Below are 94,520 nucleotides of genomic sequence, written 5' to 3' on the forward strand. Positions count from 1 at the left end.
ACGGGCTGCTGCAAGGCGTGGTCAGCCGCAGCGACCTGCTCAAGGTGTTCCTGCGCACCGACCGGGAACTCGCGGACGAGGTGACCCGCACCGTGACCGCTTTCCTCTTCCCGGACCGTGCGGTCACGGTGGTCGTGGAGAACGGCGTGGTCACGCTCGGCGGTGAGGTCCGCGACCGCACCCTCGTCCCGGTCGCCGCCCGGCTCACCCGTGCGATCGAAGGTGTCGTGGACGTACGCATGGACCTCACCGACCCCGATCAGACGCCACCCCGATGAAGTACCTCGACGAGTACCGCGACCCTGCCCTGGCCCGGCGCCTGCTGACCGAGCTGCGCCGCACGGCGACACGTCCCTGGCGGATCATGGAGGTGTGCGGCGGGCAGACCCACACCCTGGTCCGCCAGGGCATCGACGAGCTGCTGCCCGCGGGCATCCGCATGATCCACGGGCCGGGCTGCCCCGTCTGTGTCACGCCGCTCCAGACGCTGGACCGGGCCATGGCCATCGCCGCCCGGCCCGGAGTGATTCTCGCCAGTTTCGGCGACATGGTGCGCGTCCCCGGCAGCACCACGGACCTGCTGGCCCTCCGCGCCCGGGGAGCGGACGTACGGGTCGTCTACTCGCCGATGGACGCGGTGCGGGCGGCCGTGGACAACCCCGATCGCCAGGTCGTCTTCCTCGCGGTCGGCTTCGAGACGACCGCGCCGGCCAACGCGATGGCGGTCCTGCGCGCCGAGCGGCTCGGCCTCACCAACTTCTCGGTTCTCGTCAGCCACGTCCTCGTACCGCCCGCCATGACCGCCTTGCTGGACGACCCGCAGTGCGAGGTCGAGGCCTTCCTGGCCGCCGGCCATGTGTGCGCCGTCATGGGCTGGACGGAGTACGTGCCGATCGCCGCGCGGTACCGGGTGCCTGTCGTGGTCACCGGCTTCGAACCGCTCGACCTCCTCGAAGGCATCCTGATGGCCGTCACCCAGCTCGAAGCGGGACGGTACGAGGTGGAGAACCAGTACGTGCGGGCCGTCCACCGCTGGGGGAACGCAGAGGCGCAGGACGTTCTCGGCCGGGTCTTCCGCGTCACCGACCGGGCCTGGCGCGGGATCGGCACGCTGCCTGCCAGCGGCCTCGAACTCGCCCCGGAGTACGCCTCTTTCGACGCCGCCCGCCGCTTCGACGTCGGGGGCCTGGACAGCGCCGAGGATCCCGAGTGCATCGCCGGGGACATCCTCACCGGTGCGAGGGTGCCCACCGACTGCGGGGCCTACGGCACCCGTTGCACGCCCCGTACCCCGCTCGGTGCCCCGATGGTGTCGAGCGAGGGCACCTGCGCCGCCTTCCACTCCGCCGGACGAAGCAGGAGCACATCGGCATGAACCTCGACTGCCCCATCCCGTACGGCGAGCACGAACTCGTCCAGCTGGGTCACGGCGCGGGCGGCAGGCTCACCGCCGAGCTGCTCGACGCGCTCGTCCTGCCCGCGCTGGGCGGACCGCCGGACGCCCCACGCGAGGACGCCGCCCTCCTTTCGGGAACGGACGAACTCGTGGTGTCCACCGACTCCTTCGTGGTGAGCCCGCTGTCCTTCCCGGGCGGCGACATCGGATCCCTGGCCGTCCACGGCACGGTCAACGACCTGGCCATGCGCGGCGCCCTGCCCATCGCCCTCACCCTCGCCGTGATCGCGGAGGAAGGCCTCCCGCTGACGGAGCTCGGTGCCGTCCTCGACTCGGCGGGCAAGGCCGCGCACCAGATCGGTGTCTCCGTCGTCTCCGGGGACACGAAGGTCGTCGGGCGTGGAGCGGCCGACCGGCTCTTCCTCACCACGACGGGCATCGGTCGACGCATCCCCGGCCTGACGCCGTCCGCCGCCGGGGCGCGGCCGGACGACGCGATCCTGCTCTCCGGCCCGATCGGCCTGCACGGCACCGCCGTCCTCTCCACCCGCGAAGGGCTCGGTTTCGAGACCGACATCGCCTCCGACACCCGCCCCCTGCACCGCCTCGTGCTGAGCCTCGCCCCGCTCGGCGGCGCCGTCCACAGCCTGCGGGACCCCACCAGGGGCGGACTCGCCGCCGCACTGAACGAGATCGCGCACGATTCGCGCGTCGGCATGGAGATCGAAGAGGCCGCCCTGCCGGTCCCCGCGGCCGTCGCCGCCGCCTGCGACCTGCTCGGCCTCGACCCGCTGACCGTCGCGAACGAGGGCTGCTTCGTCGCCTTCGTCCCGGCCGACCGTGCGGACCGGGCACTCGCCGCCCTGCGCGCACACCCCGAGGGAGCGGGGGCCGACCGCATCGGGCACTGCAGGCCGCACCCCGCAGGCCGCGTCGAACTGCGCACCCTGATGGGCGCGCGACGCGTGGTCGACATGCCGCTCGGCGAGCAGCTCCCCCGCATCTGCTGAGAGCCTGTGTCATAACCCCGGCCGGATCAGTGGGCGTCGTCTGGTGCGTGCGATCGCAAGACGCCGGAACGTCCTGGGTGGGGGTCCCCCCCCGGGCCCTTCAGGCCTGGGGGAGGAGCTACCAGGGCGTTTCGGCAACGCGGCGAGCGTGCGTGCCAGACGACGCCCACCCGGCCGGGGTTACGACACAGGCTCTGAGGCGGCACGCGCCGGCCGGGATGGGGCCCACTCGGCCCTGGTGCGCGCCCCGCAGACACGCGACGATCTGATCGGGACCGCAGACACCCAGGGGGCCACCATGACCGCACGCACCTTCTCGCCGGCGCACCCGATCCGGGTCTTCCTCCTGGACGACCACGAGGTCGTACGCAGAGGAGTGCACGACCTGCTCGACGCGGAACCCGACATCGAGGTCGTCGGTGAGGCGGGCACGAGCGACCAGGCACTGGTCCGCGGCCCCGCCCTGCGGCCGGACGTGGCCATCCTCGACATCCGCCTGCCGGACAGCGACGGCATCACCGTCTGCCGCGAACTGCGATCGAAGATGCCCGAGGTCGCCTGCCTGATGCTGACCTCCTTCGACGATGACGACGCACTCCTCGACGCGATCATGGCGGGCGCCGCGGGCTACGTCCTGAAGCAGATCAAGGGAACCGATCTGATCGACGCGGTACGCACCGTCGCGTCGGGCCAGTCCCTGCTCGACCCGGCGACCACGACCCGTCTGATGAGCACGCTGCGCGGCCCGGACGAGCCGCCGGAGTCGGACGGCAAGCTGTCCGGACTCACCGAGCGCGAGCGGGAGATCCTCGCCCTGATCGGCGAAGGCCTCACCAACCGCCAGATCGGGAAGCGGCTCTACCTCTCCGAGAAGACCGTCAAGAACCACATCTCCCGGCTCCTTGCGAAGCTCGGTGTGGAGCGGCGCGTCCAGGCCGCTGTGATCGCCGCCCACCTCGAAGCCGAACGCCCCCGCTGACCACTCTCATCGGCCGTCACCCCACGACCCCTCACCCCCTCACGGGAACGCGCCACTCCAGCCGTGTGCCCCCGTCCGGCCCGGCGTCCAGAGACAGCGAGCCACCGAGGTTCTCGGCTCGCTCGGCGATGTTCCGCAGGCCGCTGCGGCGTCCGCTCCCGCCGATGCCGACCCCGTTGTCGACCACGGTGAGGGTGAGCTCCCCATGGCGTACGACGACGGCGATCTCGGCGGCCGACGCCTGCGCGTGCCTGGTGATGTTGGCGAGCGCCTCGCTCAGCACCGCCGCCGTCTCGTCGGCGATACCGGCCGGCACATCGGTGTCGATGAGCCCCTCCATGCGCAGCGCCGGTGTGAAGCCGAGCACCGCGACGGCTTCCTCCACCGTCCGGGCGGTGCGCACCCGCAGCCCGGGGCTGCTGGTCGCGTTCGCCTCGTGGGCGCGCAGGCCGAAGATGGAGGAACGAATGATCCTGATGGTGGTGTCGAGGTCGTCCACCGCGCGCGTCAGGCGTTCGGCCGCCTCGGGGTGCTGGACGAAGCGCTGCGCGCTCTGCAGGGTCATGCCGGTCGCGAAGAGGCGCTGGATGGCCAGGTCGTGGAGGTCCCGGGCGATCCGGTCCCGGTCTTCGAGCAGACTGATCTGCTCGGCGTCGCGCCGCCGGTCCGCCAACTCCAGTGCTACTGCGGCCTGTCCGGCGAAACCGGGCAAGGGAGCGGTCTCGGCCACGCCGAAGGCGGACCGTCCGGTCCGCCGGGCCAGGACCAGCACGCCCCGCAGCCCCTCCGCGGTCCCCATCGGCACCGCCACGGCAGGCCCCATGCCCTTCCACCGCTCCGGTGCGAAGGTGACCCGCGAATCGGCGACGACGTCCCCGGTGGCCACCAGCCCGCCCTCGCGCAGCGCGGCCCCCGCCAAGGTCCCCTCCCGGGGGATGAGTTGCCCCTGGTGCACCTCCGCGCCCTCACCGAGCGCAAGGGCTCCCTGCAACTCGTCCCGCTCCGCCACCACGAGGTCGACCACACCGATGTCGGCATTGGTGATCTCCCGGGCGCGCTCGACCATCAACTCCAGGACGCGGGCCTCCGACGCGCCGGACAACAGGGCACTGGTGAACTCGGAGCTCGCCGCCAGCCAGCGCTCCCGCAGCCGCGCCTCCTCATAGAGCCGGGCGTTCTCGATGGCCACCCCCGCCGCCACGGCAAGCGTGGAAAGCACCGCTTCGTCCTCGGCGTCGAACTCGGCACCGCCGCGCTTCTCGGTGAGGTAGAGGTTCCCGAAGACTTCCTCCCGCACCCGGATGGGCACGCCCAGGAACGAGTGCATCGGGGGGTGGTGCGGCGGAAACCCGGACGACGCCGAGTGCTCCGACAACTCCCGCAGCCGCAACGGCTCGGGATGCCGGATCAGCTCGCCGAGCAGCCCGTGCCCCGAAGGCAGATCGCCGATCCGCGCCTGCAGTCGCTCGTCGATCCCCACCGGCAGGAACTGGTCCAGCCTGCTCCCGGCACCGATGACGCCGAGCGCCCCGTACTCCGCGTCCACCAGGACGACCGCGGTCCCGACGATGCGCCGGAGCACTTGCGGGAGATCGAGCTCCCGCCCCACCGAGAGCACCGCCTCCAGCAGCCCGTGCAGCCGGTCCCGCGTCCCCCGGACCGCGGTGATCCGCCCCTCCAGCTCCTCGAGCAGTTCATCCAGCCGTAATCGCGTCAGCCGCCCTGCTTCGTTGCGTGCTGTTTCCCCACCCATGTATGCCTCCGCCGATGTCGCCGGACAGGGCCTCGCAGGTACAGCCTTCACCCTAGCCCCGCGAGGCGCCCGGGGAGTGGAAGGGGCGCTCCGCGACACCCTCCAGACACCGAAGCGGCCACCGACATCACCTCAACACCCCTGCAAACACGCCACGTTGAGGGGCACGGCCACCAGGACTGAGCTCGTTGAGCACGCCGGTCGGTCACGCACGCTCACATACGGACGGTGAAATGGCAGCGGATTACGACGCCTCGAAGGGCCCTCGAAGTTCACGGCGCAGCCGTCACGAGCCCCGGAGAAGGACGGACGAGGCGCTCGTGAAGCCGACCGAGACCGACCTGAGACCCTCTCGGCCCCGGATCGCCGAGGGCGCACCGTCCTCGTCTGCGGGAATGCGGGCGCCAAGGAGTGGCGCAGACACGTGGACCCGAACGGACGGGGCTGCCCCCGGGCGGAAACCGACGAGCGCGCTGGCCCTCCCGCTCCGAACCGGGCTGCGCTATGCAGGAACGAGCCCCGCGAGGGCACAGCCGGTGCGCCGCGATGGGCCAGGGGGAATCATGGACGATTCCGTACGCCGTCAGCAGCCGCGGGTGCCCGAGGCGGACCCGACAGTCGGGGTCGGTGTGAACGCCGACCGACAGGGAGTGCCCAGGCACCGGCTGGTCGCGATCGGGGATTCGCTGACGCAGGGGTTCCAGAGCCTGGCGATCTTCAACACCGGACTCTCGTATCCGGCGATCGTCGCCTATGAGATGGGGTGCGTCGAACAGTTCCGGTATCCCCTCTACGAGGGCTTCGGCGGGCTGCCCTTCAACATCGAGCTGCTCCTGCGCGACCTGGAAGCCCGGTACGGGCGGTCCGTGGACCTGCGGGAGACGCCGTTCGCGCTGTTCCGGGCCCGGAGTCTCATGGACCGGATCGAGGACTACTGGGAGCGGGGGCCGGGACGGGCAGTGCCCTCGACGACGGCCGTCATGCACAACCTCGCGGTCTTCGGGTGGGACCTGCGGGACGCGCTCTCCAAGTCGGCGGACGAGTGCCGGAATCGGATCGACGCACCGGAGGACGACCTGATCAGGCAAGTCGTCACGAACGCGTGCGAGCGCGCCGCCCTTCGGGTCCTGCCCACCCGGCCCTCGGCGGCGGGGGCCCTGACCCAACTGGGTGCCGCCGCCAGGCTCGGGGAGGAGACCGACGGCACCGGCTCGGAGCACGGGATCGAGACCCTGGTCGTCTTCCTCGGCGCGAACAACGCTCTGCAGGCCGTGACCGAGCTCGACGTGGCCTGGAGCAAGGACGGTTACGACGACCTGTCCCGCAAAGGACGCTTCACCGTCTGGCAGCCACAGCACTTCGCGGCCGAACTGCGCAAGGTGGCCGCGGAGGTGGCCGGGATCAGGGCGCGGCACGTCATATGGTGCACGGTCCCGCACGTCACCATCGCGCCGGTCGCACGCGGCGTACAAGGCAAGATCGCGAAGGGTTCGCGGTACTTCCCGTACTACACCCGTCCGTGGATCGGCGACGACGACTTCGACCACCGCCAGGACCCGCACATCACAGGTGACGAGGCGCGGCAGGTCGACGACGCCATCGACGAGTACAACGACGCGATCACGGCGGAGGTCCGCCATGCCCGGCGGGCGGGCAAGGACTGGTACCTGCTGGAGACCTGCGGGCTGCTGGACCGGCTCGCGTCCCGCCGGTACGCCGAGGATCCGGCGGCCCGCCCGGCCTGGTGGCGGCCCTACGAGTTGCCGCCGGCACTGCAGGCGCTGACACCGCCGCCGAACTCCCGCTTCCTCGCCGGTGAGGCGGAACGGCGCACCGACGGCGGCCTGTTCTCGCTCGACGGAGTCCACCCGACGACCGTCGGGTACGGCATCCTCGCCCAGGAACTGATCAATGTGATGCGGCTGGCCGGGGTCCAGTTCTTCCGTCCCGACGGACGGACCCCGCGCGAGGACCCGGTACACGTCGACTTCGACCGCCTGATCCGCAACGACACCCTGATCAACCGACCACCGGGCAACCTGGACTCGACCCTGCGCGTCCTCGGCTGGGCCGATGAGGCCCTGGATCTGTTCCAGCGCGTGTTCACCGGCTTCTGAGGGGCCCGAACTCTCCACGAAGGGGCCCGTGTCCCCTCCGGGGGAAAGCCGTTCCGAGGCCGAGTCGGAGTCCGACTCGGCCGGACACGCGTCCCGTCCGGTCAGGGCGCCTGCGGGCGTCGCCCGCTCAGTCGTGCGACGCCCGCCCGCTCACCCGGTGATCCGCATGACTGAGCGCCTCCATGACCAGGCGTCGCAGGTGGCCGTCGGTGAGGCGGTAGTGGATGTGGCGGCCCTCGCGGCGGGTCTCCACGAGACCTGCCAGGCGGAGTTTGGCCAGGTGCTGGCTGACGGCCGTACGGGAGGCCGCGCACTGTTCGGCGAGCGATCCCACGTCCGCCTCGTCGAGAGCGAGCAGCCACAGCACATGCAGCCGGGTCGAGTCCGAGAGCAGCGCGAACACCCGCGTCGCCTCGGCGAGCCGGGCGCTGTCGGGGTCCCGTAGATGCGCATGGGGTGCAGCTGGGACGGGCTCGCGTTCGGGCATGTGCACAGCCTAGAGCCGAGGTCGCGAATCAGCCCTCATTGATATGTGCGCATCTGCGCACATGAGAGTTACGATGTCGGCAGAGGCTGCTCCCTCAGTCCTTCGCCCATCACGTCCGCCGCCCCCGGCACGCCCGTCACGCACCGCGCCCCGCGACCCGGCCAGGGAGACCGCCGCATGCTGTCCGTACTGCGCAACCGCACCTACCGGCGTCTGTTCACCGCCCAGGTCGTCGCCCTGAGCGGCACCGGCCTGGCCACGGTCGCGCTCAGCCTGCTCGCGTACGACATCGCGGGTGACGACGCGGGCCAGGTGCTCGGCACCGCCCTCGGGATCAAGATGGCCGCGTACGTGCTCATCGCCCCCGCGATCGGCGCGGTCGCCGACCGGCTGCCGCGCCGGACCCTGATGGTGGGCGCCGACCTGATCCGGGCGGCGGTCGCCCTGTGTCTGCCGTTCGTCGGCCAGGTCTGGCAGGTCTACGTCCTGGTCTTCCTGCTCCAGTCGGCGTCCGCGGCGTTCACTCCGACCTTCCAGGCCGTCATCCCCGACGTCCTGCCCAACGAGCACGACTACACGCAGGCGCTGTCCCTGTCGCGGCTCGCCTACGACCTGGAGAGCCTGTTCAGCCCTGCGCTCGCGGGTGCCCTGCTCACCGTCGTGACGTACAACTGGCTCTTCACCGGCACGATGCTGGGCTTCCTCGGCTCCGCCGCCCTGGTGGTCGCCGCCGCCCTGCCCAAACCGGCGCCCGCCCCGCCGCGCACCGGCAGCGTCTACGCCAAGGCCACGGCCGGCAGCCGCCTCTTCTTCCAGGTGCCGCAGCTGCGTTCACTGCTGATGCTGAACCTCACGGTGGCCGCCGCCAGCGCCATGGTGACCGTGAACTCCGTGGTGTACGCACGAGGGGTGTTCGGCCTCTCGGTGGGATCGCTTTCGTTGGCGCTCGGCATCTACGGCGCAGGGTCCATGGCGGTCGCGCTGCTGCTGCCGCGGCTCCTCGACAGGGTCAGCGACCGGGCCGTGATGCTGGGCGGCGCGCTGCTCCTGGTGGTGGCGTTCGCCGGGCTCGGTGTCATCACGGCCGCTGCGAGCGGCGGTTGGCGCTGGCCCGCCCTCCTCGTGACGTGGGCGGCGTTCGGCGCGGGGGGCTCGATGGTGCTGACGCCGACCGGACGGCTGATCCGGCGCTCGGCTCCACCCGGGGAGCGCACCGCCGCGTTCGCCGCGCAGTTCTCCCTGTCACACGCGTGCTGGCTGCTGACCTACCCGTTGGCGGGCTGGCTCGGCGCGGCGGCGGGGCTCGGCCCGGCAGTCGCCGTGCTGGGCGGCATCGTGCTGGGCGCGGCGCTGCTCGCGGTGCGGCTGTGGCCCGCGTCGGGGCGGGGCACAGCGGCGGGCGCCCAGGTGGTCGAACACGAGCATCCCGACCTCGCGCCCGACCACCCGCACCTGGCCGACTCCGCTCTTGCCGGAGGCCGTTGGCGGCACAGCCACCGGCTGGTCACGGACGATCTGCACTCCCGCCTCTGACTCTTTCGCGGGCGGACCGCGCCAAACGCCGTCGCCTGCCGCTCACCCCACGGGGATCGTCGCGCGCACCTCCTGAGACGCCAAGTGCCCTGCCTTGCGCAGCCAGATCGCGATGCCGGGCGTCCTCCGCGAACGGCGAACAGTCCTGCGCGGACAGCGGCCATGGGCACCGGGCGCGGCGGACCACCCGTGGGGGCGGCGCAGGCCTGGACCACCCCGGGTCCTGACCCAGCTGCCCCTACGGCGTCAGATCATGACCGCTCCGGAGGTTCCACCGCCCCGAGCGGCCGCTGAGCCGGGTGGCGGTGAGCGGGCGGACGTCGAGGCGCCAGAACGCCTCATCAGGCGCTGACAGGGCGTGGACGAGGGCCGCGCGGATCACGTCCGGTTCCGCGACGGCGACGACGTGCCCGGCGGCCTGCTCGCCCAAGGTGTCGAGCCAGGCCGCGACGCGGTCGCGCACCTCGCGCAGTGATTCGCCGCCGTGGGGCGCGGCGGTCGGATCGCCCAGCCAGAGAGCGACGGCTTCCGCTTCGGCGCCCGCCACGGAGTCCAGCGTCCGCCCCCGCCAGCGGCCCATGTCGCAGGCGGCGAGGGTATCGAGAGGTTCGGCACCGGCCAGCCCGAGTGCGTCGGCGGTCCGGCGGCAGCGAGGGGACGGTGAGGTGTACGCGGCCGCGGCCGGGGCGAGCGAGCCGGCCGCCGCCTCCGCGCGTTCGACCCCCACCGGATCGAGGGGCCCGTCGTCGTCGAAGCGGACCTCTTTCAAGGCGTGACTCGTGGCGGGAGATATCAACGTGAGGCGTACGGTCATCGGTTACTCCGGGGGGCCTTCGCGTGGCCACTGACCCGCGCACCCTACCCGCCGGGGGGGCGCACGGACGTGATCCAGGACTCACGCCCTTGGCCGGAGGCTCGGCACGCGGTACGTTCTCGGCGAACATTTCAACAGAACGTGACGACGGCGAACGGAAGTCCGGTGCAAACCCGGCACGGTCGCGCCACTGTGAGCCTCGGCGGTCCCCCCTCCAGGGAGACCGCCTCGGTGAGTCAGACCCGGGGCCGTCGTCCTGTACCACCGTATGGGACGCGTGTTCCCCGAGGAGGTTCCACCATGGCCGAGGCCGTCGTCTCCGCTGCCGATTCCACCCCTTCCGTTGCCGCACCGGCTGCTCTGCCCGTGCGGGCGGTTCTGCCCTGGGCGCTGTTCGTCGGGCTCCTGGCCTTGATCGCGCTGTACTTCGTGGGTGCCGAACAGGGCGCCACCTCCGTGTTCGCGGGAACCGACGTCCACGAGTGGGTCCACGACGGGCGTCATCTGCTCGGCTTCCCGTGCCACTGAGGGGCGACAAGTACGTGCACTCCTCAACTGTAAGAAATCTGCTCGTCCGTGGCATGCTCGCGGGCCTGGTCGCCGGACTCCTCGCCTTCGCCGTGGCCTACGCGATCGGTGAGCCGCCCGTCGACGACTCCATCGCGGTGGAGGAGGCCCAGTCCGCCCGAGAAGCACCCCACGCGGGGCACGGCGGCGCCGCGTCCGAGGCCGCCGCCGAGGAGGAGGAAGCGGTCAGCCGCTCGGTGCAGTCGACCGCAGGTCTCGGCACGGGCGTCCTGGTGTACGGGGTCGCCCTGGGCGGCATCGCGTCCCTGGCGTTCTCCTTCGCCCTGGGCCGCATCGGCCGGTTCAGCCCTCGGGCCACCGCCGCGCTCACCGCGGCCGCCGCCTTCACCACCGTCTATCTGGTGCCGTTCCTCAAATACCCGGCCACCCCACCGGCGGTCGGCAACCCGGACACCATCGGGAAGCGCACCACGCTGTTCTTCCTGATGATCCTGCTCAGTGTGCTGCTCGGCATCGGAGCCGTCATCGTCGGGCGGCGACTGGCACCGCGTCTGGGCAACTGGAACGCCACGCTCGTCGCAGGGGCGGGATTCATCGCCGCGGTGGCCATCGCGTTCGTGTTCCTGCCCGCGAACGACGACGCGGTCAAGGCCGGGTTCCCCGCGGCCGTGCTGTGGGAGTTCAGAGTCGCTTCCCTGGCCATTCAGGCCGTGCTGTGGGCGGTCTTCGGCATCGTCTTCGGAACCTTGGCGCAGCGGCTCCTCGTCCCGCGGACGGTCGACGCACCGGCCGAGGCCGAGAGGCCGACACCGGCCGCCGCCTGACGCGCGCACGGCCCACTGCCCCGCCAACCCCCTTGGGGGTCGGCGGGGCTTCGTGTTCCGTGGCGATCGCCCGCCCTGCCTGTGGGGGAAAACCCCCACCTCGGACGGAGGAAAGCTGCGTTCCGGGGCGCTGCGCCCGCGACCTAGCGTGGGCTTCAGTGACCGCGCCGGAGCGAGCGAGGTCCCGTCGTCGCGTTCGGTACGCGGCAGGGAGTCGTCATGATCGAAGTCCAGGGGCTGACCAAGCGGTACGGGTCCAACGCCGCGGTCGACGCGTTGAGTTTCGGCGTCCCGCCGGGAGGCGTCACCGGGTTTCTCGGGCCGAACGGGTCGGGCAAGTCGACCACGATGCGCATCATCATGGGGCTGGACAGGGCCGACGCCGGGTACGCCCACATCCACGGGCGCCCGTACGGGGAGCTGCGCTGGCCCGCTCGCGAGGTCGGGGCGCTGCTCGAAGCCCGTACCTTCCACCCCGGGCGCACCGGCGCCCAGCATCTGACGGCGTTGGCGGCCGCCGGTGGTGTCGCGCCCGCTCGGGTCGACGAGGTGCTCGGACTCGTCGGGCTCGGTCATGACGCGGGGCGGCGGGCGGGGACGTACTCGCTGGGCATGGCGCAGCGGCTCGGAATCGCCGCCGCACTGCTGGGCGACCCCGGGGTGCTGCTCTTCGACGAGCCGGTCAACGGTCTCGATCCGGAGGGGGTGCGCTGGATCAGGGAGCTGATGAAGTCCCTGGCGGCCGAGGGCCGGACCGTTCTGCTCTCCAGCCATCTGATCAGTGAAATGGCCCTCACCGCCGACCACTTGGTGGTGATCGGGCAAGGGAGGCTCCTCGCGGACTCGTCCGTGCGCGGACTCACCTCTTCGGGGCGCACTCTGGAGGAGGCGTTCTTCGCGCTCACCACCGCGGGGCGGCGACCGCACGGGGCTGAGGAAGGGGTCTCGCGATGAGCACTGCGGCACCTGTGTGGCGGCGCGAGGAGCGGGTCCCCGCCGGGCACTATCGCTTCGGGCACGTCGCCCGGATGGAGTGGATCAAGCTCCGGAGCCTGCGGTCGAGCTGGTGGACGCTGCTGCTCGTGGTGGCGAGCATGGTCGCCATCGGCGTCGTCACCATGGCCAACACCAAGGCACCCGGCCCCGGCAAGGCCGCCGCCTTCGACCCGACGAACAACGTCCTCGCCGGAGTGGCCGTCGGCCAGCTCCTGATCGGCGTGCTGGGCGTGCTGATCGTCACCGGCGAGCACGCGTCCGGCGCGATCCGCTCCACGTTCGCGGTCGTACCCGACCGGCGCCTCGTGCTGACGGCGAAGGCGGCGGTGTACGGGGCGCTGTCCCTCGGGGTGGGTGAAGTGGTCGGCTTCGTGACGTTCTTCGCGGGGCGCGCGGCGATGGGCGACGGTGTGCCGCGTCCCTCGCTCGGGGACGCGGGGGTCCTGCGGGCCGTGCTGCTGTCCGGCGCCTACCTCGGGATGATCGGTCTCATCGGGATCGGTGTCGGCGCCATCGTCCGGCACACGGCGAGTGCCGTCGCCGTACTGGTCGGGGTGACGTTCGTGCTGCCCGCGGTGGTCGGCGGCGTCTCGGGGACCGTGGTCGCGAAGTTCTTCCCGACCATCATCGCGGCCAATTCCCTCGCCGTCACCAAGCCGGTGTCCGGCGTGCTCTCGCCCTGGGCCGGGTTCGCGGTCCTGTGCCTGTACACGGTGGTGGTGCTCGCCGTGGGTGCGCGGCTGCTGGACCGCCGGGACGCCTGACAGGAAACTGATCATCATGCATGTGCAGGACTCCCTCCGCTCCGTCGCCCGCTCCTCCCCCGCCCTCTCCGCCGTCCTCCGCTCCCCCTTCACCCGGCGGGCCTGGGCCGAGGCTGCGTACTGCCTGATCGGGTTCCCACTCGGGCTGGTGGGCGGGACGCTGCTCGCGGTGGTGCTGGTGCTCGGCGCGGGGTTCGCTCTTTCGCTGGTCCTGGCGGTCGTGGGGGCGCTGCTGCTCATCGGCGGGTTGCGGCTCGCCCGCGGGCTGGGCGGCGTGCACCGCGGGCTCGCCGGGGCGCTGCTCGGCGTACGGACGACCACGCCGCCCGCGTTGCGGCCCGGCGGCGGTTTCGTGGGGCGCGTCGACGCGCGGCTGCGGGACGGGGTCGGCTGGCGGGCGGCGGGGTACGTCCTCGCGAAGCTGCCCGTCGGGGCGCTCGGCGCGTACGCCGTGCTGTGGTGGGTGACGGGCCTGGTGAACCTCACGGCCCCGCTGCGGTGGGCGGTCTTCGGGCAGCAGCCCGAGCCGGGTGACCCCGACGGCATGCCGCTGCTCACGCCCATCCCCTTCGGGGGCGCGCACGTGGACACGTTCGCCGGGACCTGGCTCGCGGTGCTGGCCGGTGCGGTCACGCTGCTGTGCGCGCCGTGGGTGACCCGGCTCGTGGTCGCGGGGGACCTGTGGCTGATCGGGGCGCTTCTCGGGCCGGGGCGGCTCGCCGACCGCGTGCGCGACCTGGAGGAGACGCGGGCGCTCGCCGTCGACGACTCGGTGGCGCTGCTGCGTCGGGTCGAACGCGATCTGCACGACGGGGCGCAGGTGCGTCTCGTCGCGGTGGCGATGGGGCTCGACATGGTCAAAGAAGGGCTCGTCGAAGGGCAGCCGCTGGACGTCGGCCGCATCCGAAAGCTCGTCGACGGCGCGCACCGGAACGCCACCGAGGCGCTCACCGAACTCCGTGACCTGGCCCGGGGCATCCACCCGCCCGCGCTCGACGACGGCCTCCCGGACGCCCTCGCCACGCTCGCCGCCCGCAGCACGGTGCCGGTCCGGCTCTCGACGGACGTTCCGGTGCGCCCCACCCCGGCGATCGAGACCATCGCGTACTTCTGCGCCGCCGAGCTCCTGACCAACGTCATCAAGCACAGCGGGGCGCGGCAGGCCGAGATCGGCGTGACGCAGCGGAACGGGCTGCTGCGGCTGCAGGTGACCGACGACGGGCGGGGCGGTGCCGCCGCGGGCACGGGGAGCGGCCTGACGGGGCTCGCTCAGCGCGTCCGCACCGTGGACGGCCGCATCGACGTCCACAGCCCCGAGGGCGGTCCGACGACCATCACCGTCGAACTTCCCTTGCGCGCGTGAAAGCATGCAGGGCATGCGTGTCGTGATCGCCGAGGATGCCGCCGTACTGCGGGAGCTGCTGGCCCAGATGCTCACCGAGCGCGGCCACGAGATCTGTGCCGCCGTGGGCGACGCCGACGCCCTGCGCGAGGCGGTGGCCGCGCACCGGCCCGACGTCACCGTGGTCGACATCCGGATGCCGCCGACCCACACCGACGAGGGGCTGCGCGCCGCCATCGACATCCGTGCCGAACACCCCGGCACCGGAGTGCTGCTCTTCTCCCAGTACGTCGAGACGAAGTACGCCACCCGGCTGCTGGCGGCCGGTTCCGCGGGCGTCGGCTATCTGCTCAAGGACCGGGTCGCGAACGTCGCGGAGTTCACCGACGCGCTGGAGCGGGTGGCTGCGGGCGGCACCGCGCTCGACCCCGAGGTCGTCACACAGCTCGCCGGCGCGGGCAGCCGAAAGGCCGAACTGGCGCCGCTCACCGCGCGGGAGCGCGAGGTGCTCTCCCTGATGGCGGAGGGCCGGTCCAACGCCGCCATCGCCCAAGCGCTCTTCGTGTCCAGCGGCACGGTGGAGAAACACGTCGCGGCCGTCTTCGACAAGCTCGGCCTGCCGGCCTCGCACGACCACAACCGCCGGGTGCTCGCGGTCATCCGCCAGCTACGATCCTGAGTCGCCGACCCCGCCCCCAGGGGTCAATTCCCGCCGTTCTGCGGAGGCCAACACACCCTCCGCGAGGGGTAGTTCATGTCGCGCACATGCCCCGGAGGTGTCGTCCACGCCAAGCCGCGGAGCCGCCCCCGCCCGCCGTGGCCGACGTGGACACCACTAGACCTCGCCGCCCCCGCCGGATCCCCACATTCCGCGTCAAGCCCCTACGCTTTCTTCACCCTTTGCCTCTAGACTTCCGCCCCCGGCTCCACGTATTCGCAGGACAAAGGCATATGCCAGAAGCACCACCGCATCGTGTGTTGCCAAATCCCTTACGGCCCCCCTCCTGCTGTGCGAAAGTCATTAGCGGTCCACCACCCGTCAAGCTGGTCGCACCGCACCTTCAACGGAGCACCTCATGCCGTCCCATGTCTTCGCGGACCACGCAGCCGCCCAGCCGCCCGAGCGCGGCGCGGTCGACGCGCTGATCTCGCAGACGCGTCGGCTCCGCGGCGAGGTCGACGCCGTGCGGCGCGACGCCGTGGACGACCACGCGGACCCCGCCGGGCGCTGGCAGCGGGCCCTGTGCGACCTGGCGGTCCATCAGCTCAACGACCTCGACGACCACCTCGCGCAGCTGCGGGACGGTCCGCCGCGGACGGCCGGGGAGACCGCGGCGCCGGCTGTCCCGGAGTCCGCCGAGCCCGGCCGCGATTCCCTGCTGAGCCGGGTGGGCAGCGCCGAGTGGAACCTCCTGACCGACGAGGCCAGCTGGTCCGGCGAGCTCTACGGAATCCTCGGCCGCGACCCTGCCGCTCCCCCGCTCTCCCTGGACGAGCTCCCCTCCCTGGTGCACACCGACGACCAGCCCCTGCTGACCGCGATGGTCACGGACTGTCTCGTCGACGGAAAGCCCATCGACGGCGAGTTCCGCGTCCTGCGCTCCGACGGGCGCGTCCGCCAGGTGCACATGATGGGCGAGCCCGTCCTCGCCGCCGACGGGTCCACCGCCTCCATGTGGGCGGTCCTGCGGGACATCAGCGAGCTGCGCCGCAGCCAGCGCGTCGTGCGCGAGAGCCGCGACTCGCTGCAGCGCCACCACGACATCGCGCAGACCGAGCACCGCCTCGCCGTCGCACTGCAGGAGGCGGTCCTCCCGCCGTGGCGCGGCTCCCTCCGGTTCCCGCACGGCGGGCCCGGCAGACTCGACCTCGCCGCCCGCTACCTCCCCTCCGCGACCAGCACGCTCATCGGCGGAGACTGGTACGACGCGATGGAACTGCCCGGCGGCGACGCCCTGCTGAGCGTCGGCGACCTCACCGGGCACGGCGTCGCCGTCACCTCAGGCATGGCGATGCTGCTCGGCGCGCTGCGCGGCATGGCGGTGGCCGGAGCGCAGCCGGGCGGCCGTTTCGCCCAGCCCGGCCAGCTCATGGGCTGGCTCAACCAGTTGCTGGATGCCACGGTCCAGCCCGCCCTCGGCAGCGCCGTCTGCTGTCGCTTCGATCCGACCACGCACTTACTCACCTGGGCACAGGCCGGGCACCCCGCCCCGCTGCTGTTCCGCGACGGGACGGGGCGCGCGCTGACGCCACCGCGCGGCGTGCTCCTGGGGGCCACCTCCGGGGCGACGTACGAGCAGGCCGAAGAGCAACTGCGGCCCGGAGACCTGTTGCTGCTGCACACCGACGGCCTGGTGCCGCGGCGCGACAGGAACACGGCGACGAGCCTGCTGCTCTCCCTCGCGTCCCGTTTCGCCGAGGCGCGAACGGCACAGGACTGCGTGCGGACCGTCGTCGAGGAATGCGGCGAGGCACCTCGTGAGGACGACGCCTGCCTGTTGGTCGCGCGGGTCTGAATCCCTCGACCGCGCGATGTCTCATGCGCTCCGGTGCGTCACGCCCTGGCGGTCCTCCCCCTGCTCGCCTTCGGCAGCGCGAACTTGATCTCCTCGCGCAGGTCCTGGATCTTCGGATAGCCCGCGTACTGCGCGGTCAGCCGGTACATCTCGCGCAGCCGGTCCCAGGTGCGGTGCGAGGAGTTCGCCCGCATCGACACCAGCGCCAACCGCGCGTACCTGTCGGCCTGTTCGGGGTCGTCGGCGATGAAGCAGGCCGACGCCAGTGAGATGTAGTCGAAGATCTGCGACCGGTCGCGGTTCTTGGACCGCAGCTCGATCGCCTCCTTCGCATGACGCTGCGCGGCGTTCGCCGCGGATGCCTCGTGGTCGGCGAGGGTGCGGTAGGCCAGGGCCTGCATGCCGTGCAGATCCGCCTCGTCGAACATCTGCATCCAGCTCGGCGGCGGCACGTCCCCCTTGTCCGAGACGAAGAGGTCCTCGGCCAGGCCGAGCGTGCGCCGCATCGCCTGGCCGCGCCCCATCGACGCATGCGCCCAGGCCTCGATGGTGTACAACATCGCCTGGGTGCGGGGCAGGGCCTCCTCGCCCGCGCCCGACTTGGCGAGCTTCATCAGGTCCAGGGCGTCGTCCGGCTTGCCGAGGTGCACCATCTGGCGCGCGGCCCGCGACAGTGCCTCTCCCGCCCGCGGGCGGTCGCCGCCCTCGCGGGCGGCGTGCGCAGCGATGACGAAGTACTTCTGCGCCGTGGGCTCCAGGCCGATGTCGTGCGACATCCACCCCGCGAGCACGGCGAGGTTGGCGGCGACGCCCCACAGGCGCCGCTGAAGGTGTTCGGGGTGTCGGTAGGCGAGCATGCCGCCCACCTCGTTGAGCTGGCCCACCACGGCCTTGCGCTGCAGCCCGCCTCCGCGGGCCGCGTCCCAGGCGCGGAACACTTCGACCGAGCGCTCCAGCTCCTCGATCTCCTGGGACCCGATGGGGGCGGCCTCATAGCGGTCGAGCCCGGCGGGATCGACGTGCAGGGGATCTTCGATACGGGGGGCGTCGGCCTTGAAGGCCGGATCGGTGTGCAGCCAGTCGTGCATGGCGCTGCTGAGTGCGGAGCCTGCGGCAAGCGCAGCGCCCGCGCCCACCAAGCCGCGTCGGTTGAGCATGAGGTCCATTCCCGTGAATTCGGTGAGGACCGCGGCCGTCCGCTCGGGCGCCCACGGCACGCCGTCGGGGTGCTCCACACTCCCGTCGCCACGCCGCTTCCCTGTGCGCCCGTGCCGGACCAGACCCAGATCCTCAGTGGTCACGACACGGCCGAGACGCTCGGTGAACAGAACAGCCAGCACCCGTGGCACCGGATCACGCGGGATCTCTCCCATGTCGATCCACCGCCGCACCCGCGAGGTGTCGGTGGCCAGTTGGGGGTGGCCCATAGCCGCCGCCTGCCGGTTCACCAGTCTCGCGAGCTCCCCCTTCGACCAGCCGGCCAGGCCGAACAGGTCGGAGAGACGGGTATTGGGTTGTCCGTTCACGTCAAGCCCCCAGGTTCTCGGCTGAGTTGACAGTAGCCCTCTGTCAGTTGCAGAGCGACTATTCGCCAGGGTTCGCCAGGGTGCGCCACATGGTGTGCCAGGGGACGGCGGGTGTCAGGTAGGAGTGCGCCACCCCGACCCGGTCGCCGCAAGGCACTCCCCAGGGTGCACCCGAAGCGACCGGGCCGGGAGGCGCACGCAATTCACAGGCACACGAAGGGATCTGTATCGCCCATGTACGCAGCATCGTCCTCCGTGTCCGCCCCGCCCCGGCCGCTGCACCCGCGCCCTCCGCTCCACCGGAGCCGCGAGGTGCCCCCGTCGTCGGGGAACGGCCCCTATCTGGAGCCGGTGCGCCCCGCGGGCGCGCCGCTAGGCGTCGGCCGCACGCCCCGCATGCCGGGGGCCGGCACGCAAACGCTCAGCGGGAGACTCGACTTGTCCGGCCCCCAGGGGGCGCAACTGCGCACCGCGATCGCTTCGGTGCACCGCATCTGCCCCGAGTTCAATCCGGTGCAGGTGCTCCGCAGAAGCGGCCGCACCGTGCTGCTCGTCGGCACGGCGGGCCGCGGCACCGCCGTCGCCAAGTGTCTGCTCGACCACTCGCCCGGCTGGGCCGAGCGGATCCGGCACGAAATAGCGGTATACCGCTCGTTCGTCCGGCACCGACCTCCGGTCCGCGCGCCGCGGCTCATCGCCGCCGATCCCGAGGACTGCACGCTGGTGATCGAGCGGATGCCCGGCCGAGTGGCGGCACTGCACCGGCATCCCGTCGAGTCGCCGCCGCGTGCGGACATCCGGGCGGCCCTGGGCTCCATCTGCCGCCTCAACCAGTGGCGGCCGCCGGCGGAAATGTTCGGCAAGCCGCTGGACTACGGCAAGCGGATCACCCGCTTCCACGAGCTGGGCCTGCTGACGGACCGCGACATGGGCGACCTGCAGAAGCTGCTGCACGGCATCGCGCACTCCGTCGGGCACCAGGGCAACGGCAGCCACGCGATGTGGCAGTTCTGCCACGGCGACGCCCTGCTGTCGAACATCCTCCTCTCTCCCCCCGGCCCCGTCCTCGTCGACTGGGAGCACGCCGGGTGGTATCTGCCGGGGTACGACCTGGCGACGCTGTGGGCGGTCCTCGGTGACGCCCCGGTGGCCCGGCGCGAGATCAGCCAGCTAGCACAGTCCGCGGGCCCGGCGGCGCGCGACGCGTTCCTGGTGAACCTGATGCTGGTCCTGACCCGCGAGATCCGTACGTACGAATCGGCCGTGCAGCGTTCGATGCACGACTCGGCCCCGGCGGCACCGGGCCCGGCCCAGCCCGGTGCTGCGCCGTCCGGCGAGGAACAGCGGCTGCTGTTGCGGCGGCTGCACGACGACTGCCAGCTGGCCCGCAGGGCCGTGCGTGCGGCGGTCGGCACTCGCTGACGGGGAGGACAGGTCCGCGGTGTGCTTTGGACAGGGGCGCACCGCGGACCGTCTTATGCCTCCGGCGACTTCCGAAGGACTATGACGTGCCGTCGTGTCCGCGCGTCTAGGACGCGGAGAACTGCACCGCGTCCACGTCGAAGGAATTGTCCTGGGACGACGTGAAGACCAGATACAGCTTGTGTGTTCCGGTCAGGGCCTCGACCGGTACGGCGGGCGTCGACTGGTAGGTGTCCCAGCCCCCGGTGTCGGGCACGGGCGTCGTGGCGAGCAGTTTGCCGTCGGGCGCGTCGGCGCGCAGCTCGATGGAGCCGACGCCGTAGGGCGAGGACAGCTTGTACGCGACCTTGCCGATGCCCTCCACGCTCATCGGGCTGTAGGCGATCCAGTCGCCGTTGCTGATGTCGCCGATGCGCTTGCCGTTCTCGGCCCCCTCCTGCGAGACGATGCGTGTCCCGGACTGGTCGTCGCGGTACTCCGCCTGCTTGTGCTTGGGCTGCAGCACCGAGCGGCCGTACCCGGTCAGGGCGCTGACGCCGTCGCCGCCCTTGTCCGTGTACTTCGCGTTGAGGACGTACGTGAGGTCGGCGCCCTCGGGGTGGCCGCCGAGGTCTCCGGTGTCGACCGTTCCCTCGCATCCGGGGATGTCGGTGGTGGGGTGCTCGTGGTCGTCATGGCCGAGTGCCGGGTTCACCGTGACCTTCGAGCAGTCGACGGTGCCGTCCTCCGGGTCGGTCACGGTGACCTTGTACGGGATCTTGTCGCCGAAGTCGATGAGCTTGCCGTCGACCGGCGTCTCGATCGTCACCTTCGGTGCGGTGTTGCCCGCGGTGACGGGGACGTTGGCGTAGCCGGACTTGCCCGAGGAGTCGGTGACCTTCAGCTGGGCGTTGAAGTCCCCCTTGGCGGTGTAGGTGTGCGAGGGGTTCGGTTCCGTCGAGTCGTAGGTGCCGTTGCCGTCGAAGTCCCAGGCGTAGCTGAGGGAGTCGCCGTCGGGGTCGGAGCTGCCGGTGCTGGAGAAGTCGACCTTCAGCGGGACGGGGCCGTTGGTGGCGGATGCCTTGGCCTTGGCGAGCGGGATGCGCTGCCCCTGGGCGTAGTCGATGCGGTAGAGCCCGGAGTCGTTGTTGCCGCCGCCGAACTCGCTGCCCCACTCCAGGACGTAGAGCGATCCGTCGGGTCCGAAGGTCATGTCCATGGGCTTGGCGAACTTCGCCGACTTGAGGAAGTCGTTGATCTTCAGGAGTCTGCCGTCCTTGTCGAAACGGATCTCCTTGACCGAGTCGCGCGCCCACTCGTAGAAGAAGTTGGCGCCCTCGAAGTAGGCGGGGAACTTCGTCTTGGAGGGGTTCTTCGCGTCGTAGTGGTAGACCGGTCCGCTCATGGGCGCCGAGCCGCCGGAGCCCATTTCGGGGAACTCCTTGGAGGCGCCGTACCCGTACCAGATCTCGGGCTGCTGGAGGGCGGGCAGGTCTTTGAGGCCGGTGTTGTTCGGCGACGGGTTGACGGGCTCGGCGCAGTCGAACTTGGTGCCCGCCTTCTGGGTCTCCGGGTCATAGGGGGCGTAGGCCTGGTTGTTGCCGTGGCAGAAGGGCCAGCCGAAGTTGCCCGCCTTCTTGATGACGTTGTACTCGACCAGGCCCTCGGGACCGCGGTCCGTGGTGGGGCCGCCGCGGTCGGGGCCGTAGTCGGAGGCGTGCACGTACCCCGTCTTGGGGTCGACGGTGAACCGGAACGGGTTGCGGAAGCCCATGGCGTAGATCTCGGGGCGGGTCTTGGCCGTGCCCTGCTTGAAGAGGTTGCCCTTGGGGATGGTGTATCCGCCGCCGTCCTTGGGCTTGATGCGGAGGATCTTGCCGCGCAGGTCGTTGGTGTTGCCCGCGGTGCGGGCGGCGTCCAGCATCTGCTTGCCGGGCCGCCAGTCGAGCGGGGCGTATCCCTGCCAGGCGGGGTCGAGGTTGGGCGGAGTGTCGTCGCCGACGCCGAGGTAGAGCGTGCGGTCGGGGCCGAACTCGACGGCGCCGCCGGTGTGGCCGGGCTCGGGGAAGGTGCGGTCGCGGTACGCGGGGACGTCGAGGAGCTTCTTCTCGCTGGCGAGGTCGAGGGTGTTGTCCTTCTTGACCGTGAAGCGGGAGAGGCGGTTGACGTCGTCGGTCGCCTTGCCGGGCGCGTAGTAGAGGTAGATCCAGCGGTTGTCGGCGAACTTCGGGTCGAGTTCCATGCCGACAAGGCCGTCCTCGCCGCCGGTGTACACATCGAGCTTGCCGGCGGTGGTGGTGGCGTGGGTCTTCGGGTCGAAGATCTTCACCTCGCCGCTGCGCTGGACGTAGAAGACCTTGCCGTCCTTGGCGACGTCGAGTTCCATGGGGTCGGCGGTGTTGTCGTCGAGGGCGGTCTTCTCGTAGCCGGACCAGACGGTGCCGCCGCAGTCGCCGGAGGCGTTCCCCGCGGCCCATTTGATGCCGCCGAGTACGTGCTCACGGAAGGCGGGCTCGCTGTAGGAGGCCTTGTCGTGGCCCATGGCGGTGGCCCACACCTTGCCGCCCTCGGCGTTGCGGCACCAGGAGATGGGGTGGTCGGCACCCATCGCCGAACCACCGGGGTCGTACGTCGTCTCGTCCGCGGTCACCAGGACGTGCACGTCGCCCCGGGGGTTCTTGTCGAAGTTGTACCACTCCTCGGGGCGCTCCCAGCGCTCCGGAAGTCCCTTGGTGGAGGGGTGGGCGCGGTCGGCGACCTTGGCGGTGCCCTTGAGGACGCCCGGGGAGTGGGCGGGCATGTGGGCACCGGCGTTGATGAGGTCGTCCCACCAGGGGAAGGAGTCCTCGACGCCCATGTCGAGGGTGTTGTGCAGGGCGACGACGCCCTTGCCGCTCTTCACGTACTTCTTCATGGCGTCGCGCTGCGCTTCGGTGTCCCAGACCATGCCGGAGTTCTGCAGCATGATGATGACGTCGAAGTCCTTGAGCTTCGCGTCGTCGAAGACGGTGGCGTCGTCGGTCTGGACGACCTCGAAGTTCTCCGCCGCGGCCTGTTCCTTGACCATCTGGACGCCGGCCGGAATGGAGTCGTGGACGTATCCGACGGCCTTGGTGAAGAGCAGGGCGCGGAAGGCCGGGGCCCTGTCCGCCGCCGTGGCTCCGGTGCCGGGCAGGAAGGCCACGGTGAGGAGCAGCGCCGCGACCAGGGCGACGATCCCTCTGCGCAGGCCTCTGAGGCCTCCAGGGCCTCGTATGTCACGAGCATGACAGCCCATGAGGTGGTCCTCTCTGTGTGGACGGGGTGCGGGTGCCGGATGCCGGAAACTCAGCGGGCCGCGAGGGTACGGCGCAGGAAGCCGAGGCCATCGGTGGCGAGCGCGTCCTGGCTGCGGGCCAGGGGCCGCCAGACGGAGGCGGCGACCGCGATGGCGTCGTTGTGGGCCGTGAACGACTCGATGCACAGGGCGCCCCGGTACTCCGCCGCACGCAGCGCGGACAGGAAGCCGGGCCAGTCGAGGTGGTCGGCGCCGGGTGCGCCGCGGTCGTTGGCGCACACCTGGACGTGCGCGATGCGCCCGGCCGCCGCGCGCACGGCCTCGGGCAGGGAGTGCTCCTCGATGTTCTGGTGGTACGTGTCCAGGGCGATGCCGATCGCGTCCTCGGGCAGGCCTGCCAGGGCGTCGAGGGTCTGGGCGACGGTGTTGAGCAGGCTCGTCTCGTAGCGGTTGAGCGGCTCGACGGCGATGCGGACTCCGGCGCGGGTGGCGTAGGCGACGACCGGGGCGATGTTGGCCCGCCATTCCTCGTACGCCGCCGTGCGCACGTTCCGGTCCATGCGCCAGGTGCGGCCGACCGGCGCGTACACGGGTCCCGCGACGACGGGGGCGCCCACCGCGTGGGCCGCGTCGACGCAGCGGCGGAGGTAGTCCTGGGTGGTGCGGGCCGTGATCGGGTCGGCGCGGACGAGGTTGCGTCCGTCGGACATGACCGCGACGACGGCGGCCGGGGCGACTCCCGTGGCGTCGAGGACCTTTCCGACGGCCGCCGGGTTCCAGTCGTCGGGGCTCTCCAGCGGGAGCTCCGCGCAGTCGAAGCCCCAGTCGGCGAGCCGGGGCAGGGTCTCGGTGAGGGCCTCGGTGGTCACGGGCGAGTGCCAGATCCACGGGTTGGCACCCAACTGCCATTCGTTCGCGCTCGGTCGGGGTCTCTCCGCCGCCGTCACTTCTTGCCTCCCCAGTTCTCGGGGAAGCCGGGCAGTTTCTGGCAGCCGCACATGGCGTAGTGCAGCGGCGGCATGCCGTCCCGCAGGTACGCGTCGAGGTTGTCCTGGGTGACGGTCGGCTGCGGCAGCTTCCACTCCTTGGGCACCGGCTTGCCGTCGAGGACGCGAAGGGCCGCGATGACGGGCGTGCGCCACTGGAAGGTCGGGTAGGTGGGGGCGATCGCGGTGAGCTTCTTCTCCTTCCAGGCCTCCAGGAAGTCCTGCTGGTCCTCGCCGGTGATGGGCGGCACGTCGACGCCCGCGTCCTCGAAGGCCTCGACGGCGGCGACCGCGGTGGCGCCGGAGTCCATCCACAAGCCGTCGATGGAGCCGTGCCGGGCGATGGCGTCGGCGACGACCGACTTCGTCTTGGCCGGGTCGCCGTCGGTGAACTTCACTTCGGCGACGTCGAGTTCACTCTTGTCGAAGGCGAGCTTCGCCGCCGACCAGCGGGTCTCCAGGACGTCGACGCCGGGCGAGATCCGCAGGGCGAGGATCTTGCCCTTGGGCTCGACCTTGTCGACGAGGAAGTCGGCGGCGACCGCGCCGTAGCCGTACCCGCCGATCGGGTTGACGAAGGTGACCGCGCAGTCCGTCTCCACGCCGCGGTCGAAGACGACGACGGGCAGCTTGTCGCAGGCCTCCTTGACGGCGGGCGTCAGGGTGGCGGTGGTGTTCGGGGAGACGATGAGGGCGTCACAGTCCTTGTTCCCCGCGAGTTCCTGGATGTCGGAGATCTGCTTGTCGTCCTTGCCCTGCGCGTCCAGGACGGTGAAGTCGGATATCTCCTTGTGCAGCTCGACCTCGGCCTTCATGTTCTTCAGGCCGACCTGCCGCCAGGGGTTGAACACCCCCGCGTTGGAGAAGCAGAGGTGGACGCCGCCCGAGCCCTTCTTCGCGTACTGGGCGGTGCTGGTCATCTGCGGTTCGAGCATCTGCTCCCAGGGTTTGCCCGCCGGGCCTTTCGGGGTCTCCCGAGCGAGCGTCAACTGCTTCTTGTACTCGGCCCGTTCGAAGAACTTCGACGGTTTGTCGCCGCCCGATTCCGTGCTCCCGCCCGCCGCGGCGGGCGCGTCGGCCGGGAGGTCGCTGGAGCACGAGGCGAGCAGGGCGCCCGTCAGCAGGACGGCGGCCGACGCGAGGGTGCGTCTGCGGTTCATGAGGGTGTCCCTCCCGAGGAGTGAGTACGACGACGGCGCAGCCGGGACCAGTCGGCGGCCCCGATGCCGACGGCGGCGATGACGATGACGCCCTGGACGGTGGACTCCAGGGCGCCGGACACGCCCCGCAGGTTGAGCAGCGTGAACAGGGCCTGCAGGGAGAAGGCGCCGGCCATCGCGGCGACGACGCTGCCCCGGCCGCCGCCGAGCACGACGCCGCCGAGGACCACGGCGGTGATCGCCTCGAACTCGTATCCCCGCCCCGCCTGTGCGGAGACGCCGGAGAAGCCGCCGACCAGGATGGCGGCGAGCGCGGCGGCCATACCCGAGAGGACGAAGGCGATGACACGGGCCCGGTGGACGCGCACCCCCGAGAGGGCGGCGGCGCGTTCGCTGTCGCCGGTGGCGATGAGGGTCCGGCCGAAGTCGGAGCGCATGAGGAGGACCGCCAGCGCTCCCGCGGCCAGACAGGCGAGGACGGCCCAGGGCAGCCAGCCCATGGCGGTGCCGCGCCCCAGCTGGCGGAAGTCCTGCGGGAGTTGGCCGTGCGGCGAGCCGCCCGTCCAGTAGAAGACGGCGCCTTCGAGGATCAGCATCATGCCGAGCGTGGTGATGAACGACGGGACGCGCAGCCGGGTGGTGATCAGACCGTTCACCAGCCCGGCCAGTGCTCCCGCCAGCAGCAGTCCGGCCGCCATGAGCACCCAGGGCGCGTCCGGGTACGAGCCGTAGACCTCGGCCGCCGCGACGACCCCGGCGGTCACGATCGCACCCACGGACAGGTCGAATTCGCCGCAGACGATGACCAGGTACTGCCCGGCGGCGAGGATCACCAGGGGCGCGGCGCGCTTGACGAAGGCGAGGAAGCGGTCGGGTTCGTAGAAGCCGATGTCGGTGATCGCCAGGAGGACGAGGAGCGCCGCGAGGAGCGCGTAGACCGGCGCGCCGGTGCCCAGGGAGCGGACCACGCGCTTGTACGCCGGGTTCGTTGCCGTGGCCGTGGTCATGCGGGCCTCCTGCCGCCGCGCCGGGCGTAGAGGGCGACGGCGGCGATGATGACGACGCCGCGGACGACGTTCTTGAAGAACGGGTCGACGCCGAGCTGGTTGAAGACGGAGTCCAGGACGGCCAGCACCAGCACGCCGCCGAGCGTGCCGACCACTCCCCCGCGGCCGCCCGCGAGCGCCGTGCCGCCGAGGACGACGGCGGCGATCGACTCCAGGTCGTAGCGGGCCTCCGTACCGGCCCAGGGGGCGCCCGCGCCGAGCCGCGAGGCGAGGAACAAGGCGGCGGCGCCCACGCACAGCGAGCACAGGACGTGCGCGGCGATGACGGTGCGCCGGGTGCGGACGCCGGAGAGGCGTGCCGCGTGTTCGTCGCCCCCGGTGGCGTACAGGTGGTGGCCGAAGCGGGTGCGGCGGGTGATCACCCAGAGCGCGGCGGCGACGGCGAGGAGCAGGAAGAGGGAGACCGGGACGGGGCCGACGCGGTCGTAGCCGAGGTGCTGGAAGGAGGCGGTGACCTTGCCGGCCGGTCCCGTGTAGTTGTCCTCGATCCAGCCGCGCAGGATGAACGCGGTGCCGAGGGTGGCGATGAAGGCGTTGACCTTGAGTCCGGTGACGATAAGGCCGTTGGCGAGGCCGACGGCCGCCGAGAGGGCGAGCACGGCGAGGACGGCGGGGACGACGCCGCCGTCCTCCATGGTGGTGGCGGCGACGAGCGTGCCGAGGCTGATGAGGTAGGCCACGGACAGGTCGAGGGAGCCGGTCAGGATGACGGCGGTCTGGCCGACGGCGACGAGGCCGAGGGCGACGCAGTTCTGCAGGATGCCGACGACGTTGGAGAGGGTGAGGAAGTCCCCGCCGCGGGCGGCGACGACGATCCAGCCGAGTGCGGTGACGACGACGGCGGCGAGCCAGACTCCGACGGCCGGGTCGGTGAGGCGGCTGCGGCGGCGTGGCGCGCTCGGCCTCACGGTGGGCGGCGGCGCGACGGCGGTGCCGGTCATGCGGCTCCTTCCTCTGCGGTGCTGCCGGGCGCCGGTGGTGCGGGGTCCGGCGCCGAGCGCGCTTCGGGGTGTCCGGTGGCGAGGTGCATGACGTCCTCCTCGGCCGCGCCCGGCGGAAGTTCGCCGGCGATCCGGCCCTCGGACATGACGAGGATCCGGTCGCTCATGCCGATGAGTTCGGGCAGCTCGGAGGAGACGATGAGGACGGCGAGGCCCTCGCGGGCCAGGTCGCGGACGAGGGTGTGGATGGCGGCCTTGGCGCCCACGTCGACACCGCGGGTCGGCTCGTCGAAGAGCAGCACGCGTGGCCGTGCGGCGAGCCATTTGGCGATGACGACCTTCTGCTGGTTGCCGCCGGAGAGGTACTGCGTCTGCTGGTCCTCGCCGCGTGCGTGCAGCCGGACCCGTTCCAGGAGCGCGGTCAGCTCGCGCGCCGCGGACGGCCGGTCCCTGGCGGGGACCGCGCGGGTGACGAGGAGGGCGTTGTCGCGCACGGACTGCCGCAGGGCGAGGCCCTCGGCCTTGCGGTCCTCGGTCACCAGGGCGATGCCGGCGCGGATGGCCTGGCGCGGGGAGGCGGGGCGCAGCTCGGTGCCGTCCACGGTCATGGTGCCCGCGGTGAAGGGCGAGGCCCCGAACAGGGCGCGGGCCAAGGAGGTGCGGCCGGAGCCCTGCAGGCCCGCGATGCCGGTGACCTCGCCCGCGCGCAGGGTCAGGTCGATGCCCGTCAGGCGGCCGTTGGCGCCGCCGCGCACGCTCAGGCGGACGTCGCCGACGTCGTCGGGGCGGGCGCGGGGCGGGTAGTACGCGCTCAGCTCCCGGCCCACCATGGCGCGGACGACCTGATCGGTGTCCGTCCGCGCGGTGGGCACGGTCGTCACGTGGCGGCCGTCCTTGAGGACCGTGATGCGCCGCGACAGGTCGAAGACCTCGCGCAGGCGGTGCGAGATGTACAGGATGCCGAGTCCTCGGTCCGCGAGGCGGCGTACGAGCGTGTGCAGGAGGCCCGCCTCGTGGTCGGCGAGGGGCGCGGTCGGCTCGTCCATGACCAGCACGCGCACGTCGGAGGCGAGTGCCTTGACGATCTCGACGGTCTGCTGGCGGGCGACGGACAGCTCGCGGACGTACGTGCGCGGGGTGATGCCCGACACCCCGACCTCGTCGAGGAGGGCGGCCGTGCGGGTCTCCATCGTGCGGCGGTCGACGAGGCCGCGGCGGGTGGGCTCGCGGCCCAGGAAGACGTTCTCGGCGACGGTCCGGTGTTCCAGGAGCGCGAATTCCTGGTGGATGATGCCGATCCCGGCGGCCTGTGCCTGCGCGGGATGCGTGAAGGCGTGTTCCGTGCCGTCGAGCGTGATCGTGCCTTCGTCCGGGACGTGTTCCCCGGCGAGGATCTTCATCAGGGTCGACTTTCCCGCCCCGTTCTCGCCGACGAGCGCGTGCACTTCGCCCGCGGCCAGGTCGAGTGAGACCCCGTGCAGCACACGCACCCCGAGAAAGCTCTTGGAGACGCCGTGCATCGTCAGCATCGTGCGATTCACCTGGCTTGCCTGCATCGCCTGCACCCTCGGCTCCTTCGGCAGCGGTCTGCAGAGCAATGTGATGAGCGCGCTTTGACCTGTCAAGGGCTCAAGCACGTTTGTTTATAAGGTATTTGACGGTGACTTAGGTCGGGTATCGAACAGCATCGGCCTTGTGAGCAGCGAAAGTCGTCCCTAGGGTGGCGGCATGTCTGGAGCGCCGGATCATCTCCCCGCAGCCGTGCCGTCCTCGCCCGGCGAGGTGCTCGCCCTGTTGCGCACCGGGGCCGCGGAGACGCGAGCGGACATCGCCCGTCTGACGGGGCTCGCACGGTCGACGGTCTCGCAGCGCGTGGACGCGTTGATCGCGCACGGCTTCCTCGCGGAGGAGGCCGACGGCGGCTCGACGGGCGGCCGGCCGCCGCGCAGGCTCCGGCTGCGCACCCGCGAGCACGCGGTGGCCGGTGTGGACCTGGGCGCCTCGCACTGCCGGGTCGCGCTCATGGACATCGGCGGCGAGACGCTGGCGCTGCGCGAGGACCCCCTGTCCATCGCGGACGGGCCGCAGGCGGTTCTCGGTCACGTGGAGCGCACACTGCGGGCGCTGCTCGAGGAGTCGGGGCGTGACGCGGGAGGACTCCAGTCGATCGGCGTCGGCGTGCCGGGTCCCGTCGAGTTCTCCACGGGCCGCCCGGTGGATCCGCCGATCATGCCGGGCTGGCACCAGTTCCCCATCCCCGAGTTCTTCGCGGACCGCTTCGGGGCGCGCGCCCTCGTCGACAACGACGTGAACGTGATGGCGCTGGCCGAGCAGCGCCGCGCCTTTCCGGACACCCGCTACCTGCTCTACATCAAGGTGGGCACGGGCATCGGCTGCGGCATCGTCGCCGACAGCCGGCTGCACCGGGGTGCGCAGGGCAGCGCGGGCGACATCGGGCACATCCGGGTCGGCGACACCGAGGATCCGTGCCGGTGCGGCAACACGGGCTGCCTGGAAGCGGTCGCGGGCGGCGCGGCGCTGGCCCGCAGGCTTTCGGCGCTCGGCCTGGAGGCGACGTCGGGCAGCGATGTCGTACGTCTGGTCAAGTCCGGCAACCGCGACGCCGTGCGCATGGTGCGCGAGGCGGGGCGGTCGGTCGGCGAGGTGCTCGCGGGGCTGGTGAACTTCTTCAACCCGGACACGGTGGTCGTCGGCGGGGCGCTCGCCGCCGTCCACGACCAACTCCTCGCGGGCGTACGGGAGGCGGTGTACCGCCGCTCGCACCCGCTGGCCACCCATGTGCTGCGGATCGAGCCGAGCCGCACCGGGGAGAACGCGGCGGCGATCGGCGCCGGGATCCTCGCCGTCGAGCACGCGCTGTCGCCGCGCCAGGTGGACCGCGTCCTGTCGGGCGCCATCCGCTGACACACCCGCATCACCCGTGACGGCACGATCCGGAAGCGCGGGCGGCAGTATCGGCCAACACCACCAACTCCTACTTACCGCAGGGGACGTGCGACCGTAGCGTCTGGGTATGTCCGCAACCGACGCAGAGCAGATCGACCGGGCCAATTCCTCCGGCCGCACACCGGCCGTGTTCGTACACGGCCTGTGGATGCTGGCCAGCAGCTGGGACCACTGGCTTCCCCATTTCGAGGCCGCGGGGTTCGCTCCGGTCGCCCTGCGGTGGCCCGGCGAAGCGGCGACGACGACCGAGGCCAGGCAGCGGCCCGAGATGATCGCGGGCAGGACCGTCGGGCAGGTCGCCGACCATCTGGCGGGCCTCATCGGCACGTTGGACCGCAAACCCGTGGTGATCGGGCACTCCGTCGGCGGGCTGCTCACTCAGATCCTCGCGGGACGCGGCCTCTCGGCCGCCTCGGTGGCGATCGATCCGGCCCCGTTCCGCGGCGTTCTCGCGATGCCCCTGTCGACGGTGCGTTCGCTGATCCCGATGATCGCCAACCCCAGCAACCGCAAGCGCGCCAAGCCCCTGACGTTCGGGCAGTTCCGCTACGCCTACGCCAACGCCGTCAGCGAGGAAGAGGCCCGCTCCATCTACGACCGGTACGCCGTGCCAGCGCCGTGCGCCCCTCCCATGCAGGCGGCGCTCGCCAACTTCAACCCCCGCACGGAGGTCAAGGCGGACTGCCGCAATCCGCAGCGCGGCCCCCTGCTGATCGTCTCCGGCGGCCAGGACAACGCCATTCCCTGGGCGCTCGCCAGCGGGGCGTACAAGCGGCAGAAGCGCAACACATGCGTCACGGAGATCGTCGAGCTCCACGGACGGGACCACGCGCTGACGCTCGACAGCAGGTGGCAGGAGGTCGCCGACGTCGCGCTGGCGTTCGTGCGGCGGTTCGTCTGACCGTGCACGAACGATTTCACGGGTGGCCCGGTGGCCGCCGGATGTCGCGCAGCTCCAGCACCACCGGAGGCGGGAGAGAGCCGGGGCGCTCCACCTGGAAGGCCCGGAAGAAGTAGGCCGGCATGCGCCGGGAGGCCGCGAGGGCAACTTCTCTCGGCTGTCCGGCGAGGCCGCTGGCGGCCAGGAGCAGCAGGGTGATGTCGACGGGGTGTCAACGATCAAGAGGCACCCACCCGCGCCGCCAACTGCCCCTGGGCGCTACGCGTTTGCGAACGGATCGCCCGAGACGCCCGCGAGCCGGATGAGCCCCGGACCGGACGCGTCGGCGACCACGACGTACACGGTGTACGTCCATCCACGGCGCGTCGCGTACTCCCCTGCCCAGGCGAGGAGTTCGTCGGCGTCGACCTCCGCCAGGACCTCGTACTCGTAGGAGCTCTTGGCCGGTACGTCCCAGAAGTGGACGCGGAAGGTGGCGTGGTCCTGTTCCCAGGCCGTGTCGCGTGGATCGATCAGGCGGATGTGCATGTGGGCAGCGTAGGTGAGTGCCTTCGGCCGGGGGTCGGGATCCGGTGTGTTCCACTTCACCCCGTACAGGACGGTGGCCCGGAACAACAGACAATGGTGCGTCGTTCTTCAAGGTGTGGCTGCGGAGGGGACAGTGTCCCCGGGCCTCACCTATAGCCCATGGGGAAGATCGTTCGGCTGAAGCCCCATGGAGCCTTTCGCCGAGAGGCGACCGCCCTCCGCTGACCACACCAAACGGCCCCGGCTGGTCTCCCCCGTCCAGTCGGGGCTCTTTCTTGCCTGGTCACACGCCCGGCCAAAGGACATGCGTCAAGGGCGCAGGCCGACGTCGAGCAGACGGACCAGCTCGCCGACCCGGCCGCCGCCGCCCGGGGCCGCCGGAAAGCGTCCGAGTACGTCGGCGACCGCCGGTGTCGCGTGACACGCCGCCCGCTCGACCCGCTCGGCCCCGACGGTCCGGTCGTCACCGGCCACGAGCTCGGCCGCCCGCGCCGCATGGGCGGCCGCGCCCAGAATGTGCTTGACCTGGGTGGCCTTGGCCAGCGGATGCAGATAGGCGGCGCCCGCCGCGGCCATCGCTGCCCGCGCCGCCTCGCGCCCGGCCTCGGTGTCCGCGTCCTTGGCAGCCTTCAGGGCCGCCCACGCCGTGTCGCGCAGGGCCTTCCCCCGCTCGCCGCCCCGCGCGAACTCCCATGCCGCGCCGATCGCCTCCCGCGGCCGCGCGTCGTCCGGCCGACCGGCCTCGAACACCGCGAGCACCTCCTCCGCGCACGCCGCGGCGAACGCCGTGACCTCGCGGAGGTCCTGCTTGCTCAGCACGATCTCGGCCGTCGCGGTTGCCTGCCCCGCCTCGCTCGTCTCTCCTGCCATGCCTCTATCTTCGCTGGCTCCGCGCGTCTCTCAACGGCCGGTGGATCCGTCGATCTGTTCGCGCAGGATGTCGGCGTGGCCTGCGTGGCGGCCGGTCTCCTCGATCATGTGCACCAGAACCCATCGCATCGACGGCACCGGCCCTCGGCGCGGCGCGCGCGGAGCGGGCAAGGTCAGATCCGGGCAGGCGTCGATGACCTGGTTCGCCCGCTCGACGGTCTTCCGGTAGTCGGCACGCACGCTGTCGACCGAGTCCTCCGGGCACGGCCTCATGGTCGCCTGCCACTCGCCGGGCTCCTCACCGAGGAAGTAGAAGCGCTCGACGTACGCGAGGTGCTTGAGGAGCCCGAGCAGGCTCGTGCCCGAGGGGACTCCGGCCGTGCGGACCTGCGGTTCCGGCGCGCCCGCGACCTTGTCCGCGATCGAACTCCGCAGCTGGTCGAGGATGCCCAGCAGGGTGGCCTTCTCCTCGGTGTCGGTGTCGGTGTCGGTGTCGGCGGCCCTCGGAGGCCTGGTGTTCTTCCGCATCGGGTCACTCCGTTCCGGTAGTGGGCCGGAGCAGGTCGGCGGTGGACTGGATGAGCAGGACGTTGTCCACGACCGTGGCGGTCTCACCACCAGGGCCGGTGGCCCGGCGGCGGGCCATCTCCGCGCGCAGGACGGGCCAGCGCGCCGGGTCGAGACCGAGATCGGCGGCGACCTCTTCCGGGGTCGGGAAGTGACGGGCGGGGTCCTGGTTCCAGGACCAGGGCGCGGTGGAGCCGTGGTCGACGATCAGCAGGAGGCCGCCGGGGCGCAGGGAGCGTGCGGCCGCGCGCAGGACATGGGTGCGGAGCAGCGGGAACGGGGTGTGGAAGTACTGGGCGGAGACCAGGTCGAACCGGCCCGCAGGGAGGCCTCCGGCCAGATCGTGCTGTGCGGCGGTGACCCGATCCACAACACCGAGATGCCGTGCACGCTCCCGCAGCCGCTCGACGGCCGTGACGGAGATGTCCACGGCGGTGACGTGCCAGCCCTGCTGGGCGAGCCAGACGGCATCGCCTCCGGCGCCGCAGCCCAGGTCCAGGGCGGTACCCGGGAGCAGCGGCGTGGCGGTCTCGGCGAGCAGCGGATTGACGCGGGTGCCCCAGTCGCGGTGAGTTCGGTAGTGCCGCTCCCAGAACTGTTCCGCGCTCTCGACCGCAGCGGTGTTTTCGGTGGAATCCATTGACGGTGTCCCTTGGTCGCCGGTGATGTACCGACAGCTTCGGCAGCGCCGTTTCGCCCCTGCAATGAAAATTGCAGATCCGCACAATCCGGCTTGCTCTCGAAGGCCCACTGTCAGTGGTGGCTGGGAGGCTGGGTCTCATGGACAGCGACGATGAGCAGCTGCTGCGCGGACGGGTGTACGGCCAGGATCACGAACGTCCGGGCCCGCGCCCCGGACAGTCCTACGCCGAGCTGGTGGGCGGCCCGCTGGACGGGCTGCTGCTCGACATCACCGGCTGGACGCGCGAGGAGGCAGACGCGGGCATCGCCCTCCCGACCGAGCTGGGGCAGTTCGGTGCCGGTGGCCGGTCGACGTACCGCCCGCGGCCGGGCGGCGAGCCCCGCTTCGAGTGGACCGGCGACATTCGATGACCGGACACGGGGCCACCAGGCCCGCACGCCCGCCCGGAAAAGCACAGGAAGAGCGGCAGGTGCCGCTGTTAGCATGATTTTCATGGCACGAGGTATCTGGTCGCAGAAGGTCCGCTCCGCCCGCTGACGGCGGCGCCCTTCTCCCACTGAATCAGCGCTCGCCGTCCCGGTTCCCGCCGGGCGGCCGCTCGTCGCTGCCCGGCTCCCTGCGAGCTGCGGAGCACCCCGTGAACCCCACCCCCCTTCCCGAAACCGCGCCCCTGTCCCTGCCCGTGCCCGAGCCCGTCGAGGCGGGCGGCAGCGCACACGTCCGTGCCGAGGGCGTCACCGTCACCCTCGGGGCCAGGCGCGTCCTCGACGACGTCTCGGTCACCGTCTCCGCCCGGTCGCGGATCGCCGTCGTCGGCGAGAACGGCCGGGGCAAGACGACCCTGCTGCACGTCCTCGCCGGGCTGATCGCTCCAGACGAGGGCGCCGTGCACCGGGTCGGCACGATCGGCCTGGCCCGCCAGGAACTGTCCGCGCGGGACGGCGAGACCGTCGGCACCCTGACGTCCGAGGCCCTTTCGGCATCGCTCACGGCGCTCGCCGCGCTGGACGAGGCGACCCGCGCCATGGCCGACGGCGACCCCGCCGCCGACGACCGCTACGCCGTGGCGCTCGACGCCGCCACCGGACTCGACGCATGGGACGCCGAACGCCGTGTCGACGTAGCCCTGGAAGCCCTCGGTGCCTGCACGGACCGGGACCGTCCGCTGTCGGCCCTGTCGGTCGGGCAGCGCTACCGGGTACGGCTGGCGTGCCTGCTCGGCGCGCGGCACGACGTCCTGCTGCTCGACGAGCCGACCAACCACCTGGACGCCGCCGGTCTCGGCTTCCTGACCCGCAGACTGCGCGAGCACGACGGCGGCCTCGCCCTCGTCAGCCACGACCGGGCGCTGCTGCGCGACGTCGCGGACCGGTTCCTCGACCTCGACCCGACGCGCGACGGGAAGACCCGCCTGTACGCGGGCGGTTACGACGCCTGGGAGGCCGCCCGGCGCCGCGAGCGTGAGCGCTGGGAGCAGGACCACGAGGAGCAGCAGGAGGAGCACCGGCGGCTGCAGGACGCGGCGGCGAAGGCCCGCGACCGGCTCTCGACTGGGTGGCGTCCGGACAAGGGAACCGGCAAGCATCAGCGTCAGTCCCGGGCCCCCGGTGTCGTACAGGCGCTGAAGCGGCAGCAGGGCGCCCTGGAGGCGCACCGGATCGACGTACCGGAGCCGCCTCCCGTGTTCCACGGGCCGGACCTGGGCGTCCGCCGGGGCGCGCCGCAGCTGCGGGCGCACGGTGTCGCGGTCGACGGCCGCCTCGCCGGTCCCGTCGACCTCACGCTCGACGGCGGCGACCGGCTGCTCGTCACGGGACCGAACGGCGCCGGGAAGTCCACGCTGCTCTCGGTGCTGGCGGGGTCGCTCGCGCCCACGGACGGATACGTCGCCACCGCCGAGGGGGCCCGGGTCGCCCGGGTGACCCAGGAGACCGCGGCGCAGGATCCAGGGCTCACGGCCAGTGAGGTGCACGCCCTGCACGTGGGGCGGCTGGTCGCCCGAGGGGTGCTGCGCGACGCCGACGTCGTCCCGCTCGGCTCGCTCGGCCTGCTGGACCGGGATGCCTTGCGCACGCCGGTCGGGCGGATGTCGCAGGGGCAGCAGCGGCGCCTCGACCTGGCGTTGGCACTGTCCGGACGGCCGGGCACGATCCTGCTCGACGAACCGACCAACCACCTGTCGGCCACGCTCGTCGACGAGTTGACCGAGGCGCTCCGCTCCACGAGTGCCGCTGTCGTGGTCGCGACCCACGACCGGCAGCTGCTGCGGGACCTCGCTCACTGGCCGCGTCTGCGGATCGGGAACTCCGGCCACAGCGATGGGTGAGGGGGCGGTAACCAAGAGGTTCCCCGGTCACCAAAAAGTGCGTTCTTCCACGTCAGCGCTTGGTCTCCTACGGTTCCCCAGTAACCGCAGGAGACCAAGGACGCCTTGGTCCGACGAGGAGGCACAGCATGACCGTCACCCTGGTGAACCCGCCCGGACTCGTGGAAGTCGACGCCTACCGGCAGGTGTCGGTCGCGACCGGGTCGAGGCTGGTCCACATCGCCGGGCAGGTGTCCTGGGACGCCGAGGGGGTCACGGTCGGCGAGGGCGATCTGGCCGCACAGGTCGAGCAGTGCTACCTCAACGTCGGCACCGCCCTGGCCGGGGTCGGCGGCTCCTACGACGACGTGGCGAAGCTGACCGTCCACGTCGTCGACTGGACCCCCGACAAGATGCCGCTGTTCCTGGAGGGTGTCGCCCGCGCCGCCGCGAAGCTGGGGGTGACCCCGATGGCGCCCGGCACACTGCTCGGGGTCGCGGCCCTGGACGTGCCCGCCCATCTGGTCGAGGTCGAAGCCGTCGCCGTACTCGACTGAGTTCCCGCTCCCGGGCACTGAACCGAACAGGTGTATCTCGGGGCCGCTCATTGGTCCATGCCACTGACGCAGCGCAGGCGGTGGGGCCGCCTCTGGCGAAAACCGGTCCCCGGCGCGCCCTTGACCCGCCTGGACCGGCGCTGACATGCGAAATCCCACTTCCTGGGCATGATTGACGGATCGTCGGAGAGCCGGTACCACTGACGCACGCCCGGCCCCGCACGCCCCGTCACGCTTCATCGGCCCAGGAGTCCCAGGAGGCTGCATTGCGAGGATCCGCCACCGCCCCCAACTCGTCCGCGCGCAGACGAACCGTCAGGACGGCGGGCGCCCTCGCGTCGGCCGGCCTGCTGATTCCGCTGCTCGGCGCGGCCCCGTCCGCGGGCGTTCCCCAACAGGCAGCAGCGGAGCGGCTGCAGGGAGCCTTCGCCGCTGCCGCCGACGAATACCGCGTGCCCCAGAGCGTGCTGCTCGGCGTCGCCTACCTGCAGTCGCGCTGGGACGCGCACGGCGGCGCGGCCAGCGTCACCGGGGGCTACGGCCCCATGCACCTCACCGACGCGCGCACCGCCCTGGCCTCGGCCCCGCACCACAGCGAGGGCACGGAGGACCCGCGCGGCGACACCGCACGCCCGGCGCCGCCGCCGAAGACCGCGGTGCCCGACGAGTCCGGACTCCCCGCCCGCCTCCGGACGCTGCCCCGCGCGGCCGAGCTGTCCGGCCGGTCCGCCGACGAGCTGCGCACCGACCCCGCGGCGAACGTCGAGGGCGGCGCGGCCCTGCTCGCAGCGGCCCAGCGCAAGCTCGGCAAGCCGCTGAGCAGCGACCCCGCCGACTGGTACGGCGCCGTCGCCCGCTTCTCCGGGGCGGACGACGAGGCCACCGCGGCCACGTACGCCAACGACGTCTTCGCCGTGATCCGTGACGGCGAACGGCGCACCACGGACGCGGGCCAGCGCGTGACGCTCGCGCCGGAGCCGGGCCTGGCGCCCGACGCGGCGCAGCTGAAGCGGATGGGCCTGCGCAAGGCGCCCGCCGGTGAGACCGAGTGCCCTAAGACCGTGTCGTGCGAGTGGATTCCCGCGCCGTACGAGGAGTTCAAGGACCCCAACGGCAATCCCGACTACGGCAACCACGACCTGTCGGACCGGCCGAAGAGCCAGAGCATCGACACGATCGTCGTCCACGACACCGAGGGCAGGTGGGAAGGCGTCCTGAACATGGTGCAGGACCCGACCTACGTGTCGTGGCAGTACACCCTGCGCTCCACCGACGGGCACATCGCCCAGCACGTGAAGGCCAAGGACGTGGCCTGGCACGCGGGCAACTGGTACGTGAACGCCAAGTCGATCGGCCTGGAGCACGAGGGCTTCCTCACCGCGCCCGACACCTGGTACACGGAGGCGATGTACCGCTCGTCGGCGCGGCTGGTGAAGTACCTCGCGAAGAAGTACGACATCCCGCTGGACCGGCAGCACGTCCTCGGCCACGACAACGTCCAGGGCACGGTGACGTCGTCGATCCCGGGCATGCACACGGACCCGGGCCCGTACTGGGACTGGCAGCACTACTTCACGCTGCTCGGCAAGCCGTTCCACCGCACGGCGGGTCCGGACGGCGGAGTGGTGACGGTGGCGCCCGAGTACTCCAAGAACCAGCCGGAGTACACGGGTTGCGTGAAGCCCGGCGAGAAGTGCGTGCCGCACGGCTCGGCGGCGGTGCGCGTCCACACCGAGCCGCGTGACGACGCGCCGCTCATCAAGGACATCGGCAAGCGCCCCGGCGGCCAGGACTCCACGATCGACGTGAACGACACGGGTGCGCGGCTCTCCACCGGCCAGCAGTACGCGGTCGCCGAGCGCCGGGGCGACTGGACGGCCGTCTGGTACCTCGGCCAGAAGGCCTGGTTCAAGAATCCGAAGAAGCAGCCCACCGCGGTCGACGCGAAGGGCCTGGTGCTGACGCCGAAGGCCGGGGCGAGCGAGGTCCCGGTGTACGGGCGGGCCTACCCCGAGAAGGAGGCCTACCCGGCAGGCGTGCCGGTCCAGACGGTCTCGCCGCTGCCGTACAAGATCCTCGCGGGTCAGAAGTACGTCGTCGGCGACAAGGTCCCGGGCGAGTACTTCTACTCCCCGACGTTCGACACCGCACCGCACAAGGTGGTGCGCGGCAAGGACATGTACTACGTGATCCAGTACGGGCACCGCGTCGGCTATGTGCGGGCGGCCGATGTCCAGGTGGCGCGGTCGGGTTCCTGACCTCGCCGGAATGAGTCGGGTCCGGGTCTGCGTGGGGGCAGGCCCGGACCCGACGTACGATCCGGAGCGACCCGAAGCGCGCGGTGGGGCTCCTCTGCCGCGTCGAACTCGCGCCCGGCGCGGACGGGGTCACCGAGTCCGGTGGGTCCACGTCAGACGTCGCCCGGGTGCCCCTGGCCGGCCTGGACGAGTCGGTGTTGTCCCCGGCCGCCCGCGACGGGCTCGGGATGGTCGGTGTGCGTGTCTGACGGGGCTTCCCGGTGGAGGTCTCTGCGCGCCTGGTTGCTGATGGCCAGGAGGAGCGCGATGAGCAGCCAGTTGGCGACCATGGACGAGCCGCCCTGGGCGAGGAACGGGAGGGCCTTGCCGGTGAACGGCATCAGGCCGGTCACTCCCGCCACGATGATGAACACCTGGAACGCGAGCACCACGGACAGACCTGCGGCGAGCAGCTTCCCGAAGGGGTTGCCGCAGGTGATGGCCGTGCGGAAGCCGCGTGCGACGAGCAGGGTGTAGAGCAGCAGTACCGCCATGACCCCGGCCAGGCCGAGCTCCTCGCCGACGGTGGTGAGAATGAAGTCGCTGCGCCCTGCGAAGCCGATGAGTTCGGGGTGCCCCTGCCCCAGGCCGCTGCCCGTGACGCCGCCGCTGCCGAAGCCGAAGAGCGCCTCCGCGGCCTGGTCGGAGATCAGACCCGGCGGGCGCTGATCGGGCGGCAGGTAGATGTCGAAGGGGTGCAGCCAGGCCATGATCCGGCCCTTGACGTGCGGTTCGGTGGTGCCGACGGCGATCGCTCCCACCAGGGTCATGGCGATCCCGCACGCCACCCAGTTGGTGCGTTCGGTCGCGATGTAGAGCATGGCGACGAAGACGCCGAAGAACAGCAGTGACGTGCCCAGGTCGCGTTCGAAGACCAGCACCAGCAGGCTCAGGAGCCACACCGCGGCGATCGGGCCGATCTGTCGGCCGTAGGGCAGCGTCATGCCGAGCATCCGGCGGCCGGTGCAGGACAGTGCGTCGCGGTTGAGCACCAGGAAGCCCGCGAAGAACACCACGATGCTGATCTTCGCGAACTCGCCCGGCTGGAAGGAGAGCGGACCGAGGTGGACCCAGCGCTTGGCGCCGTAGGTGTCTCCGGGGAAGAACGCGGGCGCCATCAGCAGGGCCATGGAGGCCGCCATGGTGACGTAGAGGTAGCGCTGCAGCTGCCGGTAGTCCCGCAGGACCCACAGCACGACGATCGTGGCGGCCACCGCCAGGACGGTCCAGACGAGCTGGCCGCCGCTCGCGGGTGCCGAGTCGAAGCGCGCGGCGTAGGCCGGGTCCAGGCGTTGGATCAGGACGAGGCCGAGGCCGGTGAGGAGGAAGGCGAGCGGCAGGATGAGCGGGTCGGCGTGCGGCGCGAACCTGCGGACGGCCAAGTGGGCCGCTGCGGCCAGACAGACCTGGGAGACGGCGAAGTGGGGCAGGTGGGAGGGCAGGCCGCCCGTCATGGCGAGCCCGGCGGACGCGTAGCCGTAGATGATGACGGCGAGGGCGAACGTGAGCATCAGCGCCTCGGTGCGCCGGGCGCCGAGCCCCTCGGGGCTCGCGTCCCGGGCGTTCAGTCCACGCACGGCACACCACCTCCGGCGACCTTCGGGGTGCTGTCGTCGGACTTCTCCTCGGCCTTACCGTCCTTCCCGCCCTTTCCGTCGGCCTTGTGTGCGGAGGAGCCGGTGCGGCCCGAGTGCGCGCCCTGTCCCGTCTGTTCCTGCACCCTGCGGCGCACCAGGTCGCGGTCGACGATGTTCACGTCCTCGCCGTTGTGCTTGGCGAAGCTCTCCACCGGCAGGGTCGTGAACTCCACCTTGCCGCCGGTGAGGTTCTTGGCCTGCTGGACGAAGGAGAAGACGCCCCAGCCCTCGTCGAGGACGACGTTGTCCTTGGCCACGTTCTTCAGGTCGAGCAGCCGCGTGGGGCTGGTCAGGGTGCCGACGCTGTTCACCTGGTGCAGGGCGGAGGCGAGGAACGCCTGCTGGCGGCGGGTGCGGTCCAGATCGCCCCGCTCCAGTCCGTGGCGCTGGCGGACGAACGCGAGTGCCTGCTGCCCGTCGAGCTCCTGCTTGCCCGCCGGGAAGTCGGCCCCCGAGTAGCGGTCCTTGACCGCGTGGTTGAGGCACACCTCGACGCCGTCCAGGGCGTCGGCCAGGCGGTAGAAGCCCGAGAGGCTGACCTCGGCGAAGTGGTCGATGGGGATGCCCAGGAAGTCGCGCACGGTCCGGATCTGCGCCTGCCTGCCCGCCTCCCTGCCCTCGTGCTCCAGCTTGCGTCCGTCCGTGACTCCCTCGCCGCGCAGCTTGGTCTCCGCCGCCGCCTTCGCGAGGCCGTACGCCTTCTTGATCTTGTCCTGGCCATGACCGGGTATGTCGACGAGGTCGTCGCGCGGGATGGAGAAGCCCTTGGCCTTGCCGCCGTCGGCCGGTACGTGCAGCAGGATCAGCGTGTTGGCGTTGTAGCCGCCGATGTCGGAACTCCCGGCGTGCAGCTTCTTCAGTACGTCGCCGGGGAGCTCCTCGCCGTTCTGGTCCTTGCGTGTGTCGAGGCCCATGAGCAGGATGTTCGTCGAGCCGTCCTTCGACTTGGGCGCGTCGGCGCCGAGGGCGGCCGAGGAGCCGATGCTGTCGAGCTCGCGGTACAGGTACCAGGCCGCGGCGCCGCCGCAGAGCACGAGGACGGCGGTGAGGACCAGCAGCGTGCGGCCCAGCCGCGCCCTTCGCGAGAGGCCGCGCGCGGGCGACTGCCGGCGGCGCGCGCGATGTCGTCGGGAGCGAGGGCTGACGGCTCGGTGCTGAGGCATGGGGACGATCCTGAACGCCCTTTCCTGAGCGGATCCTGAGGAACCGGAAGAGGTCTTCAGGAAGGGGCACGGATCGGAGCCGGTCGGTCTGTCGGTCCGATCAGGAACGGGCTGGTGAGTCCGCCGTCGGCAGCCGCAGGACCAGACGTGCGCCGCGCTCGCTCGGCGCCACCGCCAGGCTCCCGCCGTGGGCCCGGGCGATCTCGCGTGCGATGGCGAGGCCGAGCCCCGTGCCGCCGCTGGCCCGGTTGCGGTCCGCCTCCAGCCGCGTGAAGCGGTTGAAGACCTCCTCCGTCGCCTCGGGCGGGATGCCCGGCCCGTCGTCGACCACTTCGAGCAGCGCCGTGCCGGTCGCGCGGTCCGTCGCGGTGATGACGCGCACCTCGGAGTCGGCGAACCGCTGGGCGTTGTCGAGGAGGTTCGCGAGCAGCCGCTCCAGCTGCCCGGGGTCGGCGCGTACGAGGACCGGGTCGTCGGCCTGGACGAGCACCAGCGGCACCCGTGCCGAACGGCGCCGGGCGATCTTCTCGGCCGCGAGCAGCGACAGGTCGACGAGCTCCGCGCTCTGCGGCTGCTGTGCGTCGAGACGGGCGAGGAGCAGCAGGTCGGCGGCGATCCGCTCCAGTCGTACGGTGGAGTCGAAGGCCTGCCCGAGGGAGGCGGCCGTGGCGGGGTCGGGCTTGTTGAGGAGGGCCAGTTCGAGCTCGGCGCGCGCGGCGGCGATGGGGTTGCGCAGCTCGTGCGAGGCGTCGGCGACGAACTGGCGCTGTCGGATGACGGAGTCCTCCAGGCGTTCCAGGGTGTCGTTGACGGTCTCGGCGAGCCGGGTGATCTCGTCCCGGCCGGCGGGTGCGGGGACGCGGCGGCTGAGCCGGTCCGCGGTGACGGCGACGAGTTCCCTGCGGATGGACTCGACGGGCCGCAGCGCGGCACCGGTCACGGACCAGGCGATGACTCCGGTGAGCAGGACGACCAGCGGGCCGCCGACCAGGACGGTGACGCCGAGCGCCCGTTGGGCGTCGGCCACGGCGTCGAGCACGGTCAGCGCGTAGACGTAGAGGTCGCCGTCGGGCGAAGGGGTGCGGACGACGGCGACGACGCTGGTGTGGCTGGCCAGCGCGGGGGCGGGCGCGAAGTCGCGCACCGCCGAGTCCTCTCCGGCCCCGGGGCGGAAACCCGCGAGGACGGCGGCGCGGGCGGCGGGGTGGGGGGCGGTGCTGGCCAGTGGGCGGCCCTGGCCGTCCAGGACGAGCACGGCGTCCACGCCGCCGTCGGGCTCCGGCATGTCGCCGCTCGGGCGCCCCGGCCCGGCCGCGATGTCCGCGGCGGCCTGCCGGGCGGCGAGTTCGGTGCGGGCGCCCGCGTTGTCGATCAGGTTGCCGCGCAGGGTGACGTACAGCCAGCCGCCGCCGATGGAGAGGGCCACGACCATGATGAGGACGGCCGCGGCGGTGGCACGGGCCCGCAGGGTGCGGGGCATGCGGGGGCGGAACCTGCGGACCCCTTCAGGGGAGATGCGGACCCGGTCACGGAACATCGGGAGCCAGCCGGTAGCCGATGCCCCGCACGGTGCGGATCGTGTGCCGCCCGAAGGGCGCGTCGACCTTCTTGCGCAGCGAGCTCACGTACACCTCGACGATGTTGGGGTCGAGATCGGACGGCGAGTCCCACACCTCGTCGAGGATGTCCTGCTTGGAGACCGCGCCGCCGTCCGCGGCGAGCAGGCAGCCGAGCACCTCGACCTCCCGCGCGGTCAGCTCGACCGTCTGCTCGCCCCGCTTGCAGAGCCGGGCGACGACGTCGAGCGTCAGGTCGCCGACCTGAAGGGTCGCGGGCCGGTCGCGGCCGGCCCGGCGGCCGAGGGCGCGCAGCCTGGCGAGCAGCACGACGAGCGAGAACGGCTTGGTCAGGTAGTCGTCCGCGCCCGCGTCGAGTCCGTCGGCCTCGTCGTACTCGCTGTCCTTGGCGGTGAGGATCAGGACGAGGGCGTGTTCGTCATGGGTGCGCAGCCTGCGGCAGACCTCCAGGCCGCTGAGTCCCGGCAGCATCAGGTCCAGCACGATCACGTCGTAGCCACCGGTCAGTGCCAGCTCCAGCCCCGTGTGCCCGTCGTGGGCGACGTCCACCCAGTGGCCGTCCGAGGAGATGGCCCGGCGCAGGGTGTCGGCGAGTGCGTGCTCGTCTTCGATGACCAGGATCTTCACGGTTCAAATATCACATATCTCGTAAATAAGACGCGGACCTCTCACCCTACGCGGCCGTTCCTGAGCCCTGGCTGAGGAACCTGAAGCTGAAGAGGGCCTCAGGTCGCTCAGGTTGCTTTCAGGGCTCCGGCGCGATCGTTGGGGGACGGCGCGAGGAACGCGCTGCCCGAGGATGTGAGGAGGTGGTCGTTGTGCTCTACGGCGACCCTCCCAGTCGCGCGTCCCGCTGCTCCACGCGTGTCGTCACCGCTGGACAGCCGCGGCGTACCGCCGCCTGACGCAAGCACCCCTGTTCACCCGTCCCCGGGCCCTGCACCGCGCGGCGTCCCCCGCGCCGTGCCGTCGTGCCCGCAAGACCTTCCGGGTACTCCCATGTCCAGACTCCGTCAGTTTCCCTCCCGCGGCGCCGTGCGTGTCGCCCGTATGCGCCCCGTCGACGTCCTCGTCCTGCTGGGCGTCGTCGCGGTCTTCTTTCTCGTGGCCCGGGTCGGCGCCTCGACCGACCAGCCCTTCGACGTCGACGCGCCCCCGGTCGTCTCCACCGATCCGGGCGAGCTGCCCTACTACGCGGCGCGCTCCCTCCTGCGGATGTTCGTCGGCCTCGTGCCCGCCGTGCTCTTCACCTTCGTCTTCGGCACCTGGGCGGCCCGCTCACGGCGCGCGGCGAAGGTCATCGTGCCGGCCATCGACATCCTGCAGTCGGTGCCGGTCCTGACCTTCCTGAGCATCACCGTCACCGGTTTCATCGCGATGTTCCCCGGCTCCACCCTGGGGCTCGAACTCGCCTCGGTCTTCGCCGTGTTCACCGCGCTGGTGTGGAACATGGCGATGGCCTTCTACCAGTCCCTCATCACCCAGTCCAAGGAGCTGGACGAGGCGGCCCGGCTGATGCGCCTCACCCGTTGGCAGCGGTTCTGGAAGGTGGACGTGCCCAGCGGCATGATCGCCCAGGTCTGGAACGGCATGATCAGCTTCGGTGCCGCGTGGTTCGCGCTGTCCGCCTCCGAGACGATCAGCGTCAACGGCAGCGACAACGGCCTGCCCGGCGTGGGCTCCTATGTGGCGCAGGCCCTGGACAACGGTGAGGGCCTGCGGGTCGCGCTCGCCGTCGTCGTCATGATCGCGATGGTCGTGTCGGTGAACTTCTTGTTCTGGCGGCCCGTCACCGCATGGGCGGAGCGGTTCCGCACCGAGGACTGCGAGATCGCCGAGCAGCCCCGCAGCTGGTTCCTCGACCTGCTGCGCCGCTCCACAGTGCCCGCGCTGCTCGGCCGGATGCTGCGTCCGGCCGGTGAGCGTCTGGACCGCGCCATGCGCGTCCTCGGCACCAGCCCCGGGCGGCTGCACCACGACCCGGTCCGCCGCAGGCGCGCCGACGTCGCCTTCTACGTGCTCTATACGGCGGCGGTCGCGGCCGTCCTCTGGCAGGCCTGCACGTACATCCTCGACAACGTCCCGGTCGGCGAGATCGGGCACGCGGCGTGGCTCGCGCTGATCACGTACGGCCGCGTCATGATCCTCGTGGTGTTCTCCACGCTCGTCTGGGTGCCGATCGGTGCCTGGATCGGCATGAACCCGAAGGTCAACCGGATCGCCCAGCCGATCGTCCAGGTCCTCGCCTCCTTTCCGTCCAACTTCCTCTTCCCGCTCGCCGTCGTGGTGCTCGGCGCCTCCGGCATCTCCCTCAACTGGGGGGCCATCGCCCTGATGGCACTGGGCGCCCAGTGGTACGTCCTGTTCAACGTGATCGCCGGTGCCAGCTCCATCCCCGGCGATCTGCGCGAGGCCTCCGACGACCTGGGGCTGCGCGGCTGGCTGCGCTGGAAGAAGTTCGTGCTGCCCGCGGTCTTCCCCTCGTACACGACCGGTGCGCTGGCCGCGTCCGGCGGCGCCTGGAACGCCTCCATCCCCGGCGAGCTCGTCAGCTACGGCACGACGACGCTGACCGCCGTCGGCATCGGCGCCTACATCACCCGGGCCACGGAGTCGGGCGACTTCGCCCGCAACTTCCTCGGCGCCGTCCTCATGAGCGTCTACGTCGTCATCATCAACCGGCTTCTCTGGCGGCGCCTGTACCGCTTCGCGCAGAAGCGCTGCGCGTCGTGACCGCGCGCCGCGGGCTCCGGACCCGCAGGTTCCGGGCCGCCGCGCACCGGTCGCGCGCGCTCCGAATACACCACTGCCACCGCCTCACCGCCTCGTCGCCGAGGAGCGATTCCATGAACACCGCTGCCCCCACCACCACCGTCGCCACCACGGCCCCCGCCGTCGCCGACACCCCGGTCATCACCGTCCGCGGACTGCACAAGCACTTCTCCTCCCCCACCGGCGGCGTGCTGCCGGTCCTCAAGGACATCGACCTGACCCTGCACGAGGGCGAGATCGTCGCCCTCCTCGGCAAGTCCGGTTCCGGCAAGTCGACCCTGCTGCGCCACATCGCAGGGCTCCTCGCCCCGTCCGCGGGGACGGTCCACTACCGCGGCACGGCCGTGACCGGCCCCAACCCGGGCACGGCCATGCTCTTCCAGTCCTTCGCCCTCATGCCGTGGCTCACGGTGCAGCAGAACGTCGAACTCGGCCTGCAGGCACAGGGCGTCGAGCCCGTCGCCCGTCGCCGTCGGACGCTCGCGGCCATCGACATGGTCGGCCTCGACGGCTTCGAGAACGCCTACCCCAAGGAGCTCTCGGGCGGCATGCGCCAGCGGGTCGGTTTCGCCCGTGCCCTGGTCGTCGAACCGGACGTGCTGCTGATGGACGAGCCGTTCTCCGCCCTGGACGTGCTGACCGCGCAGACCCTGCGCAACGAGCTCCTCGCACTGCTCACCCGCCCCGAAAGCCCCACGCGCACCGCCCTGCTGGTCACCCACTCCATCGAGGAGGCCGTCCAGCTCGCCGACCGCATCCTGATCCTCGACACCGACCCCGGCACCATCCAGGTCGAACTGCGGGTGGACCTCCCGCGCCCCCGCAACCGCCGCACCCGCGGATTCGAGGCGCTCATCGAGGACGCGTACGAGTGCCTGACCGGCGAACGGGCCGAACTTCCGCCCACCCTCGACACGCACGACCCCCTCCGCGCGGCGGCTCCCCTGCCGCACGCCGACCTGGAGCGGCTCACCGGGCTCCTCGAAGAGCTCGACGGCCGGGGCGGCGCGGTGGAACTCCCCGCGCTGGCCGACGCGCTGTCGTACGAGGTCGACGACCTGATGCCGTTGGTGGAGGCCGCGAAGACGCTCGCCTACGCCAGGATCAGGTCCGGCGAGCTGCGGCTGACCACCACCGGCAGCGGCTTCGCCGACGCCGACATCCTCACCCGCAAGCGCCTCTTCGCCGCCGCCGTCCTCGCCAACGTCCCGCTCGTCGCCACCATCCGCACGCTCCTCATGGCGTCCGACAGCGGGCGCCTGCGGGAGCACCACATCACCGACCGGCTGCGCGCGGGCTTCTCCGAGCACACCGCGCGGCAGCAGCTCGGCATCGCCGTCACCTGGGGCCGTTACGCCGAGCTCTTCGAGTACGACGCCCGGGACGGCGTCCTGCTGCTGCCGCGCGAGGACCACACGGCGGGAGACGACCGATGACCTCACGCGATTCCCTGCGGACCGCCGCCACCCTGGTGGCCGTCGCCGCCGTCCTGCTGGCCGCGGTCACCACCGCGGCCCCCGGGACCGCCCACTTCCTCTGCGGCCTGCTGCTCGGAGCCTCGGTGACGGCGGTGGCGTTCGCCCTGGCGGGCTGGGGCGTCGCCTGCCGACGCACGGGCGGCGGCGACTTCCGCGGCGACTTCACCGGCGATCTCTGAGAGCCCGTCCTCAACCCCCTGTTGATCTCGTACACGAGCCACAGTGGAGGGCTCGGCGCGCATCGGGCTCTCCGTCCGCAGTGACTCAGCGGCGGGCTTTGCGGAGAGCTTTCGGGCGCTCCGAGCGCCGTGTCGGTACGCCTTTGCGGTGCGGTTCGGCGGGCGGATGCTGCCGGTACCGGGCGGGCCGGGGTTCCCCTTCACGGCCACGGGTGCCGTGCTCCAGCCTGGCAGAGGGTGGGTGTGCTGCCCAGTTCGGAGATGGTCGGCAACGTCAACGTGGACCGGTACGAGCAGATCGTGGAGAGGCTGCGCGAGGCCGTCGAGAAGTTCGAGAAGTTGTCGAAGAGTTCGTTCATCATCGGCGACGGTGCGCTGGAAGTCGTCCCGATGCAGGATCACGGCGGCCGGTCGGTGCGGGACGGCCTGTTCGGGGTGTCGGCATGGCTGCACCGGCTGTCGGAAGACGTCAACGTTCCCTGCAACACCCTGAAGTCGTAGCGGTGGGTGGCCAGCCGGTGGCCTGAGCAGCACCGATGTTCTGGAGTGGCGTTCAGTACGCACCAGACCCTGGCCGCGATCTCTGACGACGAGGAACGGTGGGCGGCGATCAAGAACCCGCCGCTGGACGAGCGGACCGGCAAACGGCGGTGGGCACCGGAGACTGCCCGGCAGCGGGTCGGCTACCACGGGCCGGGCCCGAGACGGCGCAGGAGAAGATCGAGGCCGTGCACGACCTGGTCGCCGACGAGCAGGCTGCCGCGCAGGTGGCGACCGATCTTCTGCGGCGTCCATCGGTGGCGTTCAAGGCCATGACCGGCGACACCGCCCGGCACCAGGTAGATCACGCGCAGGTCGAGCAGTCCCGCCTGCTGCGCGAGGCCCACGAGCAGCAACTCGAAGGCGCCGAGGAACCGTTCGAGCCGACCGTGCGGCGGATCAACCACGCTCTGGAGTTCTTGGGACCGTGAGCACGCGGCAGCGATCTTCCGAGCGCTCGTGCAGACCCGCCCGGCAGGTCTCCACATGCCTCAGTTGCTGCGGGCCACCGAACTCACCCGCAGCCAAATGCAGTCCGGCATGGCAATGATGCGCGACATCATCACGCAGAAGGGCTGACCACCGGTGATCTACACCAGAGCAGAAAGGCAGGCTCTGCCACATGAGACGGGCCGCGGCCGAAGCCGGCGGCCCGTCCCTTTGCTGCCCAGAGATCAGCCCAGGATCGCTTCGTCACCCCTGGCCCGCCGTAGGACCATCGTCGCCGCGGCGACAGCCCCGAGGGCCTGCGCGGAAGCGCTCACATGGTCCGGCGGAAGAACTGCCGCAGCGCCGACCACAACCACGCCGACGAGCATGAACTTGAGGCGGGGCTTGCGGTGGAGGGGGTGGCGAGAGTCTTCACGGGATTTCGGCGTCAGCACAGTTGGCGTCCTACCTGCCGCATACGGCGGTCCGGCCACCAGACACCTCAGGTGCCTGCCCGGTAGAAGTGCCCGGTGGCTACTGGGAGTTAGTCCTTTCGAGTTTGCTGATGTTCTTGCCTCCACGGCAGGGGGGCGAGACAATCCGCGCTGATACGCATGAATCGCGAGACTTGACCCACCGGAGCCTGTGCCTCGTCGCCCTACGCCACTGAGCCCAGAAGACGGCCCCCGCGCCCGTTTCGCGATCGCCTTACGGCAACTGCGTGACGACGCAGGCTTCGACGCGCCACCCGTAGACGTCATTGCGGCGCGGTACAACGTCGCGAGGTCGTCGCTGCACCACGCTATGCGGGGGCAGCGGATCCCGACGGTTCCCGTCCTTGCGGCACTGGTCCGCGCTTGGGGCGGTGACGAGGGCTGGTGGCTTCGCTTCAGGACAGCGACAGAAGAAGAGCTGGAGCGCGAGCGGCTCGCGGTGAATACGGGACTTCATATAGGAGAAGACCTGCGCGCGAGGAAGTCGTTTGCGAGTGACGAAGAGTCGCTGCTCAGACTGGCACAAGCAGGCGATCCTGCCCCGTCCGACATGCTTGACGTGTTCCTGTCTTCGGGGATTCCGCTCCCGGCCTACGTGGATCATGAGGTTCGGGAGTTGCAGAGGCGGTGCCGGGAGGCTGCCGACATGGCGAACCGGGAAGCGTCGGCGGCGGAATGGGCGGAGCTGTATCAACGCGCAGGGGCGCCGGACATCCGCACCGTCGCTGGTTATGCGGGCTTGTCCCTCCTCGAGGTTCGTGCGGTCCTGGCAGCTCGCGTCGATCCCGTCGAGGACCGCGAGACGGTGGAGAAAGTGTTCGCCGTCCTTCAGGGAAGGTGAGCGAGGTCGAGGTGGGTCATGCTCGGCCGCTCGACGTCCATATGTGCCGTCAGGATCTTCGTGGCACCTGCTCCGGGCCCATGGGCGACGGTCTACCGTCATGAACCGTTTGACGGTGTGAGTGGGCTGCGCGGAATATCCACCAGTGGTTGCCAGGGGGCGTCGGAGTGTCGCGTAACCGGCGAGCAGGCCGCACGCGGCCCTGAGCAGCCGGCGTTCGATGCCGCCGAGCGGCCGCTGTGCCGCATCGTTCATGTTCAACAATCCATCTCCGCAGGGCGTACGGATTGGCCTCTCACACGGGTGAGCCGTGTTGTGCGGCTGCGTGGAGCACAAACCATGTGACAAACCGCGTCCCCGCACCACCAAGACCAGGCTCACAGATCCGGGGGGGGCAAGAGGGATCCAGGTCCGAGCTTGGTCTGTGGAGCTGGCCGCTCCGAGAGCCTGGACGGTCGGCGCAGCGACTACTCAAGACGGTCACTGTTGTCGCGCGCATTCCGGGGGCTACGTGGGGACACCGAGATCGAGCGAATGACCCGCAGCCAGCGGGCCAGGAGGTAGAGACAACCGCCCAGCCCTGCACAGGTCTGCCATTCACCGGCAACTACCGCGTGAAGGCCATCTGTTCTGACCAGGTAGGTGGCGGAGATCGCCACGGCAACGGTGATGGCGAGGTTGAGCCGCTTGTCGGTGGACAGCACCCACTCCACCGGCCGCCACAGCTGGGCCGCACCATCGGCCGTGCGCATGCACAAGGCCGCGATCAGAAACCCCAGGGCTGCCCGGTAGCGCTGATGTGACGTCAGCCTTGCTCCGGTCACCGGGTTGTCGCCCTCCAGGTGAGCCAGCCATTCACCGTACAGGTGAGATCGCCCCGGCCCCGCGAGGTGGACCGCGGCGGCGGTGACCGCCGTGGTCAGACGTGCTGTCACGCGGGCGCCCAATGTGTAGAGGGGGCGGCCGTTTCGCGTAGTACTGCACCACCACGCCCAATGCTGGCGGACGGACCGATACAGACACCAGATTCCTGGCAGCAGGCCCAGCCACGCTGCCAGCGGCCAATCGGTCGACACGCCGAAGACGGCGATCAGGCACGCCGTGCCGACACTCCGGCCCCAGATCTTCAGGATCATCAGATCTGGCCCCACAAGGGGATGGGATGGGAAAGCCGTCGCCGGAGCGATCGCTGTGCCAAGAGTTGCTGCACCTGCGCGCGTCCGTCCGTGGTCAGCACGTGGAAGCGGCGTGGCGGCCTGCTCGGATGCGGCGTGGTCTCATTCCAGCTGGTGACCCACCCCAGCTTGGACAGACGATCCAGCACGGGATAGACGGTGCTTGAGCCGAGATCTGCCCTAACGCAGATCTTCAACCCCCAAGTCGGCTCATCGTGCGTCGCGTTGAGAAGCTCGTTGAGAACGCCGATGGTTGCTTGCGTCAGACGAAGCGGTGCCATGTTTCTCAGTGGAGCACCGGGAAGAGCGTGTGTCGAGTACGAGTTTCGCTGACAAGGGCGAAACGGGCATCAGATCTCGTATCCCCCTCCGAGTTCCGGCGTTCCTTGCGAGATCAGGACCTTCGCCCCGCCGTCCTCGTGACCACCGCCGTGTCCTTCTCCGGGCGCCACCTCGTCGAGCTCGGCCTGTCCAGGTCGCGCTGCTCTTCTCTGTTCCGCAACCGGCACGCTCCCCGACCTCTGGCACCACTTCGCCCGCGCCGCCACAGGTCTGGGGCCTGAGTTCCTCACTGGAATGCGGTGCTGGCTGGTGAGTAGGGTTGCGGTTCGGACATTGGTCAACTGCGCGGCACGGCAATGAGGTTGATGGCTGCGCTCATGCCTACGGCGAGAACACGGGGGGCTGGATGCGGCGGCGGGCTGTGGGAGCGGGTCTCGCAGGCACAGGCGTAGTCGTGGCCGCGTTGCAGGGCTTGGTGTCCGGCCCGTCGTCGCTGGGAGGCTGGGTCGCTTTCGGGGTGTTGGCCATGGCAGGGGCTGTCGTTGCGGCCTGGGGCAGCTGGGCGCAGGCGCCCGCCTCCTCTGATCCGCCCGCGCCGTCGCCCGAACCTGTCACGGCATGGGTCGTCGACCGGGACGAGAGGCAGCGAGCCGAGGACGCGGTGTGCGGGAACGGCGCCGCGGTAGGGATTACGACGTCGCTCTGGGGCGCGGGAGGCTTCGGCAAGACAACGATCGCCGAGATGGTCTGTGCCAGTTCGCGGGTGCGTGAGCACTTCAAGGGCGGGGTATACAGCTTCACCATCGGCCGGGAGGTGCGGGGACGAGCGGACATCGCTTCACGAGTGGCCGAGGTCACCCGGTTCATCACCGGCAACACCGAGCAGTTCTCCGACCCGGCAGAGGCCGGTAGGCATCTGGGCCGGTTGCTGGACCAGCGCAAGCGGACCCTGCTCCTCCTCGATGATGTCTGGACGGACGAACAGCTCGAACCGTTTCTCCACGGCGGAAAGCACTGCGTACGGCTGATCACCACTCGAGTTCCCTCGCTGCTGCCTTCTGGCACCCGGACGATCCAGGTCGACCAGATGACCCTCGACCAGGCCCGCACCGTGCTGACGCGGGACCTGGACGGCCTGCCGCAGCTGACCATCGGTGCGTTGCTGGATGCCACCGGCCGGTGGGCTCTGCTGCTGCGTCTGGTCAACCGACAGGTCAAGGCACAGGTGATGACCGGACAGGATCCGGCCCGAGCCGCCGAAGAGATTCTGCACCAGCTCCGCGTCCACGGTCCGCAGGGAGTCGATCCCACGGGCGCCACCATCGATGTGGACCGCCCGGAAGAGCGGCGCCGGGCGATCCGCGCCACCATCGAGGCGGCGACTGGGCTGCTGCCCGAGGGAGGCATGGAACGTTTCGCCGAGCTCGCCATCTTTGCTGAGGACGAGGCCGTGCCACTGCCACTGATCGCGCGACTCTGGCAGGCCACCGGGGGACTGAGCGAGCGAGCGTCCCGGGAACTGTGCGCGCAGCTGGCAGGGCTGTCGCTGCTCTCCCTCACCAGAGACGACGGCGGGCGCATCAGCCTTCACGACGTCATTCGCGACTATCTTCTCAGCGCCCACGACCCGACACAGCTTGCTGCGCTGCACGGACGCCTCGTGGACGCCTCAGCCGACGGCCTCCCCGACGCCGCACCGCCCTTGGCACGCGCGAGCGCTCCGTATCCCACGTGGTGGGAACTGACCGACGGCTACCTCCAAGACCATCTCATCGAGCACCTCGTCGCAGCAGGTCGCACCGAACTGGCCGAGGCCATCGCCAGTGACCTTCGATGGGTGGCGGGCCGCCTCATCCGATACGGCGCCAGCGCACCCCCGCGCGACCTGAGCCACGTTCCCACCACGGACGCGGCAGCCCGCACACGCTCCCTGGCACAGGTCACCCACCTGCTTGCCCCCACCGATCCCGCGCCGCTCGTGGTCAACACCCTCTATAGTCGGCTCGCCTTCCTCCCCTCCTGGCGCGACCAAGTCATCAACGGGCTCGCCACCGTGCCCGCACGGCCGCTCCTGGTTGGACTCTGGCCGCCCCCCGACCTCCCTGACCGTGCCCAACTGGCCACCCTCACCGGCCATACAGGCACGGTGGAGTCGGTGGCGATCTCACCCGACGGCACCTGGCTCGCCACCGGCGGCCGGGACAGAACAGTGCGGTTGTGGGACCGGGCCAGCGGACGCTGCACCGCCACCCTCACCGGCCACACCGACGCGGTGGGGTCGGTGGCGATCTCGCCTGACGGTACCTGGCTGGCCACCGGCAGCCGGGACGGAACGGTGCGGTTGTGGGACCGGGGCAGCGGACAATGCACCGCCACCCTCACCGGCCATACAGGCACGGTGGAGTCGGTGGCGATCTCACCCGACGGCACCTGGCTCGCCACCGGCGGGGAGGATCGGAAGGTGCGGTTGTGGGCCCGGACCAGGGGACGCTGCACCGCCACCCTCACCGGCCACACCGCCTCGGTGACAGCAGTGGCGATCTCACCCGACGGCACCTGGCTCGCCACCGGCAGCTGGGACAAAACGGTGCGGTTGTGGAACCGGTCCAGGGGACGCTGCACCGCCACCCTCGCCAACTCCACCGGTGGGGCGCAGCCGGTGGCCATCTCACCCGACGGCACCTGGCTCGCCATCGGCAACTGGGCCGGAACGCTGGGGTTTTGGGACCGGGCCACCAGACGCTGCACCGCCACCCTCACCAACACCGACTCGGTGACAGCAGCGGCAATCTCATCGGACGGCGCTTGGCTCGCCACCGGCAGCCGCGATGGGAAAACGCAGTTGTGGGACGTCACCAGCAGACAGTGCACCGCTAGCCTCACCGGCCATACCGGCAGGGTGGAGTCTATGGCGATCTCGCCCGACGGCACCTGGCTCGCCACCGGCGGGGAGGATCGGAAGGTGCTGCTGTGGGACTGCGTGAACGCTGCAGATGAAGAGCCCACCGCTGTCACCGGGTACGCCCGCGGGGCGCAGTCGGTGGCGATCTCACCCGACGGCAATTGGCTCGCCACCGGCGGGGAGGATCGGAAGGTGCGGTTGTGGGACCGGGCCAGCGGACGCTGCACCGCCACCCTCACCGGCCACACCGCCTCGGTGACAGCAGTGGCGATCTCACCCGACGGCGCTTGGCTCGCCACCGGCAGCCGCGATGGGAAAACGCAGTTGTGGGACGTCACCAGCAGACAGTGCACCGCTACCCTCACCGGCCACACCGCCTCGGTGGAGTCGGTGGCGATCTCACCCGACGGCACCTGGCTCGCCACCGGCGGCCGGGACGGAACGGTGCGGTTGTGGGACCTAGCCGACGGCCGGTGCACCGTCTCCCTCGCCGACCCCGTCGGTGGGGTGCAGTCGGTGGCGATCTCACCCGACGGCACCTGGCTGGTCACCGGCAACTGGGACGGGAAAGTGCGGTTGTGGGACCGGGCCAGCGGACAATGCACCGCCACCCTCGCCAACTCCACCGGTGGGGCGCAGTCGGTGGCGATCTCACCCGACGGTACTTGGCTCGCCACCGGTAGCCGTGATGGAAAAGTGCGGTTGTGGGACGTGACCAGCGGACAGTGCACCGCCACCCTCGCCAACTCCACCTGTGGCGTGCAGTCGGTGGCCATCTCAGCCGACGGCGCCTGGCTCGCCACCACCAACCAGGACAGAGAGATCCGTGTTTGGAACGTCCGCGACAGATTCGTCGCGGCGGTTGTGCGCACCGATGACGCCTTGGCGAGCTGTACCTGGTCGAGCCTCGACACCACCCTCGTGGCCGCAGGTACTGGTGGACTACACCTCTACGAGCTACGCACCTGATCCGGGGGCCATCGCCCGGGGGGGTGCACAGCAGAATCAACCGGTCCCGCTCCAGCCACGACTCGTGGCTGTGCGCTCTCGCACATCTCCGGGCGCGACGTCGCGCCAACCTGTGGTGCCCGGACTTGAAGGAGACACCCCGCGTGTACGGCGTCCCGGAGAAGTCCGAGCGGTCGTCCGTGCGGGAAGTCGGCCGGACGAGTTCCGACGCTCGCGACCAGCGAATGTGGAGAGCTGCCCGGCCTTGTGCGAGACGCTCAGCCGGGTGCCCGGAGAACGTTGAGACTGCCCGGAGATCACGTAGAACGGATCGAGCCACGTGGCTCGAATCGCGTCACTCGTGGATCGGAGGTGGAGCCGGTGTCCCGTACCGCCCACTTGCATGTCGCCTCCGGCTACTCCGCCCGCTACGGCGCCGCTCTGCCCGAGGTCCTGGTGCAGCGGGCCGCAGTGCGGGGGATCGGTGCGCTCGCGCTGACCGACCGCGACACGGTGGCCGGGACGGTCCACTTCACCAAGGCCTGCACGGCCGCGGGTATCCGGCCGCTCTTCGGCGCTGAGGTCGCCGTGGCCCCCTGGGGCGGGTCCGGGCCTGCACGGCGGGCTCGGAAGCCGGTGAGTGGCGGTGCGCTGTGGTGGAGGCGCGGTGCCGGGTGACACTGCTGGCGCAGTCGGCGCCGGGCTGGGCGCGGCAGTACCGTCTCGTGTCCGCGGCGCACGCGCAGCCCGTCGACGGGGTGCCGGTGGTGGCGTGGCCGGTACTGGAGGGGCATCTCGGGGACGGCCTGGTGGTGCTGCTCGGGCCGGCGTCGGAGCCGGTGGCCGCATTGCTGGCGGGCCGCCCCGACCTGGCCGAGCAGCTGCTGGGGCCCGGAGCGGGCCGTCACGTGCCGGGGGCTGCGGCTGGGGGCGGTCTGGCACGGGCGCACGGGGACCGGCGCGGGGTCGCTGCGGCTGGCGGGGCGTACCGTGCGCTGGGCAATGCGCTCGGGGTGGCGGTGGTGGTCTCCAACGCGGTGCGCTACGCCGATCCCACACAGCACCGGCTCGCCGACGTGCTAAATGCGGCGCGGCTGCTGCGCCCCGTCGACCGGCGCGCGCTGGACAGCGGGGAACGGTGGCTCAAGGGCCCGGCCGAGATGGAGGCGGCGGCCGCGCGCGTCGCGGAGGCGGCCGGGCACGGGCCCGTGCGGGCGGCGGCACTGCTGGCCGAGACCGACGCGGTCGCCGCATCCTGCCCCCTGACACCGCAAGGGCTGGGACTGGGGCGGCGGCACTTTCCCGAGCCGCACGTGGTGGGCGCCGACCGCGAGCGCGGTGGGGCGATGCGGCTGCTGCGTCGGCACTGCGAGGCGGGCATGCGGGCGCGCGACCTGGAGCAGGATGCCGCCGCGGTCCAGCAACTGGACGACGAACTCGAGGTGATCGGCCGTCTCGGCTACGAGGGCTACTTCCTCGCCGTCGCCCAGGTCGTCGCGGATGTGCGGGCGATGAGCGTGCGCGTCGCCGCCCGCGGCTCCGGGGCCGGCTCCATGGTCAATCACGCCCTGTTCGTGACGACTGCCAATCCGCTCGAGCACCGGCTGCTGTTCGAACGGTTTCTGTCCGAGCGGCGCACGTCACTGCCGGACATCGACCTCAATGTGGAGTCCGCGCGCCGCCTGGAGGTCTACGACAAGATCTTCGAACGCTTCGGCCGGGAGCGGGTCGCGGTGACCGGGATGCCGAAGACCTACCGGGCCCGCCATGCGCTGCGCGACACCGGGTTCGCCCTGGGCATCGCCCCGCAGATCGTGGACGAGATCGCCAAATCCTTTCCGCACATCCGGGCCTGCGACATCACCTCCGCGCTGGCCGAGCGGCCCGAACTGCGCCGGCTCGCCGCCCGCGCCGCCGAGTTCGGGCCGCTGTTCAAGCTCGCCGAGGGCCTGGACGCGCTGGTGCGCGGCTACGCCATGCACCCGTGCGGGGTCATCCTGTCCAACGCCTCGCTGCTGGACCGGCTGCCTGTGCAGCCCACGCCCGGCGGCCAGTTCCCGATGTCGCTGGCCGACGAACACGATGTCGAAGACCTCGGGCTGCTTAAGCTGGATGCGCTGGGGGTGCGGATGCAGTCCGCCATGGCGCACGCGGTCGCCGAGATCCGGCGCACCACCGGCCGCCAGCTCGACCTCGACAACCCCGACCACGCCCCTCTCGATGACCCGCAGACGTTCGAGATGATCCGCCGCTCGGACACTCTCGGTTGCTTCCAGATCGAGTCGACCGATCAGAGGGACCTGGTGGGCCGGCTGCAGCCGCGGCACATGAAGGAGGTCATCGCCGACATCAGCCTCTTCCGCCCTGGCCCGGTCAAGGGCGGCATGCCCGCCCGGTTCATCGCCGCACGCCACGGCGCCGCACCGCACTCCCCCCGCCCCGACCTCGAACCCATCCTCAACGACACCTACGGCGTGGTGATCTGGCATGAGCAGATCATTGCGATCTTCGCGCGGATGACGGGCTGCGACCGGGCATTCGCCAACGTCGGCCGCCGCGCCCCGGCCGATACCGACCGACTGTCCCGCGTCAAGGCCTGGTTCACCAGGTCAGCCGCCGCCCGCGGCTACTCCCAGACAGTCGTCGACGAAGTATGGGACGTGATCAAAGAGTTCGGAGCGTACGGGTTCTGCCACGCCCACGCGGTCGCCTTCGCCGTTCCCGCGGTGCAGTCGGCCTGGCTCAAAGCCCACCACCCCGCCGCCCTGTACGCGGGACTCCTGGAGCACGATCCGGGCATGTGGCCGATGCGCGTCATCGTCGCCGACGCCCGCCGCCACCAGGTGCCGGTGCTGCCCGTCGACATCAACCGCTCCCCCACCGCCCACCGCGTGGAGGCCACCGCCCGCGGCTGGGGCGTGCGCCTGGGCCTGTCCACGGTCAAGGGCATCAGCGAGGCAGAGGCCGCACCGATCCGCCGGACGTCGCCCGTGAGGTCCTCGCCACCGGCGCCGATGTGGTGGCCCTGGAGAAGGTGCCGAACCGGGCCATGAAGACGTACGAGAGGGAACTGCACGGCACCTATCGGCACCGCGCGGCGGGCGACACTCTCGGGCTGTGGTCCCGATATCCGCTGCGTGAAGTCGAGAAGCTCGATCTCGGCGGCGCCTGGCCGCACGCCGTCCGGGCCGTCGCCCGCACCCCCGTCGGTGACACGGCGGTGTACGCGGTGCGCCTGCCGTCCGTCCGCGTCACCTTCGACCAGGGCTTCGCCGTGGCGCAGCGTGACGCGAGCGCGGCCCGGCTGCGGGAGCGGATCGCACGGGATCCCACACGGCGCCTGCTACTCCTCGGCGACCTCAACGGCGCCCTGCGGGACCGGGGCCTGGCGCCGCTGACCACCGTGCTGCGGCCCGCGGACGGCCGGGCGGGCCACGGTCTGGGCTTCACCTGGCCCGCCGCGTTCCCCGTCGTCCGTCTCGACCACGTCCTGGTGCGCGGCTTCGCGTCGACGGGGACCGACGTGCTCCCGGACCTCGGCAGCGACCACCGCCCGGTCCTCACCGGACTGCGGGCCGACCGATGAGGCCGCCGTGAGGCCGCCCTCGGGGACGGCCTCAACTCGCTCACCGGTCAACGGCATTACGTCCCGTCAGAACGCCCTCAGGAATTGCCCAGAGGGCGAAAGTCCCCGGTGTTGAGGACTTTCGCCGGAGAGATCGAGCGCGGAGAACTGTGACGATCAAGACATACCCAAAGATCATCCATCACCCTTTCGGTTCTCCCAGAAAGGCCGCCCCGATGACCTCCCCCTCGGACCATCCGCTCGCCCACGGCTTCCTGCCCGAGCGGCTGCCGGTGCCGCACCTCTCCGGATCCTGGACCCGGCTGGACGCGCTGGCCCATGCGGCCGCCGCCGCGCCGTGCCGGGAGGACGCCCGCCTCCTGGTCGCAGAGGCGTGCCGGTCCGCCGAGCTGACGGTGCTGCGCCAGCGGACCGCCCGGCTGTCGGAGCACCGGGCCAAGGCGGCGGCGATGCGGGTGGCGGTCATCGTGGCGGCCTGCGGGTGGACCGATCTGGACCCGGTGTCGCCCGGGTCCCGGCGCGCGGCGAACGAGGAGTTCCGTGCCCTGTGGTCGTCGCTGGCGCACCGCACTGACCACCCCCGGTTCGTCGCTCTGCCCACGCTGTCGCTCCTGAACTGGGCGCCGCTGCGCAAGCCCGGCCGGGCCGTGCCGGTCGACCAGCTGGCCCGTACCGAGTCCCTCGTGCCGATCGTGCGCTGGTCGGCCGGGGAGCGGCCGCTGTCCCGCCTGGACCGGCTCATGCTGGCCACGGTGCGTCTGGAGGCCCACGGGGTCTGGCTGTTCCGGCTCGCCGAGACCCTGGCGGGCCGGTCCCCCGGCGACTGCGCCATCGCCGTCGCGCTGCGCCGGATGACCCGCATCCAGCACACCCTGCAGGGGCAGCTCCGTTCGAGCACGGCCAAGTTGAGCCATGCGCCCGCGACAGGTCAGCAGTGTGCGGTGCTCACCTCACTGGCCGAGCAGGAGGCGCTGGAACCGCCGGTGCTTCTGGCGTCCGACGCCGTGCTCGGCATGGGCGGCCGTATGGGAGTAGGCAGCCGCTACCAGTTGCGCAGACACCTCCCCGCCCAGCACCGCGCCTGGCTGTCCACCCTGGACCGCCGCAGCGCGGGCGTGCGGACCCTCGCGCACCGCCGCGGCCCGGACGCGGACGCCTATCGCGACGCCCAGGAGTCACTGGTCGCACTGCGCTGCGCGTACGCGGAACTCGTACGAACCGCCATGCAGCCGGCCCCGAAGGGTCTACTCGGATCGACGCGCCCCATGACCCGGACCGTGCAGCGGGACACCCTGCGGCGGACCAGGATGCTGGTCGACGGGGCCGCCTGATTCCGGCCCCTGGAGTCATGTCCGGCAGGGGGAAGGGCCTACCGGGTCTTTGAGGTAAGTGGCGCGTTCTTCCGGGGTGAGACCGCGGTTGACGCTGCGGCAGACCTTGCGGAGGGCGGCATCCGGTCGGACCGGGGCCGCGTCCCACAGCCGTACGGTGCCCCCGTCGCTGCCACCGGCTATGTGCTTGCCGTCGGGGCTGAAGGCAAGGGCCGCCTTGCTGGCAGCACGTCGGGGGAACGCGTGGCGGAGCCTGCCGGTATCGGTGTCGTAGAGACGGACCTCGCCGTCGGTGCGGCCGTTGAGGGCGAGGGTGTGCCCGTCGGGGCTGAAGGCCAGGGCTCCGACCTTGTCGGCGCGCTGCGATATGACGGTGCGCAGGGTGCCGCTTTCCACGTCCCACAGGCGTACGCGGCCCTTGGTGTCGCCCGCGGCCACGGTCCGTCCGTCGGGGCTGAAGGCTGCCACGGGAGTCAGTGCCGAAAACGCCTCGAACCCCTTGAACATGCGGGTCTCGCCCGAGGCGATGTTCCAGGACCGCACCACTCCTGTCGCGTCACCGGCCGTCAGCAGGTCCCCGTGCGAGGTGAATGCGACGGCCAGTACGTGGTCGAGTGGCTTGGTGAGTGTGGCGCGTACCTTCCCGGTGCGCACATCCCACAGCCGCACCACTGCTCTCTCTGATCGTGCGCTGCCGCTGAGGACGGCGAGACTCCGCCCGTCAGGGCTGAAGGCCACGGACCGCACCTCGGGGAACGCGCGCAGGGCCGTTGTGCGCGGGGTGCCGTCGGCCGTGTTCCACAGCCTCACTTCCCCACCGTACGGACCGGAGTTGCTGCCCGTGGCCAGCAAGCGTCCGTCGGGGCTGAAGGCGATGGCGGCGAGCTCGTCGGAGCGCGTGATCGTGGGTACCCGTGCCGCTTCCGCGGTCATGTCCCACAAGCGCACCTCACCGTCTATCGAACTGCTGGCCAGCGCATTGCCGTCAGGGCTGAAGGTCAGGTCGGAGATGGTGGCGGAGTGCCCGGCGAGCGTGGTGCGGGCCTTGCCGGTGGGCGTCTCCCACAGCCTGATGCGCAGATCGCTGCCGCTGGTGGCGAGCGTGCGGCCGTCAGGGCTGAACCTCAGGAGGGGCCCTTCGGCGGTTTGCACGAAGAACGTCGCCCGGGCGCGGCCCGTGCCGAGGTCCCAGAGGCGCACCCTTCCGTCCGCACCCGCGGTGGCGAGCGTGCGGCCGTCGCCCGCGATGGCCACCGAAGTCACCGCGTCGCCCGGAACCAGCAGCGGAGAGCGGGGCTTGAGCGACACGACATCCCACAGCTGAACGACTCCCTGCCCCTTTTCGTTCACACCACCTATCGCCATGGTGCGCCCGTCAGGGGTGAACGCCAGGGCGCGGACACGGCTCACCGCTCCGTCGAGGGTCGCCCGACGGCGGCCGGTGCTCGGATCCCACAGCCGTACGGATCCGTCATCACTGCGGACAGCTGCCAGGGTGCGGGCGTCGGGACTGAAGATCTTCCACATGTTCGCGGCTCCGCGCAACGTCGTGCGGCGCGTGCCGGTGGCGGCGTCCCACCTCCACACTTCGCTGTCGTCGTGGCCGCTGACCAGCAGACGACCGCGGCGGTCGAACACCAACGACGGCAAGTCGCCGACGATGCCGGTGAACGTTCGTCTCGTTCGTCCGCTCGCCGCATCCCGCACCACCACGCGCGCCGTGCCGTGCCGCAAGCTGCCGACGGCCAGCGTGCGGCCGTCGGGACTGTATGCCGACTGGATCCCTTCGGTGGACGGCCCACGCCCGAGACGCCGGTCGAGCGGCAGACCGGCGGCGGCACGGAGGCTGGTGGCGGCCTCCTTGGTGGCGCCGGTGTCGTAGGCGTGGACGGCCAGGAGCGAGGCGAGATCGGGCTGGGTATCGAGCAGGGCGGCGGACTGGGCGGCGAGCTGCCGGGACAGGGCGGTCTGCTGGGCGGCCACCGCGCGTGCGCGCTGCTTGTCGCTGGTGCGGCTCTGCTGCCAGGCGAGCAGGCCGGCGGTCAGGGCCAGGGCGAGCAGCACGGACACGGCGACGGAGAACCGGCGCAGCCGTCGGGTCGTGCGGGCGGCCGCTTGCTGTTCCTGGCCGCGGGCGGCGGTGCTGGTGTTCAGGAAGGTGCGTTCCAGATCGGTGAGGTGGGTGTCGGACGGGGAGTGGGCGTCGGGGAAGTGCTCTTCGGCACTTGCCAGCCGGGTTCCCCGGTACAACGCGCCGCCGTCCCGGTCCAGTTCGTCCCACGTGGTGGCGGCTTCGGTCAGGCGCCGATGGGCGCGCAGGCGGTCGCGGTCCTCCTCGATCCAGGCGCTCAGCCGGGGCCAGGCGGTGATCAGCGCCTCGTGGGCCAGATCGACGGTGGTGTCCTCCAGAGTGATCAAGCGGGCGCGGGCCAGCAGGTCCAGCACGGTGCGGGTGTGGGGGTGCCGGTCCTCTTCCAGTTCGTGCACGTCGATGGGGCGGCGGGTGTCCGGGGTGCCCTCGCCCGGGGTGATCAGGCGCAGCAGGATGCGCCGGGCCGTGTCGGCCTGGGTCTCGGAGAGCCGGGTGCAGACGTCTTCGGCGGTGCGGGTGATGGCTCCGTGCAGGCCGCCCGCCGTGCTGTAGGCCTCGTGGGTGAGGGCGTTGCCGCGGCGGTGGCGCCAGGTTTCCAGCAGTGCGTGGGAGAGGAGGGGGAGGCTGCCGGGTTCGGTGGCGGCCTGGTCGACCAGGTGGGTGGTCAGGGTGCGTTCCACGGTGAGTCCGGCCGCGGTGGCGGGTTTGACGATGGCCTCGCGCAGCTCGCTCGCGGTCATCGGACCGACGGGCAGGCTCGACTTCCGCACGGTCGCCGCGAGTTCGGGGTGTTCGAGGCAGCGGGGGTAGAAGTCGGCGCGTACGCCCAGCAGCACGCGCAGTCGGCTCTCGGGGTGGCGGGCGGCCAGCAGACGGGTGATGAACCCGGCCCGTTCGGTGGGGTCGTGGCAGAGGGTGAAGGCCTCCTCGAACTGGTCCACGACCAGCCAGGTGTCGCCGGCCGCCGCCACCGGGGTCAGGACGTTGGCGTGGGTACGCAGGGGATGGGCGCCGGGGGTGAGGATGCGGATCGCCGCCGGGCGCAGCGCGGCGTCCTCGAAGTGGCGCAGGCGAGGGATGAGCCCGGCACGCAGGAGGGAGGACTTGCCGCTGCCCGATGGTCCGAAGACCACGGTGACCGGGTGCTGTCTGGCCAGCTGTGTCAGGTCGTCGGTCAGTTGCCCCCGGCCGAAGAACAGGTGCGCGTCGCCGGGCTCGAAACGGGCCAGGCCCCGGTAGGGCGCCTCGGCGGTGTCCTCGGCGGCGGCCGCCGTCTCGCTCTCCTCCCGCGCGGCGGCATGCCAGCGCCGCTCCCAGTCCTGTGCGTCACCTCCGCAGGCTTTGGCGTAGGCGAGCGTCAGGGGCAGGGAGGGGAGCTTCTCGCCCGCGGCGGCCTGGGACAGCGCGGTGATCGAGTAGCCGGTGCGCCCGGCCAGCGCGCGATAGGCGATGCCACCGGCCTCGCTGCGCAGCTTGCGCAGCTCGACCGCGAACCGCGCCGTCGGCCCCGCCGCCGGATCGACCGGCTTCTCCCTGCGCCCCATCCTGAATTCCCCCGAGCTCCGGATGATCGCTGCAGCGCCACGCTACGGGCCCGGCAAAAGCCGGACAAGCTGCCCGTCGGCCATCCCTGGTGGCCCCCGTCCGTCCGCGACTCGATTGTTTACCCGCACTGACCTGGGGTGATGAAAAACGCCGCGGTGAGCTGAAATCGGTGCCGGACCGCCCCAGGTGGGTCTGCCATCCGACCACTGACACCAAGGAGTTCCACCATGCGAAGCACCGAGCTCGACCGCGGAGCAGTCACGTTCCGCCGCACCGCTGTGATCACGGGCATGGCTCTTGTGCTCGGCGGTGCCGTCATCATGCCCTCGGCGTCGGCCGCGGCTCCCGCCGGCCCCCAGGCCTGCGCGACCAAGACCCTCACCACCGGCTACCAGAAGCAGGGAACCACGGTGAACAAGTCGGGCAGCAGCAGTTGCAACGACCTCAACCTCACCTACTCCAACGACTCGACCTCCACCGTAGGTGACAGCTACCGCGGGTTCTACAAGACATCCAGCGGCTGGAAGGGCGGAAGCCGCGGCTACATCTTCGCCTACGACGTCAACCACAGCCCGTGGATCGTTCTCCTGTCGGACGTGAGCGCCGGGACGCCCATGGGGGTCGGCAGCTGGTACGACGGCGGAGACACCGTCAAGGTCGCCCACTGATCTCACGCCCTGAGGGTGCCGTCCGCCCGCGCAGGCGTGCCTGGGGGCGCGCTTGCGGGGCGGGCGGCACCCTGACGCGACACGTCCGAGGAGGAGCAGGGTGCCTGCCCACCACCGCCACGCCCCATCGCCGCGCCGTACCGCAGCCATCGCGCTGGTCGGCCTTCTGTGCGCGGCGGGCGCCGCGTGCTCGCAACCCACGCCCGAACCGGGAGGTGCGCCGCCGCCCGCGATCACCAAGGTGCGGTACTCCGAGCCGTCGAGTGCCGACGTCATCCCCATGCTCTTCCCGGCCACCGGAGTCGAGAGCCGCCGCACACAGGGGCTCACCGGTCTCCTGGCCCTCGCCCAGGACGTCCGCACCAAGGCCTGCACGACACCCACCGGTGGTGCGCCCGCGGACGATCCACCGGCCATGTTCGTACGGCGCATGGCCCTGCCCGACCTGGCGTACGTGCGCGCCCACGGCTTCACCAGTCCGCCCGTACCGACACTGGCCGCCAGCCCCCGGTGTGCGGACGCCACGGAAGAGCGGATCACCTCGCTGGGGAAAATGATCGCGCCCCTACAGGCACGGTGGTGGAAGGTCGTGGAATCGGTGAACGACGAGCCGACGGTGCAACGCGCGTACACGAAGCTCAAAGGCTGCTTCGCCGGGCACGGGCTCGCCGCCGACGACGAGGACGCCTTCTTCGGCGTCGTGGACTCCCGGTTGAGCGCACGCGGCAGCGACCCACGTGCTGCAGAGCGTGAGGACCGGCGCCTGGGAGCCCTCTACGCCCGGTGCATGGCTCCGGTGGAAGCGGTGCGCGAAGGGCTTCGCCAGCAACGTCGCAAAGCGTTCCTCAAGAGCCACTCCGCAGAGGTCGGGCGACTCCAGAACACGCTCCCCGAACGCTTGGACCAGGTGGAGGACAGCTTCGACGTCCACTACAGCGCCCCGACACCGTGACGTGCGGGAGCGGGCTGCGGCAGCCCGCTCCCCCGTCCCTCCTCACCGCCCGAAGACGTATCGCTGCCCCGACCGCACCTTCAAAGTCTTCGATCCGCCGCTGAACAGAGCGCTGTGCAGCGTCAGTTCGCGCGTGCGTGCAGCCCGCAGCACGATGCGGGTGGCGCGGCCCGAGGCCCAGTCGACGTCGATCGTCGCGCCGCCGCGGGCCCGCAGGCCGCGCACGGATCCGTCGGGCCAGGCGGCGGGCAGCGCGGGCAGGATCTCGATCGCGTCGTGCTGACTCTGCAGCAGCATCTCGACGATGCCCGACGTCGCGCCGAAGTTGCCGTCGATCTGGAACGGCGGGTGGGTGTCCCAGAGGTTGGGCAGCGTCGAGGACTTGAGCTGTTCGCCGAGCATCTTGAGCGCGTGGTCGCCGTCCCGCAGGCGCGCCCAGAAGTTGATCTTCCAGGCCTTGGACCAGCCGGTGCCGCCGTCACCCCGCGCCGTGAGGGACACCTTGGCCGCCTCGGCCCACTTGCTGCCCGGCTCGATCCGGCGTCCGGGGTGCAGGGCGTAGAGGTGGGACACGTGCCGGTGGTCGTCCGTGCGGTCGTCCAGGTCGGCCTTCCACTCCTGGAGTTGCCCCCAGGATCCGATGCGCAGTCCGGGGTCCAGGGAACCCAGGGTCTTCTCCAGCTCGCCGCGGAAGGCCGGTGAGTCCCCGAGTGTGCGGGCCGCTTCCAGGGTGTTGGTGAAGAGGTCGTGGACGATCTGCTGGGCCATGGCGGCGCCCGCGGTGAAGTCGCCGTGCTCGGGCGAGTAGCTGGGCGTGACGATCAGGGTGCCGTCGCGCGGGTCGGTGCGCAGGTTGTCGAGCCAGAACTCGGCGGCCTCCTTCATCACCGGGTACGCGGTGGTGCGCAGGTAGTCCGTGGAGCCGCCGAAGCGGTAGTGCTCGTACAGCTGGGCGGTGAGCCAGGCCGCGGCCTCGGGGAACCAGAACGCGGTCGACCAGTCGTGCACCCCGGTGAAGCCGTAGGGGTTGGTCTCGTTGTGTACCACCCAGCCGCGGCTGCCGAACATCTCCCTGGCCGTACGCCGCCCCGGCGCGCGCAGCGCCTCGACGAAGCGTTCGTACGGGGACGTCGTCTCGGGGAGGTTCGCGGCCTCGGCGAGCCAGTAGTTCATCTGGAGGTTGATGTTGGTGTGGTAGTCGGCCGACCAGGGCGGGGTGGTGCTGTTGTTCCAGACGCCCTGGAGGTTGGCGGGGAGTGATCCGGCGCGCGAGGAGGCGATGAGGAGGTAGCGGCCGTACTGGAAGAAGAGCGCCTCCAGGGCCCGGTCCGCGGCGGCGTCCGCACCGGTGCCGTACTGCTTGAGCAGCCGGTCCGTGGGAACGTCCGCGGGCGGCGCCTGGCCGATGTCGAGGGCGACGCGGTCGAACAGGGCACGGTGGTCGCGCAGATGACGGGCCCGCAGCGCCCCGTGGCCCGCAGCGACGGCCTCGTCGACGGTGCGGGTGACGGTGGCGTGCGGGTCGTCGCCCCGGTAGTCGGGATAGGTGTCGGCGTAGTCGGTGCCCGCGGCGAGGACGAACCACACGTGGTCCGCGCCGGTGACGGTGATGCTTCCGTCGTCGTGCGCGACGCACGCGCCGCCCTCGTGCCCTACGCGCAGCTGGGCCTCGAACTTCAGCGCGTTGTCGGCGAGTTCGCCACGGACCGTGATCCGGTCGTCGTGCGCCGTCGCGGTGAAGTCGGTGCGGGGCGAGGTGTGGCGGAAGGTGCAGGTGACGTGTGCGGCGTGGTCGGCGGAGAGGCGGCCGACGATCACTCCGTCGGGGTGCGAGGCGAAGAACTCCCTGTGGTGGCGCACCTGTTCCTGGCGGTACGTGACGGTCGCGAGGCCCTGCCCGAGGTCGAGGGCGCGGCGGTACGCGGCGTCGGGCGCGTCCGGGGCGCCGGGTACGTCGATGTGGAGGTCGCCGAAGGTCTGGTGGGCGCCGTAGCCGCGCCGGGCCTGGCCGAGCTTCGCCGCGACGTCGTCCGGGCTCAGCCCGCCCTTCTCGTCGAGCTCGTCGCGCACGGCGTCCAGGGCGCCGGGCCGTGGCGCGCTCCAGTTGCCGAAGTCGTAGCCCTCCCGCGAGCCGGGGCCGCCGGTCCACAGGGTCTTCTCGTTGAACTGGAGCCGTTCGGAGGCGAGGGTGCCGAAGACCATGGCACCGAGGGCACCGTTGCCGATGGGGAGGGCCTCCCGCTCCCAGTCGGTGGCGGGAGCTCCGTACCAGAGCAGCAATTCATCGGAGGTGTCACGCTCCGATCCTTCGGCCGCCGCGGAGGCCCCGGAAGCCGCAGAGGCCGCCGGAGCTCCACCGAGTGCGCCGCCACCCGCTGCCAGAGCGGCCGCGCCACCGATGGCGGACCTCATGGTCGTCCTTCGCGTGATCCGCTGAGTCATGACCGATTACGGTAAAAGTCCGATGACTGGCTGGCAAGACACAAAACTGCCCCGTTCCTTGGACGGAACGGGGCAGGACTTGGACGGAAGTGCGGGGGCGCGGGCTGTCAGCCCTGCTGGAAGAGCTCCGCGGGCAGCGGCTTCAGGAGCGCGTACAGGTCGTCGGTGATCGGCCGGTCCCAGGCGGCGATGGTCACCAGGACGTTGTCGCTGCGGTCGAACTGCACGCAGGAGATCCGGCTCTCGGAGAGCTTGAGGCGACGCACGATGAGGAGGTTGTCGCCCTGCATCACCGGCATGTCCTCGCTGGACACGACCGTGATCTCCTCGTCGTTCTCCAGGGCCAGGAGCAGCTGGGCCACCTCGAAGGGGACCTCGCCCTCGGCGGTCTCGCGCGCGGGCGACCCCTCGGGGAGGTTGCCGATGATCATCGCGGGGCCGCGGCCGCCGAACAGGTCGTAGCGCAGGAACACGCCCTGGCAGCTGCCGTCGGGGGCGGGCAGCAGGCCCGCGCCGAGATTGCCGGGCCAGTCACCGGGGTCCATGGCCAGGACGTCGAAGTCCGGGCCCGCGGGAGTGGCGGAGCTGCGGCGGCGGAGGAAGGACATGCGCCCATGGTACGTGGCCTGCGAGGTGTTCCGGCGCGGGGGCGGGCACGTCCCGCCGGGGCGGTGCACTGTCCCACCAGCCACGGAGCGGCCGCAGCCGACGCCCCGGGCGCGACCTGCCCGGCCGTACCGGACGAGGTGTGGCACCACCCGCACCTGGAGTTCCTGCTCCTCCCCATGACGCACTGACCGACCTCCCGGGCCGCATCGGCACGCTCCCCCGCCTGCACACCCTCGACCTCGGTCACAACGGCCGTCGGCGGCATGGCGGGACTGCTCGGACTACGTTGCCGGCGCGCCGAATTGCCCCGCCTCCCGGACACCATCGGCTCGCTCACCGCACTCCGTGAACTGCCCGCGCTCGAAAAGCCCGACCTCCGCTGGACGAACGCCCCGGTCCGCCAAGAACTGGCGTAGCGCCGGAGCGACCCTAGGCCTTCTCGCCGGAAGGGCTCGGCGGGACCACCGCCACCGGGACCCCCGCGTGCAGCAGCACCGCGTGGGTGACCGAGCCGAGCATGCGGCCCGGGCCCAGCCTGCGCCGGTGTCGGCCGACGACCACGAGGGCGGCGCCGGGGGCGGCCTCGACGAGGTGGCGCGCGGCGTCGCCCGGCGCGATGACCACGTCCACCCGCACCTCCGGGTGGCGTTCCCGGTACGGGGCGAGCTGGTCCTGTGCGAGCTTGCCGTACTCCCGCTCCGTCTCCGCGTCCTCGACGGCCTTCATCACGAACTCGCCGGTGGGCGTGCAGCTGAGGACCGGCCACGGGTAGGCGGCGATCACCTGCAGCCGGGCCCCGCGCCGCCCGGCCTCGGCGAAGGCGAACGCGAGGGCGTTGTCGTCCGGGGCGGGCGCCGAGAGGCCGAGGACCACGCGCGGGCCCTCGTCGGGCACCGACGCCTCGGGGCGCACGGGCTCCGGGTTCGCCCCGGGCCGCGGCACGACCACCACGGGGCAGGCCGCGTCACGCGCGCACGCCAGACCGTTCGAGCCGAGCAGGAGGCTGGCGAAGCCGCCCCGGCCTCGCGAGCCGAGGACCAGCAGCCCGGCCCAGGCACCGAGCCGCGGCAGCTCGCGCCCCGGGCTGCCGTCCACCGTGACGAACTCCAGCTCGGGCAGACCGGCGCGCCCCACGAGGGAATCGCGTGCCTGCTCCACCACCGGGTCGCCGTCACCGCGCTCCACGACGGACGAGAAGGGACCGTCGACCAGCGGGACCTCGTAGCCCCGCACGTGCACGACCCGCAGTGGCACGCCGCGCAGCCCGGCGGCGGCCAGCGCCCACTCCAGGGCGCGCCCGCTGCCCTCCGACCCGTCCACCGCCACCACGACGGGCCCGCCGTCGGGTCCGGCTCCAGTGCCGCTCACGGACTCACTGCTCACGCTGCTGACCGGTTCGCTGCTCATGGCTTCAGCCTGCTGCGGACCGGCCCCCGCGGGCAGAGTCGAAAGTCACGTGATGGGCAGGCCCCAAGGACCGTCGCCACCGTGCCCTTGCAGGTCCGTTTCGCGGGCGGAGCGAGGCGCGGCCCAACCGGTGGCGGCCACGACCTCCCGGGCGATGTCCACGACGGACCGCCCGTCTGTTGCCACCCGCACGGTGTCCGCAGGAGCCCGCTGATCCAGGAGCCGTGCCTTGCGGACACTTCCCGCCAGCTCCTGCTCCAGCTCCGAGCCCAGCTCGCGTCCCACCAACCGCTCGCGGGCCGTGACGTCGGAGGCGGTGAGCAGGACTCGTACGATCCCCACTCCCGCCCCCATCGCACGCCCGAACATGCCCGCCGTCTCCGGCAGCACGCTCGTGGTGTTCGTATAGATCAGGCGTCGGTAGCCGCGCCGGGCGTAGTTCGCCCACACGGCGGTCAGATTGGCCTCGGTGATCTCCGCGCGGTGCGGGTCTCCGTCAGGTGCCGGATGCACCTGGCCCATGAAGTCGCCGTCGATGATCGCGTGAGCGACGGCCCCGGAGCGCAGCAGCGCCGAAACCTCCCATCCCACCGTCGTCTTGCCGACACCGGCACGTCCCCCGATGAGCAGTACTTCCGCATGATCCATGGGGGCAGCGTGCCAGCGGGCGACCACCTCGCGCGATCCGATATGCGCTGCGTCCAAGCGCTACGTCAGGTCGAACTCGCCCTCGCGGGCGCCGTGCACGAAGGCTCCCCACTCCGCCGGGGTGAAGATCAGGGAAGGGCTCTCCGGGCGGCCGCTGTTGCGCATCGCGACGAAGCCCTCGACGAAGGCGATCTCCACGTCCCCGCGCCCCTCGCTGCTCGATCGCCAGTCCGCCGTGCTGAGGTCGAGCTCCGGCTTGTCCCAGCCCGCGAGCGGATGCTGCTGAGTGGTGCTGTCGGCCACGTCCGTGCTCCTCCCGAATGCGTCGGTCCGGCGCCAGCCTAGCTTTCGCTCCGGGCGCCGGACAGGCCGCGGTGGCAGGACCTCCGTGTGCGGTGTCGCCGGGCGCCGTCAGCCGGTGGGCGGTTCGGCGCCGACGAGCCACATGGCGAAGAACTGCGAGCCGCCTCCGTAGGCGTGCCCAAGTGCCTTTCGGGCGCCGTCCACTTGGTGCTCCCCCGCCAGGCCGCGCACCTGAAGTGCCGCCTCGGCGAAGCGGATCATGCCGGAGGCGCCGATGGGGTTGGTCGACAGGACGCCGCCCGACATGTTCACCGGCAGGTCGCCGTCCAGTTCCGTGACGCCGGACTCGGTGAGCTTCCAGCCCTCGCCCTCGGCCGCGAAGCCGAGGTTCTCCAGCCACATCGGCTCGTACCAGGAGAACGGCACGTACATCTCGACGGCGTCGATCTCCCTGCGCGGGTCCGCGATGCCCGCCTGCCGGTAGACGTCGGCCGCGCAGTCCTTGCCTGCCTGCGGGGACACGAAGTCCTTGCCCGCGAAGAGCGTCGGCTCGCTGCGCATGGCGCCGCCGTGCATCCAGGCGGGCGGCCGGGGCGAGCGGTCCGCGCCCTCGCGGTCGGTGAGGATCATCGCGCAGGCGCCGTCGGAGGACGGGCAGGTCTCCGAGTAGCGGATCGGGTCCCAGAGCATGGGCGAGGCCTGGACCTTCTCCAGGGTGATGTCCTGCTCGTGGAGGTGCGCGTAGGGGTTCTTCAGGGCGTTGCGGCGGTCCTTGTACGCGACGAGGGAGCCGACCGTGTCGGGGGCGCCGGTGCGCCGCATGTACGCCCGCACGTGCGGGGCGAAGAAGCCGCCCGCGCCCGCGAGCAGCGGCTGCTGGAACGGCACGGGCAGCGAAAGGCCCCACATCGCGTTGGATTCCGACTGCTTTTCGAAGGCGAGGGTCAGGACGGTGCCGTGGACGCGTCCCGCGACGAGGTTCGCGGCGACGAGTGCCGTGGAGCCGCCGACGGAGCCCGCCGTGTGGACGCGGAGCATGGGTTTGCCGACGGCGCCGAGCGCGTCGGCGAGGTACAGCTCCGGCATCATGACGCCCTCGAAGAAGTCGGGCGCCTTCCCGATGACGACGGCGTCGATATCGGCCCAGGTCAACTCGGCGTCCTGCAGCGCGCTTCGGGCGGCTTCGCGGACCAGGCCCGCGATCGACACGTCGCGCCGTGCGGCCACGTGCTTGGTCTGGCCGATCCCGACGACCGCCACGGGTTCCTTAGACACGGGTCTCTCCTTCCAGGACGGCGACCAGGTTCTGCTGGAGGCAGGGTCCGGACGTGGCGTGGGCGACGGCGCGGTCCGAGGCGCCCCGGTGGATGCGTGCGGCGGCCTCGCCGAGCCGGATGAGCCCGGCGGCCATCATGGGGTTGGCGGCGAGCGCGCCGCCGGACGGGTTGACGGCGACGTCGTCGCCGAGTCGCAGGGCCTTGCGCAGGACGACTTCCTGCGAGGTGAAGGGAGCGTGCAACTCGGCCGTGTCCACGGTTCGTTCGAAGACTCCGGCGCGTTCGGCGGCCAGGCGGGTGGACGGCGAGTCGGTGAGGTCGCGCACGCCGAGGCCGTGTGCCTCGATGCGGTGGTCGATGCCGCGGATCCACGCGGGCCGCTCGCACAGCTCCCGGGCCCGCTCGCCCGCGGCGAGGATCACGGCGGCGGCCCCGTCGCCGACCGGCGGGCAGTCGCCGGTGCGCAGGGGGCGTACGGCGTAGTCGCCCTGTGCGACCGAACCGCGCAGCTGTGCATGGGAGTTGGCGGCAGCGGCCGTGCGGCTGCGGCCGGCGACCGCGGCGAGTGCGGGCTCGTCGGTCTCCCCCGCGTCGATGAGCGCCTGTGCCTGCAGCGCGGCGAGCGCCACGGAGTCGGGCCAGAGCGGGGCGACGTAGTACGGGTCGAGCTGCCGCGTGAGGACGTCGCGCACGGAGCCGGGCGAGGACTTGCCGTAGGAGTAGACGAGCGCGGTGTCGGCCTCGCCGGTCTGCAGCTTCACCCACGCCTCGTACAGCGCCCAGGCGCCGTCCATCTCGACGTGCGACTCGGAGATCGGCGGCCAGGCGCCCACCCCGTCGAGCGCCATCGTGAAGGAGAAGGCGCGGCCCGCCAGGTAGTCCGACGACCCGGAACAGGTGAAGCCGATGTCGCTGCTCCGCAGGCCGGTGGCGGCGAGGACTTCGTGCAGCACCGGCATGAGCATCTCGACCTCGGAGACCTCGTCGGTGCTGCGCAGGTGGTCGCTCTGCCCGAAGGCGACGACGGCGACGTCACGGACGGGCCGCCGCGCGGACGCCCTGCGCGGTGACGGCTCCTGGGGCGACGACTCGCGAGGCGCCATTTAGACCAGCTCCTTGTACGTGTCGTAGTCGGCGTCGGGTTCGCCCGTGGGCCGGTAGTGGTCGGGGTAGCGGCCGCCCTCGGTCCACACGGGTTCGACGCGCAGCCCCATGCGGACCTCGTCGTAGGGGATGCCCGCGATGCGTGCGTGCAGGGCCAGGTCGGCGCCGTCGAGCGCGATGTGCGCGTAGACGTAGGGGACTTCGATGTCGAGGTTCTTCGCCTTGATGTTGACGATGCAGTACGTCGTGACGGTGCCGCGCGGCCCGACCTCGACCCGCTCCACCGTGCCGACCCCGCACGTGGGGCAGGCGCCGCGCGGCGGGACGTACACCTTGCGGCAGGACGGGCAGCGCTCGCCGACGGTCCTCCGCTCGGAGAGTGCGTGGATGTACGCGGACTGGGCGCGGCCGGGCGAGTACGTGTAGTCGAGCCGCGCGGATGCGACGATTCCGGTGACGGGGTCGTCGAACGCGCCGGTGTGCGGCACCGATCGGCCTTCCGGACCGCCGCCTTCGTACGCCTCGAAGCACGCGATGTCCGTGATGGCGCCGACGCGTTCGTCGGCCCAGCGGACGCGCACCCGCATGCCGGTGCGCACGGCGTCGGGGCCGGGCACGTCCAGTGCGTGGAGCAGGGCGGTGTCGGCGCCGTCGAGTCGGACCAGTACCCAGGCGAACGGGGTGTCCAGGGGCTGTCCGCGGCGCGGTTCGTGGTTCCAGGCCCAGGTGGTGACGGTGCCGGTGGCCGCGACCTCCACCAGGTCGCGGAGCTCTTCCGCGGTCACGGGGTCGTACTCGACGGGCGGGACGAGGGTACGGCCGTCGCCGGTGCGCACGCCGAGCACCGTGCGCTCGCGCAGGCCGGTGAGGAAGGCGCTCTGCACGGGGCCGAGCGAGCGGGTGAAGGGGAACTCTACGACGAGAGGCGCACGCAGCACCTCCGGTGAGGGAGCGGATGCCATCAGAAGGACTCCGTTTCGGTGGGGAACGACCTAGGCGCGCCTGACGATCTAGGCGCGCCTGAAGACGGGGGCCCGCTTCTCCGTGAAGGCCCTGGAACCCTCCTTCGCGTCGGCCGTGTCGAACACGGGCCACCCCCGCTTCAGCTCGGCCGCGAGGCCGTCCGGCTCCGTCAGCTCGGCGGTCTCGTACACGGACGCCTTGACCGCCTCCACGGCCAGCGGCCCGCACGCGTTGATCTGTTCGGCGATGACGAGCGCCTTGTCCAGCGCGGTGCCGTCCGGCACGACGTGTCCGACGAGGCCGATGGCGGCGGCCTCGGCCGCTGCGTAGGGGCGCCCGGTGAGCAGCATTTCGAGGGCATGGGTACGAGGGATCTGCCGGGGCAGCCGCACGGTCGAGCCGCCGATGGGGAACAGCCCCCGCTTCACCTCGAACAGCCCGAACGTCGCCGATTCCCCCGCCACGCGGATGTCCGTGCCCTGCAGGATCTCGGTGCCGCCCGCCACGCAGTACCCCTCGACCGCGGCGATGACGGGCTTGCGGGGGCGGTGGTGGCGCAGCATCGCCTTCCAGTGCAGATCGGGGTCGGCCTGGAGCCGGTCCCGGTACTGCTCGCCCTCCATGCCCTTGCCCGCGAGGGCCTTGAGGTCCATGCCCGCGCAGAAGGAGCCGCCCGCGCCGGTGAGCACGATGGAGCGGATCCCGTCGTCCTCGTCGGCCTCGACCCACCCGTCGTACAGGCCCACGAGCATCGCGAGCGACAGCGCGTTCTTCGCTTCGGGCCTGTTCAGCGTGAGTATCAGTGTGGCGCCTTCGCGCCGCACGGAGAGGTGTTCGGTCCCGCCCATTGCCGTGCTCCCTCCGTCGACGGCCGCCCGCGCGGCCCGCCTGTCGGCTGCAGACCTGGAACAGGTTGCAGTAGCCGGGGAGCCAGTTCAATAGTTTTCTGACACCCAGTCAGTTTTCTTGCGCAAGGGCCCTTCCCACTTGTGGGCCGCTCTGCTCTGATGACCGCCAAGCGAGACGTCACAGTGGGCACCGGGGTCAGGAGGAGTGCGGTGGAGTACAACCTTGCCGACCTGTTCGAGTCGGTCGTCGACGTGGTCCCCGACCGCGAGGCGCTCGTCTACATCGACCACCCCGGCACGGGAGCGGAACGCCGGCTGACCTACGCCGCGCTCGACGCGGCCGCCAACCGCGTCGCCCACCACCTGATCGACAGCGGTCTGCGGCCCGGCGAGCACCTGGGCCTGCATCTGTACAACGGCGTCGAGTACCTGCAGACGGTCCTCGGCTGCCTGAAGGCACGCCTCGTACCGGTCAATGTGAACTACCGCTACGTGGAGGAGGAGCTGGTCTACCTCTATCGTGACGCGGACCTCGCGGCGCTCGTCTTCGACGCCGAGTTCACCGAGCGCGTCGCGGGGGCGCTGCCGCGCACGGAGAAGCTGCGGCACCTGATACGGGTGGGGACGCCGCCCGCCGACGCCCCGCCGTTGGACGTGGTGGAGTTCGCCGACGCGGAGGCGCGGGCCTCTGCCGAGCGGGGGTTCGGGCCGCGCTCGGCCGACGACCTGTTCATCATCTACACGGGCGGCACGACCGGCATGCCCAAGGGCGTCATGTGGCGCCAGGAGGATCTGTTCTTCGCCGGACTCTTCGGCGGGGAGCCCACGGGCGAGCCGGTGAAGCGGCCCGAGGAGCTGGCCGAGCGGGTCGCGGCGGGCGGCCCCGGCATCACCTTCTTCCCCACTCCCCCGCTGATGCACGGCACGTCCACGCTGACCTCGTTCATCGCCTTCAATTACGGGCAGCGCGTGGCCCTGCACCGCAAGTACGTGCCCGAAGAGGTGCTGCGCACGATCGAGAAGGAGCAGGTGTCCAGCGTGTCGCTGGTGGGCGACGCGATGCTCAGGCCGCTCATCGACGCGCTGCGCGGCCCGCTCAAGGACACCGACCTGTCCTCCCTGTTCAGCGTCTCCTCCTCCGGGGCGATCATGTCGGAGACGGTGCGCGCCCAGTTCCAGGAGCTCGCGCCGAACGTCCTCCTCCTGAACAACTTCGGCTCCTCCGAGTCGGGTTCCAACGGCAAGGCGACCGACGACTCGGGTCCGCAGAAGGGCTTCCGCCTGGAGGTCAACGAGCGTACGCAGGTGGTGGATCTGGTGACGCACGAGCCGGTGCCGGTGGGCGAGCCGGGCCGCCTGGCCCAGCGCGGCCACGTGCCGCTCGGCTACTACAACGACGCCGCGAAGACAGCCGAGACCTTCTTCCAGAAGGGCGAGGAGCGTTGGGTGCTGCTCGGCGACATGGCGACGGTGGACCAGGACGGCATCGTCACCGTGCTCGGCCGGGGCTCACAGTGCATCAACACGGGCGGCGAGAAGGTGTACCCCGAAGAGGTCGAGCAGGCCCTCAAGTCGCATCCGGACGTGTACGACGCACTGGTCGCGGGGGTCCCCGACGAGCGATGGGGCAGCCGTGTGGCCGCCGTCGTCCAGCTCCGGGACGGAGCGCCCCCGTTGGACCTTGCGGCGGTCCAGGCCCACTGCCGCGCCCTGCTCGCCGGTTACAAGATCCCGCGGGCCGTGGTCTTCACGGACCACATCCAGCGCTCGCCCAGCGGCAAGGCGGACTACCGCTGGGCGAAGGCAGTGGCTGCCGGGGGCTAGCCCGGTGGCCGGTCGGTGGCTAGTCGGTCGCCATGAGGCCGGCGCGGAGCTTGCCGACGACGCGGGAGATCAGGCGGGACACGTGCATCTGCGAGCAGCCCAGGGTGTCGGCGATCTGCTGCTGGGTCTGCTCCTCGACGAACCGGAGATGGATGAGGGTGCGATCCCTGTCCTCCAGGTCCGCGATGAGCGGGGCCAGGGAGTGGAAGTTCTCGACGAGCTCGAAGGACTCCTCGTCGACGCCGATGAAGTCGGCCAGCATCGTGTCGGACTCGTCGTCCTGGCCGTTGACCGCGGCGTTCAGGGAGACCGCGCTGTAGCCGTTGGACGCCTTCTGCGCCTCCGCGACCTCCGAGGGCTCCAGCTGCATCAGCTCCGCGAGCTCGGCGGTGGACGGCATGCGCCCGAGCCGGGTGCGCAGTTCCTCCGTCGCCTTGGACAGCTCGATGCGGGCTTCCTGCAGTCGGCGCGGCACGTGGACGGCCCACGAGGTGTCGCGGAAGAAGCGCTTGATCTCACCGGTGATGTAAGGAACGGCGAAGGAGGTGAATTCGACCTCGCGGGTGAGCTCGAACCGGTCGATCGCCTTGATAAGACCGATGGTGCCGACCTGAATGATGTCTTCCATCTCCTGCTGGCCGCGGTGCTTGAAACGCGACGCCGCGTACTGCACCAGCGAGAGGTTCATCTCGATCAACGCGTTGCGCACGTACTGGTACTCGTGCGTGCCCTCCTCGAGCCGGGTCAGGCGGTCGAAGAACCGCTTGCCGATCTCACGCGCATCCCTGGGCGCAATGGAGGAGGGGTCCGTGTACGCGCGCTCGACGAGGTCCTCCCCGGCACCGGTGGCCGTATCCTGCGCCTGCCCCTGCGTCACGGTAGTCATGGCGTTCCGCTCCTTGTTCAGCTCGGCTTTTCCCCCGCAGCGGCCCGGTTACCCCGTCGACCGCCTCTCACGCGTACGGCTTTTCGAAGAGTCGGTGCCGTGCGGGGGAGGCAGGGCCAGTGCGGCGACGATCGTCTTGCCGCCGCACCCCACTTCGACCGTCACGTCCGAGGTGAGGCGCTGGACCATCAGCCAGCCGAAACCGCCCGGCCGGGCCGGGTCCGCGGGCACGTGGACCGGGACCACCTCACTGCGGTCACTCACGCTCACCAGCAGGACTCCATCCTGCACACGGACGTCGAGTCCGTTGAGTCCGCCACCGTGCCGCATCGCGTTGGCCGCCAACTCACTGACCACCAGCAGCGCGTCCTCGTGCAGGCGCCGCGCCTGCACGAAGGGCAGCTCGATGCACACCTGCCGCAGTGCCGCGCGGACTTCGGTGCGGGCCTGGGCGCAGGTCATTCGCACGGTGTCGGGCAATTCGGGAGCGCTCATGAAGCTGTGATCCTTTCCCTGCACACGTGCAAACGAGGCCGCATCGCATCGTTCCTTCGTGTTCGCATGCCCGAGCCCGTTGCGCGCACACCCGCCGAACCCCCATAAGGGCGAATACGTTCACAACAGTGAAAAGGCCTCCTGTCGGATCCCTCCCCCGGTGCCCTTCCGCACCCGGCGAAAGGGCCGGTCCGTTCTCACCCGGCGACGGCATATGACAAGGTCGGAGCATGTCCCTCAACAGCATCGAACTCGCCAGACAGGACCGAGTGGCGGTCGTCACGTTGCGCCACGACATCGACCTGGAGAACGGAAGCGAGGTCACCGCGGCCTTCCGGCGCGCCCTGACGGAGGCCGGCACCGGAGCAACCCTGCTCGACCTCGCCGAGCTCACCTTCGCCGACAGCGCCCTGCTCAACCTGATCCTGCAGGCGCGCGCGGAGCACGAGCAGGCGCAGCGCCCCTTCGTCCTGTGCGGCCCGCTGCACAGCGCCATCCGGCGCCTGTTCGAGATCACGGGTGTCATCGACATCCTGGTCCTGGCCGACACGCACGAAGACGGTGTGCGACAGCTCGACGAGCTCCTCGACGGCTGACCGGCCCCGGACGGTCCTAGACGTCCTCCTGGCCGAGCGCGGCCGCCAAGTGGTCACGGAACCAACGGTGCCCCGGATCCGCCGAGTTGCGGGGGTGCCAGGCCATGCCGAGTTCGAGCGGCGCCAGGTCGAGAGGGATGGGGAACGTACGCAGCCCCATCGCCGCGATGGTGTCCGGGAGCCAGCCCTCCAGGGTGAGCGCGACGAGGTCGCTGTTCCTGGCCAGCACCATGGCGCTCGTGTGGCTGGGGACGACGACCGCGGTCCGGCGCCGCAGTCCGAGCTCCGCGAGCGCGCTGTCGATGGGGCCCTGGCGCTTGCCGAGCCGCGAGATGCCGATGTGGTCGGCGGCGGCGAAGCGGCGCGCGTCGATGCGCCGGTCGAAGAGGGGGTGGTCGTCGCGCGCGACGGCGACCAGCGTCATGCGGGTCAGCGGGCGGGTCCGGATCTCCGGGTCCAGGTGTCCGAGGACGCCCAGCTCGACGTCCACCCAGCCCTGTCGCAGCGCGGGACCGCCCTCCATCGCCTCCGGAAGGAAGACCACGTCGACGTGCGGGGCCTCGGCGTGGATCCGGTCGGTCAGCGTCCCGGCGAGCCCCGCCAGGAGCACGTCCGCGCTCTGCACGGTGAAGGTGCGCCGCAGATGGACGGCGTCGAAGCCGGCCCCCGGGCGCAGGACGTTGTCGCAGCCGCGCAGCAACTCACTCACCTCGCCCTGGAGTTCCAGGGCCCGCGGCGTCGGCACCAGGCCCTGGCCCGCACGGACCAGCAGCGGGTCGCCGACGGCACGACGGAGCCGGGCCAACGTGCGGCTGACCGCCGCGGGCGACGTGCCGAGCCGCTCGGCGGCCCGCGTCACGCTGTTCTCCTGGAGCAGGGCGTCCAGCACGCGCAGCAGGTTGAGGTCCATCGCCACTTCGATACTCCCTGAGCATCCCGAGCAGCCCGAGCAATGTCTGAGCTGGCCCTGAGCTGTGTCTTTGCGTCCACGTCAATGATTGGATGCCGATCTTTGCATGGCTCTGCGACCTCCCGCGGCCCAGAGTGAAGGAGTCGACGCGATCCGCGCGACATCCCCTTCGCCCCGTTGAGGAGCTTCATGCAGCAGAACCCGCGCGCCGGTCGAGAAGGCGACGTACTGGCCGTGGTCAGTCAGAGCGGACCGACCGTCTCGTTCTTCGATGCCGCGTCCGACCGGTACCTCGGTGCGGTGGACGTCCCCGCCGAACCCCACGAGTTGTGCTTCGACCCGACGGAGCGCCTGTTGTGGTGCACGACGGCGTACCACTCGGGCTACTACCACGCGAACAGCGGCCGGCGGACCGAGCTGACCGTCATCGACCCCGACACCCGCAGCGTCGTCGAGATCATCGACCTCTCCCCCGAACACGGGCCGCACGGCCTCGCACTGGACGCGGCACGGCACCGCCTCTACGTCAGCGTGGAGGGCTCCGCCAACCGGCCCGGTGGTGTCGTGGTGATCGACACGCGGACCCGCAGGGCCGTGGGCAGGATCGACACGGACGCGCCCGGCCCGCACTGGTTCGCCATCGACCCGGCGGGCACGACGGGTTACGCGACGAACAAGGAAGCGCCGTTCGTGTCGGTCGTCGACCTCGAACGCGGCACGCTCACCGGGAAGGTGGCGGTGCCGGGCAGCGAGGGACTCGCCGTCTCCGCCGACGGGGAGCACGTCTACGTCGCCGGGCCCTACGCGATGCTGACCGCACCGGACCCTTCCGCGGAGGCACCGGCTCCGGGCATCCGGGTCATCGAGGCCCGGACGGCGTCCGTGGTCGACGTGCTGCCCACGGAGAACATCATGCTGCCGGTGCACCTCACCTCGACGGGCAAGCTGCTCGCGGGCGAGATGCGCATGGAGCCGGACCCGGTGTCCCGGCTCGGCCGCCAGGGTCCCGGCCTGCTCACCGTGTTCTCCGCCGGCACCCGTGAGCGGCTCGGCGGGGTCGAGGTGGGCCGCGGCCCGCTGACCATCACGTCGTCGCCCGACGGCCGGATCGCGTACGTGTCGTGCGTGTCCTCGTCCACCGTCGATCTCGTGGACCTGGAGACGCTGCGGCCGCTGGCCCGGCTGGACATCGCCAAGCGCGGCGAGCCGGGCGCGCACGGCCTGGCCTACGTCCCGCGCCCGGCCTGACCCCGCTCCGCCCCGGGGAGTCTCAGGCCACCCAGTGCGGCCGCGCGGCGCCCGACGACGGCGGGAGGCCGTCCGCGAGGGTGACCGCCATGCGGCGCACCGCCTCGCGCAAGGTGTCGGACGGTGCGGTGTACGGGATGCGGAGCCGCTGCTCGAAGACGCCCGGGTCGGTGGCGAAGCAGGAGCCGCTCTCGATGCGCACGCCGTTGTCGAGTGCCCGCTCGGCGAGCGCAGACGCGACGGGTTCGCCCAGGTCGACCCAGAGCGAGAGGCCGCCCGGCGGGAGACTCCAACTCCACGCCGGAAGGTGCTCGTGCAGGGCGGCGCCGAGCGCGGCGCGCTGTGCCCGCAGCCGGTCCAGGCGGGCCGGCAGCAGTTCACCGGTCCTGTCGAGGAGGTCGAGGGCCACCAACTGGTCCAGGACCGAGCCGCCCATGTCGGTGGCGACGCGCTGCCCCGCGAGTTCGGTGACGAGCCGCGCGGGGGCGCGCAGCCAGCCGATGCGCAGGCCCGCCCAGTGGGTCTTGCTCATGGAGCCGACGGTGATGAGCCGCGCCGCGCCGCCGGGGGCGGCATGGGAGGCGAGCGGCGGCGGCGCGGGCACGTCGAGGGCGAGCTCGGCGAGGGTCTCGTCGACGACGAGCCAGCCGCCGGACCGCTGGGCGGCGCGCAGCACCCGGCCCCGCTCGTCCTCGGGCATGAGGCACCCCGTGGGGTTGTGGAAGTCGGGGATCAGGTAGGCGAGTTGGGGCACCGCCTCACGGAACGCCGATTCGACGATGTCGACGTCCCAGCCCGCCTCGGTCACCGGCACGGACAGCGTGCGCAGGCGGGCACGGCGCAGGGCTTCCAGAGCGTTCGGATAGGACGGGTTCTCGGTGAGGACGCGGTCGCCGGGGCCGCACAGGAGCCCCAGCACGAGGGTCAGCGCGTGCTGGGCGCCGGAGGTCACCAGGATCTGCTCCGGCACGGTGGCCAGGCCCCGCCGGGTGAAGCGCTCGGCGATGGCGGCCCGGAGTTCCGGCAGGCCGTACGGGTGGTAGCCGGGGGTGTGGGCGTGCTCCGCCAGCCGCGGTGCGATCCGGGCGACGGTGTCGGTGAGCTCCTGCCCCGGCAGCCCGGACGCGGCCCGCGCCAGGTCGATCGCGGTGTCCTCGGCCGCGAGGAGGCGCCGCACCCCGCTGGGGGCGTGGCCCTCGGGCAGCGCGGTCCAGGTGCCCGCGCCCTGGCGGCTGTGTGCGAAGCCGCTCTCGCGCAGCAGGTCGTAGACGGCGGTGACGGTGGTCCTGCTGGTGGCCAGGGCGACGGCCAGGTCGCGTTCGGCCGGGAGCCTGACGTGCAGGGCGATGCGTCCGTCCAGGATCAGTCCGCTGATCGCGTGGGCGAGGTGACGGTAGGCGGGGCGCATGCCCGCCGGGTCGGGCAGCAGTGCGGCGAGCCGACGGCCGCCCAGCGTTCGATTCGCGTCGACCACACCATTCTCCTGGGATTGGCTGTGTTTTCCGGGCCAATCACTCTACAGAGTTGCCGAAATGGACTTGAAGACACGGCACATCTCGTACGTCCCTTTCCACGAACGCCCCGCGAGACGGCTGCCCCAGCTCCTCCTCGGCCTCGCCCTCTACGGGTTCAGCCTCTCGCTCCTCGTCCGGGCGGCGCTGGGCGTGAATCCGTGGAGCGTCCTGTACGAGGGTCTGGAGCGGCGCACGCCGCTCAGCTTCGGCACGATCAGCGCCGTCCTCGGGGTGCTCGTCCTGCTGCTGTGGATACCTCTGAAGCAGCGGCCGACGTTCGGCACCGTCGCCAACATCGGCGTCCTGGCCGTCTCTTCCGACCTCGGCCTGCTCGTCATCCCCGATTCCCTGGACCTGCCCGCGCGGACGGGTCTGCTCGCCGCCGGGGTGGTCCTCAACGGTCTCGCCGTGGCCGTATACGTGGGCGCGCGCTTCGGTCCCGGGCCGCGCGACGGGCTGATGACCGGCGCGGCCGCGATGACGGGGCTGTCCCTGCGACGCGTCCGCACCCTCATCGAGCTCGCCGTGCTCGCCCTGGGGTGGCTGCTCGGCGGGACCGTGGGCGTCGGCACGGTGCTCTACGCCGTTGCCGTCGGCACCGTCACCCAGTTCTTCCTGCCGAGGTTCGCCTACCGCAGCCCGCGCGACGAGCCGCGGGAGTCAGTGCGCGCAGACTGACGGCAGCGCCCTTCCCAGAGCGACGGAGTGCAGGGGGTCGAGCCGGTTCTCGTGCCGCACGTGCACGGCCGCGGCGGTCAGCACTCCCCCGCAGTACGGTGCCGTGCGGGCGTCCGAGGACGCGGCGATGCCCCGCACCAGCTCACCGTTGACCCGGTTGATCTCCTTGCGGACCTCGGCGAGGTCGGGCCGCTCCTTCGGGGCCCGGGAGGGATCGGCGTCCCAGCGCCGGAACAGCCCCCGCTGGACGACCTTGTTGGCCTCGATCTGGTCCCGGAAGATCCGAACGGTCGCCTCCGGGTCGGCGCCCACCTCCTTCGCCTGCGCTGCCACCGCGTCCAGGACCTGGCGCTCGCGGGCCGGATCGTCGATGGGGCTGTCCGTGCCGTACTTCGCGGCGGCCACGAGGTCGGCGGTGGCGAGACGCTGCGCGGACAGGTCGGCCAGGGGGTGCAGTTGGGCGTACGGGCCGACGGAGGCGGACGCTTGGGCCGGTGCACGCGTGACCGCGGCAGGCCGCTCCGGCACCGCGACGGCCGTGCCGCCTCCCGCCACCAGCACGGAGGCCAGAGCGCCGACGGTGAGCAGGCGGCGGGAGTGAGTGGCGATGCGCACGACGATTCCTCCAGGAGATCGGTGACGGACGTCCGTGACGTCAGCCCAAATGGTCCGGTCGGTTCCGTTGCGGTCCGGTCGGTTCCGTCAGTCCTGCGCGAGGAAACCGGCCACGCGCCGCACGAACCACTCCGGGTCGTCCAGCCAGGGGAAGTGCCCGCCGCGCGGCTGCACTTGGCGCACGCCGTGCGGGAAGAGCCCCGCGAGCTCCTCCGCGTGCGCGGGGTTCGGGCCCCCGTCCCACTCCCCCGCCAGCACGAGGACCGGCGCGGCCAGGTCCGTCAGAGCGGCGCGGGTGGCGGTCGGGTCGAACGCGCCGTCGCCGTAGAAGGCGGCCGCCGCGTCCGCGTTCTTCTCCGAGGCGCTCGCCGCCCGGTGCGCCTGCGCCGCCGCGTCCCAGCGTCCGTAGGCGAGCGGCGCGAGGACGTCCATGAGCTCGACGGGGCTGCGTCCGGCGGCGATCTCGTCGAGTGCGGCCTCGACGGCCGGATACCAGGGCTCGCCCGCGCGCAGCGCAGCGGCCTCGCGGTGGTCCCGGTCCGTGACGGTGAGGCCGACGGCGTGCGTGGCCGGGGCGACCAGGACGAGGGTGCGGACGCGCTTCGGGTGGCGGGCCGCGTACAGCGTGGCGATGTTCCCGGACGCCGAGTGCCCGAGCAGGTCGACCTGGTCGAGCCCCAAGTGCTCGCGCAGCGCCTCGACGTCGTCGACGAGCCGGTCGCAGCGGTACGTCGCCGGATCGTCCGGCACCGCGGAGTCGCCCGTGCCGCGCAGATCGAGCAGGATCAGGCGGCGGTGCGCGGTCAGGCCGCCGAGATCGCCGAGGTAGGCGGAGGCGCGCATGGGGCCGCCCGGGACACACAGCAGAGGTTCGCCGTCCCCCTTCTCGTGGTAGGCGAGCTCCGTCCCGTCGTACGCGCTGAATGTCGGCATGGGGGTGATCATCACATCTCGTACGCCGCCCGGGCAACGCTGTCACGCCGTGGCCCATGACGGTGGCCCTTGCCCTCGCGCCGCAGCTCAAAGCAGCGGCGCGAGATCTCTTGACGGCCACCGCCGGGCCTGGATTACTGAGCTCCACAGAAGATCGACGACCGAATGATCGGTCGCCCGTTCAGGACGGGAGCATTCCCTATGACGCGTATGCCGCTACTGCTGGACGCGGCCGAACGGCTCGGCCCGCGCGAGCTCGCAGCCCTGCAACTGGAGCGCCTCCAGGACACCCTGCTGCATGCGTACGAGAACGTCCCCTTCTACCGCGCGGCGTTCGACAAGGCGGGGCTGCGCCCCGACGACTGCCGCTCGCTCGCCGACCTCGCGCGGTTCCCCTTCACCACCAAGGACGACCTGCGGGCCAACTATCCGTTCGGGATGTTCGCGGTGGAGCAGTCCGAGGTGCGCCGCCTGCACGCGTCGAGCGGCACGACGGGCCTTCCCACGGTCGTCGGGTACACGGAGCAGGACCTCTCCATGTGGGCGGACGTGGTGGCCCGCTCGATACGCGCCGCGGGCGGCCGCCCCGGGGACAAGGTCCATGTGGCGTACGGGTACGGCCTGTTCACGGGCGGCCTGGGCGCGCACTACGGAGCGGAGCGGCTGGGGTGCACCGTGATCCCCGCCTCGGGCGGCATGACGGCGCGCCAGGTACGGCTGATCCAGGACTTCCGCCCCGAGATCATCATGGTGACCCCCTCGTACATGCTCACCCTCCTGGAGGAGTTCGAGCGGCAGGGCGTCGATCCCCGTACGACCTCCCTCCGAGTCGGCATCTTCGGCGCGGAGCCGTGGACGGAGGAGATGCGGCGCGAGATCGAGGAGCGCTTCGCCATCGACGCCGTGGACATCTACGGCCTCTCGGAGGTGATCGGCCCGGGCGTCGCGCAGGAGTGCGTGGAGACCAAGGACGGGCTGCACATCTGGGAGGACCACTTCTATCCGGAGGTGGTGGATCCGATCACCGGCGAGGTGCTGCCGGACGGCGAGCGCGGCGAGCTGGTGTTCACATCGCTCACGAAGGAGGCCATGCCCGTGATCCGTTACCGGACACGGGACCTGACGCGCCTGCTGCCGGGAACGGCGCGGATCTTCCGGCGCATGGAGAAGGTGACGGGCCGCAGCGACGACATGGTGATCCTGCGGGGCGTCAATCTCTTCCCGACGCAGATCGAGGAGATCGTGCTGCGCACGGCGGGCATCGCCCCGCACTTCCAGCTTCGGCTGACCCGCGAGGGCCGCATGGACGCCCTGACGGTGCGGGCCGAGGCGCGCGCGGACACGCCGCGGGAACGGCGCGAGGCCGCGGCCCGGGAGATCGCGGCGGCGGTGAAGGACGGCGTCGGCGTCTCGGTCGGCGTGGAGATCGTCGATCCGGAGACGCTGGAGCGGTCGGTGGGCAAGTTCAAGCGGATCGTGGATCTGCGGGACTGACGCTGCCCGCGCCGCCGCCCGTCGGGTCAGCCCCGCTCGCCCTGCTCTCCGCGCCCGCCTTGGCGATCGCGGCGTCGAGCTGCTTGCGCACGGCGGCGGGCAGGGCGGCTCCCTGGACGGTGTTCACCACATTCCCGGCCAGCAGGTGCAGCTTCGTGTTGGTGTTCTGCGAGGCGGTGACCAGGACGTCCCAGGCCTCTTCGGGGCTCAGGCTGAAGGTCGACATCAGGATGCCGCGGGCCAGGTCGATGGTCGGCCGGGTCTTCATGGCCCGGCGCAACTGGGCCACGACGACACGCAGATCCTCGTCGGATCCCTCGGGCGGATTGGCCTCGTGCACGACCGGGCAGGACGCGTCCTCTTCCTCCTGGTCGGGTTCCTCCTGGTCGGGCGGCACGAACAGGCTCCGGGCCCCGGTCAGCTCCAGCAGCCGCTCCACCGCGGGACCGCCGTGGCGGATGACCACGGTCTTGCCCTGCTTGATCGCGCGTTGACGCAGATTCAGCAGCAGGTCCAGGCCGGAGCAGTCACAGAACGGCACGCCACGCAGGTCCAGCTCTATGCCGTCGCCCGCATGGTCGAGGGCGCGGTAGAGATCGATCCGGAGCCGTTCGGCCGCGTCGAGGTCGAGTTCCCCCCGCACGACCAGGCTCCCCTTGCGGCCCACTTCTTCGACGGGCTGCTGAGCGTACGCGGGCTCCGGCATGGCCTCTCCTCACCTTGCTGCCTACCGCTCGTCCTAGGCTGCCCGGCCCTGCGCACACCAGTCAACTAATACCGGAAATCGAGTACGTGTTTTTGAATACGCGAATGACAGCCACTAGTGTTGACGTATGGATGGAGTGCCCGAGCCACATACCGGATGGACGTTCCTCACCAACCACGCGCGCGTGCTGGCCGCCATCGCCGACAACCACAACGCCCGCATCCGTGACATCGCCGCACACTGCCGACTCACCGACCGGGCCGTCCAGAAGATCATCGCCGACCTGGAGCAGGACGGATATCTCTCCCACACCCGGGAGGGACGGACCAACACGTACCGGATCGATCCCGGCAAGGTGCTGCGGCACCCCGCGGAGTCCGGACTGGCCGTCGCCTCCCTGCTCTCCCTGCTCGCCCGCGACGAAGCGGACCGGTCCGACTCAGCGCCGTCGGCGAAGTCCACGCAGCGCACACGGTCCACGTAGGCAGCTCAACCTGCGGCGAAACGGTCCCGGAGTTCCCGCTTGAGGATCTTTCCACTGGCGTTGCGCGGCAGCTCCTCCACGAAGAGGACCCTCTTGGGCGCCTTGAAGTGGGCGAGCTTCGACCGCGCGTGGTCGATGACTTCGGCCTCGGTGAGCTCCTTGTCGCCCCGTACGACGACGGCGGTGACCGCTTCGATCCAGCGCTCGTCCGGCAGCCCGATCACCGCCGCCTCCGCCACCCCCGCGTGCTCGTACAGCGCGTCCTCGACCTGCCGCGACGCGACGAGGACGCCCCCCGAATTGATGACGTCCTTCACCCGGTCGACGACGGTGAAGTACCCCTCGGCGTCCCGCACCGCGAGATCGCCGGAGTGGAACCAGCCGTCGCGGAACGCCTCGGCGGTCTCCTCCGGCTTGTCCCAGTAGCCCTCGCACAACTGCGGTGAGCGGTAGACCACTTCGCCCTGGACGCCGTCCGGCACCTCCGCGCCGTCCTCACCGACCACCCGCGCCTCGACGAACAGGACGGGCCGCCCGCACGAGTCCATCCGTCCCTCGTGCTCGTCGGGCCCGAGGACGGTGGCGAGCGGGCCGATCTCGCTCTGCCCGAAGCAGTTGTAGAAGCCGAGCCCCGGCAGCCTCTCGCGCAGCCGCTCCAGGACCGGCACGGGCATGATCGACGCACCGTAGTAGGCCTTGCGCAGCGCCCGGAGGTCGCGGGTCGCGAAGCCGGGATGCCGCGAGAGGCCGATCCACACCGTGGGCGGCGCGAAGAGGCTGTCGGCGCGGCCGGTCTCGACGAGGTCGAGGATCCGCTCGGGATCGGGACCGTCGAGGATCGTGTTCTCGGCCCCGACCGCCAGGTACGGCATGAGGAAGACGTGCATCTGCGCCGAGTGGTAGAGCGGCAGCGAATGGAGGGGCCGGTCCGACTCCTTGAGGTCCAGGGCGGTGATGGCGCTCACGTACTCGTGGACCAGCGCCCGGTGGGTGAGCATCGCGCCCTTGGGGAGTGCCGTGGTCCCTGACGTGTAGAGCAGCTGCGCCAGGTCCTCGCCCCGGGACCCCTCTCCTTCGTACGCCGCAAAGTCGGCGAGCCTCGCGAGCAGCGAGTCGTCCGCGTTCCGCAGGGCCAGGACCGGGACGCCGGAGGGCAGGCGTTCCGCGATGTCCGGGTCGGCGAGGACGAGGGAGCTGCCGGACTGCCGGACGATGTACGCGAGGTCGTCGCCGGTCAGGTTCTGGTTGACCGGCACGTGGACCAGGCCCGCCCGCGCGCAGGCGAGGAAGCCGATCAGATAGGCGTCGGAGTTGTGGGCGTAGGCGCCGACGCGGTCCCCGCGGGTCAGTCCGCCGGCGCGCAGCGCGCCGGCCGCGCGCGAGACGGCGTCGTCGAGTTCCTCGTACGTCCACGCACGCTCGCGGTAGCGCAGCGCCGTGCGCCGGGGTGTGCGGCGCGCGCTGCGCCTGAGGACTCCGTCGACCGTGTTGTCGCGTGCACCCGTCATGGCGTGATCCTCTGGGCCGCGCGCCGCCCCGGTCAAGGTCCGGAACACAGGTCTCGCCGAGCGATGCCCTCCATGACATACCGCTTGGTACGCTCAACCGCTTCTTCCCTGACCCCAGTTGGGAGGCACGATGCGCATCCGTACAAGACGCACGGCGGCCGTGGGAATCACCCTGCTGACGGCGTTGGCCCTGCTGCCGTCGTCGGGCGCGGGAGCCGCGCCCCGGGACGCCCGGCCGTCCGGCGGCGGCCTGCACGCGACCATCCGCTACACCGAGTACGGCATTCCGCACATCCTCGCCGAGGACTACGCGAACCTCGGCTTCGGCACCGGCTGGGCACAGGCCGCCGACCAGGTGTGCACGCTCGCCGACGGCTATCTGACCGTACGCGGCGAGCGCTCCCGGCACTTCGGACCCGACGCCTCGCCCGGTTCCGCGCTGTCGTCGGCCTCCACGAACCTCGGCAGCGACCTGTACTTCCGCGGTGTGCGGGAGGCCGGGACCGTGGAGAAGCTCCTCGCACAGCCCGCCCCCGCGGGGCCCGGCCGTCGCGCGAAGGAGCTCATGCGTGGCTTCGCGGCGGGCTACAACGCCTGGCTGAAACAGAACCGCATCACCGATCCGGCCTGCGCCAAGGCCGACTGGGTGCGTCCGATCACCGCGCTCGACGTGGCGAGGCAGGGCTTCGCCGTGCAGGTGCTGGGCGGGCAGGGCCGCGGGATCGACGGCATCACGGCCGCGACTCCGCCGACCGCCCCGGAGTCCGGCGCGACCCCACGGGACGACGCCCCCGACCCGCGGCGCACGGCGAAGGCGGCCCGCGCACTGTTCTCCGCGCAGAACGCCGACATGGGTTCCAACGCGGTCGCGTTCAGCGGGGAGACCACGGCGAACGGGAAGGGCCTGCTGCTCGGCAACCCGCACTATCCCTGGCAGGGCGGCCGCCGCTTCTGGCAGTCGCAGCAGACCATCCCCGGCGAACTGAACGTCTCCGGAGGCTCGTTGCTCGGCACGAGCGTGGTCAACATCGGCTTCAACGGCGACGTGGCGTGGAGCCACACGGTCGCGACCGGCGTCACCCTGAACCTGCACCAGCTCACGCTGGACCGGGCCGACCCGACCGCCTATCTGGTGGACGGCAAGTCCCGGAAGATGACGAAGCGCACGGTCACGGTGCCGGTGAGGGACGGGGCTCCGGTGACGCGGACCCAGTGGTGGACCCGGTACGGCCCCGTCGTCACCGGCCTCGGCGCCCAGCTCCCGCTGCCCTGGTCCTCGACGACGGCGTACGCCCTCAACGACCCCAACGCCGTGAACCTGCGCGGCAGCGACACCGACCTGGGCTTCGGCACGGCGCGCTCCACGGCGGGCATCCTCAAGGCCCTGCGCGAGACACAGGGATTGCCGTGGGTGAACACCGTCGCTGCCGACCGTCACGGGCACTCGCTGCTCAGCCAGTCCCAGGTGCTCCCCCGCATCACCGACGACCTCGCGCAGCGCTGCAGCACACCACTGGGCAAGGTCACCTATCCGGCCTCGGGCGTCGCCGTCCTCGACGGCTCGCGCGGCGCGTGCGCACTCGGCTCGGACAAGGACGCGGTGCAGCCCGGCGTCTTCGGCCCGTCGAAAATGCCGACCCTCAAGGACGCCCCGTACGCGGAGAACTCCAACGACAGCGCGTGGCTGACCAACGCGGACAGACCGATCACCGGCTACGAGCGGATCTTCGGGACGATCGGCACGCAGCGCTCGATGCGGACCCGCGGCGCCGTCGAGGACGTGGCCGCGATGGCGGAGAAGGGCGACCTGACGGTCCGGGACCTCCAGCGCCAGCAGTTCGCGAACCGCGTGCCTGCGGCCGATCTCGCCGCGGAAGACGCCGCGAAGGCCTGCGCGGCGCTGCCCGGTGGTACGGCAAAGGGCAGTGACGGCACGGTGGTCGACGTGAGCGGTGCGTGCAAGGCGCTGGCCCGCTGGGACCGCAGGATGGACAGCGACAGCCGCGGCGCGCTGCTCTTCGACCGCTTCTGGCGCAAGCTGACGGCGGCCGTGCCGAACGCGCAGCTCTGGAAGGTGCCGTTCACCGCGGCCGACCCGGTGCGCACACCGAACACCCTCGACACCGCGCTGCCCGGCTTCCGGACCGCGCTGGCCGACGCGGTGACCGAACTGACAGCGGCGGGCACCGCCGTGGACGCTCCCCTGGGCGCGAACCAGTACGTCGTGCGCAACGGCAAGCGCATCCCGGTCTCCGGCGGCACGGAGTCGCTCGGCGTCTGGAACAAGGTCGAGGCCCAGTGGGACAAGGGGAAGGGCTACACGGAGGTCGTACACGGTTCGAGCCACATCCAGGCGGTGGGCTGGAACTCCGGCCGCTGCCCCGAGGCCCGCACGCTCCTGTCGTACTCCCAGTCCTCCAACCCGAACTCCCCGCACTACAGCGACCAGACGAGCCTGTACGGGAAGGAGCGCTGGGTGACGTCCCGCTTCTGCGAGAAGGACATCCTCGGCGATCCTGAGCTGGAGGTGGTGCGGGTGCGCGAGCGCCGCTGACCTTCCCGCGCGCCGCAGACCAGGACGGCGCGGGGGCACGACACCTCCGCGCCCCCCGCGCCGCCCGCGTCCTGGACCTACATGGCGCGCTCGCGCCCCTCCCAGTACGGCTCGCGCAAACGCCGCTTGTACAGCTTGCCGTTGGGATCGCGGGGCATCGTCTCGATGAAGTCGACGCTCTTGGGACGCTTGTAGCCGGCGAGGTGGTGCTCGCAGTGGGCGAGGATCTCGGCGGCCAGGGCGTCGTCGGCGGTCCGGTCCTCGGTGACCTCGACGACGGCCTTCACCTCCTCGCCCCAGTCGTCGTGCGGGATGCCGAAGGCGGCGGCGTCCGCGACGGCGGGGTGGGTGAGCAGCGCCGATTCGATCTCGGCCGGATAGATGTTCACGCCGCCCGAGATGATCATTTCGATCTTCCGGTCGCGCAGGAAGAGGTAGCCGTCCTCGTCGAGGAGGCCGAGGTCGCCGACGGTGAAGAAGTCGCCGATGCGGTTCTTCTTCGTCTTCGATTCGTCCTTGTGGTACGCGAATCCGCCGGTGGACATCTTCATGTAGACGGTGCCGAGCTCGCCGGGGCCGAGGCGGTTGCCGTCGTCGTCGAAGACCGCCAACTCGCTGATGGGCCAGGCCTTCCCGACCGTCCCCGGCTTCTTCAGCCAGTCCTGCGCGGTGGCGAAGGCACCGCCTCCCTCGCTCGCCGCGTAGTACTCCTCGACGCACTCGCCCCACCAGTCGATCATGGCGCGCTTCACGTGGTCGGGGCAGGGCGCGGCACCGTGGATGGCGTGCCGCATCGAGGACACGTCGTACGCGGCGCGTGTCGCGTCCGGCAGCGCGAGCAGGCGGTGGAACTGGGTCGGCACCATGTGCGTGTGCGTGCACTTGTGCGCGTCGATGAGGCGGAGCATGTCCTCGGGCGTCCACTTGTCCATCACGACCAGCGGGTGGCCGATGTGCAGGGCCGCGCCCGCGAACTGGAGGACGGCGGTGTGGTACAGCGGTGAGCAGACCAGGTGGACGTTGTGGTCGAAGGGCTTGATCCCGAAGATGCCGAGGAATCCTCCGAGGTAGGACTCCTCGGGGAGCTTGCCCGACAGGGGGCGGCGGATGCCGCGCGGGCGGCCCGTCGTGCCCGAGGTGTAGTTCATGACCCAGCCGAGCGTGCGGTCGGCCGGGGCCGAGTCGGGCTGTCCGTCGAGGAGTTGGGCGTAGGCCCGGAATCCCGGCACGTCCCCGACGGCGTAGCGGTGGCTCGCGGGGAGGCCCGCCTCGTCGGCCGCCGCCACCGCGGCGGCCGCGAACTTCTCGTGGGCGATCAGCACCTTCGCGCCGGAGTCCGCGACGATCCAGGCGATCTCGGGACCGACGAGGTGGTGGTTGACCGGGACCAGGTAGAAGCCGGCCTGGGACGCGGCCAGGTACGCGGTGAAGAACTCCACTCCGTTGGGCAGCACGACGGCGAACGCGTCCCCCCGCTCCAGGCCCGCGGCCCGCAGTCCGTGCACCAGCTGGTTGACGGCGCCGTGCAGCCGGCCCGCCGTCCACTCCTCGCCGTCGGGCGCCACGAGGACGGTGCGGCCCGGGTCGGCCGCGGCCTGGGCCCAGAATCCATTCGGAGGTGTGCTCACGACTGACTTCCCCTTCCCGCGATGCGGATGACTCGGTCGACGGCCCGCTCGAAGCCGCGCGTCAGGTCGTCGAAGACGGCCTGGACGCTGCGTTCGCTGTTCATCCGGCCGACGATCTGCCCGACCGGGGTGCCGAGCAGCTCCTGCACCTCGTACTTCTGGATGCGTGAGACGGCCTCGGCGACCAGCAGCCCCTGGAGCGGCATCGGCAGGGTGCCGGGGCCCTGCGGGTCGTCCCAGGCGTCGGTCCACTCCGTGCGCAACTGGCGTGCGGGCTTGCCGGTCAGGGCGCGTGAACGGACCGTGTCGCCGGAACCGGCCGCCAGCAGCTTCCGGGTGAGCGCGGGCGAGTGCAGGTCGGCCTCCGTGGTGGTGAGCCACAGCGACCCGAGCCACACGCCCTGCGCGCCGAGCGCGAGCGCGGCCGCGATCTGCTGTCCGCTGCCGATGCCCCCGGCGGCGAGCACCGGCAGCGGCGCGACCGCGTCGACGGCCTCGGGGGTGAGCACCATGGAGGCGATCTCACCGGTGTGCCCGCCCGCCTCGTACCCCTGGGCGACGACGATGTCGATGCCCGCGTCCGCGTGCTTGCGGGCGTGCCGGGCGCTGCCCGCGAGGGCCGCGACGAGGACGTCGTGGTCGTGGGCGCGCCGGATCACGTCGGCCGGGGGCGAACCGAGGGCGTTGGCGAGGAGTCTGATCGGGTAGTCGAAGGCGACGTCGAGCTGGTTGCGGGCGACCTGCTCCATCCAGCCGGTGATGCGCCAGCCCGACGCCTCGCCCTCGGCGAGCTCGGGCACGCCGTGCTTGGCGAGGGTGTCCCTCACGAACTGCCGGTGCCCTTCCGGAATCATCGCCTCTACGTCGGCCTCCGTGACGCCCTCGACCTTCGTGGCGGGCATCACGACGTCGAGCCCGTAGGGCTTACCTTCGACGTGCTCCTCCATCCAGTCGAGATCCCTGGCCAGCTCGTCGGGCGCCGTGTAGCGGACCGCGCCGAGCACCCCGAACCCGCCCGCCCTGCTGATGGCGGCGGCCACCGCGGGGAAGGGCGTGAAACCGAAGATGGCGTGCTCGACTCCCAGTTTCTTGCTCAACTCCGTCTGCATGGGCGCAGAATGCCGCAGTGGCCCGGCCGAGGGAAGCGATTTTCTGATGCAGTGTCAGATCCAGTCGGCAGGGGCCGCTGTTCCTACTATGGCC

At 71.3% G+C, this 94,520-nt stretch carries 78 protein-coding genes and 2 pseudogenes (1 of these 80 only partly in view); 40 read left to right on the top strand and 40 right to left on the bottom strand.

Annotation, left to right across the window (positions count from 1 at the left end):
* The 4 genes from AOK03_RS18285 to AOK03_RS18300 all read left to right on the top strand — a co-directional run.
* Window positions 1-278 carry the final stretch of a CBS domain-containing protein gene (locus AOK03_RS18285; protein WP_107098030.1) on the top strand. The gene continues 346 nt to the left of window position 1, outside the view, so 278 of the gene's 624 nt are visible here — the last part of the coding sequence; its start codon lies off the left edge, out of view; its stop codon occupies window positions 276-278.
* The gene (gene hypD / locus AOK03_RS18290; RefSeq protein ID WP_055566356.1) at window positions 275-1,375 is read left to right on the top strand and encodes a hydrogenase formation protein HypD; all 1,101 of its coding nucleotides are present in this window, start codon (window positions 275-277) and stop codon (window positions 1,373-1,375) included. The genes AOK03_RS18285 and hypD overlap by 4 nt, the downstream gene beginning before the upstream one ends.
* Complete coding sequence (gene hypE / locus AOK03_RS18295) at window positions 1,372-2,406, top strand: hydrogenase expression/formation protein HypE (protein WP_055566357.1); 1,035 nt, start codon at window positions 1,372-1,374, stop codon at window positions 2,404-2,406. The genes hypD and hypE overlap by 4 nt, the downstream gene beginning before the upstream one ends.
* Before the next feature lie 298 nt (window positions 2,407-2,704).
* The gene (locus AOK03_RS18300; RefSeq protein ID WP_055566421.1) at window positions 2,705-3,385 is read left to right on the top strand and encodes a response regulator; all 681 of its coding nucleotides are present in this window, start codon (window positions 2,705-2,707) and stop codon (window positions 3,383-3,385) included.
* A gap of 31 nt (window positions 3,386-3,416) precedes the next feature.
* Here the strand turns inward: AOK03_RS18300 and AOK03_RS18305 are convergent, their stop codons facing one another.
* Window positions 3,417-5,138: a sensor histidine kinase gene (locus AOK03_RS18305; RefSeq protein ID WP_055566358.1), complete on the bottom strand. Its 1,722-nt coding sequence runs from the start codon at window positions 5,136-5,138 to the stop codon at window positions 3,417-3,419.
* Between the two features lie 563 nt (window positions 5,139-5,701).
* Here AOK03_RS18305 and AOK03_RS18310 point away from each other — a divergent pair.
* Window positions 5,702-7,255 (top strand): hypothetical protein, encoded by a 1,554-nt coding sequence (locus tag AOK03_RS18310; RefSeq protein WP_055566359.1) that lies wholly within the window; start codon window positions 5,702-5,704, stop codon window positions 7,253-7,255.
* Between the two features lie 127 nt (window positions 7,256-7,382).
* Here AOK03_RS18310 and AOK03_RS18315 read toward each other — a convergent pair whose 3' ends face one another.
* Complete coding sequence (locus AOK03_RS18315) at window positions 7,383-7,742, bottom strand: ArsR/SmtB family transcription factor (RefSeq protein WP_055566422.1); 360 nt, start codon at window positions 7,740-7,742, stop codon at window positions 7,383-7,385.
* A gap of 177 nt (window positions 7,743-7,919) precedes the next feature.
* Between AOK03_RS18315 and AOK03_RS18320 the strand changes: the two genes are divergently transcribed.
* Window positions 7,920-9,275: an MFS transporter gene (locus AOK03_RS18320; protein WP_055566360.1), complete on the top strand. Its 1,356-nt coding sequence runs from the start codon at window positions 7,920-7,922 to the stop codon at window positions 9,273-9,275.
* 238 nt (window positions 9,276-9,513) lie between these two features.
* Here AOK03_RS18320 and AOK03_RS18325 read toward each other — a convergent pair whose 3' ends face one another.
* Window positions 9,514-10,089: a histidine phosphatase family protein gene (locus AOK03_RS18325; protein ID WP_055566361.1), complete on the bottom strand. Its 576-nt coding sequence runs from the start codon at window positions 10,087-10,089 to the stop codon at window positions 9,514-9,516.
* A 300-nt stretch (window positions 10,090-10,389) separates the two neighbouring features.
* On the opposite strand from AOK03_RS18325, the gene AOK03_RS18330 reads away from it, so the two are divergent.
* The 7 genes from AOK03_RS18330 to AOK03_RS18360 all read left to right on the top strand — a co-directional run bounded on the left by AOK03_RS18330 (window position 10,390) and on the right by AOK03_RS18360 (window position 17,059).
* On the top strand, window positions 10,390-10,617 hold the full coding sequence (locus AOK03_RS18330; protein WP_055566362.1) for a CbtB domain-containing protein: 228 nt from the start codon (window positions 10,390-10,392) through the stop codon (window positions 10,615-10,617).
* Window positions 10,618-10,631: 14 nt separating this feature from the next.
* Entirely contained in the window at window positions 10,632-11,441 is an 810-nt protein-coding gene (locus AOK03_RS18335; RefSeq protein ID WP_079074812.1) for a CbtA family protein, read from the top strand.
* A gap of 219 nt (window positions 11,442-11,660) precedes the next feature.
* Entirely contained in the window at window positions 11,661-12,395 is a 735-nt protein-coding gene (locus AOK03_RS18340; RefSeq protein WP_055566364.1) for an ABC transporter ATP-binding protein, read from the top strand.
* A complete protein-coding gene (locus tag AOK03_RS18345) occupies window positions 12,392-13,201 on the top strand; it encodes an ABC-2 transporter permease (protein ID WP_055566365.1) in 810 nt (269 codons plus the stop codon). Before AOK03_RS18340 ends, AOK03_RS18345 begins: the two co-directional genes overlap by 4 nt.
* A gap of 16 nt (window positions 13,202-13,217) precedes the next feature.
* Window positions 13,218-14,564: a sensor histidine kinase gene (locus AOK03_RS18350; RefSeq protein ID WP_055566423.1), complete on the top strand. Its 1,347-nt coding sequence runs from the start codon at window positions 13,218-13,220 to the stop codon at window positions 14,562-14,564.
* Window positions 14,565-14,577: 13 nt separating this feature from the next.
* Window positions 14,578-15,222 carry a response regulator transcription factor gene (locus AOK03_RS18355; protein WP_055566424.1) on the top strand — a complete coding sequence of 215 codons (645 nt, stop codon included), beginning with the start codon at window positions 14,578-14,580 and terminating at the stop codon, window positions 15,220-15,222.
* Between the two features lie 397 nt (window positions 15,223-15,619).
* Window positions 15,620-17,059 carry a PP2C family protein-serine/threonine phosphatase gene (locus AOK03_RS18360; protein ID WP_055566366.1) on the top strand — a complete coding sequence of 480 codons (1,440 nt, stop codon included), beginning with the start codon at window positions 15,620-15,622 and terminating at the stop codon, window positions 17,057-17,059.
* A gap of 38 nt (window positions 17,060-17,097) precedes the next feature.
* Here the strand turns inward: AOK03_RS18360 and AOK03_RS18365 are convergent, their stop codons facing one another.
* Window positions 17,098-18,585, bottom strand: a complete 1,488-nt coding sequence (locus AOK03_RS18365; RefSeq protein WP_055566367.1) for a DNA-binding protein NsdB — start codon at window positions 18,583-18,585, stop codon at window positions 17,098-17,100.
* A 234-nt stretch (window positions 18,586-18,819) separates the two neighbouring features.
* Here AOK03_RS18365 and AOK03_RS18370 point away from each other — a divergent pair, with 234 nt between their 5' ends.
* A complete protein-coding gene (locus AOK03_RS18370; protein ID WP_055566368.1) occupies window positions 18,820-20,007 on the top strand; it encodes an aminoglycoside phosphotransferase family protein in 1,188 nt (395 codons plus the stop codon).
* Window positions 20,008-20,113: 106 nt separating this feature from the next.
* Here AOK03_RS18370 and AOK03_RS18375 read toward each other — a convergent pair whose 3' ends face one another.
* Genes AOK03_RS18375 through AOK03_RS18400 form a run of 6 tightly spaced genes read right to left on the bottom strand, consistent with a single transcriptional unit; the run spans window position 20,114 to window position 28,946 of the window.
* Window positions 20,114-23,263 carry a ThuA domain-containing protein gene (locus AOK03_RS18375; RefSeq protein ID WP_167355620.1) on the bottom strand — a complete coding sequence of 1,050 codons (3,150 nt, stop codon included), beginning with the start codon at window positions 23,261-23,263 and terminating at the stop codon, window positions 20,114-20,116.
* 50 nt (window positions 23,264-23,313) lie between these two features.
* Entirely contained in the window at window positions 23,314-24,210 is an 897-nt protein-coding gene (locus AOK03_RS18380) for a sugar phosphate isomerase/epimerase family protein (RefSeq protein ID WP_244177653.1), read from the bottom strand.
* Window positions 24,207-25,409 carry an ABC transporter substrate-binding protein gene (locus tag AOK03_RS18385; protein WP_055566370.1) on the bottom strand — a complete coding sequence of 401 codons (1,203 nt, stop codon included), beginning with the start codon at window positions 25,407-25,409 and terminating at the stop codon, window positions 24,207-24,209. Before AOK03_RS18385 ends, AOK03_RS18380 begins: the two co-directional genes overlap by 4 nt.
* Window positions 25,406-26,416: an ABC transporter permease gene (locus AOK03_RS18390; RefSeq protein ID WP_055566371.1), complete on the bottom strand. Its 1,011-nt coding sequence runs from the start codon at window positions 26,414-26,416 to the stop codon at window positions 25,406-25,408. The genes AOK03_RS18385 and AOK03_RS18390 overlap by 4 nt, the downstream gene beginning before the upstream one ends.
* Window positions 26,413-27,417, bottom strand: coding sequence for an ABC transporter permease (locus tag AOK03_RS18395; RefSeq protein WP_055566372.1), 1,005 nt, complete (start codon window positions 27,415-27,417; stop codon window positions 26,413-26,415). The genes AOK03_RS18390 and AOK03_RS18395 overlap by 4 nt, the downstream gene beginning before the upstream one ends.
* Window positions 27,414-28,946 (bottom strand): sugar ABC transporter ATP-binding protein, encoded by a 1,533-nt coding sequence (locus AOK03_RS18400; protein ID WP_055566426.1) that lies wholly within the window; start codon window positions 28,944-28,946, stop codon window positions 27,414-27,416. The genes AOK03_RS18395 and AOK03_RS18400 overlap by 4 nt, the downstream gene beginning before the upstream one ends.
* A gap of 199 nt (window positions 28,947-29,145) precedes the next feature.
* Between AOK03_RS18400 and AOK03_RS18405 the strand changes: the two genes are divergently transcribed.
* A complete protein-coding gene (locus AOK03_RS18405; protein WP_055566373.1) occupies window positions 29,146-30,342 on the top strand; it encodes an ROK family transcriptional regulator in 1,197 nt (398 codons plus the stop codon).
* 109 nt (window positions 30,343-30,451) lie between these two features.
* A complete protein-coding gene (locus AOK03_RS18410; RefSeq protein WP_055566374.1) occupies window positions 30,452-31,285 on the top strand; it encodes an alpha/beta hydrolase in 834 nt (277 codons plus the stop codon).
* A 258-nt stretch (window positions 31,286-31,543) separates the two neighbouring features.
* Here the strand turns inward: AOK03_RS18410 and AOK03_RS18415 are convergent, their stop codons facing one another.
* The 4 genes from AOK03_RS18415 to AOK03_RS18430 form a co-directional block, all read right to left on the bottom strand.
* A complete protein-coding gene (locus tag AOK03_RS18415) occupies window positions 31,544-31,813 on the bottom strand; it encodes a hypothetical protein (RefSeq protein WP_157868993.1) in 270 nt (89 codons plus the stop codon).
* Window positions 31,814-32,122: 309 nt separating this feature from the next.
* Window positions 32,123-32,683, bottom strand: coding sequence for a putative immunity protein (locus AOK03_RS18420; RefSeq protein WP_055566376.1), 561 nt, complete (start codon window positions 32,681-32,683; stop codon window positions 32,123-32,125).
* Between the two features lie 30 nt (window positions 32,684-32,713).
* Complete coding sequence (locus tag AOK03_RS18425) at window positions 32,714-33,211, bottom strand: DinB family protein (protein WP_055566377.1); 498 nt, start codon at window positions 33,209-33,211, stop codon at window positions 32,714-32,716.
* 4 nt (window positions 33,212-33,215) lie between these two features.
* Entirely contained in the window at window positions 33,216-33,890 is a 675-nt protein-coding gene (locus tag AOK03_RS18430) for a class I SAM-dependent methyltransferase (protein WP_055566378.1), read from the bottom strand.
* Window positions 33,891-34,030: 140 nt separating this feature from the next.
* On the opposite strand from AOK03_RS18430, the gene AOK03_RS18435 reads away from it, so the two are divergent.
* The 4 genes from AOK03_RS18435 (at window position 34,031) to AOK03_RS18450 (ending at window position 39,013) form a co-directional block, all read left to right on the top strand.
* The gene (locus AOK03_RS18435) at window positions 34,031-34,303 is read left to right on the top strand and encodes a hypothetical protein (RefSeq protein WP_055566379.1); all 273 of its coding nucleotides are present in this window, start codon (window positions 34,031-34,033) and stop codon (window positions 34,301-34,303) included.
* 227 nt (window positions 34,304-34,530) lie between these two features.
* Window positions 34,531-36,219, top strand: a complete 1,689-nt coding sequence (locus AOK03_RS18440) for an ABC-F family ATP-binding cassette domain-containing protein (protein WP_055566380.1) — start codon at window positions 34,531-34,533, stop codon at window positions 36,217-36,219.
* A 128-nt stretch (window positions 36,220-36,347) separates the two neighbouring features.
* Window positions 36,348-36,755, top strand: a complete 408-nt coding sequence (locus AOK03_RS18445) for a RidA family protein (protein ID WP_055566381.1) — start codon at window positions 36,348-36,350, stop codon at window positions 36,753-36,755.
* A 266-nt stretch (window positions 36,756-37,021) separates the two neighbouring features.
* Window positions 37,022-39,013 (top strand): N-acetylmuramoyl-L-alanine amidase, encoded by a 1,992-nt coding sequence (locus tag AOK03_RS18450; RefSeq protein ID WP_055566382.1) that lies wholly within the window; start codon window positions 37,022-37,024, stop codon window positions 39,011-39,013.
* Between the two features lie 152 nt (window positions 39,014-39,165).
* Here AOK03_RS18450 and AOK03_RS18455 read toward each other — a convergent pair whose 3' ends face one another.
* From AOK03_RS18455 to AOK03_RS18470, 4 genes are all read right to left on the bottom strand, one after another.
* Window positions 39,166-40,563, bottom strand: coding sequence for an FtsW/RodA/SpoVE family cell cycle protein (locus AOK03_RS18455; protein WP_079074815.1), 1,398 nt, complete (start codon window positions 40,561-40,563; stop codon window positions 39,166-39,168).
* 53 nt (window positions 40,564-40,616) lie between these two features.
* On the bottom strand, window positions 40,617-41,852 hold the full coding sequence (locus AOK03_RS18460) for an LCP family protein (protein ID WP_107098025.1): 1,236 nt from the start codon (window positions 41,850-41,852) through the stop codon (window positions 40,617-40,619).
* 100 nt (window positions 41,853-41,952) lie between these two features.
* Window positions 41,953-43,332: a sensor histidine kinase gene (locus AOK03_RS18465; RefSeq protein ID WP_055566383.1), complete on the bottom strand. Its 1,380-nt coding sequence runs from the start codon at window positions 43,330-43,332 to the stop codon at window positions 41,953-41,955.
* A gap of 46 nt (window positions 43,333-43,378) precedes the next feature.
* On the bottom strand, window positions 43,379-44,056 hold the full coding sequence (locus AOK03_RS18470; protein WP_055566384.1) for a response regulator transcription factor: 678 nt from the start codon (window positions 44,054-44,056) through the stop codon (window positions 43,379-43,381).
* A 372-nt stretch (window positions 44,057-44,428) separates the two neighbouring features.
* Between AOK03_RS18470 and AOK03_RS18475 the strand changes: the two genes are divergently transcribed.
* The 6 genes and pseudogenes from AOK03_RS18475 to AOK03_RS18505 all read left to right on the top strand — a co-directional run bounded on the left by AOK03_RS18475 (window position 44,429) and on the right by AOK03_RS18505 (window position 50,162).
* Window positions 44,429-46,162 carry an ABC transporter permease gene (locus AOK03_RS18475; protein ID WP_055566385.1) on the top strand — a complete coding sequence of 578 codons (1,734 nt, stop codon included), beginning with the start codon at window positions 44,429-44,431 and terminating at the stop codon, window positions 46,160-46,162.
* Between the two features lie 113 nt (window positions 46,163-46,275).
* Window positions 46,276-47,637 carry an ABC transporter ATP-binding protein gene (locus AOK03_RS18480; protein ID WP_055566386.1) on the top strand — a complete coding sequence of 454 codons (1,362 nt, stop codon included), beginning with the start codon at window positions 46,276-46,278 and terminating at the stop codon, window positions 47,635-47,637.
* Complete coding sequence (locus AOK03_RS18485) at window positions 47,634-47,858, top strand: hypothetical protein (protein ID WP_055566387.1); 225 nt, start codon at window positions 47,634-47,636, stop codon at window positions 47,856-47,858. The genes AOK03_RS18480 and AOK03_RS18485 overlap by 4 nt, the downstream gene beginning before the upstream one ends.
* A gap of 243 nt (window positions 47,859-48,101) precedes the next feature.
* Window positions 48,102-48,359, top strand: a complete 258-nt coding sequence (locus AOK03_RS18490) for a hypothetical protein (protein ID WP_055566388.1) — start codon at window positions 48,102-48,104, stop codon at window positions 48,357-48,359.
* Window positions 48,360-48,404: 45 nt separating this feature from the next.
* Window positions 48,405-48,829, top strand: a pseudogene (locus AOK03_RS45200) (DUF6192 family protein).
* Window positions 48,830-49,631: 802 nt separating this feature from the next.
* Window positions 49,632-50,162: a hypothetical protein gene (locus AOK03_RS18505; protein WP_055566391.1), complete on the top strand. Its 531-nt coding sequence runs from the start codon at window positions 49,632-49,634 to the stop codon at window positions 50,160-50,162.
* Between the two features lie 467 nt (window positions 50,163-50,629).
* Here the strand turns inward: AOK03_RS18505 and AOK03_RS18510 are convergent, their stop codons facing one another.
* A complete protein-coding gene (locus AOK03_RS18510) occupies window positions 50,630-51,298 on the bottom strand; it encodes a hypothetical protein (RefSeq protein WP_055566392.1) in 669 nt (222 codons plus the stop codon).
* Entirely contained in the window at window positions 51,298-51,618 is a 321-nt protein-coding gene (locus tag AOK03_RS40985; RefSeq protein ID WP_079074806.1) for a PadR family transcriptional regulator, read from the bottom strand. Before AOK03_RS40985 ends, AOK03_RS18510 begins: the two co-directional genes overlap by 1 nt.
* Window positions 51,619-52,073: 455 nt before the next feature.
* Between AOK03_RS40985 and AOK03_RS18515 the strand changes: the two genes are divergently transcribed.
* The 4 genes and pseudogenes from AOK03_RS18515 (at window position 52,074) to AOK03_RS18530 (ending at window position 60,386) form a co-directional block, all read left to right on the top strand.
* On the top strand, window positions 52,074-55,490 hold the full coding sequence (locus AOK03_RS18515) for an NB-ARC domain-containing protein (RefSeq protein ID WP_244177654.1): 3,417 nt from the start codon (window positions 52,074-52,076) through the stop codon (window positions 55,488-55,490).
* A gap of 360 nt (window positions 55,491-55,850) precedes the next feature.
* Window positions 55,851-58,486, top strand: a pseudogene (dnaE, locus tag AOK03_RS18520) (DNA polymerase III subunit alpha); the annotation flags it as partial.
* Window positions 58,487-58,488: 2 nt separating this feature from the next.
* A complete protein-coding gene (locus AOK03_RS18525; RefSeq protein ID WP_157868995.1) occupies window positions 58,489-59,055 on the top strand; it encodes an endonuclease/exonuclease/phosphatase family protein in 567 nt (188 codons plus the stop codon).
* A gap of 215 nt (window positions 59,056-59,270) precedes the next feature.
* Complete coding sequence (locus AOK03_RS18530) at window positions 59,271-60,386, top strand: hypothetical protein (protein WP_063792520.1); 1,116 nt, start codon at window positions 59,271-59,273, stop codon at window positions 60,384-60,386.
* A gap of 15 nt (window positions 60,387-60,401) precedes the next feature.
* Here the strand turns inward: AOK03_RS18530 and AOK03_RS18535 are convergent, their stop codons facing one another.
* A complete protein-coding gene (locus AOK03_RS18535) occupies window positions 60,402-64,022 on the bottom strand; it encodes an nSTAND1 domain-containing NTPase (protein ID WP_055566394.1) in 3,621 nt (1,206 codons plus the stop codon).
* Window positions 64,023-64,250: 228 nt separating this feature from the next.
* On the opposite strand from AOK03_RS18535, the gene AOK03_RS18540 reads away from it, so the two are divergent.
* Window positions 64,251-64,691: a hypothetical protein gene (locus AOK03_RS18540; protein ID WP_244177655.1), complete on the top strand. Its 441-nt coding sequence runs from the start codon at window positions 64,251-64,253 to the stop codon at window positions 64,689-64,691.
* Between the two features lie 100 nt (window positions 64,692-64,791).
* Window positions 64,792-65,643, top strand: a complete 852-nt coding sequence (locus AOK03_RS18545; RefSeq protein WP_055566395.1) for a hypothetical protein — start codon at window positions 64,792-64,794, stop codon at window positions 65,641-65,643.
* Between the two features lie 42 nt (window positions 65,644-65,685).
* Here AOK03_RS18545 and AOK03_RS18550 read toward each other — a convergent pair whose 3' ends face one another.
* Together AOK03_RS18550 and AOK03_RS18555 are read right to left on the bottom strand one after the other, a co-directional pair.
* Window positions 65,686-68,055: a glycoside hydrolase family 95 protein gene (locus AOK03_RS18550; protein WP_055566396.1), complete on the bottom strand. Its 2,370-nt coding sequence runs from the start codon at window positions 68,053-68,055 to the stop codon at window positions 65,686-65,688.
* 137 nt (window positions 68,056-68,192) lie between these two features.
* Window positions 68,193-68,693: a hypothetical protein gene (locus tag AOK03_RS18555; protein WP_055566397.1), complete on the bottom strand. Its 501-nt coding sequence runs from the start codon at window positions 68,691-68,693 to the stop codon at window positions 68,193-68,195.
* 63 nt (window positions 68,694-68,756) lie between these two features.
* On the opposite strand from AOK03_RS18555, the gene AOK03_RS44880 reads away from it, so the two are divergent.
* Window positions 68,757-68,882 carry a hypothetical protein gene (locus AOK03_RS44880; protein ID WP_279616326.1) on the top strand — a complete coding sequence of 42 codons (126 nt, stop codon included), beginning with the start codon at window positions 68,757-68,759 and terminating at the stop codon, window positions 68,880-68,882.
* Between the two features lie 241 nt (window positions 68,883-69,123).
* On the opposite strand, the gene AOK03_RS18560 is transcribed toward AOK03_RS44880, so the two are convergent.
* The 7 genes from AOK03_RS18560 to AOK03_RS18590 form a co-directional block, all read right to left on the bottom strand.
* Window positions 69,124-70,101, bottom strand: a complete 978-nt coding sequence (locus AOK03_RS18560) for a universal stress protein (RefSeq protein WP_079074808.1) — start codon at window positions 70,099-70,101, stop codon at window positions 69,124-69,126.
* Between the two features lie 45 nt (window positions 70,102-70,146).
* The gene (locus tag AOK03_RS18565; protein ID WP_055566398.1) at window positions 70,147-70,749 is read right to left on the bottom strand and encodes an ATP-binding protein; all 603 of its coding nucleotides are present in this window, start codon (window positions 70,747-70,749) and stop codon (window positions 70,147-70,149) included.
* Window positions 70,750-70,809: 60 nt separating this feature from the next.
* Window positions 70,810-71,052, bottom strand: a complete 243-nt coding sequence (locus AOK03_RS18570) for a DUF397 domain-containing protein (protein ID WP_055566399.1) — start codon at window positions 71,050-71,052, stop codon at window positions 70,810-70,812.
* A 108-nt stretch (window positions 71,053-71,160) separates the two neighbouring features.
* Entirely contained in the window at window positions 71,161-72,327 is a 1,167-nt protein-coding gene (locus AOK03_RS18575) for a thiolase domain-containing protein (RefSeq protein WP_055566400.1), read from the bottom strand.
* The gene (locus tag AOK03_RS18580; protein WP_079074809.1) at window positions 72,320-73,432 is read right to left on the bottom strand and encodes a thiolase domain-containing protein; all 1,113 of its coding nucleotides are present in this window, start codon (window positions 73,430-73,432) and stop codon (window positions 72,320-72,322) included. The genes AOK03_RS18575 and AOK03_RS18580 overlap by 8 nt, the downstream gene beginning before the upstream one ends.
* The gene (locus tag AOK03_RS18585) at window positions 73,433-74,395 is read right to left on the bottom strand and encodes a Zn-ribbon domain-containing OB-fold protein (protein WP_055566401.1); all 963 of its coding nucleotides are present in this window, start codon (window positions 74,393-74,395) and stop codon (window positions 73,433-73,435) included.
* Between the two features lie 48 nt (window positions 74,396-74,443).
* Window positions 74,444-75,244, bottom strand: a complete 801-nt coding sequence (locus AOK03_RS18590; protein ID WP_055566402.1) for a crotonase/enoyl-CoA hydratase family protein — start codon at window positions 75,242-75,244, stop codon at window positions 74,444-74,446.
* 210 nt (window positions 75,245-75,454) lie between these two features.
* Here AOK03_RS18590 and AOK03_RS18595 point away from each other — a divergent pair, with 210 nt between their 5' ends.
* Complete coding sequence (locus tag AOK03_RS18595) at window positions 75,455-77,068, top strand: acyl-CoA synthetase (RefSeq protein ID WP_055566403.1); 1,614 nt, start codon at window positions 75,455-75,457, stop codon at window positions 77,066-77,068.
* Window positions 77,069-77,087: 19 nt separating this feature from the next.
* Here AOK03_RS18595 and AOK03_RS18600 read toward each other — a convergent pair whose 3' ends face one another.
* On the bottom strand, window positions 77,088-77,954 hold the full coding sequence (locus tag AOK03_RS18600; protein WP_055566404.1) for a SigB/SigF/SigG family RNA polymerase sigma factor: 867 nt from the start codon (window positions 77,952-77,954) through the stop codon (window positions 77,088-77,090).
* A gap of 48 nt (window positions 77,955-78,002) precedes the next feature.
* Window positions 78,003-78,449 carry an ATP-binding protein gene (locus AOK03_RS18605; RefSeq protein WP_063792524.1) on the bottom strand — a complete coding sequence of 149 codons (447 nt, stop codon included), beginning with the start codon at window positions 78,447-78,449 and terminating at the stop codon, window positions 78,003-78,005.
* Between the two features lie 230 nt (window positions 78,450-78,679).
* Here AOK03_RS18605 and AOK03_RS18610 point away from each other — a divergent pair, with 230 nt between their 5' ends.
* Window positions 78,680-79,045 carry an STAS domain-containing protein gene (locus AOK03_RS18610; protein ID WP_055566406.1) on the top strand — a complete coding sequence of 122 codons (366 nt, stop codon included), beginning with the start codon at window positions 78,680-78,682 and terminating at the stop codon, window positions 79,043-79,045.
* A gap of 16 nt (window positions 79,046-79,061) precedes the next feature.
* Here AOK03_RS18610 and AOK03_RS18615 read toward each other — a convergent pair whose 3' ends face one another.
* Window positions 79,062-79,955, bottom strand: coding sequence for a LysR family transcriptional regulator (locus AOK03_RS18615; protein WP_055566431.1), 894 nt, complete (start codon window positions 79,953-79,955; stop codon window positions 79,062-79,064).
* 189 nt (window positions 79,956-80,144) lie between these two features.
* Between AOK03_RS18615 and AOK03_RS18620 the strand changes: the two genes are divergently transcribed.
* Entirely contained in the window at window positions 80,145-81,203 is a 1,059-nt protein-coding gene (locus AOK03_RS18620; RefSeq protein WP_055566407.1) for a YncE family protein, read from the top strand.
* Between the two features lie 22 nt (window positions 81,204-81,225).
* Here AOK03_RS18620 and yczR read toward each other — a convergent pair whose 3' ends face one another.
* Window positions 81,226-82,677 carry a MocR-like transcription factor YczR gene (yczR, locus tag AOK03_RS18625; RefSeq protein ID WP_055566408.1) on the bottom strand — a complete coding sequence of 484 codons (1,452 nt, stop codon included), beginning with the start codon at window positions 82,675-82,677 and terminating at the stop codon, window positions 81,226-81,228.
* Between the two features lie 58 nt (window positions 82,678-82,735).
* On the opposite strand from yczR, the gene yczE reads away from it, so the two are divergent.
* Window positions 82,736-83,395, top strand: coding sequence for a membrane protein YczE (gene yczE, locus AOK03_RS18630; protein WP_055566409.1), 660 nt, complete (start codon window positions 82,736-82,738; stop codon window positions 83,393-83,395).
* Here the strand turns inward: yczE and AOK03_RS18635 are convergent.
* The gene (locus AOK03_RS18635; RefSeq protein ID WP_055566410.1) at window positions 83,378-84,010 is read right to left on the bottom strand and encodes a chorismate mutase; all 633 of its coding nucleotides are present in this window, start codon (window positions 84,008-84,010) and stop codon (window positions 83,378-83,380) included. The genes yczE and AOK03_RS18635 overlap by 18 nt on opposite strands.
* An 87-nt stretch (window positions 84,011-84,097) precedes the next feature.
* A complete protein-coding gene (locus AOK03_RS18640; protein WP_055566432.1) occupies window positions 84,098-84,943 on the bottom strand; it encodes an alpha/beta fold hydrolase in 846 nt (281 codons plus the stop codon).
* 210 nt (window positions 84,944-85,153) lie between these two features.
* On the opposite strand from AOK03_RS18640, the gene paaK reads away from it, so the two are divergent.
* Window positions 85,154-86,437 (top strand): phenylacetate--CoA ligase PaaK, encoded by a 1,284-nt coding sequence (gene paaK, locus AOK03_RS18645; protein ID WP_107098027.1) that lies wholly within the window; start codon window positions 85,154-85,156, stop codon window positions 86,435-86,437.
* On the opposite strand, the gene AOK03_RS18650 is transcribed toward paaK, so the two are convergent.
* Window positions 86,409-87,143 (bottom strand): ANTAR domain-containing protein, encoded by a 735-nt coding sequence (locus AOK03_RS18650; protein ID WP_063792521.1) that lies wholly within the window; start codon window positions 87,141-87,143, stop codon window positions 86,409-86,411. The two genes, paaK and AOK03_RS18650, sit on opposite strands and share 29 nt — an antisense overlap.
* Window positions 87,144-87,270: 127 nt before the next feature.
* Between AOK03_RS18650 and AOK03_RS18655 the strand changes: the two genes are divergently transcribed.
* Window positions 87,271-87,627 (top strand): helix-turn-helix transcriptional regulator, encoded by a 357-nt coding sequence (locus AOK03_RS18655; protein ID WP_055566412.1) that lies wholly within the window; start codon window positions 87,271-87,273, stop codon window positions 87,625-87,627.
* Between the two features lie 5 nt (window positions 87,628-87,632).
* Here the strand turns inward: AOK03_RS18655 and AOK03_RS18660 are convergent, their stop codons facing one another.
* Window positions 87,633-89,135: an acyl-CoA synthetase gene (locus AOK03_RS18660; RefSeq protein ID WP_055566413.1), complete on the bottom strand. Its 1,503-nt coding sequence runs from the start codon at window positions 89,133-89,135 to the stop codon at window positions 87,633-87,635.
* A 130-nt stretch (window positions 89,136-89,265) separates the two neighbouring features.
* On the opposite strand from AOK03_RS18660, the gene AOK03_RS18665 reads away from it, so the two are divergent.
* Window positions 89,266-91,689 (top strand): penicillin acylase family protein, encoded by a 2,424-nt coding sequence (locus tag AOK03_RS18665; RefSeq protein WP_055566414.1) that lies wholly within the window; start codon window positions 89,266-89,268, stop codon window positions 91,687-91,689.
* A gap of 77 nt (window positions 91,690-91,766) precedes the next feature.
* Here the strand turns inward: AOK03_RS18665 and AOK03_RS18670 are convergent, their stop codons facing one another.
* Both AOK03_RS18670 and AOK03_RS18675 read right to left on the bottom strand, forming a co-directional pair.
* The gene (locus AOK03_RS18670; protein WP_055566415.1) at window positions 91,767-93,317 is read right to left on the bottom strand and encodes an acyl-CoA synthetase; all 1,551 of its coding nucleotides are present in this window, start codon (window positions 93,315-93,317) and stop codon (window positions 91,767-91,769) included.
* Window positions 93,314-94,426, bottom strand: a complete 1,113-nt coding sequence (locus AOK03_RS18675; protein WP_055566416.1) for an NAD(P)H-dependent flavin oxidoreductase — start codon at window positions 94,424-94,426, stop codon at window positions 93,314-93,316. Before AOK03_RS18675 ends, AOK03_RS18670 begins: the two co-directional genes overlap by 4 nt.
* Window positions 94,427-94,520: the final 94 nt, after the last annotated feature.

The sequence above is a fragment of the Streptomyces atriruber genome, assembly GCF_001418325.1.
Lineage (GTDB): Bacteria > Actinomycetota > Actinomycetes > Streptomycetales > Streptomycetaceae > Streptomyces > Streptomyces atriruber.

What these genes read in the sequence shown, in the direction of transcription:
- hypD (WP_055566356.1), top strand. Translation starts at nt 275, where the DNA reads ATGAAGTACCTCGACGAGTACCGCGACCCTGCCCTGGCCCGGCGCCTG.
- hypE (WP_055566357.1), top strand. Translation starts at nt 1,372, where the DNA reads ATGAACCTCGACTGCCCCATCCCGTACGGCGAGCACGAACTCGTCCAG.
- AOK03_RS18300 (WP_055566421.1), top strand. Translation starts at nt 2,705, where the DNA reads ATGACCGCACGCACCTTCTCGCCGGCGCACCCGATCCGGGTCTTCCTC.
- AOK03_RS18305 (WP_055566358.1), bottom strand. Translation starts at nt 5,138, where the DNA reads ATGGGTGGGGAAACAGCACGCAACGAAGCAGGGCGGCTGACGCGATTA.
- AOK03_RS18310 (WP_055566359.1), top strand. Translation starts at nt 5,702, where the DNA reads ATGGACGATTCCGTACGCCGTCAGCAGCCGCGGGTGCCCGAGGCGGAC.
- AOK03_RS18315 (WP_055566422.1), bottom strand. Translation starts at nt 7,742, where the DNA reads ATGCCCGAACGCGAGCCCGTCCCAGCTGCACCCCATGCGCATCTACGG.
- AOK03_RS18320 (WP_055566360.1), top strand. Translation starts at nt 7,920, where the DNA reads ATGCTGTCCGTACTGCGCAACCGCACCTACCGGCGTCTGTTCACCGCC.
- AOK03_RS18325 (WP_055566361.1), bottom strand. Translation starts at nt 10,089, where the DNA reads ATGACCGTACGCCTCACGTTGATATCTCCCGCCACGAGTCACGCCTTG.
- AOK03_RS18330 (WP_055566362.1), top strand. Translation starts at nt 10,390, where the DNA reads ATGGCCGAGGCCGTCGTCTCCGCTGCCGATTCCACCCCTTCCGTTGCC.
- AOK03_RS18340 (WP_055566364.1), top strand. Translation starts at nt 11,661, where the DNA reads ATGATCGAAGTCCAGGGGCTGACCAAGCGGTACGGGTCCAACGCCGCG.
- AOK03_RS18345 (WP_055566365.1), top strand. Translation starts at nt 12,392, where the DNA reads ATGAGCACTGCGGCACCTGTGTGGCGGCGCGAGGAGCGGGTCCCCGCC.
- AOK03_RS18350 (WP_055566423.1), top strand. Translation starts at nt 13,218, where the DNA reads ATGCATGTGCAGGACTCCCTCCGCTCCGTCGCCCGCTCCTCCCCCGCC.
- AOK03_RS18355 (WP_055566424.1), top strand. Translation starts at nt 14,578, where the DNA reads ATGCGTGTCGTGATCGCCGAGGATGCCGCCGTACTGCGGGAGCTGCTG.
- AOK03_RS18360 (WP_055566366.1), top strand. Translation starts at nt 15,620, where the DNA reads ATGCCGTCCCATGTCTTCGCGGACCACGCAGCCGCCCAGCCGCCCGAG.
- AOK03_RS18370 (WP_055566368.1), top strand. Translation starts at nt 18,820, where the DNA reads ATGTACGCAGCATCGTCCTCCGTGTCCGCCCCGCCCCGGCCGCTGCAC.
- AOK03_RS18375 (WP_167355620.1), bottom strand. Translation starts at nt 23,263, where the DNA reads ATGGGCTGTCATGCTCGTGACATACGAGGCCCTGGAGGCCTCAGAGGC.
- AOK03_RS18385 (WP_055566370.1), bottom strand. Translation starts at nt 25,409, where the DNA reads ATGAACCGCAGACGCACCCTCGCGTCGGCCGCCGTCCTGCTGACGGGC.
- AOK03_RS18390 (WP_055566371.1), bottom strand. Translation starts at nt 26,416, where the DNA reads ATGACCACGGCCACGGCAACGAACCCGGCGTACAAGCGCGTGGTCCGC.
- AOK03_RS18395 (WP_055566372.1), bottom strand. Translation starts at nt 27,417, where the DNA reads ATGACCGGCACCGCCGTCGCGCCGCCGCCCACCGTGAGGCCGAGCGCG.
- AOK03_RS18400 (WP_055566426.1), bottom strand. Translation starts at nt 28,946, where the DNA reads ATGCTGACGATGCACGGCGTCTCCAAGAGCTTTCTCGGGGTGCGTGTG.
- AOK03_RS18405 (WP_055566373.1), top strand. Translation starts at nt 29,146, where the DNA reads ATGTCTGGAGCGCCGGATCATCTCCCCGCAGCCGTGCCGTCCTCGCCC.
- AOK03_RS18410 (WP_055566374.1), top strand. Translation starts at nt 30,452, where the DNA reads ATGTCCGCAACCGACGCAGAGCAGATCGACCGGGCCAATTCCTCCGGC.
- AOK03_RS18415 (WP_157868993.1), bottom strand. Translation starts at nt 31,813, where the DNA reads ATGCACATCCGCCTGATCGATCCACGCGACACGGCCTGGGAACAGGAC.
- AOK03_RS18420 (WP_055566376.1), bottom strand. Translation starts at nt 32,683, where the DNA reads ATGGCAGGAGAGACGAGCGAGGCGGGGCAGGCAACCGCGACGGCCGAG.
- AOK03_RS18425 (WP_055566377.1), bottom strand. Translation starts at nt 33,211, where the DNA reads ATGCGGAAGAACACCAGGCCTCCGAGGGCCGCCGACACCGACACCGAC.
- AOK03_RS18430 (WP_055566378.1), bottom strand. Translation starts at nt 33,890, where the DNA reads ATGGATTCCACCGAAAACACCGCTGCGGTCGAGAGCGCGGAACAGTTC.
- AOK03_RS18435 (WP_055566379.1), top strand. Translation starts at nt 34,031, where the DNA reads ATGGACAGCGACGATGAGCAGCTGCTGCGCGGACGGGTGTACGGCCAG.
- AOK03_RS18445 (WP_055566381.1), top strand. Translation starts at nt 36,348, where the DNA reads ATGACCGTCACCCTGGTGAACCCGCCCGGACTCGTGGAAGTCGACGCC.
- AOK03_RS18455 (WP_079074815.1), bottom strand. Translation starts at nt 40,563, where the DNA reads ATGCTCACGTTCGCCCTCGCCGTCATCATCTACGGCTACGCGTCCGCC.
- AOK03_RS18460 (WP_107098025.1), bottom strand. Translation starts at nt 41,852, where the DNA reads ATGCCTCAGCACCGAGCCGTCAGCCCTCGCTCCCGACGACATCGCGCG.
- AOK03_RS18465 (WP_055566383.1), bottom strand. Translation starts at nt 43,332, where the DNA reads ATGCCCCGCACCCTGCGGGCCCGTGCCACCGCCGCGGCCGTCCTCATC.
- AOK03_RS18475 (WP_055566385.1), top strand. Translation starts at nt 44,429, where the DNA reads ATGTCCAGACTCCGTCAGTTTCCCTCCCGCGGCGCCGTGCGTGTCGCC.
- AOK03_RS18480 (WP_055566386.1), top strand. Translation starts at nt 46,276, where the DNA reads ATGAACACCGCTGCCCCCACCACCACCGTCGCCACCACGGCCCCCGCC.
- AOK03_RS18485 (WP_055566387.1), top strand. Translation starts at nt 47,634, where the DNA reads ATGACCTCACGCGATTCCCTGCGGACCGCCGCCACCCTGGTGGCCGTC.
- AOK03_RS18505 (WP_055566391.1), top strand. Translation starts at nt 49,632, where the DNA reads ATGCGGGGGCAGCGGATCCCGACGGTTCCCGTCCTTGCGGCACTGGTC.
- AOK03_RS18510 (WP_055566392.1), bottom strand. Translation starts at nt 51,298, where the DNA reads ATGATCCTGAAGATCTGGGGCCGGAGTGTCGGCACGGCGTGCCTGATC.
- AOK03_RS40985 (WP_079074806.1), bottom strand. Translation starts at nt 51,618, where the DNA reads ATGGCACCGCTTCGTCTGACGCAAGCAACCATCGGCGTTCTCAACGAG.
- AOK03_RS18530 (WP_063792520.1), top strand. Translation starts at nt 59,271, where the DNA reads ATGACCTCCCCCTCGGACCATCCGCTCGCCCACGGCTTCCTGCCCGAG.
- AOK03_RS18535 (WP_055566394.1), bottom strand. Translation starts at nt 64,022, where the DNA reads ATGGGGCGCAGGGAGAAGCCGGTCGATCCGGCGGCGGGGCCGACGGCG.
- AOK03_RS18540 (WP_244177655.1), top strand. Translation starts at nt 64,251, where the DNA reads ATGCGAAGCACCGAGCTCGACCGCGGAGCAGTCACGTTCCGCCGCACC.
- AOK03_RS18550 (WP_055566396.1), bottom strand. Translation starts at nt 68,055, where the DNA reads ATGAGGTCCGCCATCGGTGGCGCGGCCGCTCTGGCAGCGGGTGGCGGC.
- AOK03_RS18555 (WP_055566397.1), bottom strand. Translation starts at nt 68,693, where the DNA reads ATGTCCTTCCTCCGCCGCCGCAGCTCCGCCACTCCCGCGGGCCCGGAC.
- AOK03_RS18560 (WP_079074808.1), bottom strand. Translation starts at nt 70,101, where the DNA reads ATGAGCAGCGAACCGGTCAGCAGCGTGAGCAGTGAGTCCGTGAGCGGC.
- AOK03_RS18565 (WP_055566398.1), bottom strand. Translation starts at nt 70,749, where the DNA reads ATGGATCATGCGGAAGTACTGCTCATCGGGGGACGTGCCGGTGTCGGC.
- AOK03_RS18580 (WP_079074809.1), bottom strand. Translation starts at nt 73,432, where the DNA reads ATGGCGCCTCGCGAGTCGTCGCCCCAGGAGCCGTCACCGCGCAGGGCG.
- AOK03_RS18585 (WP_055566401.1), bottom strand. Translation starts at nt 74,395, where the DNA reads ATGGCATCCGCTCCCTCACCGGAGGTGCTGCGTGCGCCTCTCGTCGTA.
- AOK03_RS18590 (WP_055566402.1), bottom strand. Translation starts at nt 75,244, where the DNA reads ATGGGCGGGACCGAACACCTCTCCGTGCGGCGCGAAGGCGCCACACTG.
- AOK03_RS18600 (WP_055566404.1), bottom strand. Translation starts at nt 77,954, where the DNA reads ATGACTACCGTGACGCAGGGGCAGGCGCAGGATACGGCCACCGGTGCC.
- AOK03_RS18605 (WP_063792524.1), bottom strand. Translation starts at nt 78,449, where the DNA reads ATGAGCGCTCCCGAATTGCCCGACACCGTGCGAATGACCTGCGCCCAG.
- AOK03_RS18610 (WP_055566406.1), top strand. Translation starts at nt 78,680, where the DNA reads ATGTCCCTCAACAGCATCGAACTCGCCAGACAGGACCGAGTGGCGGTC.
- AOK03_RS18615 (WP_055566431.1), bottom strand. Translation starts at nt 79,955, where the DNA reads ATGGACCTCAACCTGCTGCGCGTGCTGGACGCCCTGCTCCAGGAGAAC.
- AOK03_RS18620 (WP_055566407.1), top strand. Translation starts at nt 80,145, where the DNA reads ATGCAGCAGAACCCGCGCGCCGGTCGAGAAGGCGACGTACTGGCCGTG.
- yczE (WP_055566409.1), top strand. Translation starts at nt 82,736, where the DNA reads ATGGACTTGAAGACACGGCACATCTCGTACGTCCCTTTCCACGAACGC.
- AOK03_RS18640 (WP_055566432.1), bottom strand. Translation starts at nt 84,943, where the DNA reads ATGCCGACATTCAGCGCGTACGACGGGACGGAGCTCGCCTACCACGAG.
- paaK (WP_107098027.1), top strand. Translation starts at nt 85,154, where the DNA reads ATGCCGCTACTGCTGGACGCGGCCGAACGGCTCGGCCCGCGCGAGCTC.
- AOK03_RS18650 (WP_063792521.1), bottom strand. Translation starts at nt 87,143, where the DNA reads ATGCCGGAGCCCGCGTACGCTCAGCAGCCCGTCGAAGAAGTGGGCCGC.
- AOK03_RS18655 (WP_055566412.1), top strand. Translation starts at nt 87,271, where the DNA reads ATGGATGGAGTGCCCGAGCCACATACCGGATGGACGTTCCTCACCAAC.
- AOK03_RS18660 (WP_055566413.1), bottom strand. Translation starts at nt 89,135, where the DNA reads ATGACGGGTGCACGCGACAACACGGTCGACGGAGTCCTCAGGCGCAGC.
- AOK03_RS18665 (WP_055566414.1), top strand. Translation starts at nt 89,266, where the DNA reads ATGCGCATCCGTACAAGACGCACGGCGGCCGTGGGAATCACCCTGCTG.
- AOK03_RS18675 (WP_055566416.1), bottom strand. Translation starts at nt 94,426, where the DNA reads ATGCAGACGGAGTTGAGCAAGAAACTGGGAGTCGAGCACGCCATCTTC.